This is a genomic window from Corynebacterium sp. L4757 (assembly GCF_043673995.1).
Taxonomy (GTDB): domain Bacteria; phylum Actinomycetota; class Actinomycetes; order Mycobacteriales; family Mycobacteriaceae; genus Corynebacterium.
Genome location: NZ_JBIMEN010000003.1, coordinates 57,672 through 173,014, shown reverse-complemented (window position 1 = coordinate 173,014; position 115,343 = coordinate 57,672). Strand labels below are relative to the sequence as shown.

At 56.8% G+C, this 115,343-nt stretch carries 93 protein-coding genes, 1 tRNA gene and 1 pseudogene (2 of these 95 cut by a window edge); 40 read left to right on the top strand and 55 right to left on the bottom strand.

Annotated elements, in window-relative coordinates; all coding sequences use genetic code 11:
* The 9 genes from ACG98I_RS05530 to ACG98I_RS05490 form a co-directional block, all read left to right on the top strand.
* A protein-coding gene (locus ACG98I_RS05530) for a dipeptidase (protein WP_394719046.1) crosses the window boundary here: on the top strand, positions 1 to 105 show its end. It extends 1,236 nt beyond the left edge of the window; 105 of the gene's 1,341 nt are visible here — the last part of the coding sequence; its start codon lies beyond the left edge, outside the window; it ends in the stop codon at positions 103 to 105.
* Positions 106 to 202: 97 nt separating this feature from the next.
* Entirely contained in the window at positions 203 to 1,540 is a 1,338-nt protein-coding gene (locus ACG98I_RS05525) for a M20/M25/M40 family metallo-hydrolase (RefSeq protein ID WP_394719048.1), read from the top strand.
* A 568-nt stretch (positions 1,541 to 2,108) separates the two neighbouring features.
* A complete protein-coding gene (locus tag ACG98I_RS05520; RefSeq protein ID WP_394719050.1) occupies positions 2,109 to 5,105 on the top strand; it encodes a Na+/H+ antiporter subunit A in 2,997 nt (998 codons plus the stop codon).
* Complete coding sequence (locus ACG98I_RS05515; RefSeq protein ID WP_394719051.1) at positions 5,106 to 5,597, top strand: Na(+)/H(+) antiporter subunit C; 492 nt, start codon at positions 5,106 to 5,108, stop codon at positions 5,595 to 5,597. It abuts the gene before it with no gap.
* Positions 5,590 to 7,344: a Na+/H+ antiporter subunit D gene (locus tag ACG98I_RS05510; protein WP_394719052.1), complete on the top strand. Its 1,755-nt coding sequence runs from the start codon at positions 5,590 to 5,592 to the stop codon at positions 7,342 to 7,344. The genes ACG98I_RS05515 and ACG98I_RS05510 overlap by 8 nt, the downstream gene beginning before the upstream one ends.
* Positions 7,341 to 7,865, top strand: a complete 525-nt coding sequence (locus ACG98I_RS05505; RefSeq protein WP_394719054.1) for a Na+/H+ antiporter subunit E — start codon at positions 7,341 to 7,343, stop codon at positions 7,863 to 7,865. Before ACG98I_RS05510 ends, ACG98I_RS05505 begins: the two co-directional genes overlap by 4 nt.
* Positions 7,865 to 8,137, top strand: a complete 273-nt coding sequence (locus ACG98I_RS05500) for a monovalent cation/H+ antiporter complex subunit F (protein ID WP_394719055.1) — start codon at positions 7,865 to 7,867, stop codon at positions 8,135 to 8,137. The genes ACG98I_RS05505 and ACG98I_RS05500 overlap by 1 nt, the downstream gene beginning before the upstream one ends.
* Positions 8,137 to 8,517: a monovalent cation/H(+) antiporter subunit G gene (locus tag ACG98I_RS05495; protein ID WP_394719057.1), complete on the top strand. Its 381-nt coding sequence runs from the start codon at positions 8,137 to 8,139 to the stop codon at positions 8,515 to 8,517. Before ACG98I_RS05500 ends, ACG98I_RS05495 begins: the two co-directional genes overlap by 1 nt.
* Positions 8,518 to 8,529: 12 nt before the next feature.
* On the top strand, positions 8,530 to 9,741 hold the full coding sequence (locus tag ACG98I_RS05490; RefSeq protein WP_394719059.1) for a glycosyltransferase 87 family protein: 1,212 nt from the start codon (positions 8,530 to 8,532) through the stop codon (positions 9,739 to 9,741).
* Here the strand turns inward: ACG98I_RS05490 and ACG98I_RS05485 are convergent.
* From ACG98I_RS05485 to ACG98I_RS05475, 3 genes and pseudogenes are all read right to left on the bottom strand, one after another.
* Positions 9,703 to 10,864 (bottom strand): annotated as a pseudogene (locus ACG98I_RS05485) (glutamate--cysteine ligase). The gene ACG98I_RS05490 and the pseudogene ACG98I_RS05485 overlap by 39 nt on opposite strands.
* A 45-nt stretch (positions 10,865 to 10,909) precedes the next feature.
* Positions 10,910 to 11,626, bottom strand: coding sequence for a LytR C-terminal domain-containing protein (locus tag ACG98I_RS05480; RefSeq protein WP_394719060.1), 717 nt, complete (start codon positions 11,624 to 11,626; stop codon positions 10,910 to 10,912).
* A 10-nt stretch (positions 11,627 to 11,636) separates the two neighbouring features.
* A complete protein-coding gene (locus tag ACG98I_RS05475; RefSeq protein WP_394719061.1) occupies positions 11,637 to 11,924 on the bottom strand; it encodes a DUF3263 domain-containing protein in 288 nt (95 codons plus the stop codon).
* Positions 11,925 to 11,940: 16 nt separating this feature from the next.
* On the opposite strand from ACG98I_RS05475, the gene ACG98I_RS05470 reads away from it, so the two are divergent.
* The 4 genes from ACG98I_RS05470 to ACG98I_RS05455 are packed head-to-tail and all read left to right on the top strand — an operon-like array spanning position 11,941 to position 15,825.
* Positions 11,941 to 12,531 (top strand): peptide deformylase, encoded by a 591-nt coding sequence (locus ACG98I_RS05470; protein WP_394719063.1) that lies wholly within the window; start codon positions 11,941 to 11,943, stop codon positions 12,529 to 12,531.
* Positions 12,532 to 12,534: 3 nt separating this feature from the next.
* Positions 12,535 to 13,503: a GNAT family N-acetyltransferase gene (locus ACG98I_RS05465; RefSeq protein WP_394719065.1), complete on the top strand. Its 969-nt coding sequence runs from the start codon at positions 12,535 to 12,537 to the stop codon at positions 13,501 to 13,503.
* A gap of 3 nt (positions 13,504 to 13,506) precedes the next feature.
* The gene (locus ACG98I_RS05460; protein ID WP_394719067.1) at positions 13,507 to 14,316 is read left to right on the top strand and encodes an exodeoxyribonuclease III; all 810 of its coding nucleotides are present in this window, start codon (positions 13,507 to 13,509) and stop codon (positions 14,314 to 14,316) included.
* A gap of 6 nt (positions 14,317 to 14,322) precedes the next feature.
* A complete protein-coding gene (locus tag ACG98I_RS05455) occupies positions 14,323 to 15,825 on the top strand; it encodes a phospholipase D-like domain-containing protein (protein WP_394719069.1) in 1,503 nt (500 codons plus the stop codon).
* Here the strand turns inward: ACG98I_RS05455 and ACG98I_RS05450 are convergent.
* The 4 genes from ACG98I_RS05450 to ACG98I_RS05435 are packed head-to-tail and all read right to left on the bottom strand — an operon-like array spanning position 15,797 to position 19,289.
* Positions 15,797 to 16,972: a multidrug effflux MFS transporter gene (locus ACG98I_RS05450; RefSeq protein ID WP_394719070.1), complete on the bottom strand. Its 1,176-nt coding sequence runs from the start codon at positions 16,970 to 16,972 to the stop codon at positions 15,797 to 15,799. The genes ACG98I_RS05455 and ACG98I_RS05450 overlap by 29 nt on opposite strands.
* A complete protein-coding gene (locus ACG98I_RS05445; protein ID WP_394719072.1) occupies positions 16,973 to 17,737 on the bottom strand; it encodes an ABC transporter permease in 765 nt (254 codons plus the stop codon).
* Entirely contained in the window at positions 17,727 to 18,716 is a 990-nt protein-coding gene (locus ACG98I_RS05440; RefSeq protein ID WP_394719074.1) for an ABC transporter ATP-binding protein, read from the bottom strand. The genes ACG98I_RS05445 and ACG98I_RS05440 overlap by 11 nt, the downstream gene beginning before the upstream one ends.
* Before the next feature lie 57 nt (positions 18,717 to 18,773).
* A complete protein-coding gene (locus ACG98I_RS05435) occupies positions 18,774 to 19,289 on the bottom strand; it encodes an NUDIX domain-containing protein (RefSeq protein WP_394719075.1) in 516 nt (171 codons plus the stop codon).
* 97 nt (positions 19,290 to 19,386) lie between these two features.
* Here ACG98I_RS05435 and ACG98I_RS05430 point away from each other — a divergent pair, with 97 nt between their 5' ends.
* Genes ACG98I_RS05430 through ACG98I_RS05420 form a run of 3 tightly spaced genes read left to right on the top strand, consistent with a single transcriptional unit; the run spans position 19,387 to position 24,517 of the window.
* Positions 19,387 to 20,865 (top strand): hypothetical protein, encoded by a 1,479-nt coding sequence (locus ACG98I_RS05430; RefSeq protein ID WP_394719077.1) that lies wholly within the window; start codon positions 19,387 to 19,389, stop codon positions 20,863 to 20,865.
* Complete coding sequence (locus ACG98I_RS05425; RefSeq protein WP_394719079.1) at positions 20,865 to 21,950, top strand: glutamate ABC transporter substrate-binding protein; 1,086 nt, start codon at positions 20,865 to 20,867, stop codon at positions 21,948 to 21,950. The genes ACG98I_RS05430 and ACG98I_RS05425 overlap by 1 nt, the downstream gene beginning before the upstream one ends.
* Positions 21,947 to 24,517 (top strand): tetratricopeptide repeat protein, encoded by a 2,571-nt coding sequence (locus tag ACG98I_RS05420; protein WP_394719081.1) that lies wholly within the window; start codon positions 21,947 to 21,949, stop codon positions 24,515 to 24,517. The genes ACG98I_RS05425 and ACG98I_RS05420 overlap by 4 nt, the downstream gene beginning before the upstream one ends.
* Positions 24,518 to 24,549: 32 nt before the next feature.
* On the opposite strand, the gene ACG98I_RS05415 is transcribed toward ACG98I_RS05420, so the two are convergent.
* Both ACG98I_RS05415 and pta read right to left on the bottom strand, forming a co-directional pair.
* Positions 24,550 to 25,746: an acetate kinase gene (locus ACG98I_RS05415; protein ID WP_394719083.1), complete on the bottom strand. Its 1,197-nt coding sequence runs from the start codon at positions 25,744 to 25,746 to the stop codon at positions 24,550 to 24,552.
* Positions 25,747 to 27,108, bottom strand: a complete 1,362-nt coding sequence (gene pta / locus ACG98I_RS05410; RefSeq protein WP_394719084.1) for a phosphate acetyltransferase — start codon at positions 27,106 to 27,108, stop codon at positions 25,747 to 25,749.
* 242 nt (positions 27,109 to 27,350) lie between these two features.
* Here pta and ACG98I_RS05405 point away from each other — a divergent pair, with 242 nt between their 5' ends.
* Positions 27,351 to 28,739, top strand: a complete 1,389-nt coding sequence (locus ACG98I_RS05405; RefSeq protein WP_394719086.1) for an FAD-dependent oxidoreductase — start codon at positions 27,351 to 27,353, stop codon at positions 28,737 to 28,739.
* A 101-nt stretch (positions 28,740 to 28,840) separates the two neighbouring features.
* The gene (locus tag ACG98I_RS05400; protein WP_394719088.1) at positions 28,841 to 30,049 is read left to right on the top strand and encodes an HNH endonuclease signature motif containing protein; all 1,209 of its coding nucleotides are present in this window, start codon (positions 28,841 to 28,843) and stop codon (positions 30,047 to 30,049) included.
* Here ACG98I_RS05400 and purT read toward each other — a convergent pair.
* Together purT and ACG98I_RS05390 are read right to left on the bottom strand one after the other, a co-directional pair.
* Positions 30,023 to 31,327, bottom strand: a complete 1,305-nt coding sequence (gene purT, locus ACG98I_RS05395) for a formate-dependent phosphoribosylglycinamide formyltransferase (protein ID WP_394719273.1) — start codon at positions 31,325 to 31,327, stop codon at positions 30,023 to 30,025. The genes ACG98I_RS05400 and purT overlap by 27 nt on opposite strands.
* Before the next feature lie 60 nt (positions 31,328 to 31,387).
* On the bottom strand, positions 31,388 to 32,680 hold the full coding sequence (locus ACG98I_RS05390) for an adenylosuccinate synthase (RefSeq protein WP_394719090.1): 1,293 nt from the start codon (positions 32,678 to 32,680) through the stop codon (positions 31,388 to 31,390).
* A gap of 76 nt (positions 32,681 to 32,756) precedes the next feature.
* Here ACG98I_RS05390 and ACG98I_RS05385 point away from each other — a divergent pair, with 76 nt between their 5' ends.
* Positions 32,757 to 33,596: a hypothetical protein gene (locus ACG98I_RS05385; protein WP_394719092.1), complete on the top strand. Its 840-nt coding sequence runs from the start codon at positions 32,757 to 32,759 to the stop codon at positions 33,594 to 33,596.
* Positions 33,597 to 33,662: 66 nt separating this feature from the next.
* Here ACG98I_RS05385 and ACG98I_RS05380 read toward each other — a convergent pair whose 3' ends face one another.
* The 10 genes from ACG98I_RS05380 to ACG98I_RS05335 all read right to left on the bottom strand — a co-directional run bounded on the left by ACG98I_RS05380 (position 33,663) and on the right by ACG98I_RS05335 (position 45,505).
* A complete protein-coding gene (locus ACG98I_RS05380) occupies positions 33,663 to 34,847 on the bottom strand; it encodes an aromatic acid exporter family protein (protein ID WP_394719094.1) in 1,185 nt (394 codons plus the stop codon).
* Between the two features lie 86 nt (positions 34,848 to 34,933).
* A complete protein-coding gene (gene fbaA, locus ACG98I_RS05375) occupies positions 34,934 to 35,968 on the bottom strand; it encodes a class II fructose-bisphosphate aldolase (protein ID WP_394719096.1) in 1,035 nt (344 codons plus the stop codon).
* A gap of 94 nt (positions 35,969 to 36,062) precedes the next feature.
* On the bottom strand, positions 36,063 to 37,256 hold the full coding sequence (locus ACG98I_RS05370; protein WP_394719098.1) for a glycoside hydrolase family 76 protein: 1,194 nt from the start codon (positions 37,254 to 37,256) through the stop codon (positions 36,063 to 36,065).
* A gap of 42 nt (positions 37,257 to 37,298) precedes the next feature.
* Entirely contained in the window at positions 37,299 to 37,949 is a 651-nt protein-coding gene (locus tag ACG98I_RS05365) for a TrmH family RNA methyltransferase (protein ID WP_394719100.1), read from the bottom strand.
* Complete coding sequence (pyrE, locus tag ACG98I_RS05360) at positions 37,950 to 38,492, bottom strand: orotate phosphoribosyltransferase (protein ID WP_394719102.1); 543 nt, start codon at positions 38,490 to 38,492, stop codon at positions 37,950 to 37,952.
* A gap of 39 nt (positions 38,493 to 38,531) precedes the next feature.
* On the bottom strand, positions 38,532 to 39,758 hold the full coding sequence (locus ACG98I_RS05355; RefSeq protein WP_394719104.1) for a hypothetical protein: 1,227 nt from the start codon (positions 39,756 to 39,758) through the stop codon (positions 38,532 to 38,534).
* A 30-nt stretch (positions 39,759 to 39,788) separates the two neighbouring features.
* Entirely contained in the window at positions 39,789 to 40,643 is an 855-nt protein-coding gene (locus ACG98I_RS05350) for a sulfurtransferase (RefSeq protein WP_394719105.1), read from the bottom strand.
* A 180-nt stretch (positions 40,644 to 40,823) separates the two neighbouring features.
* On the bottom strand, positions 40,824 to 43,379 hold the full coding sequence (clpB, locus tag ACG98I_RS05345) for an ATP-dependent chaperone ClpB (protein WP_394719107.1): 2,556 nt from the start codon (positions 43,377 to 43,379) through the stop codon (positions 40,824 to 40,826).
* Between the two features lie 198 nt (positions 43,380 to 43,577).
* Positions 43,578 to 44,933 carry a sodium/glutamate symporter gene (locus tag ACG98I_RS05340; RefSeq protein WP_394719274.1) on the bottom strand — a complete coding sequence of 452 codons (1,356 nt, stop codon included), beginning with the start codon at positions 44,931 to 44,933 and terminating at the stop codon, positions 43,578 to 43,580.
* Positions 44,934 to 45,163: 230 nt separating this feature from the next.
* Positions 45,164 to 45,505, bottom strand: a complete 342-nt coding sequence (locus ACG98I_RS05335; RefSeq protein ID WP_394719108.1) for a hypothetical protein — start codon at positions 45,503 to 45,505, stop codon at positions 45,164 to 45,166.
* An 80-nt stretch (positions 45,506 to 45,585) separates the two neighbouring features.
* On the opposite strand from ACG98I_RS05335, the gene ACG98I_RS05330 reads away from it, so the two are divergent.
* Positions 45,586 to 46,650: an LLM class flavin-dependent oxidoreductase gene (locus ACG98I_RS05330; protein ID WP_394719110.1), complete on the top strand. Its 1,065-nt coding sequence runs from the start codon at positions 45,586 to 45,588 to the stop codon at positions 46,648 to 46,650.
* 1 nt (position 46,651) lies between these two features.
* On the opposite strand, the gene ACG98I_RS05325 is transcribed toward ACG98I_RS05330, so the two are convergent.
* The gene (locus ACG98I_RS05325) at positions 46,652 to 47,404 is read right to left on the bottom strand and encodes an amidohydrolase family protein (RefSeq protein WP_394719112.1); all 753 of its coding nucleotides are present in this window, start codon (positions 47,402 to 47,404) and stop codon (positions 46,652 to 46,654) included.
* Between the two features lie 182 nt (positions 47,405 to 47,586).
* Between ACG98I_RS05325 and ACG98I_RS05320 the strand changes: the two genes are divergently transcribed.
* A complete protein-coding gene (locus ACG98I_RS05320) occupies positions 47,587 to 48,828 on the top strand; it encodes a hypothetical protein (protein WP_394719276.1) in 1,242 nt (413 codons plus the stop codon).
* Here the strand turns inward: ACG98I_RS05320 and ACG98I_RS05315 are convergent.
* The gene (locus ACG98I_RS05315) at positions 48,778 to 49,593 is read right to left on the bottom strand and encodes a carbon-nitrogen hydrolase family protein (protein WP_394719113.1); all 816 of its coding nucleotides are present in this window, start codon (positions 49,591 to 49,593) and stop codon (positions 48,778 to 48,780) included. The two genes, ACG98I_RS05320 and ACG98I_RS05315, sit on opposite strands and share 51 nt — an antisense overlap.
* A 93-nt stretch (positions 49,594 to 49,686) precedes the next feature.
* Between ACG98I_RS05315 and ACG98I_RS05310 the strand changes: the two genes are divergently transcribed.
* Both ACG98I_RS05310 and ACG98I_RS05305 read left to right on the top strand, forming a co-directional pair.
* Positions 49,687 to 49,968 (top strand): cysteine desulfurase, encoded by a 282-nt coding sequence (locus ACG98I_RS05310; protein ID WP_394719115.1) that lies wholly within the window; start codon positions 49,687 to 49,689, stop codon positions 49,966 to 49,968.
* Positions 49,965 to 51,092, top strand: coding sequence for an alpha/beta hydrolase (locus ACG98I_RS05305; protein ID WP_394719117.1), 1,128 nt, complete (start codon positions 49,965 to 49,967; stop codon positions 51,090 to 51,092). The genes ACG98I_RS05310 and ACG98I_RS05305 overlap by 4 nt, the downstream gene beginning before the upstream one ends.
* Positions 51,093 to 51,130: 38 nt before the next feature.
* Here ACG98I_RS05305 and ACG98I_RS05300 read toward each other — a convergent pair whose 3' ends face one another.
* From ACG98I_RS05300 to dnaK, 5 genes are all read right to left on the bottom strand, one after another.
* Positions 51,131 to 52,651, bottom strand: coding sequence for an aldehyde dehydrogenase family protein (locus tag ACG98I_RS05300; RefSeq protein ID WP_394719119.1), 1,521 nt, complete (start codon positions 52,649 to 52,651; stop codon positions 51,131 to 51,133).
* A gap of 344 nt (positions 52,652 to 52,995) precedes the next feature.
* Positions 52,996 to 53,397 carry a heat shock protein transcriptional repressor HspR gene (locus ACG98I_RS05295; protein ID WP_394719121.1) on the bottom strand — a complete coding sequence of 134 codons (402 nt, stop codon included), beginning with the start codon at positions 53,395 to 53,397 and terminating at the stop codon, positions 52,996 to 52,998.
* Between the two features lie 11 nt (positions 53,398 to 53,408).
* On the bottom strand, positions 53,409 to 54,590 hold the full coding sequence (gene dnaJ / locus ACG98I_RS05290) for a molecular chaperone DnaJ (RefSeq protein ID WP_394719122.1): 1,182 nt from the start codon (positions 54,588 to 54,590) through the stop codon (positions 53,409 to 53,411).
* Positions 54,591 to 54,728: 138 nt separating this feature from the next.
* Complete coding sequence (gene grpE, locus ACG98I_RS05285; RefSeq protein WP_394719124.1) at positions 54,729 to 55,424, bottom strand: nucleotide exchange factor GrpE; 696 nt, start codon at positions 55,422 to 55,424, stop codon at positions 54,729 to 54,731.
* The gene (gene dnaK / locus ACG98I_RS05280; RefSeq protein WP_394719125.1) at positions 55,424 to 57,295 is read right to left on the bottom strand and encodes a molecular chaperone DnaK; all 1,872 of its coding nucleotides are present in this window, start codon (positions 57,293 to 57,295) and stop codon (positions 55,424 to 55,426) included. Before dnaK ends, grpE begins: the two co-directional genes overlap by 1 nt.
* 937 nt (positions 57,296 to 58,232) lie before the next feature.
* On the opposite strand from dnaK, the gene ACG98I_RS05275 reads away from it, so the two are divergent.
* Positions 58,233 to 61,688 (top strand): bifunctional proline dehydrogenase/L-glutamate gamma-semialdehyde dehydrogenase, encoded by a 3,456-nt coding sequence (locus tag ACG98I_RS05275; RefSeq protein ID WP_394719127.1) that lies wholly within the window; start codon positions 58,233 to 58,235, stop codon positions 61,686 to 61,688.
* On the opposite strand, the gene ACG98I_RS05270 is transcribed toward ACG98I_RS05275, so the two are convergent.
* From ACG98I_RS05270 to ACG98I_RS05250, 5 genes are read right to left on the bottom strand one after another with little or no spacing between them, the layout of a single operon-like run.
* Positions 61,685 to 62,989, bottom strand: coding sequence for an AI-2E family transporter (locus tag ACG98I_RS05270; RefSeq protein WP_394719129.1), 1,305 nt, complete (start codon positions 62,987 to 62,989; stop codon positions 61,685 to 61,687). The genes ACG98I_RS05275 and ACG98I_RS05270 overlap by 4 nt on opposite strands.
* Entirely contained in the window at positions 62,989 to 63,630 is a 642-nt protein-coding gene (locus ACG98I_RS05265) for a nucleosidase (RefSeq protein WP_394719131.1), read from the bottom strand. Before ACG98I_RS05265 ends, ACG98I_RS05270 begins: the two co-directional genes overlap by 1 nt.
* A 10-nt stretch (positions 63,631 to 63,640) precedes the next feature.
* Positions 63,641 to 64,909 (bottom strand): sulfate adenylyltransferase subunit 1, encoded by a 1,269-nt coding sequence (locus ACG98I_RS05260; protein WP_394719133.1) that lies wholly within the window; start codon positions 64,907 to 64,909, stop codon positions 63,641 to 63,643.
* A complete protein-coding gene (cysD, locus tag ACG98I_RS05255) occupies positions 64,909 to 65,811 on the bottom strand; it encodes a sulfate adenylyltransferase subunit CysD (RefSeq protein ID WP_394719135.1) in 903 nt (300 codons plus the stop codon). Before cysD ends, ACG98I_RS05260 begins: the two co-directional genes overlap by 1 nt.
* 43 nt (positions 65,812 to 65,854) lie before the next feature.
* On the bottom strand, positions 65,855 to 66,637 hold the full coding sequence (locus ACG98I_RS05250; protein WP_394719136.1) for a phosphoadenylyl-sulfate reductase: 783 nt from the start codon (positions 66,635 to 66,637) through the stop codon (positions 65,855 to 65,857).
* A gap of 142 nt (positions 66,638 to 66,779) precedes the next feature.
* Between ACG98I_RS05250 and ACG98I_RS05245 the strand changes: the two genes are divergently transcribed.
* From ACG98I_RS05245 to ACG98I_RS05230, 4 genes are all read left to right on the top strand, one after another.
* The gene (locus ACG98I_RS05245; protein ID WP_394719138.1) at positions 66,780 to 67,112 is read left to right on the top strand and encodes a ferredoxin; all 333 of its coding nucleotides are present in this window, start codon (positions 66,780 to 66,782) and stop codon (positions 67,110 to 67,112) included.
* 19 nt (positions 67,113 to 67,131) lie between these two features.
* Complete coding sequence (locus tag ACG98I_RS05240) at positions 67,132 to 67,689, top strand: DUF1707 domain-containing protein (RefSeq protein ID WP_394719139.1); 558 nt, start codon at positions 67,132 to 67,134, stop codon at positions 67,687 to 67,689.
* A 19-nt stretch (positions 67,690 to 67,708) separates the two neighbouring features.
* Positions 67,709 to 68,938, top strand: coding sequence for a pyridoxal phosphate-dependent aminotransferase (locus ACG98I_RS05235; RefSeq protein ID WP_394719140.1), 1,230 nt, complete (start codon positions 67,709 to 67,711; stop codon positions 68,936 to 68,938).
* 65 nt (positions 68,939 to 69,003) lie between these two features.
* Complete coding sequence (locus ACG98I_RS05230; RefSeq protein WP_394719142.1) at positions 69,004 to 70,209, top strand: YibE/F family protein; 1,206 nt, start codon at positions 69,004 to 69,006, stop codon at positions 70,207 to 70,209.
* Here the strand turns inward: ACG98I_RS05230 and ACG98I_RS05225 are convergent.
* Both ACG98I_RS05225 and dcd read right to left on the bottom strand, forming a co-directional pair.
* Positions 70,121 to 71,449, bottom strand: a complete 1,329-nt coding sequence (locus ACG98I_RS05225; protein WP_394719143.1) for a UDP-glucose dehydrogenase family protein — start codon at positions 71,447 to 71,449, stop codon at positions 70,121 to 70,123. The two genes, ACG98I_RS05230 and ACG98I_RS05225, sit on opposite strands and share 89 nt — an antisense overlap.
* 42 nt (positions 71,450 to 71,491) lie before the next feature.
* The gene (gene dcd / locus ACG98I_RS05220) at positions 71,492 to 72,055 is read right to left on the bottom strand and encodes a dCTP deaminase (RefSeq protein ID WP_394719145.1); all 564 of its coding nucleotides are present in this window, start codon (positions 72,053 to 72,055) and stop codon (positions 71,492 to 71,494) included.
* Between the two features lie 51 nt (positions 72,056 to 72,106).
* Here dcd and ACG98I_RS05215 point away from each other — a divergent pair.
* Positions 72,107 to 72,177 (top strand) — tRNA-Gly (locus tag ACG98I_RS05215).
* A gap of 44 nt (positions 72,178 to 72,221) precedes the next feature.
* On the opposite strand, the gene ACG98I_RS05210 is transcribed toward ACG98I_RS05215, so the two are convergent.
* From ACG98I_RS05210 to ACG98I_RS05200, 3 genes are all read right to left on the bottom strand, one after another.
* Positions 72,222 to 72,716, bottom strand: a complete 495-nt coding sequence (locus ACG98I_RS05210) for a hypothetical protein (protein ID WP_394719146.1) — start codon at positions 72,714 to 72,716, stop codon at positions 72,222 to 72,224.
* 165 nt (positions 72,717 to 72,881) lie between these two features.
* Entirely contained in the window at positions 72,882 to 74,570 is a 1,689-nt protein-coding gene (locus ACG98I_RS05205) for a VanW family protein (RefSeq protein WP_394719148.1), read from the bottom strand.
* A gap of 12 nt (positions 74,571 to 74,582) precedes the next feature.
* The gene (locus ACG98I_RS05200; protein ID WP_394719149.1) at positions 74,583 to 75,767 is read right to left on the bottom strand and encodes a glycoside hydrolase family 3 N-terminal domain-containing protein; all 1,185 of its coding nucleotides are present in this window, start codon (positions 75,765 to 75,767) and stop codon (positions 74,583 to 74,585) included.
* Between the two features lie 61 nt (positions 75,768 to 75,828).
* On the opposite strand from ACG98I_RS05200, the gene ACG98I_RS05195 reads away from it, so the two are divergent.
* The 3 genes from ACG98I_RS05195 to ACG98I_RS05185 are packed head-to-tail and all read left to right on the top strand — an operon-like array spanning position 75,829 to position 79,500.
* Positions 75,829 to 76,341 (top strand): universal stress protein, encoded by a 513-nt coding sequence (locus tag ACG98I_RS05195; protein WP_394719150.1) that lies wholly within the window; start codon positions 75,829 to 75,831, stop codon positions 76,339 to 76,341.
* Between the two features lie 9 nt (positions 76,342 to 76,350).
* Complete coding sequence (locus tag ACG98I_RS05190; RefSeq protein ID WP_394719152.1) at positions 76,351 to 76,524, top strand: DUF2613 domain-containing protein; 174 nt, start codon at positions 76,351 to 76,353, stop codon at positions 76,522 to 76,524.
* Between the two features lie 39 nt (positions 76,525 to 76,563).
* Positions 76,564 to 79,500 carry an alpha-(1->3)-arabinofuranosyltransferase family protein gene (locus tag ACG98I_RS05185; RefSeq protein ID WP_394719154.1) on the top strand — a complete coding sequence of 979 codons (2,937 nt, stop codon included), beginning with the start codon at positions 76,564 to 76,566 and terminating at the stop codon, positions 79,498 to 79,500.
* Here the strand turns inward: ACG98I_RS05185 and ACG98I_RS05180 are convergent.
* Positions 79,425 to 80,516 carry an acyltransferase family protein gene (locus tag ACG98I_RS05180; RefSeq protein WP_394719155.1) on the bottom strand — a complete coding sequence of 364 codons (1,092 nt, stop codon included), beginning with the start codon at positions 80,514 to 80,516 and terminating at the stop codon, positions 79,425 to 79,427. The genes ACG98I_RS05185 and ACG98I_RS05180 overlap by 76 nt on opposite strands.
* A 32-nt stretch (positions 80,517 to 80,548) precedes the next feature.
* Between ACG98I_RS05180 and ACG98I_RS05175 the strand changes: the two genes are divergently transcribed.
* Both ACG98I_RS05175 and ACG98I_RS05170 read left to right on the top strand, forming a co-directional pair.
* On the top strand, positions 80,549 to 81,529 hold the full coding sequence (locus ACG98I_RS05175; RefSeq protein WP_394719157.1) for a DUF3068 domain-containing protein: 981 nt from the start codon (positions 80,549 to 80,551) through the stop codon (positions 81,527 to 81,529).
* 19 nt (positions 81,530 to 81,548) lie between these two features.
* Positions 81,549 to 83,090, top strand: a complete 1,542-nt coding sequence (locus ACG98I_RS05170; protein WP_394719159.1) for a hypothetical protein — start codon at positions 81,549 to 81,551, stop codon at positions 83,088 to 83,090.
* Here ACG98I_RS05170 and ACG98I_RS05165 read toward each other — a convergent pair.
* The gene (locus ACG98I_RS05165; protein WP_394719160.1) at positions 83,023 to 84,114 is read right to left on the bottom strand and encodes a glycosyltransferase family 4 protein; all 1,092 of its coding nucleotides are present in this window, start codon (positions 84,112 to 84,114) and stop codon (positions 83,023 to 83,025) included. The genes ACG98I_RS05170 and ACG98I_RS05165 overlap by 68 nt on opposite strands.
* Before the next feature lie 55 nt (positions 84,115 to 84,169).
* Between ACG98I_RS05165 and ACG98I_RS05160 the strand changes: the two genes are divergently transcribed.
* Positions 84,170 to 84,901 (top strand): class I SAM-dependent methyltransferase, encoded by a 732-nt coding sequence (locus ACG98I_RS05160; RefSeq protein WP_394719162.1) that lies wholly within the window; start codon positions 84,170 to 84,172, stop codon positions 84,899 to 84,901.
* Positions 84,902 to 84,931: 30 nt separating this feature from the next.
* Here the strand turns inward: ACG98I_RS05160 and ACG98I_RS05155 are convergent, their stop codons facing one another.
* A complete protein-coding gene (locus tag ACG98I_RS05155) occupies positions 84,932 to 86,758 on the bottom strand; it encodes a phosphoenolpyruvate carboxykinase (GTP) (RefSeq protein WP_394719164.1) in 1,827 nt (608 codons plus the stop codon).
* A gap of 416 nt (positions 86,759 to 87,174) precedes the next feature.
* On the opposite strand from ACG98I_RS05155, the gene trmB reads away from it, so the two are divergent.
* From trmB to ACG98I_RS05130, 5 genes are read left to right on the top strand one after another with little or no spacing between them, the layout of a single operon-like run.
* The gene (trmB, locus tag ACG98I_RS05150) at positions 87,175 to 87,915 is read left to right on the top strand and encodes a tRNA (guanosine(46)-N7)-methyltransferase TrmB (RefSeq protein WP_394719166.1); all 741 of its coding nucleotides are present in this window, start codon (positions 87,175 to 87,177) and stop codon (positions 87,913 to 87,915) included.
* The gene (locus tag ACG98I_RS05145; RefSeq protein ID WP_394719168.1) at positions 87,915 to 88,508 is read left to right on the top strand and encodes an NYN domain-containing protein; all 594 of its coding nucleotides are present in this window, start codon (positions 87,915 to 87,917) and stop codon (positions 88,506 to 88,508) included. Before trmB ends, ACG98I_RS05145 begins: the two co-directional genes overlap by 1 nt.
* Positions 88,509 to 88,520: 12 nt before the next feature.
* Complete coding sequence (locus tag ACG98I_RS05140) at positions 88,521 to 91,073, top strand: MMPL family transporter (protein ID WP_394719169.1); 2,553 nt, start codon at positions 88,521 to 88,523, stop codon at positions 91,071 to 91,073.
* The gene (locus tag ACG98I_RS05135) at positions 91,074 to 92,117 is read left to right on the top strand and encodes a YbhN family protein (protein ID WP_394719171.1); all 1,044 of its coding nucleotides are present in this window, start codon (positions 91,074 to 91,076) and stop codon (positions 92,115 to 92,117) included.
* A complete protein-coding gene (locus ACG98I_RS05130; protein WP_394719172.1) occupies positions 92,114 to 92,479 on the top strand; it encodes a DUF3054 domain-containing protein in 366 nt (121 codons plus the stop codon). Before ACG98I_RS05135 ends, ACG98I_RS05130 begins: the two co-directional genes overlap by 4 nt.
* A 74-nt stretch (positions 92,480 to 92,553) precedes the next feature.
* Here ACG98I_RS05130 and ACG98I_RS05125 read toward each other — a convergent pair whose 3' ends face one another.
* From ACG98I_RS05125 to ACG98I_RS05060, 14 genes are all read right to left on the bottom strand, one after another.
* Positions 92,554 to 93,384 carry an aminotransferase class IV gene (locus tag ACG98I_RS05125; RefSeq protein ID WP_394719173.1) on the bottom strand — a complete coding sequence of 277 codons (831 nt, stop codon included), beginning with the start codon at positions 93,382 to 93,384 and terminating at the stop codon, positions 92,554 to 92,556.
* Complete coding sequence (gene pabB, locus ACG98I_RS05120; RefSeq protein WP_394719175.1) at positions 93,381 to 95,480, bottom strand: aminodeoxychorismate synthase component I; 2,100 nt, start codon at positions 95,478 to 95,480, stop codon at positions 93,381 to 93,383. The genes ACG98I_RS05125 and pabB overlap by 4 nt, the downstream gene beginning before the upstream one ends.
* Positions 95,481 to 95,722: 242 nt before the next feature.
* The gene (locus tag ACG98I_RS05115; RefSeq protein ID WP_394719177.1) at positions 95,723 to 97,291 is read right to left on the bottom strand and encodes an acyl-CoA carboxylase subunit beta; all 1,569 of its coding nucleotides are present in this window, start codon (positions 97,289 to 97,291) and stop codon (positions 95,723 to 95,725) included.
* Positions 97,275 to 102,197: a polyketide synthase Pks13 gene (gene pks13, locus ACG98I_RS05110; RefSeq protein WP_394719178.1), complete on the bottom strand. Its 4,923-nt coding sequence runs from the start codon at positions 102,195 to 102,197 to the stop codon at positions 97,275 to 97,277. The genes ACG98I_RS05115 and pks13 overlap by 17 nt, the downstream gene beginning before the upstream one ends.
* Before the next feature lie 200 nt (positions 102,198 to 102,397).
* On the bottom strand, positions 102,398 to 104,248 hold the full coding sequence (locus ACG98I_RS05105; RefSeq protein WP_394719179.1) for a FadD32-like long-chain-fatty-acid--AMP ligase: 1,851 nt from the start codon (positions 104,246 to 104,248) through the stop codon (positions 102,398 to 102,400).
* An 88-nt stretch (positions 104,249 to 104,336) separates the two neighbouring features.
* A complete protein-coding gene (locus tag ACG98I_RS05100; RefSeq protein ID WP_394719181.1) occupies positions 104,337 to 105,287 on the bottom strand; it encodes a cutinase family protein in 951 nt (316 codons plus the stop codon).
* Between the two features lie 46 nt (positions 105,288 to 105,333).
* On the bottom strand, positions 105,334 to 105,879 hold the full coding sequence (locus ACG98I_RS05095; RefSeq protein WP_394719182.1) for a hypothetical protein: 546 nt from the start codon (positions 105,877 to 105,879) through the stop codon (positions 105,334 to 105,336).
* A 36-nt stretch (positions 105,880 to 105,915) separates the two neighbouring features.
* Complete coding sequence (locus ACG98I_RS05090; protein ID WP_394719184.1) at positions 105,916 to 107,862, bottom strand: alpha/beta hydrolase-fold protein; 1,947 nt, start codon at positions 107,860 to 107,862, stop codon at positions 105,916 to 105,918.
* A gap of 496 nt (positions 107,863 to 108,358) precedes the next feature.
* Positions 108,359 to 109,390 (bottom strand): alpha/beta hydrolase, encoded by a 1,032-nt coding sequence (locus tag ACG98I_RS05085; protein WP_394719185.1) that lies wholly within the window; start codon positions 109,388 to 109,390, stop codon positions 108,359 to 108,361.
* A gap of 177 nt (positions 109,391 to 109,567) precedes the next feature.
* Positions 109,568 to 111,490, bottom strand: a complete 1,923-nt coding sequence (gene zomB, locus ACG98I_RS05080) for a flagellar motor control protein ZomB (protein ID WP_394719278.1) — start codon at positions 111,488 to 111,490, stop codon at positions 109,568 to 109,570.
* 120 nt (positions 111,491 to 111,610) lie between these two features.
* Positions 111,611 to 112,618 carry a decaprenyl-phosphate phosphoribosyltransferase gene (locus tag ACG98I_RS05075; RefSeq protein ID WP_394719187.1) on the bottom strand — a complete coding sequence of 336 codons (1,008 nt, stop codon included), beginning with the start codon at positions 112,616 to 112,618 and terminating at the stop codon, positions 111,611 to 111,613.
* Complete coding sequence (locus tag ACG98I_RS05070) at positions 112,615 to 113,139, bottom strand: phosphatase PAP2 family protein (protein WP_394719188.1); 525 nt, start codon at positions 113,137 to 113,139, stop codon at positions 112,615 to 112,617. Before ACG98I_RS05070 ends, ACG98I_RS05075 begins: the two co-directional genes overlap by 4 nt.
* Complete coding sequence (locus ACG98I_RS05065; RefSeq protein WP_394719190.1) at positions 113,132 to 115,078, bottom strand: glycosyltransferase; 1,947 nt, start codon at positions 115,076 to 115,078, stop codon at positions 113,132 to 113,134. Before ACG98I_RS05065 ends, ACG98I_RS05070 begins: the two co-directional genes overlap by 8 nt.
* A gap of 229 nt (positions 115,079 to 115,307) precedes the next feature.
* A protein-coding gene (locus ACG98I_RS05060) for a three-helix bundle dimerization domain-containing protein (RefSeq protein ID WP_394719192.1) crosses the window boundary here: on the bottom strand, positions 115,308 to 115,343 show its 3' portion. Its footprint extends 573 nt past the window's final position; only the last 36 of its 609 coding nucleotides appear in the window; its start codon lies beyond the right edge, outside the window — the gene reads right to left on this strand; the stop codon is at positions 115,308 to 115,310.

Below are 115,343 nucleotides of genomic sequence, written 5' to 3'. Positions count from 1 at the left end.
GAAGAACCCCAGGCTGCTATCCACTCCCCTAATGAATCGGTCGATCCTTCTGAGATCGAACACATCGCTATCGCTGAGGCACTCTTCCTGCAGCAATACGCCTAATCTGCGAAATTCGCTTCCTACCACCTAATACGCAAGCGCGGCCCGAAACATATGCGTATTAGGTGGGTCACATCTCGTGTGGCTAAGCTTGATGTTTATGTTCACACCTTCCAGGGACCGTATTTTCACCGATCTTCAACAGATGGTTGCGTTCGAGTCTGTCCACGGCGATGACTCTGTCCGCTCGCAATACGAGGCCAGCGCCGAATGGGTCAAGAATGCTTTTCTTGGCGTCGGCGCCTGCGCAGAAATCATCGAGGGCGTGGATAAGTCCCTCGCTATTCTCGGTGAGGTCCCCGGCGATCCAAATAACAACCGCACGGTCTTGCTTTATGCGCACCATGACATCATCGCGCTCGGTTCGCGCGAGGATTGGGATAATGAACCACTAGAAATCACTGAGCGCGATGGTCGCTGGTGGGGTCGCGGCACAGCAGACTGCAAAGGTCATATCGCCATGCACCTGGAGGTACTTCGTCTCATTAAAGATGAGCCGAACCTTCCCACCATCAAATTTGTCATTGAAGGCTCGGAGGAAAATGGTGGCTTGGGTCTGAAGCAGCTGCTCGAAGATCGCCCGGAGCTCTTTGAAGCTGAAGCCATCTTCGTGGTGGATACCGGCAATACTGAACCGGGTGCCCCATCGGTTATCACCTTGCAGCGAGGTTCGGCGCAGGTTCGTGTCCAGTGCGACACGATGGACGGCCCCGTGCATTCCGGAAAATTCGGCGGTGCTGCTCCTGATGCCGTCGCGGCCCTGATTCGTGCCCTGGATTCCATCCGTGATGACACCGGCCGCTGCATCATTGACGGTGTGGACTGTACCGGCGACTGGGATGGCGAAGAGTACCCCGAAGATAAATTCCGCCTCGACGCAGGACTCTTGGAAGGCACCGAGCTTCCCGATGGCGATATCGCCAGCTTCATCTGGGCCCGCCCCGCCGTAACGATCACTGGTTTTTCTTCCACACCGGTCGAAGACGCAGTCAACGCCGTTCCCGCCACCGCCCAGGCACACTTGAATTTGCGCGTTCCACCGCGTCAGCGCAGCAGTAAAGGCAAGCGCATCACCACCGCTAAGACCGCGAATCTACTCATCGAGCATCTGCAAAACCACACGCCGTGGGGCGCTCAGCTCAGCGCCGAGGTCTTGGCTATCAACCGCGCCTACCGCGCGGAAGAGGACGGCGAAGTCCTCAATCTGCTGCGCGAATGCATGTCTGATGCCTATGGCGTGGATGCCAGCGAAATCGGCACCGGTGGTTCCATTCCGCTCACGGTCGAGCTCCATGAAGCTTTTCCGGACGCAGAAATCGCGCTCTTCGGCGCCGCCGATCTCACGTCCAATATCCACTCTCCTCAGGAATCAGTCGATCCTTCAGAAATTGAGCAGATGGCCATCACAGAAGCGCTCTTCCTCACCCGCTTTCGCTGAGATTGCTTGCCAACGCGTGAACAAGTGCAGACAAGTAACGTCAGCGAACGCCCAAGCAACCGCACAGCGCACAGATTTCAAACAGGGACACATAGTTGTGGCAAATTTAACTAACTTACATTTTTCACCCACCTGCACGTCATTAGTCACATGCGCAACATGCCGCGATATGCACAATCGTGCAGCGCACAGCGAACTCACATCATTGAACACCTATCTATCACGTGATAGATAGGACGAAATTGCCCCATATAATACTGTATAAATGAAAAGTTCCTTTTAAATATTCCGCACGTCACGCTACTATTGACGATATTGGCCGCGCCGTTTTCTATCGACGCCGCCTCAATGCGTTGCATTTATGGCACGTGTTCGAGATTCCTTGGATGTTGCAGTATTTCGTGGTGAATTAGCACTGGTTCTAGAGCTAGCTTTACCGTCGCTGGGACAGCGCGGGTAGAAGTCGATAAACGGAGATTTTGAATGAAGGTGGCCCTTTAAGACTGTCCGTTTCTTGAAGTATTTATACAATGCTTCGCTAACTTAAAGTGGGAGAGCACCGACTACTGTGCTGATATTGCTGTTAGCTCTGATTGCCGCGACAGTGTGTGCACCTTTTTTGATTCACACGCTGGGGCGGCCCGCCTTCGGAATCCTGGCCCTGGTGCCCGCTGGAGGCTTCATCTGGGTTGCGCAACAGTTGATTCAAGGAAACTTGGACCACCAGGCCAGCATCGAATGGATGCCGGCCGCGCACCTCAACTTAGACTTCCAACTTGATGGCCTCGCGGCGCTGTTCTCCCTGATTATTCTCGGTGTTGGCGCGCTCGTGCTCATTTATTGTTGGGGATACTTCGACTCCACTCCACTGCGCCTGACCTTATTCGGCGCAGAGATGATTGGCTTCGCCACCGCCATGTATGGCCTCGTCATCGCGGACTCCCTGCTCTTGATGTACGTCTTCTGGGAAATCACCTCCGTACTGTCGTTCTTACTGGTCTCCTACTACGGCGAGCGCGCATCATCACGCCGCGCCGCTACCCAAGCGTTGATGATTACCGTCGCTGGTGGCCTTGCAATGCTGGTCGGCATCATTATCCTGGGCCGCCAAACTGGCGTGTGGAGATTCAGCGAGATGGTCGCCTATGACGGCTGGGCACAGACCCCATTCGTTACTGTCGCCATCTGCCTCATCCTCGCCGGTGCACTATCGAAGTCCGCGAATATCCCACTGCATTTCTGGCTTCCGGGCGCAATGGCCGCTCCCACCCCGGTCTCTGCGTACCTGCACTCCGCTGCCATGGTGAAGGCCGGTATCTACCTCGTTGCACGTCTCGCCCCAGAATTCCATGTCGTGGATTCCTGGCACCTGGTGGTCATCCCGATTGGCTTGGGCACCATGCTGCTCGGCGGCTGGATGGCACTAAAGCAGGTCGATCTCAAGCTGGTGCTTGCCTACGGCACTGTCTCCCAACTCGGCTTCATCATTTCGATCATGGCTATCGGTTCCCGCGAAGCCATGATGGCAGCACTCGCCCTGACCTTTGCGCACTCACTGTTTAAGGCCACGCTCTTTATGATCGTCGGTGCCATTGACCACGCAACAGGCACCCGCGAAATTGACAAACTCTCCGGCCTCGGCCGCAAGGAGCCAGTTGTCTTTGGGCTGGCAATCATCTCCGCGCTCTCCATGGCCGGCATCCCGCCGCTGTTTGGTTTCGTCACCAAAGAAGCGGCTATTGACGCCGTCATGAATGAAGAACTGCTGGTTGGCATGCCACGCAACCTGATGATGGTCGGCATCATTCTCGGTTCTGTGCTCACTATGGGTTATGCATTGCGTTTCCTCTGGGGCGCATTTGCTACCAAGAACGGTGAGATGACCGAAGACGTCAAGAACATGCATAAGATCTCCCCACTGCTGTGGATTGCTCCAGCAGTGATGACCGCACTGACCGTGTTCTTTGGTCTCTTCCCAAAGATTATGTCCGATGCCATCAACCGTCACCTCGACGTGATCTACGGCGCCGATGGCAGCTACTTGGCGCTCTGGCACGGATTCAACATTGCGCTCGGCATTTCTGTTATCATCATTGCTGCTGGTTGCTTCCTGCATTGGCAGCGTCACCTACTCAAGCCATTACAAGGTGAGTACGCGGCACTCGGCAACGCCGATAATGCTTATGACGCCATCCTCGTGGGTTTGCGCAATCTCTCCCTGCGCATCACCGCGAATACTCAGCGTGGCTCTCTCCAGCTGAACCTGACCACCATCTTCGTGTGTTTGATCCTGCTGCCTACTTTCGCGATTATCTTCGGAAACATCACCGATGTCCGCATGATCGTGGCGGAGAACCCATGGCAGTTCTTCGCAGCGTTGGTCATCATCATGGCCGCTATCGCAGCCACCATTACGCATAACCGCCTCTCCGGTGCCATCATCGTGGGTATCACCGGTTATGGCTTGGCGTTTATCTTCGCGCTCCACGGTGCCCCAGATCTGGCGCTGACGCAGCTGTTGGTAGAAACCATCATCTTGGTCTTGTTCATGCTCGTGCTACGCAAGATGCCACCGAATACCGAATGGCGTGGCGAGCCTAAGCACAACCGCCTGCGTGCATGGTTGGCAATCGCCGTCGGCATCTTGACCGTGGTGCTAGGAATGTTCGCCATTAATGCACGCACCGAAGATTCCATTTCCAAGTTCATGCCGGACTTGGCTCAAGACATCGGCCATGGCGCCAACACCGTCAACGTGTTGCTCGTGGATCTCCGTGCGTGGGATACCTTCGGCGAGATTTCCGTTCTGGTCATCGCCGCAACCGGTGTGGCTTCGCTCATTTACGGTACACAGTCCTTTGCCCGCGAGTCCCGCCGTCCTACCTTGCGCGTCACCGGTCGTCGCTGGCTGGCCGCAGGTGTGGAGTCTGAGCAGCAGCTCAACCGCTCGCTCATGGTGGATGTTTCCACCCGCGTGCTCTTCCCTTCGATGATTGCGCTATCGCTCTATTTCTTCTTTACCGGTCACAATGCACCGGGCGGCGGCTTCGCCGGCGGTCTGGTCGCAGCACTCGCATTGATTCTGCGCTACCTCGCCGGTGGCCGTGCCGAGTTGGAAGAGGCACTGCCTATCGATGGCGGACGTGTCATGGGCGCAGGCCTCGTCTCCTCCATCATCGCTGCCATTGCCCCCATGTTCTGGGGTTATCCGCCGCTGGCTTCTGCATACACCAGCGTTGATATCCCGCTGATTGGCGGTGTGTCACTGCCATCGGCACTGATCTTCGACCTCGGTGTGTACCTCATCGTGATTGGCCTAGCACTGCACGTGCTGCACTCACTGGGCGGAAAGCTGGATGAGGAAGAAGAAATCCGTAAGCAGCGTGCGCGTGACCGTGCCCGTCAGCTGGCGCGCAAGAACCGCCAGCGCAAAGCCAAGGTGAAGGCCATGGCCACGGCAGAGACCTCACCGGATTCTTCACAGTCGCCGAGCCCGCCGGAAAACCCGGCGCCGACCAACCCGAATGCCACCACCACTGAGAATCAGAAAGGAGAGGAGAAGTAAATGGAAGCCAACCTGATGTACCTCCTCGCCTCCGGCGTGTTGATGGCTGCGGGTACCTACCTGGTGCTGGACCGCGCGATGACCAAGATGCTCTTGGGCATTTTGCTCATCGGCAATGGCGTCAATCTGCTCATTCTCCAGGCTGGTGGCCCTGCTGGTTCCCCACCAATCATGGGGCGCGAATCCACCGAGCACGGCGAGCAGATCGCCGACCCATTGGCCCAGGCCATGATCTTGACCGCGATTGTTATTGCCATGGCGATGACCGCATTCATCTTGACCTTGGCTTATCGCCAGTATCGCTACCGCACCGATGACGTCATTGAAGATGATATTGATGACGCGGCTATCGCAGCGATGGCGCTGCGACCTTCCGCAGCCCCAGACCAGGATGCGTCTTCGGACCCCACCACTGGTCGTGCCACCAAGGAAGGCGATTCATTTGGTCCGCGGTCCTTCGAGGATCCGGTAAAGGGGGTTAAAGATGAGTGATTGGCTCGTGTCACTTGCACAGATGCTGGTTCCATACACCAGCTACCTTATTCCCCTGCCGATTATGATTCCGGTCCTCGGTGCTGCACTCACGCTGCTTCTCCAGCGTTTCCGCCAGGCCCAATCAAATGTCGCCTTCATCATGCTGGCACTTTCTTCCGTGGTCAGCGTGGTGCTGCTGCTGATTGCAGATGTCGACGGCATCCAAACCTTGCAGATTGGCGGCTGGGACGCCCCTGTTGGCATCACGTTGGTTGCTGACCGACTGTCTGCCGTCATGCTCTTTACTTCTTCCATCGTGCTGTTCTCAGTCATGTGGTACGCCATCTCCCAGGGCGTGCGCGATGGCAACGAAGATGAGCCCGTCACCGTCTTCCTGCCTACCTACATGTTGCTGACCATGGGCGTGAACGTGTCATTCCTCGCGGGTGACTTGTTCAATCTTTATGTCGGCTTCGAAATCTTCCTCGTGGCCTCCTATGTGCTGCTGACTCTTGGTGCTTCACCAGCGCGTGTGCGCGCCGGCGTTGGCTACGTCATGGTGTCCATGGTTTCGTCGATGGTTTTCTTGCTCGGCATCGCATTGACCTATGCCGCAGTCGGCACCGTCAACATGGCGCAGATTGGCGTGCGCATGGCAGATGTCCCCGAAGGCACGCGCACCGCTATCTTCGGCGTCCTGCTGGTCGCATTCGGCATCAAGGCCGCAATTGTTCCGCTGGATGCTTGGCTTCCCGACTCTTACCCCACCGCCCCGTCCCTGGTCACTGCAGTCTTTGCGGGCCTTCTGACCAAGGTCGGTGTTTACTCGATTATCCGCATGCGTTCGGTTGTCTTCACCGACGGCTCACTGGATACTCTGCTCATCTGGGTCGCATTGGCCACGATGATCGTGGGTATTTTGGGCGCAATGGCGCAGACCGATATTAAGCGTCTATTGTCATTCACCCTGGTCAGCCACATTGGTTACATGATTTTTGGTGTGGCTTTGGGTACTGCTCAGGGTCTGTCTGGCGCGATCTTCTACGCCGTGCACCACATTCTGGTCCAGACAGTGCTCTTCCTCGTGGTCGGCCTCATTGAACGCCAGTCCGGCACCTCGTCGCTCAGGCGCTTGGGCTCACTGCTGTATACCGCACCCATTATCGCGATCTTGTACTTCATCCCGGCAATGAACCTGGGCGGTATCCCGCCATTCTCCGGTTTCATGGGCAAGATTTTGCTCCTGCAGGCCGGTGCCAATGAGGGGTCCTGGATGGCATGGGTTCTCATCGGTGGCGCCGTGGTCACCTCGCTGTTGACCTTGTACGTCATGGTGTTGGTTTGGTCCAAGGGCTTTGTGCGTGACCGCGCCGATGCACCAGAGGGCCACGTTGCACTTGCACGTCCAGCACCGCTTGTCGATGTCACCGATGAAGTCCAGTACTCTGACCGCGCCGACGTTGGCCGTCTGCCCTTTGGCATGTTTGCTTCCACCGCCCTATTGGTGATTGCATCCACGTCCATTACTTTCCTTGCCGGCCCAGTTTCTGGTGTGACCTCGCGCGCGGCTGAATCCGCACAAGATCAGTCGATTTACCAGGACGCAGTGCTCGGCGACCACGCTGATGACCCAACGCGTCATTTGGATCCGCAAGATCGCTACATTGACCGAGATTCTTTGGAAAACCGCGACCACCCACTTCCAGAGCCCGGGCCAGCCGTGAATTCTGGTTCCTCAACGAATTCGCAGGAGGATGAGCAGTGAGAAACACCATTACTGGGGCCCGCCACCGCTTCCGCCCCGCGTTCATCATCTGGCTGACATTGATGTGGTGCTTGCTCATGGGCGAGTTCACTTGGGCCAATCTGGCCGGCGGTCTGCTGGTTGGCTTCGGCATTGTCTTTCTTTTGCCACTGCCAGCCATGCCCGTGGGCAATATCCAGGTCTCCTGGGGCAAGCTGATTCGCTACATGTTCACCTGGTTCGGTGAGTTGTTGTGGGCATCGATACGCGTGGCATGGATTGCGGTACGTCCCGGCGAGATGCCCAAAAACGCTATCCTGTGTGCACCCATGCGCGTGGAAAATGAGCTGGTGTTGTCATTCGCCGTTGTGCTGTACAACCTGCAGCCGGGCGGCACCGTCGCCGAAATCGACATCGCCAACCGCATGCTGACCGTGCACGTTCTGGATGCCAGCACCCAAGCCGATATCGACCGCGAAATCAACAACCTGGTGACCCTGGAACGCCGCATGATTTCCATCTTTGAAGGGAAGCGTCGCTAATGGATCCAATAATTTACAACACCGGATTGGCCATCGCCGCTGCAATGTTCGTCATCGCCTTTTTGATCACCACCTGGCGTATCGTTAAAGGTCCCAACTCCATGGACCGTCTCGTCGGCATGGACGGTTTCACCGCCATGTTCCAGTGCTCCATGGCCGTCTATATTTGTTGGACACTCGACACCACGGTGTCTAATGCCATGCTGGTCGTCGCGCTGCTGGGCTTCATTTCCACCGTGTCGGTGACCCGCTTTAGGAAGAGGGATAATTAATGACATACGCACTTTTTGCTGATATTGCCTCGCTCATCCTGATTTTATGCGGCGGCGTCCTAGTCCTCTCCGCTGCTATCGGCGTTGCCCGTTTCCAGGACCCTATGTCTCGAATCCACTTTGTCACCAAGCCACAGACCGTCGGTCTGGTGTTCACCATCTTGGGCGCGGTCATCCGCGTCACGGGCTCTGAAAATTTCGGTGTGGCCGAACGCGGCGATCTAGGGATCCTTTTCCTTTTGGTACTCTTTGCTATGTTGACCAGTCCGGTCACCGCACAACGCATGACGCGTATTTCGCGCCGTGAAGGTCTATATGCCGAAGATGACCGCATCTCGCGCAATGACCACCCTGCCACCAGGCAAATGAGACGCAAATAGAGGACCGATATAGTGAAGAAAATCTGGGGATCGACCACCCTTGTACTGCTACTTGCAGCATTTGCCACGTGGTCTATCTACCGGATTTTTCACTATGAGGGCGAGCATGCGCTGAAATGGCGCGTGCCGCTCGATCTCAACATCTACATCATGGCCGGCGCGGAAGTCGCCAATGGCCAATTCCTTTATGACAACGCCTTCATCGGCGACTTACCTTTTACGTACCCGCCTTTTGCCGGCGTGGTCTTTACCTGGCTGAGCTATTTAAGCGATAACTGGATCATCATCGTCTGGCAGATCGGCACCGCCGTTGCGCTCATGTTCGTCTTCCTGCTGGTCTTCCGCGAGCGCGGCTACGGCATGCGGCCTGTTACCTGGCTGCTCAGCGCACTGCTATCACTTGCTGCTGTTGCCTTCCAGCCTGTCCAGGGCACCCTGCATTTCGGCCAGATCAACGTCTTCCTCATGCTGCTGGTCGCGCTCGACTTCTTACCCAAGCGCCGCCTCCCGGGCATCGGCATTGGCCTGGCAGCAGGGCTTAAACTCACCCCTGCCTTTTTGGGCCTGGTATTGCTCTTCCAGCGCCGCTGGTGGGCGGCCGGCATCTCCATCCTGACATTCTTTGTCACCGTCGGTATCGGCTACTGGTTCATCCCCGACGCGCATGATTTCTGGACCCGCGCGATTTTTGATTCCTCCCGCGTCGGCGACCACACCAATCCCGGCGCGCAATCCATCCGCTCGCTCATGGAACGCGAATTCGGAATCGATGGCGGCCCGCTGTGGGTGGCCATCATCCTCATCATCTTTGCGCTGACATGCCTGGCGGTCTACGTCGCAGTTCGCCGCAACAACGCGACCGTCGCGATGGCCCTAACCGGTATTTCTTCTTGCCTGGTGTCCCCATTTTCTTGGTTCCACCACTGGGTCTGGGTCGCTCCACTCCTGCTGGCGATCTTGCTGGGGGTCAATGAGTTTATCGGCAAGCATCTGCGCGGTGTCATCGGCGCCCAAGTCGCCGGCTTGGCAAGCTTTATCACGATGATCATCTTCGCCTTGCCATACGTCGCCATCGTTGTCTGGGATGGCACGTCTTATCAGCGCCTCGATGACATCAACACGCTCGGCGCCTTGGCGTTTACCGGCACCGGCGTGATTTTCATAGCCCTCTATGGGCTGCTGGGATTACTCGGTCTCTTCCACCAGCGGAAGCAGCGTATCTAGCTCATCGCAGGTCATATCGACCGCTGCTTTCCAGTCACCGGTTTCTTCATGACGGGTGCGCTGGCGCTCATAACCTGCGCCGCGGTCGATGATTTCTAGCACCAATTCCAGCTCCCGCGCGCAGCCCAGTTCGCGCGCCAGTGGCATAAGCTGCTCCACCATATCTGCTAGTTCGTCCTCGACCCAGCGCTCATCGGTCTCACGCGAAGTAATGACCAGGGCGCCCATGCCATAGCGCGCTCCGCGCCACTTATTTTCCGCCACGTGCCACGGCTGCAGGGTAGGCAGCTCCTCGCCCGCATCAATCATGCGATCATAGTGCACCACCAAACAGTGCGTGAGCGCCACAACAGCGGAGAGCTCGCGCAGATTCGATGCCGCATCAGACACGCGCACCTCAATAGTGCCCCACTTCGACGCCGGGCGAATATCAAAGTGCATCGAACCGGTGTGGTTAATTACGCCCGAAATCGACTGATCCCGCATGTATGACTGCCACTGCGCCCAATCCTGAAATTGGTACGGCATGCCGGCGGTAGGTAGCTGCTGATATAGCATCGTGCGGTTTGACGCGTAGCCAGTATCCAGGCCATCCCACCCCGGGGAGCAGGCCGAAATAGCCAGCAGATGCGGGTACTTGGTCATCAACGCATTAATAATCGGCCACACGCGGTCCTCATGAGAAATGCCAACATGCACGTGGGTGCCCCACAGCAGCATTTGCTGTCCCCAATACTGGGTGCGGTTGATGATCTCCGAATAGGTCTGCTTCTCCGAGACCGGGTTCTTGCGAAAATCCGAGAATGGGTGTCCCCCCCGACGCCCACACGCGCATTCCACGTTCCTCAGCCGCAGCTTGAACTGCGCGCACTCCCGTGGTCAGTTCCGCAATAGCTTCCGGCACGTTCTGGCAAATGCCCGTAACCAGTTCGACCGTATTTTGCAGGAACTCTTTTTCGAGATGAATATCCGGTGCCGTGACTGCCACCGCATCAACGATTTCAGAAGCACGGGGCACCAGGTCGCGGGTTTCGGGATCTACCAGCGCGACTTCCCACTCAACCCCCAGCGTTGGCTGTGGGGAGCGGGCGAAGATTTCTTCGACGTATTCCGTGTTACTCACTGGTCTATCGTACCCAGTTCCCCGCCTGCTGCGGAGGATTACATTCTAATTCTCAGTCAAGACCAAGGTGACACCATCGCGGGTGTTATCAGGCAGCGAGTCAATGTTCTCGCGCGCTACACCGTTGAACTCATCGGCCAACTCGCGTGCAACGCCTTCTGCTTCAGCATTACCCGCTGGGAAGAAGACGGTGGTCTGTGGCAGCACATCATCGGAAAAATTGCCTACCTCGCCCAGCTCGTGGCCATCAGCACGCAGACGATCCGAGACATCGGCAGCCAGGCCCTGGGTAACGGAATTATTCAAGACGTTGACCTTCAACGGTGCCGGCGCTGGCACAGGTACAGCACCCGCTGCCTCGCCTGCATCGCTGTCACGTCCTGCGGCCTCAGCATCATCAGCAGCTGCGTCCTCGCCATCGCGCTCAGCCACAGCACCCTCGGCGTCTTCAGCACCGTCGGCACCAGCATCGTCACCATCTTCCGGTGCGAGCGCCTCAGCGGATTGCTGCGCAGTATCAGCGCCCACGGTGCCAGGCTCCTGGGCCTGCTCGCCGTCTTGCGCGGTCTGTTCGGAGGTCTGCTCCGTGGCCGTATCCGTGGAGTCATCTTGGGTGAACGCATATAGCGCCCACAGGCCAAACATAACGGCTACAGCGATGAGGACCATGGCGAATCCGCGCAGCGGCAACGTGGTGCCCCCGGCGCTGTTATTCGCGTCAGTGGTATCTTGTGCGGAATTATCTACAGTCTCATTAGTCACATCTGTAACACTAATGCTCATCTGTTGGGTTTTCGTGCGCGGCGCGCCGAATATCATCGCGTTGCCCACGTTTTCTGAGCAAGCGTTTGACCAGTACCGGGTTATAAGCCAGCGCCTCAGGCAATTCCAGAATCACGTTCAGCCGCTGGTGGTAGCGCACCGGCGAAATATCCAGCTCGGCGCGAATCGCCTTTTCTTTCAGCGCAATGGCCTGCGGCGCGCGCAGTTCAAAATCCAGGATCTCCTTATCCATCTGGCTGAGATCGCCCATCCCATTGCTGTTTTTCGCGCTAGTCATGCTTAAACTGTATTCCATGACTATCCGCGCAATTGTGATACACGGCGACCCAGTACTTCATAACCCCACCGAAGTAGTTAAAGAACCAGTTGACACCCCAGAACTGCAGACCTTGATTGCTGACATGTTTGAGACCATGGCTGCCGCCAATGGCGTCGGCTTGGCCGCAAACCAGGTCGGTATTAATAAGCGTCTTTTTGTCTATGACTGCCCGGATGATGAAGGCCATATGCATAAGGGCTGCGTTATTAACCCGGTGCTGGAGACCTCAGAGATTCCAGAAACCATGCCTGCCGATGACGGCTCCGAAGACGAAGGCTGCCTGTCCGTTCCTGGCGAAGGCTTCCCTACCGGCCGCGCCGATTGGGCTAAGGTGACCGGACTTAATGAAAAGGGTGAAGACATCACCGTTGAGGGCACCGGCTTTTTCGCGCGTTGCCTGCAGCACGAGGTCGGCCACTTGGACGGCATTGTTTACACGGATACGCTGATTGGCCGCAATAAGCGTGCAGCCAAGAAGACCATTAAGGCCAATGGGTGGAATGTTCCGGGTTTGACCTGGATGCCTGGTGAAGGCGAAGACCCTTTCGGCCACGACGAAGACTAAGCCATGGCTAAAGCTTTTCGCTCCGATCCCGTCACCCCTGGTGACCGCGTGGTTGCCCGCCGCAAGTTCAAAGGCGGTGGGCATAGCGATGTCATTGGGCACGTCACGGCTGCCGAACCGTTGACTATTCGCCCGCAGATGGTGGGTGGTTTCCCATCCGCGTTGCCGGAGGTTGTCATCCCCGCTGATGAGCTTTATGTGGTTAAAAAGCTCTCGCCGCGCACGGTGCGAAATTCTGATATCCGCCACGTGGAGGTCGCCTCCGCGCACTCCTACCGCGGTGCCACCAATCAGTGGACCTCGAATGGCCAGTGGTTGATGCGTGCCGGTGATGGCCGCACGGCGCGGACTAATTCGGCGGTGCCGCTGGGGCCATCGGCAGGCTTTGAGCCCGTACCAATCGCTGAGCTCGCCACGTTTTATGCCAGCCATAACATGACTATTTTATTGTTGGTGCCAGAGCGCATCGGTAATTCCGCGTTGAAGCTGCCGCATGACCACGTTGATGTGGAAAAAATCGTCATGACCCGCGAACTCGCGGACTTAAGCGATATCATGCCATATGTGGATGAGCCGCTGGAGGTGGAAATAACCGCTGAGCCAACGCCGGCGTGGTTGGATATCGCCGACCACGCAGATACCGACTTGGCTCAGCCATTGCTTTCCGATGCCACCCTCGCCTTCTTTTCCGCCGCCCCCGGCGCCGTGCTGCGCGCAACCATTACCGAATCCGAGGATGGAACGCGCTGGCTAGGCATCGCGTGCGTGAAAGTCAGCGAATCCGCCCGCCGGCAGCGCCTAGCAGCACGACTGGTAGCGCATGCCATGGTCTGGGGCAAAGAGCAGGGCGCTGAAAAGGTGTACCTGCAAGTAAGCCTGGGCAATGACGGTGCGATTGCGCTTTATGAAAAGCTCGGCATGCTTGAGCACCACCGACATCGCTACATCACGGTTGATCCAGGTAACCTGTAAATCATGCGGATAGCAACGTGGAATATTAACTCAGTCAGAACCCGCGGCGAGCGGGCCTTAAATCTTATGGATAAGCACAACATTGATGTGCTGTGCTTGCAAGAGACCAAGGTGGCTGATGATAAATTCCCGCGTTCGCTTTTCGAAGACGCTGGCTATCACGTGGTATTCCACGGTTTGAACCAGTGGAATGGTGTTGCGATTGTCTCCCGTGAAGAACCCACTGAGGTTTTCACCGGCTTCCCAGAGCAGCCGGGCTATCACAATGACGAGGAAAAAGAACAAGCACCGGAAGCTCGCGCTTTGGGTGCGGTCATTCGCGGTGTGGAAATCTGGTCGCTCTATGTGCCCAATGGCCGCGAAATTACGCAGCGCCACTATGACTATAAGCTGGACTTTCTCTACGCTCTCGCGCGCTATGCCGAGGGCAAGAAACGTGAGAAGCTGCTGCTGACCGGAGATTTCAACATCGCCCCGCGCAATGAGGATGTGTGGGACTTGGAGGTCTTCCGCGGCAAGACGCACGTCACCGAACCCGAGCGCGCTGCGTTCCAGCGCCTCGAAGAGGCAGGCCTAAAAGAAGTCACCCGCCAATTCACCGAGGCAGAGCGCTGGACCTACTATGACTACAAGTCTCTGCGCTTCCAAAAGGGCGAGGGCATGCGCATTGATTTCCAGCTAGCCTCCGACTCTTTGGCAGACAAGGTCACTGGTGCGGGTCTGGATAAGAAGGAGCGCTCCGAAAAGGGCAGCTCTGACCATGTTTTACTGTGGGCTGATTTCGATCTGCCTGATTTCGACTCCGTGCGCTAGCAGCCCATGTCTTTATCCCTCGATCTGACCGGCTGGCAGCTGATCTTTTTCATCCTCGACTACGCCATCAAAATCTTCGCCATCGGCTTTGTCCCCGAAGGACGTCGTCCTTCGTCCTCAACCGCATGGCTGCTGGCAATTTTACTGCTGCCTTTTATCGGTCTGCCGCTGTTTTTGCTCATGGGTTCGCCGCAAATCAATCGGCGCCGCCACCGCATCCAGCAGGAAGCCAATGACGCCATCGAGGATGCTCACAAGGAAGTCCCCGACCACCCCTTCGAGGACATCGAAGCCGAAGTTGAATCCATCATCAAGCTCAATCGCCGTCTCACCGGCTTTCCGGCGGTGGTTGGGCACAACATGGGCATTCACGCTGATTATGCCAAGTCCATCCAAGCTATGGCTGATGCCATCGACCAGGCCAAGCGCTACGTCTACGTCGAAATCTACATCACCAGCTGGGATGAGACCACCGATCCTTTCTTCCAAGCACTTGCCCGTGCACGTCAGCGCGGTGTGGAAGTAAAATTCCTCTTCGACCAAATCGGTAGCTTCAAATATAAGGGCTACCGCACCCTAGGCAAGCGGCTGAGCGCCATCGATGTTGATTGGCGTTTGATGCTGCCCATCCAAATCCTACGCGGCCGCTTCCGCCGCCCTGACCTGCGCAATCACCGCAAGCTCGTCATCATCGACGGCGACCGCGGCTTCATCGGCTCACTCAATCTCATCAAGCGCGAGTATAAAACCACAGACCGTTACTGGATTGATTACATGGTGGAGCTCACCGGGCCCATCGTCGTCTCTTTGCAGGCGGTATTCGCCGTGGATTGGTACACCGAATCCGGCGAGCTGATTGAAATGCTCACTGAGCTCGAAGATGAGGGCGAAACCCCCGACTCCAATTATGTCCAGCTGATTCCCTCGGGCCCGGGATATTCCACCGAGCCGAACCTGCGCATGTTCATCTCTCTCATTCACCATGCCAAAAGTCGACTGATTATCTGCTCGCCTTATTTCGTGCCCGATGAATCACTTCTCGATGCCGTCACCACCGCCAGCTACCGCGGTGTACGCGTGGAGCTTTACGTCTCCGAAAAGGCCGACCAATTCATGGTCGACCACTCGCAGTCTTCCTACTATCAGTCTCTCCTCGAGGCCGGTATCCACATCTACCAATTCCCCAAGCCTTTCGTGCTGCACTCAAAGTTCGTGCTCGCTGACCCCGATACGGGCCGCGCCGACCCCGTGGAAACCGCCGAAGGTATTCGCCTGAAGAATAAGCCACTGGCTGCTTTCGGCTCCTCCAACCTGGACATGCGCTCTTTCGGACTGAACTATGAGTCCACAATGCTAGTTGCCCGAGGCGATCTCATCCGCGAATTCAATGAGCTCGCCGCCAATTACCGCGCAGTCTCTCATGAGCTCACGCTTGAGGAATGGAACCAGCGCGGCTTCATTCGCCGCTACGTTGATAACGTTATGCGTCTGACGTCAGCCCTGCAGTAGCGGAAAGCGCGCCGACTGCGGCAATGGACATGCACACAATCATGCCCACGCTCATCGTCATCGCCGTATTGCCACCCATGCCCATCACCGGGCCCGCAAGGCTGCCGAGAATAGCTTGGGCAAAGCCCATCACCGAGGTCACCGAGCCCGCTCGGGGGCGCATCATGCCGGTAGCCATCGCCGTCGAATTACCCATAATGATGCCATTTGGCGAAATACACAGCACCAGCGCGAGCATTATCCAGCCCACGCTCGCACCGGACAAGACCAGGATCAGCAGCAGGATATTTCCGAACATCGCTAAGCTAATGCCGCCCAACAGCATCCTTTTGGTGCCAAAGTGGTCGATGAATGCGGAGTTCGTAAAACTGCCGATACACATGCCCGTCGCCGTCAGCGCGAATACGCCCGAGTAGGCCAGCGGGCTGAAGCTGAATTGCTGCTGGAAGACGAATGCTGACGCCGAAATGTAGCAAAACATCGAGGCGAAGGCGAAAGCCATGGATACTATAAAGCCCCACACGCGCGCATTTTTCAGCACCGCCACATAGTTGCCCAGCACACGGCGGGCAAAAGAGCCGCTTCCCGATGCCTTCCCACCGGTCTCCGGCACAATCAACAAAACGACCGCCAACTGGAGGCCGTGCAGTGCGGTGAGCACCCAGTAGATGCCACGCCAACCGATGGGTTCTGCCAGCAGTCCGCCCACAATCGGCGCGACAGCCGGGGCAATCGCCAAAATAGCCATGAGCAGCGAGTAGGTCTTCGCGGCTTCTTTGCCCGAGAGCAAATCTGGCACCATCGCACGCGAGAGCACAATACACGCACCGCCGCCTAAGCCTTGCAAGGTACGCGCGATAATAAAGACCGACATGGTGGGCGCAAGCGCCACCGCGGCCGATGCCACCAGTGCAATCACCGCGCCCGCAATCAGCAGCCGACGCCTGCCGATGACATCCGAGACCGGCCCCACCGTCAATTGGCCTACGGCCATACCGACGAAGAATCCTGACAGTGTCAGCTGCACAACGGAGTCAGGGACTCCGAATTCCTGGCCCACGGCAGGGAGCGTGGGCAGGTACATATCTGTCGCAAAAGGCGCTGTTGCGGACAACAGCGCCAGCGCGAGAAGTAGGGAAATGGCCACTTAAGCGTCTCTTTTCACCAACATGAATACGCCAACGACCCACGAGACAGCGGCCCACACGGCAAATACAATGGCAGATCCGACCGTTGAATCCCACGGGGCGGTGTCGACACTGCCGTCCATGATCCACGTATTGAGCGCGGTAAATGGCATGAAGTTCACGATGTCTTCGCCAATCTTCGGAATAGTACCCACCATCGAGTCAATGCCCAGGTACAAAATCAGCGAGATAGCCACCGCACCGGTGGTTTGACGCATGATCAAACCCAAACCCTGTCCGAAGACAATCAGCATGAACATGCCCAATGGAAAGACCCACAGAGCGCGGGTGGTGAAATCATCGAAGATTTCGAAATTCTCGCCCATCTCGCCGCCGAGTACTAACTTGGCCACGACAACGCTGGCCAAAATACCCACCACCACGAGTACCGCAGCAATCACGCCGTACATCACGGCCTTGACGGCTGCGACCATCAACCGGTTGTGGTTAGACATGTACACATTGGTCTGAATGTTGAACCGGTATTCGGTGGTGACCACCATGATGCCCTGAATCAGCAACACCGGCATCGCGAGAGTGTATAGCACCGACAACAGTGCCGGCGCGGTCACCGGCATCTGTGCATCCACTGGCTGCGAATTGGTGATCGTGGTGATCATCAGTGTCCAGCCGATGGAAATGAAGAAGAATACGCCCGTGGTCCACCACACCGAACGCGTACTAAAAAGCTTGGTCAGCTCTGAGCGAAGTGTATTAAGAATCATCGCGAGCCTCCTGAGCTTCTTCGTCCGTATCTTGCGCAGCTTCGCCCGATACTTCTTCACCCGGTGCAGCGGCGTGGTACTGCACGGATTCGCTGGTCATGTCCATAAATGCATCCTCCAAAGATGCGCGCTTCTGCGTCAGCTCCGTCAATGGCACGCCAACTGAATACGCTAGGTTGCCCACGAAATCCGTGGTCTGATCCGGAAGCACCAGGGTCTCGCGTCCTTCTTCATCTTGAGACATGGAAAATTCCACGTTCTCTTCTTCCAGCGCACCGGTAAATTCCGGCACAAAATCGGTGCGGACAATGACGCTGGATGCCGAGTGTTCTTTCACAAAATCATACGTCGGCTGGTCCGCGATCAACTTACCGCGGCCGATGACCACCAAGTGGTCTGCGGTCAGGGCCATCTCAGACAGAAGGTGCGAAGAAATCAGCACGGTGCGCCCTTCCGCCGCGAGCGCACGCACGAGTGAGCGCACCCAACGGATACCTTCCGGGTCCAAGCCATTGACTGGCTCGTCCAGAACCAAAATCTCCGGGTCGCCTAAAAGTGCGCTGGCCAAGCCTAAGCGCTGGCCCATGCCCAAAGAAAAGCCACCGGCTTTCTTCTTTGCAACATCAGCTAAGCCGACGAGCTCCAGAACCTCTTGGACACGCGAGGTAGGAATACCATTAGACTGCGCCATCCACGTCAGATGCGCTTTTGCCGAACGGTTCGGGTGCACTGCCTTGGCATCTAACAAACACCCGATCGTGCGCAGCGGGTGCTTAAGCTTTTGATAGGGCGCACCGTCAATCGTTGCGCGCCCCGCGGTTGGGGCATCAAGGCCCACGATCATGCGCATGGTCGTTGACTTGCCCGCGCCGTTAGGACCTAGAAATCCCGTCACTTTCCCGGGTTTTACGCTAAAGCTGAGGTCATCAACCGCACGGACTGACCTGTACTGTTTCGTCAATCCTTCTACTTCAATCATGCAAACAACGTTGCCATAAAATCACGCTCAATGACCACGTGCCCCACCGCAAAGCGCTTAAATTACCGTGTCAATCAGCTGTTTAATCCGTGGCAATGCCTGCCGAAAAGGCGCAATCAACGTCAGCTCTTCCAGAGCATCCACGAGCACCCAGCGCAGCTCATTGGATTCCTCATTCGCGGTGGTTACCAGCGGTTTTCCATCCTTGGTCCGCGCAATGACGGTGGTATAAGTCCAGCCGCCCGGCAGGCCATCGGCAGCGTCAAAAGGCCCCGCGGTCACTTCTGAATCTACAACCTCAATGTGGTCTGGATTAATTGCACATTCTTCGACGGTTTCACGCACCGCAGCCTCTTCGACGGTCTCATTCAGGTCGCGTGCGCCGCCGGGAATCCCCCACGTATCCCCAAAATTGGTCCACGCCGCGCGGTGCTGCATCAGCACCACCGGGCCGTGCTCGGAGTCCGCAAGCAAAAAGAGCCCGGCCGCGCCGTAGCGCCCCCACATGCGTAAACCATTCGGTCCCGCTGCCCAGCCGTCACCATTTGCTTCGAGTGATTCCTTTCCCGCCATAGTTACTCATCCTACGCCAACCAATTCCTTGGCGAAGTCTTTAGAAAACCCGCGTGGAGGGTGGAATATCACACTTTAAGTGAGTTAGTCTTAAGCAATGACCGGCAGTCGGGATATGCACGTTGAAGAGGATGTTAGCTCCTCCCTTGCTGTGGTGTCGGAAATCCCCGAGCCGGAGTCTCAGGACCATTGGCTCGATGAGGTCACCGAACCGTCTAATCCCGTTTATAACCCGGCGACGCATCTGGCGATGTCAACGTTCGCCGGCCCTGCGCGCCTGCTGCGCCGTATCTGGAATTTTGTCACCACCACCCCTGGCCGGATGTTCGCGATCACTGTGGCGCTCACGGTCGCGCTGGCTGCAGCTGGTGTGTCGATGTCGAATTCCTCTGCCGAGCGCCAGGATGATTTGGACCGTCTGCTCACGGTCACCGAGCCCACCGCGAATGCCGCGCATAATCTCTACACCTCGCTGTCGCTCGCTGACACCGTGGCGTCGACGGGGTTCGTCCAGGGCGGCGTGGAGTCATCGACAAGCAGGCAAAAATACAATGAGGCCATCGACCGCGCGGCGGTGTCTGCAACGCAGGCTGTGCAGGGAGCGGCTGCCGATGACCACGAGATCCGCCAGCTCGTTCAGTTCATTCAACGCGAGCTTCCCGTGTACACGGGCATGGTGGAAACCGCGCGAGCAAACCACCGCATGTCGAATGCGGTGGCGGGCGCGTATATGTCGAATGCCTCGGCCATCATGCGCGAGGAAATCCTGCCGGCTGCTTCCCGGCTTTTTACCATCACCTCGAATAAGGTCGCTGAGGAACAACGCAGCCTAACCGCGCCACAGTGGGTGCCGCTATCTGGTCTGATAGCCGCGGTAATTTTCTTGGCGCTGGCGCAGTGGTGGTTGTGGCGCATTACCCGTCGCCGCCTCAACCGAGGTTTCGTGACAGCGACATCACTGATGGCGTTGGCGATTTTCTGGGTGTCCATCGCGAATTTTGCCACCTGGTCTGCCGGTTCGCAGGCTTTCGAAGAAGCCTCCACGCCGTGGAGTTCGCTGACTGCCTCGCGTATCGCTGGTCAACAAGCCCGCACCGCTGAGACTCTCGCGCTGGTCCGCCGTGATTCTGACAATGACTCCTTGCCTTTTACTCACGTGGAAAGCTCCATTCGTGATGCGCTGATCGAATTTGAAGCTTCCGCATCTTTCGATCCTGATAACCCCACCAGCTCGCAAATTGCCGTGGACACTGCCCGCGAATCACTCACGGAGTGGAGTGAAACCCACGACGAATTCGTATCAGCGCTACGCACCGGCCGTTATGATGAAGCGCTGCATCTAGCCACCGCCCCGAACCCTGACCCCGGGGAGGATGCCACCGCTGCGTCTGCGTTCAATACGCTCGATAATGCGCTGACCAAGCTGATTGCGGATTCGCGTGAAACCATGCGCGCATATATCTCTGATGGTCTCGCCGCGATGACCTTTGTTGCCTCCGCAGTTATGGTGCTCACGGTGCTCGCGATTTTCGCCGTATGGCTCGGTATCCGTCCACGTCTGCAGGAGTACCTCTAATGTCTCACTCCAAGATTTGGTTGACCACGCTTCTTACCGCAACGCTCTTCCTTACTGCCTGCGGTTCAAATACGCCCGATGACACCAACCCCGCACCAGACCCGGCGATTGAGCAAGAGGAAGAATCACCCGAACTCCCGCGTGCATTCAATTCGGAACCGATGACTGCACCGATTGCGGGCCCACCGCTGCCGGTCGGCTCGCGCTGGATGCATGCTTCGGAATACACGCCTGCTGAAACCGATTTCGACGGTGAGCTCGAAGGAACCTACCGCCCCGATGACGCCACACCCGAAGAACGCGTGCCCAATATCATTGAGCGCGGTCGTCTCATTGTCGGCGTGGACCAGTCCCATAATCTGCTGTCTTATCGCGATGCTGCCTCCGGCGACATCCAGGGTTTTGAAGTCGACCTCGCCCATGAAATCGCCGAGGATATCTTCGGCGACCGCAACCGCGTGGACTTCCGCTTCCTGGAGTCCGCCGAGCGCTCCGAAGCTTTACAAAATGGCACGGTCGACATCGTGATTCGCACCATGACCATGACCCCGGAGCGTGAAGAAACCGTCGCGTTTTCCCGGCCTTATATGACCACCGATACCCGCATGTTGGTGCTCACCAGCTCCGGTATCACGAGCTTTGATGAAACCTCCGGGCGCACCATTTGCTCCGTGGAAGGTTCCACCGCCTTGGACAAAGTCGCACAGGCAGCCCCGCACGCGAACCTGCTGATTGCGCGTTCCTGGGGTGATTGCCTCATGGCTCTGCAGCTGGGCCAGGCCAACGCTATCGTCGTCGATGACACACTGCTTTCCGGCATGGTGGCTCAGGACCCATATTCTTCGATTGTCGGCGAGGTCCTCGACACCGAGGTCTATGGCGTGGGTATTCGCCGCCCCGATGCCCAATTCGACTCCCGGGGACTGATCCGCCAGGTCAATTCCACCATCGAGCGCACCTTGGAAGATGGCACATGGCAATCGCTTTTCGATGAATGGTTTGGCCAGTACCTGCCCACCCCCACCCTGCCGGAGCCGAAGTACATCGAGGAAAAGCCCGAAGAAGATTCAGAGGAAGAATCATGAGCCACAAATTCACCGAAGATGAACTCAACTACCTCGACCCGGAAAAATCTGAGGAGAACTCGGAGGATGACCAGGCCACCGAAGCCGTCGCCTTAGACCCCTTCGCTGACGACGATGATTTCGACGACGAAATCGAGGGTCAGAAATACGACGGAAACAGCACGGAAGAAGCCGAGTCCACTGCCACCCAAGCGGTAGCTTATGCCCCTTTCGCCGATGATGACGATATCGACGGCGAAGAGCACGGGACCGATGCCGTTCCATTTGATCCTTTCGCCGACGACGATGATGACTCCGCATCGTCTGAATCTGAATTTTCTGACCCGGACAATATCGCGGCTCTGATTAAAGATTTGGGCGAGCTGCGCGATAAACGCGAGAAATCGCGCTCTGCCGATGCCCTGCTGGGCACCTCACAGCGCTCACGCCGACAGGCGCTCGATACGTTCCGCGAACTACGCCTGGCTGCACGCACCAGCCGCGAAGTTGCCGATGGCATGGTCACACTGCCTTATGTGGTGCCATCCGACCCGCAGGATGCGTTGATGGATCCGCAGAAAGCGGTCATCGAAAAGAACCTCACCCCGCCGCAGCTTAATCCCGGCGATATCGTGGCCAGCCAATATGAAATCCTGGGCGTTATCGCCCATGGCGGCATGGGCTGGATTTACCTTGCCAATGACCACTTTGTGTCCGGGCGCGTGGTGGTGCTCAAGGGCATGCAGGCACATAAGTCCGAAGATGAAACCGCCGCTGCCGAAGCCGAGCGGGAGTTCCTCGCTGATATCACCCACCCGGGCATCGTGAAGATTTTCAACTTCATCGATGACGTGCGTGTCCCCGGTGGGTTCATCGTGATGGAATACGTGGGCGGGCCATCGTTACGCAAGCGCCGCAACGCCATGCCCGAAAAGCGTCTGCCTTTTACCATCGCCATCGCCTATATCCTTGAGCTTTTGCCAGCACTCGACTACCTGCATTCGCGCGGCGTGGTTTATAACGATCTGAAGCCCGATAACATCATCGTGACTGAAGACCAGGTCAAACTCATTGACTTGGGCGCGGTGTCCGGCATCGGTGCTTTTGGTTTCATCTATGGCACCAAAGGTTTCCAGGCGCCAGAAGTACCCACCGAGGGCCCTTCGGTGGCCAGCGATATTTACACTATCGGCCGCACGCTCGCCGCGCTGACGCTGCAATTGCCGCAGGAAGATGGCGTATATACCCCGGGCATTCCTTCGCCTTCCGAAGAACCCCGCCTGCGCCGACACGTCTCCTACTATCGTCTGCTGCGGCGCGCGACGAACCCGGACCCGAAAAAGCGCTTCAAAGACATCACTGAGCTGCGCACGCAGCTTTATGGTGTGCTGCGCGAAATCATCGCGATTCGTGATGGCATCCAGCACCCGGCGCAACATTCGCTATTCTCCCCGGCGCGTTCGACGTTCGGCACCAAGCACCTGGTGTTTCGCACCGACCAGCTGATTGACGGCATTGAGCGCACCGTGCGCATTACTGCGCCCGAGGTCGTATCGGCGCTGCCGACGCCGCTGCTGGACCGCGATGACGTCGGTGCTGCGCTGCTGCAAGGCTATTCCTATACCGAGCCGCAGGAAGCATTGGAGACGCTGCGTCAGGCCATGCAGACGGTGGAGTATGAAAAGTCTGCCGAAATTCCTTTCGGCGTGGTTCGTTCCATGCTGGATTTGGGTTATACCAACCAGGCTCAGTCATGGTTGGACAAGCTTGAGCCCCGGCTTGGCGATGATTGGCGCTACCAATGGTATTCCGGCGTCACCCAGCTGCTGCTGGAGGATTACACCGCTGCGCAGCTGCATTTTTCGAATATGTTAGAGATTTTGCCGGGTGAGGCCGCGCCGAAACTGGCGCTGGCTGCGGTCAATGAGTTGCTGCTGCAGTCGATGGGATATTCCGAGCAGCAGCTGATGGACCCGACGCTGGCGCGCGCGTGCGCGAATATTTCTTCCAACCTCTATGAGTTGGATGATTCATACTTCGCGGATTCTCAGATTTGGGAACACATCACCGATGACCCGACGAGCATCCGGTTCAACTCGCTGCGCCTGTATGGCACGGTGTGGTCGACGAACCCGACGACGGTGTCCTCGGCCTTTGGCCTGGCGCGTTTGCTGCGCGCGGAGAATCAGACCGAGGTCGCGGTGGCCACGCTCGACCGCGTGCCGAATGCTTCGCGACACCAGCGCATGGCACGGCTGACTACGATTGTTCAGCTGATTTCCCAAGACGTCAACGAATCCCGCGTGCGCCGCGCAGCCCGGCGCCTGGAGGAGATTCCAACGAATGAGCCCCGCTTTTTGCAGATTAAAATCGCGGTCATTTCCGCCGGTTTGAGCTTCCTGCGTGATGCCAAGCTGGATGCGGCGGCCTCACCCAATGATCTCTTCGAATACGCCTTCACCGAGCGTGGCCTGCGCTATGGGTTGGCCGATACACTGCGGGCGCTTGCCCGCCAGGCACCGTTCAACCGCCACCGCTACGCCCTAGTTGACCTGGCCAACCAGGTCCGACCCGTCACCATGTTCTAGGCCTGGGTCTTCGCCCAGGCCTGTGAGCGCTTTTAAACGCTAGCGAGCGCGGCGGATTTTTGGGCGATGGCGAGCTCCTCATTGGTGGGCACCACCAGTACTTTCACCGTGGAGTCATCGGTGGAAATCACGCGCGGTTCACTGGAGCGCACCGCGTTGCGCTCCGGGTCAACCTTGATGCCATACATTTCTAGGTCCGCCAGAGCATCAGCGCGCACCTCAATGTCATTTTCACCCACGCCTGCGGTGAAAGAAATCGCGTCCACGCGCCCCAGCGCAATCATGTAGGAGCCGATGAACCTGCGCAGCTGGTGGATGTAGATGTTATACGCCAACCAGGCATCAGAGTTGCCCTCTGAAATCATCTCGCGCAGCGCACGGAAATCATTCACGCCCGCCAGGCCCTTCACGCCGGACTTCTTATTGAGCAGCACGTCAATCTCATCGATGCTCATCTTCGCCTCGCGCACCAGATGGAAAATGATACCCGGGTCAATATCACCGGTACGCGTGCCCATGACCAGACCCGCGAGCGGTGTCAGCCCCATCGAGGTATCAATCGCTTGACCATTGTGAATCGCGGCTGCCGATGCACCATTGCCCAAGTGCAGCGTAATCTGCCGCGTTTGCCCTGGGTCGCGGTCCAGCACGCGCGGAACCTGCTGCGAGACAAACTCATGCGAGGTGCCGTGGAAACCATAGCGGCGAATATCGTAGTTGGAGGCGACCTCGTTGTTTATCGCGTACAGCGCCGCAGCTGGCGGCATGTGATTGAAGAAGGCCGTATCAAAGACCGCAATGTGCGGCAGGTCCGGCAGGATTTCACGCGCCACGCGGATGCCGTCCAGGTTCGCTGGATTATGCAGCGGCGCCAGCGGAATCAAGTCCTCAATCATGGACTCAATTTGGGTGTCAATGAGCACTGGCTCCGAGAAAAGCTTGCCGCCGTGGACCACGCGGTGCCCGACCGCGACCAGCTCCAGCGACGTTGGACCCACGCCGTGGTCATCGAGAATCTCAAACGCGCGCTTCAGCCCCGCGGTGTGATTCGCAATCTCCAATTCCTCGCGGGTGTCTTCACCCCGCACGGTGACTTTAATCGCGCCCTGCGGCTCACCAATCTGCTCTACTAGGCCTGCGACCAGCGGTTCATCGGTCGCGGATGATTCCGGGCTGACAATCTGAAATTTGATCGACGAAGAACCAGAATTAATAACCAGACAATACATTTACTTCGCCCCCGCCTGAATCGCGGTAATCGCGACCGTATTGATGATATCCGGCACCGTCGCACCACGCGATAAGTCATTGACCGGTTTATTCAGCCCCTGCAGAATCGGACCAACTGCCAGCGCATTACCCGTGCGCTGCGCCGTCTTATAGCCAATATTGCCTGCCTCCAGGTCTGGGAAGATGAACACATTCGCGTGCCCCGCGACCTCTGATTCTGGCATCTTCTTGGCTGCCACGCCCGGGTCGCACGCCGCGTCAAATTGCAGCGGGCCATCGACCTTCAGCGCCGAGTCCAGCCCGCGCGCGACCTCCACGGCTTGCGCTGCGCGCTCCACATCCGGGCCCGCTCCGGAGCTACCGGTGGAATAAGACAACATGGCCACCCGCGGGTCAATGCCAAATTGCTTCGCTGTGCGAGCAGAGACCACCGCGATTTCCCCCAGCTGCTCCGCCGTCGGGTTCGGGTTCACCGCACAATCACCAAATGCCCACAGGCGCCCGCGCATGACCATCAAGAAAATACTGGAGACCACCGATGCCTCCGGCACCGTCTTAATGATCTGGAAAGAAGGCTTAATCGTGTGCGCTGTCGTATTCGCCGCACCAGAGACCATGCCATCGGCCAAGCCCTTATGCACCATCATCGTCGCAAAATAGGAAATATCCTGCATCGTCTCACGCGCCTGCTCCACCGTCACGCCCTTAGACTTGCGCAGCTCCGCGAAATCTTCCGCGAACTCGTCCAACAGCGGTGAGCTCTTATGATCCAGAATCCGCGCATCCTCCAGGTTCACACCCAACTGCGCCGCGCGCGAAGCTATATCCTCAGGGGCCCCCAAAATCGTCAGCTTCACCACGCCCTTATCCAAGAGCGCGCCCGCTGCCAGCAAAATGCGGTCATCCTCGCCCTCCGGCAGCACAATATGCGCGCCCACCTTCGCGGCCTTATCAAGAAGATTGTGCTCAAATACCGGCGCCGACATGACCGGCTCCACGTTCAGGTTCACGGCGCTGTGCAGCACGGAGGCATCGGCAAGCTCTGCGGGCGTAAACACACCCGCCACCGTCGCATCCATGTCTTTCGCATGGCGCTCCGCCAGCATCGCCGCCCGGCCCTTCTCGCGCGCCACAATCACCAGCGGCACACCCAGCGCCGCCGCGACCACAGCATCAAAATGCGAATCGCCGGAGCCTTCGATCACCCGGGGGCCATCGGCAAGCGGCTGCAATGCCACAATCTCTGCCACCTTCGGCGGCAAATCAGCCAACCTGACAACCGGCGCCCCCAGCGCGGTCACATCAAGCTCATCAAAATTCAAACCAAGCGCGCTCACAAGCGCCGAACGGATTTCAGGCATAGTCGGAAAGATAACCTCTCTTTTTTAAGGCGTGGGCCAACCGTCCCAATTCTATCGGAGTAAAGCGCATCACACGGGCGTTTGAGAATTATATGCATCCAGCTCACACCACCAATACACTGGATAAACACCCCTGTTTAGGTAAAAACCACATGGTGAGACGTGATACTTAACATAGGCGTGGCTTAATCTACAGCGTAGAATTGATAAAGATTCGAACTATATAAGGAGACAATCCCCCGATGAGCACTACCGCTGACATTCAATCAGCCAATCAGCCGGCACGAATTGCCGTCATTGGCTCCGGCCCAGCCGGCATTTACGCCTCCGACCTGCTGGTCAAATCCGAGCTGGATGTACAGATTGACCTCTTTGAGAAGATGCCAGCTCCGTTTGGGCTTATCCGCTACGGCGTGGCACCGGACCACCCACGCATCAAGGGCATTGTGCAGTCCTTACACAATGTGATGGAAAAGAATGAGATTCGTTTCCTCGGCAATATCGAGGTCGGCCGTGACATCACTGTTGATGAGATGCACGAATACTATGACGCCATCATCTTCGCGACTGGCGCGACCCAGGATAAGGCCATGGGTCTGCCTGGTGAGGATCTTGAGGGCAGCTACGGCTCCGCTGAGTTCGTGGGCTTTTATGACGGTAACCCAAACTTCAAGCGCGACTGGGACTTGAGTGCTGAGTCCGTTGCGGTCATAGGCGTGGGCAATGTGTCTTTGGACGTCTCCCGTATTTTGGCGAAGACCGCCGATGAGCTGCTGGTGACCGAAATTCCGGACAATGTTTACCAGACTCTGAAGACCAATAAGGCGCGCGAGGTGCACGTCTTCGGCCGTCGTGGTCCAGCGCAGGCGAAGTACACGCCGAAGGAGCTCAAGGAGCTCGATGAGTCCCCAACCATCGAGGTTGTTGTGGCGCCGGAAGACATTGACTATGACGCCGCATCCGAGGCTGCGCGCCGCGAAGCCAAGTCCGTTGACTTGGTCTGCCAGACGCTCGAGAGCTACGCCATGCGCGAACCTGGCGATGCACCGCACAAGATCTACATCCACTTCTTCGAGTCCCCCACCGAGATCGTCGGCGAGGACGGCAAGGTTGTGGGCATCCGCACCGAGCGCACTCAGCTCGATGGCAATGGCAACGTCACCGGCACCGGTGAGTTCACCGATTGGCCAGTACAGGCTGTCTACCGCGCCATTGGCTACCACCCACAGCATGTCAAGGGCGTGCCTTTCGATGCCAAGAAGGCAGTCATTCCGAATGACGGCGGCCACGTCATTGATTCCTCAACCGGCGAGTCCATCCCGGGTCTGTACGCGACCGGCTGGATCAAGCGCGGTCCAGTTGGCCTGATTGGTAACACCAAGTCGGATGCGAAGGACACCACCACGATGCTGGTGGAGGATTATGTTTCCGGCAAGCTCAACGCAGCTGACAAGCGCGACCCAGAAGATATCCTGACGCTGCTAGCTGACCGCGATGTTGCGGTCACCACCTGGGAAGGTTGGGGCCGTCTGGATGCCGCAGAGCGTGCAGCGGGCGAAGAGTTCGAGCGCGAGCGCGTGAAGATCGTGGAGTGGGAAGACATGGTGCGCCATGCTGGTCCACAGGCATAGCCTGCAGGAATCCACTTTTGGGTGACACGACAGCGTAGTTATCCACAGATTTCAAGTATGAGCCTGGACGGTGCTTGACATATGGCTTTAGAGTCATGGTCATGGACATCTTCCAGGCTTTTACTATTGTCGCAGCGCACGGGGTGGCGCTGCTGTCGGCGTGTCATGAGCGCAGTGCCTATGACATCGTCGCCGCCGGAGTGTCGTTGGAGCAAGCCAAGACATACAAGCGTACGGCCACGGCGTTCTTAGGCCCGGCAGATTCACCCAAGGTGCAGCAGGACACCCTTGCGGTGGCCACGGCGCAGGGTTTGAGCATTGAGCGCTTGACGATGATTAATCGCCACGCCAACCGTCTCACCCGCCGCGGGCAGGCGTGGAAATTGCGTGCAGAATTGGTGGCGATGACTGGTTCTTTCGAGGAGGTCAACGCCCACGGCAAAGCGCGCGTAGAGGAGATTCTTGGTCCGCAGCCGAAGCAGCCGGGTGTTCGCATTGGGCGGACGAAAAATGGCATGCGCACCATGACCATTACGGACAGCCAGCGCCGCATCACGGACTTTGAGAAAACCTTGGACGCGGTCACCGATGCCCGAGAGGCGAAAGCACGTGAAGCTAAATCACGTGAAGCCGACGCACCAGAGCCCCCGGTTGCCCAGAAGCGCTCAAATCAGTTGTTGACGTCATTGTGGGAGCACCTGGAATCAGATTCAGGTCTCATGGCACCGAGCTATCGCACGGTGATTGCGATTGGTCTGGATGAGTGCACCAAGATTCTGCGCGGTGAGAGCGATGATGTCATCGTGGGACTGTCGGATGGCACCACCATGACCGGCGCGGAAGTACTGGGCTCACTGCTTGCCGGCGAACTGGGACACGAGGTCTTCGCGGGCTTATTCCACCCCGTGGCGGGACCGGTCAATCTTTATCATGCGCGATTTGCTTCCATGAAGCAGCGCGTGCTGGCGATGGCTGAGAACCTCGTGTGTCCCTGGCCCAATTGCTCCGTACCAGCAGACCGCTGCCAGGTACACCACCTGCAGCCGCACAACCTGGGCGGGCCGACGGTGCCGTGGAATATGACGATGCTGTGCAAGTATCACAACGGCGTCAACGATGATAACCCCAGTGCGCCGCCCAAGAATGGCCGCATGGAGCGCTGCCGTGGCACCCCGCCAGGTGGCAGCACGCCAGATGGCAGGTCGCAAGAAGGTCGACACCGCGGCAAGGTGCGCTACCGCAGCCGCGGCGGGCGCCTATTTGCCAATACGCACATCAATAGCTCACTCGGAGCGATGAACCTCATCTGACGATGCGTCGTGCAGTGCTGCGTTATGCGGTGCTGCACTGCCTGGTGTGGCTTTGGTGTCAGCGGCTTTGGTGTCAGCGGCGTCTGCGGATTTCGCGTCAGCGGCGTCTGCCCCGGACGTCGCGTCTTGCGAAGGGCGAGACGCAACCTTGATTTTGGAGGCCGCGATGGCGGCGCGGTCGCGGGCTTCGGCGACGTCATCCGCGGTCGACATAATCAGCCCCATGCGGCGGCCAGGATAGGCCGAAGGCTTACCAAAGAGCCTGATATCCGTTTCTGCAACCTGCAGTGCTTCTTCGACGCCGGTGTAGGTTACTTCGGCGATCTCTTCATCAGCGTGAATCAACGAGCTCGCGCCCGGAGACGTCAACGTGATGTCAATAGGAAGACCCAAGATGGCGCGGGCGTGCAGCTCGTATTGCGAAAAACGCTGAGTCGCTTCAGTGAGCATCGCTTTATCTGAAGGGCGCGGGGAAACAGAAGAGAAATAAACGTCATCGCCGGCCACGAAGAGCTCCACGGCGAAGATGCCGCGGCCGCCGAGCTCATTGGAGATACGTGCTGCCACAGAGCGAGCATTTTCAAATGCGCGCTGACTCATCGTCTTCGGCTGCCAACACTCAACCAGGTTGCCGCGGTCATGCTCATAACCAATCGGCTCAGAGAACCACGTTGCGAGCTTGCCCGTTTCCGGATCAATGGAGCGTACCGCCATGATGATGATTTCATAATCAAAATCAACGAATTGTTCCGCGACAACCCAAGAATTCTTCGCGCCCTTGCGCACATCATTCCACGCGTCCTTGAGCTGGTCGCGGTCTTTGACCATGACATGCCCGCGGCCCGAGGTCATCACGTCCGGTTTCACAATCACCGGCACGCCCAGCTCCTCGACGGCGGCTTCCAAGTCGTCGAAGGTTTCAACGACTTTGTAGGCGGTCGTCGGCAAGCCGAGGCTCTCCGCCACTTCGCGTAATTTCTTGCGGTCCCGGGTCAGCTCGCAGGCACGGGCGGTGGGAACAACGGTGACAGAGGGGGCATCGGAAAGCACGGCCAACGCCTCACTCGCCACCACCTCGATCTCGGGCACTACATACTGCGGCTTAACGTGCTCAACTAAGTCCAGCACAGCCTTTTCATCATCGATGTCAGCAGTATAGGAAAAGTGCGCAACCTGCTGCGCCGGCGATCCCTCATAGCGGTCCACAACATGAACCTCCAGGCCCAAGTTCTGAAACGCGCCAACCAAGCCCTTCGCAAGTTCACCGCCGCCCAACATGAGCACACGGACCGCGTTGGACGTCAGCGGGCTGCCAATATAGGAATCCACGCCTACTCCTTACTCATCATCCAATACGTCATGACGCACAATGGTTTGGTCACGGCCTGGGCCGACGCCAATGTAGGACATGCGCGTGCCGGAAAGTTCCTCCAGGCGCAGCACGTAATCCTGGGCCTTCTGCGGTAGGTCCTCGAAGGTTTGGCAGCCGGTGATGTCTTCCTCCCAGGCTGGCATGGTCTCATAGATAGGCACGGCGTGGTGGAATTGCGACTGGGTGAGTGGCATTTCATCAAAGCGTTCGCCATCGACGTCATAGGCGACGCAAATCGGGATTTCGCCGATTCCGGTGAGCACGTCGAGCTTGGTCAGGAAGTAGTCGGTGAAACCATTCACGCGGGTGGCGTAGCGGGCGATGACCGAGTCATACCAGCCGCAACGGCGCGTGCGGCCGGTGTTAACTCCGACCTCGCCGCCGGTGACCTGAAGGTATTCGCCCCATTTATCAAAAAGCTCGGTGGGGAATGGGCCTGCGCCCACGCGGGTGGTGTACGCCTTGATAATGCCCAAGGAGTGCGTGATGCGGGTTGGTCCGATACCGCTGCCTACCGATGCCCCGCCCGCCGTCGGGTTCGACGACGTCACGAATGGGTAGGTGCCGTGGTCGACGTCCAGCATCGTGGCCTGGCCGCCTTCCATCAGCACGTGCTTGCCGTCATCGAGCGCAGTGTTGAGCAGGAATTCAGAATCCACGACCATGGGCTCTAGGCGGTCGCGGTAGCTTAAGAAGTACTCCACGATGTCTTCCGGATCGATGGCCTTGCGGTTATACATTTTGACCAGCATCTGGTTTTTGATTTCCAGCGCGGATTCAATCTTTTGGCGCAGGATGGACTCATCAAAGATATCCTGCACGCGGATGCCCACGCGGGTGACTTTATCGCCGTAGGTTGGGCCGATGCCGCGGCCGGTGGTGCCAATCGCGCGCTTGCCCAGGAATCGTTCTTGGACGCGGTCGAGCGTCTGGTGATAAGGCGCGACGAGGTGGGCATTGGCGGAAATACGCAGACGGGATGCATCGGCGCCGCGGGCTTCGAGGCCTTCAATTTCCTCGAAGAGGGCTTCGAGGTTGATGACCACACCGTTGCCAAGTACCGGGGTGGCGTTTTCAGAAAGGATGCCGGCAGGCAGCAGCTTAAGCTCATACTTTTCGCCGCCAACCACGACGGTGTGGCCAGCATTGTTACCACCATTGGGCTTGACCACGTAATCTACGCGGCCGCCGAGGATATCTGTAGCTTTACCTTTGCCTTCGTCGCCCCACTGGGCACCGACGATAACGATTGCTGCCATGGTTGTTCACTTCCTACAATTGAAGGCTAAATACGCGTTAACTCTACCTTTATCCCCAGTGATAATGTATTTAGCCATGCAGGTCCGTATTTTGCGGTGCGGTGATGTGGCCGTGCCGGATGTGGAGTTTTCGCAGGTCTCGGCGATTCCCACCCGCCAAGAGCTCAGGGCTATCGATGATGCCGCTTTCGACATTTTGCCCGTCGATCCCACCCCGTCGCTTGATGAGATTGCGAGACAACCCGACGTCTCGCACCTGGGCGCGCCACAGCCTGCGCCGCAGCCTATCGATGATCCCTTGCGCATCGTGGTTGTTGGCGATGACGCCGCGTTATCCGCAGTGCTCACGCGCATGATGCGTGCAGATTACATGTGGGCTGAGGTCGCGTATGTTCCTGTCATTGACGGTGCGGCGAGTACTGCGGCGCAGAATTGGAATATCCCCACCGATTCGGATGCAGCGTGGAAACTGGCGTTGGAGGGCACGGTGCGTCCGGTACCGCTGATTCGCAATGACACCGGGCTGGCGGTCGCGGGCTCGGCGACGGTCAGTGCGTGGAATCATGGTCCGCTGGTGGGCGAGATCATTGTGGATGATGCAACGCTGGTCCAGGGTGAGAAGCAATTCGGTGCGCGTTTGGTGCCGATGCTGGATGCTCCTGGTATTCTCGCTGCGCCTGCGCTCACGCCTTTTGAGTACCCGGAGACTAATAGTCGTTGGCAGCGGTTCAAGCAGAAGCTCGCGGGCGACAAAGCGCTCGGCCAGCTGGATGCGGCAGCGGCGCTGACCGGCCGCGCGCTACAGGCCGGCGGGCCAGAGCTGCGCGTAACTGTTGATGGCATCAGCGCGAAGCGGCCAGTGAAGCGGTCGACGTTTTATCGTCACCTGCGCGACTTACAAATCGTGCGTGTTTAGCGCGTGCTTTAGCTCGCCGTATTTGAGTGCGAAGGCCTCTGGACCGGGGCCATCGCAGAGCGGTAGTTAGACCTCGGGCGGGAAGGCAGGGTTGCTGGAGGTGGGCTGGAGCTGTGCGACCGCGGATTCACGCGACATGCCGCAGACAATCATCAAGTCCACCGCCACCGAACGCGTCTGCGCGAGAATCGCGTAGGCAGACAACACGGATTTCTTCCCTAGTACTTCCGTGCCTGATTCCGCAGCGACGGTGCGCAGGCGGTTGATGAGCACTGGAATCTCTTGGGCCTCGATGACCTTGGTGTTTTTCTCGTAGACGGCGGAGAGACTCAGGGCAATATCGGAAAGCTCGGCGAGCAAATCGATTTGTTTCTCGCTGACTTTATCGCCGTCTTCGCACAGCACGCCGGCCCGGCGCGCAAGCACCTGGACTAGGCGCACACAATTATCTACCGGCTCGAGCAGCCGCTCGAAAGAACGCATCTGCCGGCGCGAACCCCACATCAGCGGGGACACATTCGTGGTTTCTTTACCCGATTTCGCGGCGGCCAGCATCTTATTGATATCGGTTTGTGAGTCGCTGACCGCATCCATCGCGTGGTCAATGATGGCGTGGTCGTTAGCGCGAAGGCCATCGACGACATCGGCAAGCACCGAAGAGATAATTGCCAGTACTTTGGAAATCTCATTGCGACCATTGGTCAAAGGCGAATTCGGTAGCAAGGCAATCGTGATGATGCCGATGATGCTGCCAATCATCGCGTCAATCGCGCGCTCGAGCCCGCCGACCTCGGCATTCGGTGGCATGATCGTGGCAATCAGAATTGAGCCGATCACAATTTGGTTGCTGACCAGCACTGATTTTGTCAGCAGCGAGCCCACAATCAGTGCAATGAAGACCAGCATCGTAATCTGCAGCGGGCCCGAACCGGTGGTGTGGAAGAGCAAATCGCCTACGGCGACGCCCATGACACCGCCCAGTGCCATCTCAAACGCGCGGCTGAGCCGGTCGCCGCCGGATAGCCCGAGGATGATAACCACAGCAATTGGTGCGAAGAAAGGCTGCGGGTGCCCGACTAGCTCGTGCGCGACCCAGTACGCCAAGCCTGCGCCGACGGTGGCCTGCACGATATAGGGAAAGCGACTGCGCACGCGTTTTATGCGTGAACGCAGCGAATGTTCAACGACCTGTAGCCGCTCGCGCGTCCCTATCCTGCCGCCGTGTGCATTCGTCGTGTCTTTTCCCTCCATACCACGGAAGTCTAGCGGACTTCAATGGCTGTTGAGAGCAAAAAGACCCACCGCGCGTAGTGCTCGCGGTAGGTCGAAACAGTTGTTTACTTGGTGACGGACTTGCCAACGGACTTCAGGTCCTGGCAAGACTCGATGATGCGCTCGGACATGGACTGTTCAGCCTTCTTCATGTAGGAGCGTGGGTCGTAGACCTTCTTGTTGCCGACTTCGCCGTCAATCTTGAATACGCCGTTGTAGTTTTCAAACATGTGGCGTGCGACAGGGTTGGTGAACGCGTACTGGGTATCAGTGTCCACGTTCATCTTAATGACGCCGTAGCGCAGCGCTTCTTCGATCTTTTCCTTCTCGGAGCCGGAGCCGCCGTGGAAGACGAAATCGAATGGGTTAGAACCAGCGCTCAGGCCGAGCTTTTCTTCAGCGACCTTCTGGCCCATATCGAGAATTTCTGGGCGCAGCTTCACGTTGCCTGGCTTGTAAACGCCGTGGACATTGCCGAAGGTTGCGGCCAGCAGGTAGCGGCCATTCTCGCCGGTACCGAGGGCATCGATGGTCTTCGCGAAGTCCTCTTCGGTGGTGTAAAGGTTCGCGCCTGCCTTCGCTTCAACGCCGTCCTCTTCGCCGCCAACGACACCGATTTCGACCTCGAGCACGATATTCGCTGCCTTCGCCTTCGCGAGCAGCTCAACGGCGATGTCCAGGTTTTCATCGATAGGCACGGCGGAACCGTCCCACATGTGGGACTGGAACAGTGGCAGCTCGCCGCGATCAACGCGCTCCTGGGAGATAGCGATCAGCGGGCGCACGTACTCATCGAGTACTTCCTTCTGGCAGTGGTCGGTATGCAGCGCGACGTTGATGCCATAGTGCTTAGCAGCCTCGTGTGCGAATGCGGCCAGTGCCTGCGCGCCGGCAACCTTGTTCTTGACGCCCAGGCCCGAGCCGAACTCTGCGCCGCCGGTGGAGAACTGGATGATGCCATCGGACTCTGCCTCAGCGAATCCCTTCAACGCAGCGTTGATGGTCTCTGAAGAGGTGCAGTTGATCGCCGGGAACGCAAAGCCGTCCTTCTTAGCGGTATCAAGCATTGCGTTATAGATTTCAGGAGTTGCAATTGGCATGGAAGACTTCCTTCTACACGAATCAATGTGAATGTCACTCACTAGTATGCCTAAGTGAATCATTTCGCGCCGCCAAACGCGCTGTGAGATACCCCTAGTTATCGGCTAGCGAACGCGCCACGCGTGCGGCGGCTTCCAACAGCATCCAACCGGAGAGCTGCACAGATAGGTCACGCTCAGCGATGCGGATGACGCCTACTTTTTCCCCGAGGGTGCTCGCGCCGAGTCCATAATTATGTGGCAGGCGCGCATCAGCGGTCCAGTCGGTGGCGAAAATCGGCAGTCCGTCGACCTCCAGGCGGTGCTCCCACACAGAGTTCGCGGACGCAATCACCAGCCGTGCAGCGAGTTTGCGGGTGGCGCGGTTGGCTGGGGAATCGGCAGGCAAACGCACTGCTACATCCGCCAGGTAACGCACGAGGATGCCCTTGAAGAGCCCGCCGTCGCCGTCGCCGGTGTCCCAATCGATGACGCCACCTGGGGTGGCCATATCGGAGGCAATCGCCTGCACGAGGCCGCGGATGCGGGTGAGAAAGCGCATCATCTCATCGGCCTTCTCCGCATCCATCACAGAATCAATCTGCTCCAGATCACCCACGCCGGCACGTGCACGCAGCGCCAGGGCGATTTCCAAACAAGCGCCCAGCACCACGCCTTGGCAATAAGGGTGAATATTACGCACCAGCTCTGGGCCATCCATGCGCATGCGCACGCCGTCCATGATGAAACCATCATCATCAACTAAGTTGTCATAGATCCAGTCCACGATGGTGCGGGCTTCATCAATGCGTTCCATCCGCGCCAACATGATGGCTGCCGGGCCATTGGTGGGCACGTTGAGAAAGGTTTCGCCCTCGCGCCACGGCAAGACGCCGAGGGATTCGACACGGCCTTCCAAAATATTGGACTGCAGTGCAGTAAGCCCCTTCGGGCGTGACATCTTGGGCAGGGCGGCTACGCGGTCGAGCGCGAGCGCCAACCAGAGCTTGTCATCGTAGTAGCGGTTTTTCGTCAGCGGCGCCAAGTTGCGGCGACGGATACCGCGCAAGGTATCGGAGATCCTTTTGCGCCGGGTTTTGGTGTTATTGCGCTGTGCCGCATCCACCTGGCAGTCCACGTAATGTGCCTGCCACCAATAATGCCAATGCACAAAGAGACGTTCTTTGGACATGGGCGGCCAACTCACGACGGCCAGGTTAGTACGCGGCAAAGACCATACGGCCGACGCATGGCGTTCGTGAATTGCGGCTTCAGCGAGGTCAGCGCGATGCGACCATTTTTCTTCCACGGCGGATTTATCACTCCTCAAGTAGATAATGTTACAAAATTATCACCAAGCGCGAGATAAATCTGCGTACTGGCGAATCCAGGCGTGCATGGCTATTCCCGCAGCCACACCCGCATTAATTGAACGTGTGGATCCAAATTGTGCAATGGACGCGGTCATGGTGGCACCAGCCTGCGCTTCTTCGGTCACACCGGGGCCTTCTTGGCCAAAAAGCAGCAGGCAACGCTCGGGCAATGTGGCGGTCTCCAGTGGAACACTTCCGGGGGTGTTATCTATTGCCACGACCACCAGGTCATGCTCGCGCGCCCAGGTCATCAGCTCAGCAACGGTGTCGTGGTGGGCCAGGTGCTGGTAGCGGTCGGTGACCATCGCGCCGCGGCGATTCCAGCGCCGGCGGCCCACGATGTGCACGGTGTCTACGGCGAAAGCATTGGCGGTGCGCACCACCGTGCCGATGTTGGCGTCATGCTCGAAGTTCTCAATCGCGATGTGCAGCGAGTGGCGGCGGGTATCGATATCGGCGACGATCGCTTCGCGACTCCAGTATCGGTAGGCATCAACGACGTTGCGGCGATCACCGTCGCGTAAAAGCTCGGGGTCAAGGTGGGCATCGGTAGGCAATTCGCCTTCCCAAGGACCGACTCCGTGGCGACCTTCATTCCATTCGGTGGGGCCGGGCTGTTGTTCCTCCACTTAGAGCCCCAGGTCAGAAAGGTCGAGCAGGTAGCGGTATTCGAGGCCTTCTGCGGCAATCACATCAGCGGCACCGGTCGCGCGGTCGACCACGGTGGCAACGCCGACCACGTCCGCGCCGGCCTCGCGCAGGGCTGCGACAGCAGTCAGCGGGGAGTTACCGGTGGTGGTCGTGTCTTCGACGACCAAGACCTTCTGCCCCTCAACATTGGCACCTTCGATGCGGCGCTGCATACCGTGCTTCTTGGCTTCTTTGCGGACCACGAAGGCGTCGATAGCGCGGCCATCGGCATGCATGATGGACGTTGCTACGGGGTCAGCACCCAAGGTCAGGCCTCCCACGGCAACATAATCCCAGTCGGCGGTCAGCTCACGCAACAGCTTGCCGATGATCGCCGACGCCTCATGCTGCAACGTCGCCCGGCGCAGATCAACGTAGTAGTCGGCTTCCTTACCGGAAGACAGGGTGACTTTGCCGTGGACAACAGCCAACTCTTTAACGAGTTCAGCCAGACGGGTCTTTAGTTGCGGGTCCAAGCTCATGGAAATGTGCGCCTTTCTATCGTGGGTAGAGAATTAACTTTAGTCGGTGTGGTCTTTGAAGATGGAAGCATCACGGTCTTGCTGGCGGGTGATACGCACATCCGTGGTGTTATGTGATGTTTCTTCGTCGGGGTTTTCGCCAATCGCGTCGACGTCATCAGCGCCGAGTGCATGGGTGGCGGCGGAGTCTTCATCGAAGTCGCCGCGGGAATCATCAATCGCGCGGGTGGGCAACACGATGGGCTGCTCAGGTCGCTGCACGGGTGGGTGCTCGAAATGGTCGGTGACCGTGCGGATTGCTGGCAGACCGGAAAGTTCGACTGGCCCGATGGGTGGTGCGGGGCGGGTGGGGTCGCCGTCTTCGAAACGCAGAGCCTGCCCGCTGGCGGGGCGAGGTGGGAGGACACGGGCGGCATCGGCAAGCAATGCTAATGGCGCGAGCATCTCTTCCCACACCTCAGAAAAGGCATTCTTCGTGGTCTGGGCGAGCACCCACTCGGATTCCATCCAGATGCCGGTGACATCTTGCGGCATGCGCTCGAGCGCAACTTCCACGCGGATATCACGCATGCGCTGTGCAACGGCGGTGTCGGTGGCGAGAGCCGTGAAATGGTCGGTGGAATAAGCCTCGAGTAAATCCTCGGAGGATTCCTGCTTGAGTGCGCCGTGGCGGCGGAAATCAATAACCTCATCTGACGCCGAACCGGTGCGCATGGCCATGACATTGATGCCGCCTAAATCCATGAGCAGCATTTCGTGTCCGAAGACGTTGCCAACCACGATGTCTTTTGCGACTGCCCCGCTGCTGGCTGCACCGCGAGTCCACTCATCTTCGAGGTATTCATCAGATTTGAGGAACTCGAAGCGTTTTTCTTCTGCCCAGCTGCGGCGCTCGCGCTTGTGCGCACCTGGCAGTACAAAGCGCTGGTGCGGTGCGGGAGCGGGTGGCGGAGTTGGAGCAGGAGCTGGTTCTGGTTCCGGGGTTGGCTCGGGTTCCGGTTCCGGATCGGGCTCGGGTTTGCTCTCGGTCTCTGTTTCGACTGTGGGCTCGGGGGCCGAATCCGGCGAGGCAGCAGAGTGCGTCTCAGGTGTCTCCCCTGGGGTCGCCTCAGGCTTTGCTTCGGGCGTTGCTTCGGAGGTTACCGGGGGTTCAACTGGGTGCTCAGCTGGCGGCTCAGCTGGGGTTTGCTGCTTATTCGCGGCACGCCACAGGGCCGCGGCAGCTGCCGCGGCGCCCAGTGAAAGTAGTAGAAGTACAGTAGCCATCGTCTAACTACTGTACTGCGCCAAAGGCTGTTAAACGTTGAGCGCCGTGCGATCTCCGCGCTCAACTGGGTTGGCTGGATCTGCTGACCACTGTGACCAACCGCCCACATAGTGGCGAGCGCCGGTCAGTCCGACCCATTCCATCGTCGCGAGTGCAAGCGCCGAGTGGTTGCCGGAACCGGAATACACGATGGACTCTGCGACATTATCCTGAGTGATTCCGGCTTGGGCGAAGACCTCAAGGATTTCTTCCTTGGTCTTCCACGTACGGTCCGCGTGGTGCAAGAAACGCTCCGCAACGTTGACAGCACCCGGGATGTGTCCGGCCTTCAGGTCAAGATTTTCGCGGCGGCCCGCGAAACGGTTGGGTTCGCGGGTATCAATCAGGATGCCAGTGTGGTTCTTGACATCATCAAGCGTTGCGACCATCTCTGGGCGCACGTTGACTACTTGGTTGGATTCCACAGAAATATTGCCGGGGCCAACTAATGTGGGCAGGCCGTTACGGCGCCAATTGGCCATGCCACCATCGAGAATGCGGACGTCTTCGACACCCGCCCAGCGCAGCATCCACCAGGTGCGGCCAGCGAAAAGGCCACGGCCTTCGTCATAGACCACGACAGGGCGGTCGGTGCGCAGGCCCCAGCTATCAAAGTGCTTCTGCAGACGTTGAGGATCAGGCATCGGGTTGCGGCCGTGCTGAGAGCCGGGCAAGCCGGCGAGTGCGCCAGCGGTATCGCAGTATTGGGCGGTCGGAATGTGCAGTGATTGGAATTGCTGTTCGCCGTCATATTCGCTCGTACCCCACAGGGATGCGAGCAAGGTGTAGCGCTGACCTTGGTGGATTGCCTCATTGAGCGCTTGCGGAGATACCAAAATACTCATGCCAGCCATTCTATAGTGCCTCAGGCACACAGGCAGGGGATGAAAAAGTTAGCGTGGAGCCCACGAAAACGTGTAGCCCCGCTTCCGCAGGGCTACACGTGGGTGATGTCAGCGCAAGGCCGGGGCCGGCGCAAGGCCGGGGTCGGCGCAAGGCCGGGGCCGGCGTCAAGCCGGTTCCCGTTAGTTGGTGGACAGCGCGAGGGAGTCGCCGTCGGCGGCGGTGGTGACGTGGACGGTGTCGCCATCGCGGATATCGCCGGCTAGCAACTGACGGGCGAGCTGGTCGCCAATGGCCTGCTGGATGAGACGACGCAGCGGGCGTGCACCATAGGCCGGGTCGTATCCGCGCTCGGCAAGCCAGTGCTTGGCGGCGGAATCGACATCCAGAAGCAGTCGGCGCTGTTCCAGGCGCTGAGCAAGGCTGTCGAGCTGAATATCCACGATGCCCTCGAGCAGCTCGGTGGACAAGGACTCGAATACCACGACGTCATCGAGACGGTTGATGAACTCAGGCTTGAAGGCCTGCTTCACAGCTGCCATGACCTGGTCATGGTCACCGCCGGCGCCGAGGTTGGATGTCAAGATGATGACGGTATTGCGGAAATCGACGGTGCGGCCTTGGCCATCGGTGAGGCGGCCATCGTCAAGCACCTGCAACAACACATCAAAGACATCCGAGTGTGCCTTTTCGACCTCGTCAAAGAGGACGAGCGTGTATGGGCGGCGGCGGACGGCCTCAGTAAGCTGGCCGCCAGCCTCGTGGCCGACGTATCCCGGAGGAGCACCGACCAGACGCGCGACCGAGTGCTTCTCGCCGTACTCGGACATGTCAATGCGGACCATGGCGGATTCATCATCGAAGAGGAACTCTGCCAGTGCCTTCGCAAGCTCTGTCTTACCAACGCCGGTGGGGCCGAGGAAGAGGAAAGAGCCAGTCGGGCGGTTCGGATCTGAGATGCCCGCGCGTGAGCGGCGAACGGCGTCGGACACTGCAGTCACAGCTGCGGTCTGGCCGACCACGCGGCGGCCAAGGACGGACTCCATGTTGAGCAGCTTTTCGGTCTCGCCTTCGAGCATCTTGCCAGCTGGAATGCCGGTCCAGGCGGAGACAACCTCAGCGATGACATCTGGGGAGACTTCCTCCACCAACATCGTGTTGGTCTGCTGATTAGCGCGCTCTTCTGCTTCCTCGACCTGCTTTTCTAGCTCAGGGATGCGGCCATAGCGCAGCTCAGAAACCAACTCATAGTCGCCATCACGCTCTGCGATTTCTGCGTCGCGGCGCAAGTTTTCCAGCTGCTCCTTGATGTGCTGAACATCATCAATGGACTTCTTCTCATTATTCCAACGGGCTTGGAGTTCGCCGAGTTTCTCACGTTCATCGGCAAGCTCTTGCTGCAGCTTGGCCAAACGGTCCTGGCTGGCGGCATCGGATTCCTTCTTGAGCGCGAGCTCCTCGATTTCCATGCGGCGCACGATACGCTCGAGCTCATCAATTTCCTGCGGTGAGGAGTCAATCTCCATGCGCAGACGCGAGCCGGCCTCATCCACCAGGTCAATGGCCTTATCGGGCAGGAAACGGTTGGTGATGTAGCGGTTAGACAGCTCAGCTGCTGAAACGAGTGCGGAGTCCATAATGCGAACACCGTGGTGCACCTCGTAGCGCTCTTTCAAACCACGCAAAATTCCGATGGTGTCTTCGACAGAAGGTTCGGCGGCATAAACCTGCTGGAAACGACGCTCAAGTGCTGCGTCTTTTTCGATGTACTTGCGGTACTCATCCAGCGTGGTCGCACCGACGAGGCGCAGCTCACCGCGGGCCAGCATAGGTTTAATCATGTTGCCGGCATCCATCGAGCCTTCGCCGGAAGCACCGGCGCCGACAATGGTGTGCAGCTCATCGATGAAGGTAATGATCTGACCGTCTGAGGCCTTAATCTCATCGAGCACCGCCTTAAGGCGCTCCTCGAATTCGCCGCGGTACTTCGCGCCCGCAATCATGGAACCCAAATCCAGCGACAGCAGGGTCTTTCCCTTCAGTGACTCAGGAACGTCACCGGCGACAATACGGCGCGCAAGGCCTTCCACGATGGAAGTCTTACCCACGCCAGGTTCACCAATGAGAACCGGGTTATTCTTCGTGCGTCGCGACAGTACCTGGACCACGCGGCGGATTTCCTGATCACGGCCGATAACTGGGTCGATCTTGCCCTCACGTGCACGCGCGGTCAGATCAGTAGCGTACTTTTCTAATGCCTGGAACTGGTCCTCAGGGTTTTCAGACGTTACTTTCGCAGCGCCGCGAACCGAAGGGAAGGCCCCCTTGATGGCATCAGCAGTAGCGCCGCGGGAAACCAAAAGTTCTGCTGCATCCGACTTGGAACCAGCAATAGCAGCTAAGAGAACTTCCGTGGAGACGAATTCATCCCCCAGCTCCCCGGCGAGTTCTTGCGCACGGGTTAAGACGTTGAGGCCATCGCGGTTGAAATTCGGATTGGCCATGTTCTGGCCTTCCGCTTTGGGATAACTATTGACTAATGCGCGGGCCTCGGACAACACAGTATCCGGATCGACGCCGGTGGCCTTGAGCACAGGAACGGCAATGCCGTCTTTCTGATCCAAAATCGCAGACAAGAGGTGTGCTGGGCGGATATCCGGGTTGCCATTGGACGACGCCGTGGCAAGTGCCTGCTGTAAGGCTTCTTGAGTCTTGGTGGTGGGATTGAATGAATTCATCCGATTCTCCTTATGTAAGTGTGTTTTATTTGCTCCCCATCATAGGTGCTTCACTTAGCTCAACGCACCCGAAGTTGAGTCTATTCCACTCAATGTGAAAAAAGTTGAGTGGAAAGAGATCAAGAAAGGCGCCCAGGTGAAAACCTGAGCGCCTTTCGTGGACGCGTCGCATCGACACGACTAAACGGGGTTAGCCGTTTAACTCTTGGGGGCTTTTTCGCCGACGTGCCCGATACCTTGAGCAAAGACGGTGCCGCGTGGCGGCATCCACCCGCCAAACTTGGCCAACAGGTAAATACCCACGGCCAGGACAACGGAGAGCCAGCCGAGACCGGCGGTAAATCCGTAGACCACGGCAATCGGCGCGATAACAGTCATGCCAATTTCGAATGGACCGAAGCCAACATAAGCCATACCGTACTCGGACAGGGTGCCGGACTTGAGCTTCGGATCGATAATCTTGAGCAGTGCAATACCGGTGGAAACAGCGGCGGTTGCCCAGCCCCATCCGAAGAGTCCGCGCTCGATCCAGCGCTCGCCGAAGAATTCTGCCGGGAACCAGAGCAGGAAGAATGCACAAAAGATGGTGCCCAGGACGAACATGACGGACAGTGGCACCCAGTAGCTAGCAATCGCGGCTGGCGCGATGGAAGCGATACCGAAGGCAATGAGGTAATCGGTGGATGCACCGGAAACAGAAGAGATGGTCTCGCGGTCGAGGTAATCCTTAGCGCCGATGGCGTTCATGATGGCGCGGATAATGAGGCCGATCACGATGGACATCGCGAAGAGCGGGATGGAAACCTGCTCCCAGATGCTGTTGATCCAGTTATTGAAGCCATAAGCAAGGGTTACGGTCAGGACAATGAAGCCCAGGTGCAGCGCAAGTGGCTCAATGGCAGAAGGGTTGGTGGTTGCCTTACCAACGGATGGACGGCTCTCAACATCAGCGATGTAGCCCTTGCGCAGGTCTTCTGGGAGCCCCTCGGAAGGAACTTCAGCGACCTTGCCACGACGGATGCCCCAGTTCGCGGCGATGATGCCGCCGACGATTGCAGCGAGTGTACCCACAGTTGCAGAGGTAAAGCCCAGGGATGCAGCTTCCGATGCGCCAATGTCCTCAAGTGCACCGCCGACCGCAGCAGCGGTGCCGAAGCCGCCGGTAAAGCCGACGGGCAGCATCATGCCGAACCACTCTGGAGTATCAAAGACCGGACGGAAGAAGTACAGGCCGAGCAGGATGAACAGACCCCACTGGCCAAGGAACATGACGGTGGAATATGCCCACATATTGCGGGCACCTTTGCGCATATTGCCGCCCACGTCCATGGAGTACGCCATGGACGCGAAGACAACAGCAATCAGGATGGTGGTGTAATCCCCCATCGAATCTGAGAAGTTTAAGATGCCCAGTGCATTTGGGCCGAGCAGGAGGCCAAGCAGGCCAGCGGTCACAGGGGCTGGGAGCAGCAGATCCTGGAAGACAAACTTGATGCGGTGACGCAGGATGTTACCAACTACGAGCAACATCGAAATCAGACCAACGTCGACCATCAGGTCAAAGGCGGAAAATTCCACGTGTCCTATTCCTTTCAGTTAAAGACAATGTAAGTCTTTGTAAGCACCCTCTTGGATTTTCATAGAGAATATTTAGTACGGTCAGTGATTTTCATACTGGGATGACCAGCGAAAATGATTATTTTCTTCCTATTGTGAAGAAAGAACCCTTAGTACTGTATCGCAAACCACGAAAATCGCCAGATTGTCGCTAAAGCCACGAATGCTTATGACTCATCAATGAGATAGGTTCGCATCTCTATCACCTTTCCGGTTTTGGCAGTGGAGGAAAAGGAATAAACGTGGCTAAACCGCAGGCGCGGATGCGTGGAATCCCCAAAGTCGATATAGCCATCGCAGGATGCTGAGCGGCCGTGATTAATGGCTCCGAGCACGGCAATCTCTGTAATCTCAGCTTCGGGGAAGGAGCCGTAGGTGGAGTGGGAAAAATCATCGGCAAGCCAAGGCTCTAACGTTGCGTTATCGCCTGCGGCCCACGCGACGGCGAGGTCTGCTGCCAGCTGCATGCGTGGGGAATTGCCACAATCGGATGGGAGCGAAATCTTCATATGTGCATTGTGTCACACGAAATGAAAAATACTTCAACCTTTAAGTGACAAATCAACATTTTCAGTCTAGACTGCGGGCTATGAAATCATTCGGCTTTTTAAGTTTCGGTCACTACGCCCTGGGAAATAACAAACCTAATGCCACCGACATGGCAAAAATCCACCTTGAGCTGAGCAAGAACGCTGATGAGATCGGCGTTAATAATGCATCTTTCCGCGTGCACCACTTCGTGCCGCAGGCGGCTGCGCCAATGCCATTGCTGGGCGCGATTGCTGGTTCCACCAAGAATATTGAGGTAGGTACCGGCGTTATCGATATGCGTTATGAAAACCCGCTGTACCTGGCAGAAGAAATTGCCAGCCTGGACCAGATTGCCGAGGGACGAATTGCTTTGGGTCTGTCCCGTGGCGCCCCGGAGGCAGCGGACCGTGGCTGGGAAGCTTTTGGCTATAAGGCAGAGGCACCTAATGGTGCGGATTTAGCGCGTGCGAATTTCCTGCGCTTAATGGACGCGCTTGACGGCCACGGCATGGCAACGGCGGCGCCTTTGGAGCGTCAGTATCCAAATATGTATCAGCCGGGCATTCCACTGCCTATCTTCCCCCACTCCCGTGGTGTGCGTCAGCGTATTTTCTATGGCTCCGGTACTCACGCATCTGCCGAGCAAGCTGCCAAAGATGGCGTGAACCTGATGTCCTCCACGCTGGTTTCTGAAACTTCCGGTGAGACCCTGGGCGAAGTGCAGGTAGAGCAGATCCGCCGTTACCGCGCTGCGTGGAAAGAAGCGGGCCATGACTGGACGCCACGTGTGAGCGTGTCCCGTTCGATCTTCCCGATTGTCGATGATGCCGACCGCCGCATGTTTGGTCTGCAGGGCACCTCCAGCGACCAGGTGGGTATGCTGCCGGAAGCGGGTGCTGCTATCTTCGGCCGTACTTACGCTGATGAGCCGGATAAGCTCATTGCGCAGCTGAAAGCGGACCCGGCGTTGATGGAGGCAGATAGCTTGCTCATCGCCATCCCAACCGGCATGGGTGTCGATGTGAACACGAAGATTCTGCAGAACTTCGCCGAGCACGTCGCTCCTGCTTTGGGCTGGATTCCCAACACGGAAGGCCGTCCTTCCGGATACCCGATTGATTAAATTATTCCCCGAGGTAAAAAGCCGCCGCATTGTCCCAAAACACTGCCGCGGCTTCTTTCGGGTCTAATGTCTCAGCGATGAGCTCAAAGTCAGCGTTGCTAAAGGGGCGCTTCGCGCGTGTCGAAGGCAGATCAGTTCCCACCATCAACGCCGTTGGATCAACATCAACGATTGCCCTGATAGTTGTTGCTGGATCGAGTTCGACGCGGCCGAAGCCTGTCGCTTTCACCTTGACGCCCTTTTCCACCAGACGCAATAAATTGTGAAGCCCATCCTCATGCATGCCGAGATGATCAATACTGGCTGCTGGCAGTGCGGCGATACGCTGCGAGAGCGACTCATCAATCATACGAGCATCAATGTAGAACTCAGCGTGCCAGCCAGCTAAGTCATATACGCGGCGAGCGAGAGTTTCTAAGTCATCCAGATCTGCCGATCCTCCGCGCGCAACGTTAAAACGCACTGCACGAATACCTGCCTGATGAAGTTCTGAAATCCGATCATCCTCGGTTTCTATTGGTATCTGTGTGACCCCGACATAGTTGGGACCTAATTCTTTCAACGCATCAATAAGATATCCCTGATCAAATCCCTGAAAAGAACCAGAGACCACCGAACCGCCACGGATATTGAGGCCTTCAATGCGCTGCAGATAGTCAGAAACAGTGAATGGACCCGGCATGTAGCCATTATTTTCTTGCAGCGGGTGAGCTGGATTGATGATGTGCAGGTGCGTATCAAAAACTTTATTCATCACGGTTTTCCTCATCTATGTTTCTTTGTGGTGGTGGCTCTAGTGGAGTCCAAATTGGCGCTTAGCTCAATATTCGAAATTACAGCGTATCGGGTAGCCGTTGGGGTGGCTTTAGGAAAGTCCACGAGGGAGCCAAAGACAGGGTTTCTATCCAACGGATGGACGGTAGACTTACTCGGGTGATGGGCACTTCTTCATTGAATTCATTGTGGGCGCTGGCCCAGGCCTTGCGTGAGGCCGATGAGCAGTACCGCGATGTTGTGCATGAGCTGCTTTTTAACCGTATTTTTGAAGCCCGCCAGGTATTCGCACCTGCCCGCGCGTCTCGCCATATGGATTTATCCGTGGCTATCGCGTGGGTTTTTGAACATCCCGCAGCGCAAGTAGATCCGCTCGTGGAAGAGCTGGGCCGTGATCATCGTCGGCTGGGTTTTCCGCCCGAGGTCTATGACACTTTCGCGGAGTGCTTGGTGGAAGGCTTAGAAATCTTTGAGCTTTCCCCGGAGCTTGCCGAAGAAGCCGCGGTGCGGTTGCATCGTGTTTGCCAGATTATGAAAGAGGCTGCTTCTGCGGCAGATTATGCTGGTGTCCCACCGGCACATACGGCCACAGTGACCTCGGTGGAAAGGCCCAACCGTAAGACTGCCCTGGTGAGGTTGGAATCCGCGTTTCCAATTGACTTTTCCGCTGGCCAGTCCATTCCAGTGACCACGCAGCACCTGCCCGGCACGTGGCGGCTGCTTACCCCGGCCAATATTTCTGATGACACAGCGCAGCTGTTCTTCCACGTCACCGATGCCGGTGATGCCTCCACGATGCTGACCCTGGCACGTCCCGGTGACTTATGGACACTCGGTGCCGCACGCGGTGACTTCCCGGGCGAAATTGATGTGAGTTACCTGGGGGCATCGGCAAGCAGCCCGGATCTTTACATTGCGTATGGCACCGGCTGGGCGGCCGTACGGGCCTTTCTATTGGGCAGAATTGCTCAAGGGGATACCTCAGCAGTCGCTGTCATCGCGCATGCGGAAAGCCCCGGCGGGCACTATGACCTGCTGTTCCAGCAGAACCTGCAGGAGATCGCGCCAGAAGTTTCCATTCAGCACACGGTCAATGAGGACAAAGACCCGTTGCTTTTTGGCACCACGCGAGCTTTTCCTGCGGAGACAACGGTGCCGGCGATGGCGAAGGTGGACAACCCGGCGCGCGTGGCACTAGAAGCCATGGTGTCCAACCCGCATGCATTTCGGCGTTGCGTGCTGGTTGGCCCCGCTGATGAGGTGACTGAGGGCGCCGGTATTTTGAACTTAGGGTTAGCGCGCGCAGGCATTGTGGATGGCGTGATTGAAACCCATCCGTGGGGTGAAGGAAGGTTAACTCAAAGCCTCAAGTACGGGCAGGGTTTCCCTGGTCTTGGCCACTAGATCAGTATCAATCTCTGAGTAGATGATTTCTTCTTCATAGCCTGCCTCAGCGAGACGCTCGCCGGTGGGGCTAACAATAACTGAATGGCCAATGCCGGTGGGCCCGGAAGGGTTTCCCGCCTCCGCATTGCCACCGGGACGTGCTTGACCAGCGCACACGATATACGCGGTGGAATCTAGTGCTCGGGTGGCCGATAGCAGGCGCCACTGCGGGCGCTTCTCGGGGCCATCAGCCCAGCTGGTTGGCACCACGATGACTTCTGCCCCCTGACGGGCAAGGGCCTTGAATTGCTCAGGGAATCGGATGTCATAGCAGATAGCCAGACCAACGGTCAGCCCCTCAAGCTCGAACGTCACCAGCTCAGTGCCTGGCTTGACGGTGTCTGATTCGCGGTAGTTGAAGGCATCATAGGTGTGGATTTTGTTATAGCCCAAGTGCACGCCTGGCCCTGTAATCAAGGCCGTGTTATACACACGGTTGATGGTCTTTTCACCATTATCGACCGTATCGGCGGGACGGAACATGCCGAGCACAACCGTGACGCCGAGTGTTTCCACGTGTTCTTTAATGGCGGTGGCAAATGCGCCGTCCAATTCCTGCGCGCTGGTATCCAAGCGCCCAGTGGCAAATGCCTGGGCTGTGGCCTCTGGCAAGACAATGAGCTTCGCGCCATTATCTGCGGCGGTAGAAATCAGCTCTTTAGCGCGAGCCAAATTGGCATCAATGTCTCCGCTCGATTGAAATTGCACAGCCGCTACCTTCATGTTTGCCTTTCCTGCTGAAAATTTTGGAAGTTATCCACAAGCTCGTGGTGCCCACCCTAGACCGGTGTTGCATTTGCCGCAATGATGAGTGTTATGACTATTCAGTTTAATAATGACAGTGAAAATCTCATCCACGACTACCTTGATCACACCACGTCCAGCACGCTTGCGCAGGAGATTGAGCAAGCCGCCAATTATCTTCCGTCGGGTTCTTTAACAGCAACCTCATTAACCCGAGCGCTTGGCACTTTTGCGGCTGCGGTGCAGCGCTCTCAAGGTGCAACCGCAGAACAGCTTCGCTCGCTCTCCTCTTTATTGGCTGTGGTGCGCGAGGGCGATGAAACGCTTGCTCAGGAATTGAGGTCTGTCCGATGACCCTGCGCAGTAAATACATGTACGAAGCAGCTCAGGGCATCAAATTACTGGCTGATGAAACCAACTATCACCGGCATCAATCTATCTCCCACGAAGAAAGGATTGCTAACACTGACTTTGAGGGCATCAGCCTTGAGCTGGCTCTAGCTAATGCCCGGAGAGAATCTAATGAGCTCTCCACCGTTGCGCAAAAGATGGATCGAGTATTCGCAGTACTTGGCCTATTTGCGCCACTACAGCAAAAGATTGACCAGCTGGGGCTTTACACTTCCAATGACCGCCTCATGCGGGATGTGCAAGCACTCGGCCAAGCTATTGATTGGATGTGTGCCCGGAGCATCGACGCCATCTGCACTCCAGAAACAGTGCACGCCCCGCAGCTGCTGGCGGATTTTGGGACCATGGACATCCCGTCCATCCATGACGCGAATCTGGAGGTGGCACCTCCAGATATTAAGCAGCTTGCCGCTGCTAATCCGGATCTTCACCTCTTGGAAGTTGGCGATGACACCTTGGTAGCGCTCATTGCGCCAGATGGCGTGCTCACTAATCCTTCATCAGTGACCACGCTGGTAGAAGGCGTGGGTTCTTCTGAAAGACACAAGTGGCCGGATTCGGTGGAGCGTGCCCGGGCAGCGGCAAATGCCACAGGCGGGCCGACCGCTTTATGGTTGGGCTACCGCGCACCCAGCAACTTCGTCACTGGAGTCCAACAAGCTCCCGCTCAACGCGCCGGTGCGGACTTGGCCCGTTTCCAACGCGCGATCGCACAACGATATCCGGGTGCAAAGAAGATAGTCGCGGGCCATTCCTATGGCTCAGCTGTCTCCGGCTACGCCGCCAAGGAAGGACTTGAGGCTGATGAATTGTTATTCATTGGCAGCCCTGGCGTGGGTGCACGAACCACCGAAGACCTTGGTTTTGGCGGAACGGTTACTGCGGTGACGAGCCCCAATGACATCATCGCGTTTACCGGTGGAAATGTCGCTGGCGTGCACGGACCCGACCCCACCTCACCAAAGTTTGGCGCAGAACGCTTCCCCACCAAAACCCGCGGGTCCCACATCGACTACTTCGACGATCCGGGGTTCTTGGAGGGGCTAAGAATCATCGCCCAGCGCTAAGCACTGGACGATGGAACTAGGGCTTTAAACGCTGTGGTTTAGAACAAGCCTGCTGGCTTCTCCGAGTAAGAGACGAGCATGTTCTTGGTCTCCTGGTAGTGAGACATCATCATCAGGTGATTCTCACGACCCAGGCCCGACTCCTTGTAGCCGCCGAAAGCGGAGTGCGCTGGGTAGACGTGGTAGTGGTTGACCCACACACGACCAGCCTGGATATCACGACCGGCACGGTAAGCGGTGTTTTGTCCACGAGTCCACACGCCGCCGCCAAGACCGAAGTTGGTGTCATTCGCGATCTTGATGGCTTCGTCATAGTCCTTGAAGGTGGCAACTGCCAGGACTGGTCCGAAGATCTCATCACGGAAGATCTTCATGTCATTGGTACCGCGGAAGACGGTTGGCTCAATGTAGTAACCGTTTTCCAGACCATCAACCTGATTGATGCCACCACCGATGAGGGTTTCTGCACCTTCAGCAGGACCGATCTCCAGGTAGGACTTAATCTTGTCCATCTGCTCCACAGAAGCCTGTGCACCCATCATGGTTTCAGTATCCAGCGGGTTACCAATCTTGATGGCTTTCACGCGCTCGATGGCGAGCTTGAGGAAGTCTTCAGCGATGTCCTCATGAATCAGAGCACGGGAAGGACAGGTACACACCTCGCCCTGGTTGAGTGCGAACATGGTGAAGCCCTCAACACACTTCTCCAGGAAGTCATCATCTTCATCCATGATGTCCTTGAAGAAGATGGATGGGGACTTGCCGCCCAGCTCCAAAGTGACAGGAATGATGCGCTCAGCGGTGTTCTTGTTAATCATCTTGCCCACTGGGGTGGAACCGGTGAACGCAATCTTCTTTATGCGCTCATTCGCGGTCAGACCCGCGCCTGCTTCATCTCCCAAGCCGTTGACGATGTTGAGGACACCCGCTGGAACAACATCAGCAATCTTTTCCATCAAGTACAGGATAGATGCTGGGGTCTGCTCCGCAGGCTTAAGCACGATGCAGTTACCGGTGGCCAGGGCTGGTGCAATCTTCCAGGTGGCCATCAAAATTGGGAAGTTCCAAGGAATGATCTGACCCACGACGCCGAGTGGCTCATAGAAGTGGTAAGCCACGGTGTCTTCATCAATCTGGGACAGGCGGCCTTCCTGTGCACGAAGCACGCCCGCGAAATAGCGGAAGTGGTCTACTGCCAGTGGGATATCCGCGGCAAGGGTCTCACGCACTGCCTTACCGTTTTCCCAGGTCTCAGCGACCGCGATTTCTTCCAGGTTTTCTTCGATGATGTCGGCGATGCGCAGCAGCACCAAAGAACGTTCTGCAGGTGAGGTCTTGCCCCAGGTCTCAAAAGCCTTTTCTGCGGCATCAACAGCCTTGTCAATGTCCGCTGCCTTACCGCGCGCGACCTGGCAGAACACTTCACCCGTAACCGGGCTGATGTTGTCCATGTACTCGCCGTCAACTGGTGCGACCCACTCGCCTCCGATGAAGTTGTCATAGCGTTCACGGAAATTGACGATAGACCCTTCGGTGCCAGGTTGTGCATAAACAGTCATGATTAGCCTCTCTTCGAATGCGCACATCACCACACATTCAGTAATGCGCGCCCCAATATGATTTGAACATGAACTACGTCACGTTTGCCACCATGCTAATACATGTTGAATGTTTAAGCCACGAAATTAGCAACACACCCCCATAGGACTTTCCTTGCCTTATCAATGCCCGTGGTACAGCTAGTTTTCCGGATATTTCCCCTTCGCAAAGACACCACCCCACCGACCCCGTCAGAACGAATCACGACTTAAACACCACTCAAACCACATACAAAGAGGGAAGGTCTCACACTCAGTTCAATTGCTGAGCGCGAGACCTTCCCTCTTACTATTAAATTTTTAATTTATGAATCGCTGTTGCGCCGGCGGCGCGGTTTCCACATCACCACGGACGTGGAGCGCGGCACGTGGACGAGCTCGCCACCACGCTGCCCGCGGGCTTCTGCCTGCGAACTACGCACTGCATGCAGTTCTTCGGCCAATGCATCACGCTCTTCGCGCAGACGGTCACACTCTTCAGTCAGCTCAATGATCGCCTTGATGCCGGCGAGGTTCACGCCGTCTTCTTGAGACAACTCTTGAATCTTGCGCAGCAAAGAAATATCGCGGTCCGAGTAGCGGCGCCCACCACCGGAAGTGCGCTCCGGGGTGACTAGGCCAAGACGGTCATAGGTACGCAGTGTTTGCGCGTGCATCCCTGCGCGTTCGGCAGCGACCGAAATGACATATAAGGTTTTCTCGCTCATCACTTAACCTCCTACGCATTCCCAGCCCAACCAGCGCGGGGATTGAATCCGGATTCTTTCTCCGCTTGGGCGTAGGTACGCAGTGCTGAAGATGCTGCCGCGTCCAGGTTGGATGGAACCTTCACTTGGACGGTCACCATTAGGTCACCAGCAGCGCCGCCGCGCTTGGGCACGCCACGGCCACGCACACGCAAGGTACGGCCATCAGGAGTACCAGCTGGCACCTTCACGCGCACTGGTGCATCCAGGGTTGGCACGTTGATGGTATCGCCTAAGGTCAGTTCTGAGAAGCTAACTGGCACGGTGACATGCAGGTCATCGCCCTCACGGGTAAAGACCTTGTCAGCCTTCACTTTCACCTTGACGAATAAGTCACCCGACGGAGTGCCGTTGGGGCCTGCTTCGCCTTGGCCGGCGAGGCGAACCTTTTGCCCATCAATCACACCGGCTGGGATACGTACCGTAATAGAACGGGTGCGGTGAACAGTGCCCTGGCCCTTACAATCATCACAAGGATCGGTTACTGCGCGGCCGGAACCACCACACACGGTACAAGGTGCGGAGAAGTTGAAGGTACCGCGGCTTTCACTAGAAAAGCCGGTGCCGCTACAGTTAGAACACGTGGTGGTCTTGCCAGATTTTGAACCAGAACCATGGCAAGTGGTACACGGTGCCTCACCGGAGAGCTGCAGTGGAATAGTGGTTCCCTTTGCAGCCTCACGGAATTCAAGGGTTACTTCCGTTTCGACGTCCGCCCCGCGCGACGGCCGAGCTGCGCGGCCGCCACCGCCACCGCGGTTGAAAACGCCACCGAAGATATCCCCAAAGCCACCGCTATCGCCTTGTCCAGACGCCCGGTTTCCGAAGATGTCGGAGAAGTCGAAGTCTTCTTGCGTCGTGCGAAACCCGCCGGGAAAGCCGGCGCCTCCTGACCTTCCGAATCCACCACCAGAGCGGACCATCTTGCGGAAGTTGTCATATTCGTTGCGTTCTTCCGGATCGCTCAGGACATCATATGCTTCAGCGGCCTTTTTAAAACGGTCTAGCTTCTCCGGATTATCCGGGTTGGTGTCCGGGTGGTTCTCGCGAGCAAGCTTGCGGTAACTACGTTTAATTTCATCTGCAGACGCGGATGAGGAGACCCCCAGATCCGCATAGTAATCTTTGTCTGCCCATTCAGGTTTTGCGCTCACTGGGCATCTCCTCCTTTCATGGAAGTTTAATAAAAGTCATGGTTAATAAAAGTTTTTAATCTAAATTAATTATGGAGTTATAACATCAAGACTAAAGGCGTCAGAGTACAAATTTCTACCCTGACGCCTTCATCCTTACTAGCTTTCTGACTCGGACGACTCCGGGTCAGCGATAATGACCATGGCATTGCGCACAAGCTTCTCGCCCACGCGGTAGCCGCGGCGAAGAACAGTTCCAACAACCTGTTCCCCACCGGAGGAAAGATCCTGAACTGCTTCGTGGATCTCCGGGTCGAACGCATCACCCTCAGCACCGAAAGCCTGAAGCTTCTGACCTTCCAAAGTGGAAGTGATCTTGTCAGCAATCGCCTTCAGTGGCCCCTCATTAAGGTCACCGTGCTGGCGTGCTAGATCCAAGTCATCCAGAATTGGCAAGAATTCTGCAATCACCTGACTCTTAGCAGCTTCGATCACTGCCTGGCGGTCACGCTCGGTGCGACGGCGGTAGTTGGTGTACTCAGCGTTGAGACGTTGAAGATCCTCAGTACGCTCAGCCAACTGCGCTTCGATATCGGAAACCTCGCCGTCACCGTCTGCATCAGGGTCTACGTTCGACAGGGTATCTTCAATCTCTGCTTCTACCTCTGGGTCCAGCTCAGGGCTAAACTGCGCTTCACCATCGGCAGCTGCTTCAAAGTTTTCATCCTTGACTGCATCTGCCTGGGCTTCCGACGCCTCCTCAGCCGCTGCCTCAGCACGGTCTGCAGAGGTTGCCTCAGGGTCAGTCTGCTCTGGGTCGCCGGGGTTCTCTGGCATTCCGTTTGGCTGAGTCATTACTTATCGCCATCCTTGTTCTCTGATGCATCAGCATCAGTGTTTGCAGCGTCGTCTTCGTCTACGACCTCAGCGTCAACAACGTTTGGGTCAGCGGATTCTGCGCCAGCGCCGCCCTCTGCGCCTTCTGCTGCCTGTGCTTCGTAGATCTGCTTGCCCATCTCCTGGGATTCAGTGGACAGCTTCTCTACTGCGGACTTAATTGCTTCGATGTCGTCGCCCTTGAGAGCTTCATCGACAGCATCTGCTGCTTCGGTGACCTTGGTCTTGGTTGCTTCATCGACCTTGTCGGAGTTCTCATCCAAGAACTTGCGGGTCTGGTAAGCAGTGTTCTCCGCGTTGTTGCGGGTCTCCTGCTCTTCACGACGCTTCTTATCTTCTTCAGCGTGTGCTTCTGCATCCTTGACCATGCGGTCGATCTCTTCCTGGGAAAGACCGGAACCGTCCTGGATCTTAATGGTGTTTTCCTTGCCAGTACCCTTGTCCTTTGCGGAAACGGAAACAATGCCGTTTGCGTCAATGTCGAAGGTGACCTCAATCTGAGGCATACCGCGAGGAGCTGGTGCGATACCGCCGAGCTCGAAAGAGCCAAGCAGCTTGTTGGCAGATGCCATCTCGCGCTCACCTTGGAAGACCTGAATCTGTACGGAAGGCTGGTTGTCTTCCGCGGTGGTGAAGGTTTCAGACTTCTTGGTTGGGATGGTGGTGTTGCGCTCAATCAGCTTGGTCATCACGCCACCCTTGGTTTCAATACCAAGAGACAGTGGGGTGACATCCAGCAGCAGAACGTCCTTAACTTCGCCGCGCAGAACGCCAGCCTGAAGTGCTGCACCTACTGCAACAACCTCGTCTGGGTTAACACCCTTATTTGGATCGCGGCCGGTCAATTCCTTGACCAGGTCAGAAACAGCTGGCATACGGGTGGAGCCACCGACCAGAACAACGTGGTCAATGTCGCCGACGGAAAGCTCAGCATCCTTGATGACCTGGTTGAATGGGCTCTTGGTGCGGTCCAGCAGATCCTGGGTGATGCGCTGGAACTCAGTGCGGGACAGAGTCTCATCCAAGAACAATGGGTTCTTGTCACCGTCAACGGTGATGTAAGGAAGGTTGATATTTGCCTGCTGGGAAGCGGACAGCTCAATCTTTGCCTTCTCTGCTGCCTCGCGCAGACGCTGCAGTGCCATCTTGTCCTTGGTCAGGTCGATGCCGTTGGAAGCCTTGAACTTCTCAACCAACCAGTCAACGATGCGCTGATCCCAGTCATCGCCACCAAGTGCGTTATCACCTGCGGTTGCCATAACTTCTACGACGCCGTCGCCGATTTCCAGCAAGGAAACGTCGAAGGTACCGCCGCCAAGGTCGAAGACCAAAATGGTCTGTTCCTTGTCGCCCTTTTCTAGGCCATAAGCCAGCGCCGCTGCGGTTGGCTCGTTAACAATACGCAGGACGTTCAGGCCTGCAATCTGGCCAGCTTCCTTGGTTGCCTGACGCTGTGCATCCTCGAAGTATGCAGGAACGGTAATAACTGCGTCGGTAACGTCCTCACCCAGGTAAGACTCAGCGTCGCGCTTCAGCTTCATCAGAGTACGAGCGGAAATTTCCTGGGAAGTGTACTTCTTATCATCAATATCTACAGTCCAGTCAGTACCAATGTGGCGCTTGACGGAGCGGATGGTGCGGTCAACGTTGGTGACAGCCTGGTTCTTAGCAGACTGACCGACGAGGATTTCGCCGTTCTTTGCAAAAGCGACAACAGATGGAGTGGTGCGTGCACCCTCCGAGTTAGCGATAACAGTTGCCTCGCCACCTTCCAGTACAGATACAACTGAGTTGGTGGTACCGAGGTCAATACCTACTGCGCGTCCCATAGTGATGTTCTCCTTCTAGCTTTGGGTTTTCATTTAAGTTGATTGTTAGTGACTCAACCTTCAATGAGCTACTCGCCCACTCTAACAGATCATTTTCTTTTATTGCCACAAACCTGAGCGTTGGTCACTCAATTAGTATAACTCCACCCGCCACAAAGTTATTCCTACCAGACTCAACTTTATCTAAAATGAATCCATTTCAGCAGGTAAATAGCTTAAAACTTTTTCAGAAATTTTAAGATTACAAGTACGTAACAGCTTTTCGACGTTCCCTACATCCGACATGAAATGGCCCACACAACGCCAAAAGCGGCCCAACAACTCCACAAAGTGAAGCGTAGGCCGCTCAAGTTTAGTTAACGTCAGAGTCGTCAGCGCCGCGACTACGAAGGGGGCAAATTTTCTGGCGTAACCCAAAACCTCTCACCCCCGTTTAACAATTCGAATTCATACATGGCCGCCCTACGACCCATGGAGAGCCTGCAATAGCACAAAGAGCACGGTGCTCGGAGGCGACCGTGCGCCCAACCTCTTTCGCTACCCGGTCGTGAGCCCCTCCGACCAGTTTCGAACTGGGATTCACCATCCCGACAAGGGCTACCTTTAGCCCCGCTTACCCCCTTGCCGGTTCTCCCGAGGTAGTCCAAACGCTGTGTTCAACGCGAAATTCAAAGTTGTGAAAGAATGGGGCCAGCGATTAAAAATGGCTAAATTGAAGCCTTAGTTACTTAATTCAGTTTCATAGATCTACGTCACATATGTAGGATTGCTGGACAATACATCAATCCTTGAATTTGAGGGGTGAGAGTTGAACACAGAGCTCTTGCGCAAGCGCCGCGCTAGTGACCGTCCGCCGGTCAAAAGTTGATAGAAATCTGCTCTGTTTTCACTCCAAAGGCTTAATTGCTCTCTCCCGTCTAAATTTAAGGACCTTCTTATGACTTCCCCTGCACACACACGCTTGCCCGAGTCCGATGATGTGGAAAGCGTTGTAGACGCTGCCGCCCAACGCGCACGCAAGTGGCTCTCTGCTACTGAGGGCGAACATGACCCAGCAACCGAACAGCTTGCTGATTTGTTGCGCGATAAAGATGGTGTTGCTTTCACCATGGACTTCGTGGACCGCGTCATGCGTCCTGAAGATGACAAGGTCGCAGCGGATGCGCTGCAGACCATCACGAAGAAGTTCGACCCTGCCTTCCTGGGTCGCGTCAATGGTGCCCTGATTGGTTTGGGCGGTTTCTTCGGACCTATTCTCCCTAACCTTGTGATGCCGCTTGCACGTCTACGCATGCGGCAGATGGTGGGCCACTTGGTCCTGGATGCAGAGTCAGACAAGTTGGATAAGACCCTGGAAAAGGCTGCTGAATCAGGTGAACAGCTCAACCTCAACCTGCTGGGTGAGGCCGTCTTGGGCGAAGATGAGGCACGCTCCCGTGCCGAGCGCACTCTCGCGCTGATTCGCAATCCGTTGGTGACCTATGTGTCAGTGAAAGCATCTTCCATGGTGGCGCAGCTGAACCCGTGGGATATTGAAGGCTCCCTGGTACGTCTTAAAGAGCGTCTCATGCCGCTCTATGAAGAAGCCGTCAAGCGCACTCCAGGGGTCTTCATCAACCTGGACATGGAGGAATACCATGACCTGCACCTGACCATTCGCTTGTTTAAGGAATTGCTCAGCGAGCCTCAGTTTAAGGACCTGAAAGCGGGCATCGTACTGCAGGCCTACCTGCCTGATACTTTCGATTATCTGGTTGAACTCGCGGAATTCGCCAAGGAGCGCGTGGCGAATGGCGGCGCGCCCATCAAGATTCGCTTCGTAAAGGGCGCGAACCTCTCCATGGAGCACGTCCAGGGCGAGGTCCATGGCTGGCCAGTTGCCACCTACTTGACCAAAGATGAGGTAGACGCCAACTACTACCGCCTGCTGGACTACATTCTGCGCCCAGAATTCCAGGACTCAGTGCACATTGGTGTGGCCACCCACAACCTATACACCGCTGGACTCGCGTATGAACTGGGCAAAAAGCGCGGTGTGCTCGACATGATGGATTCGGAGATGCTCCAAGGCATGTCCCCATCACAGCAGGCTGCAGTGCGTGAGATGTTCGGGGACCAGATTCTGTACACCCCGGTTGTGCACATGGAAGACTTCGACGTCGCCGTGTCTTACCTGGTGCGCCGCTTGGAGGAGAACTCTGCAGAGCAGAACTTCCTCTACGCGCTCTTTGCACCGGATGTTGCGGACGAAGACAACCTCACACCGCTGCAGCGTCAGGAAAAGGTGTTCCGCGAGGCCGTTGCTAACCGATGGTCCGCATTTGCCGGTCCTCGCCGCGGCCAGAACCGTCTGGACGAAGATGGCCGTCAGGCACCGAAGATCGGCCGCTTCGTCAATGAACCTGATACTGACCCAGCGTTGATGTCCAACCGTGAGTGGGCGCTGCAGGCATTGGCCAATAACCCCGGTGAGCACGGAATCACGGAGGTCACCGACGTAGATGTGGTCAATGAGGCTGTGGCCAAGGCGGACAAGTTTGGCGCGGATTGGGGCAGCCGCACCGCGGAAGAGCGCGCGCGGGTTTTGGAAGCCATTGGTGATGAACTTGCACGTCGCCGCGGTGACCTGATTTCCGTCGCTGCGTATGAAGCAAATAAGACCGTGACTCAAACTGACCCAGAGGTTTCTGAGGCCATTGACTTCTGTGTCTACTACGCCCACTCAGCGCGCGCACTAGAGCAGGCTCGTTCACAGTTCACCCCACACCAGGTCACCGTAGTGACCCCACCATGGAACTTCCCTATTGCGATTCCAACCGGCGGCATGATGGCGGCACTCGCAGCGGGTTCCGCGGTCATCATCAAGCCAGCACCGCAGGTGGTGCACTGTGCCAAAGTCGTGGTGGAAGCAATCCACACGGTCTTTGAGGCGCAGGGTCTGGATAAGGACTTGGTGCAGCTGGTCTACACCGATGAAGGTGATGCCGGTAAAGCACTGATGTCACATGAGGACGTTGATAACGTTATCCTCACCGGCGCATCCGACACCGGTCAGCTCTTCCGCTCCTGGCGCCCAGAGATGAACCTTTCAGCAGAGACCTCCGGCAAGAATGCGCTGATCATTACTCCGGCCGCTGACCCAGACTTGGCGATTGATGACCTGTACAACTCCGCCTTCGGTCACTCTGGCCAGAAGTGTTCTGCGGCATCGCTAGTCATCTTTGTTGGTGCGGCTGGAGAGTCCGACCGCCTGCGCAACCAGCTGCTTGATGCCGTACGCACGCTGAAGGTCGGCCCAGGCTACAAGGTAGAAACCACCATGAATGGTCTGGCTGAAAAGCCAAGCGATAAGCTCATGCGCGGTCTCACCCAGCTGGAGCCAGGTGAGAAATGGCTAATTAAGCCAGAGCAGCTCAATGAAGAAGGCACCCTCTGGTCCCCAGGCGTGCGCGATAACGTGCAGCCAGGTTCCTGGTACCACCTCAACGAGTGCTTCGGCCCAGTCCTGGGCATCATGCACGCGGACACCCTCGAGGAAGCAATTGAGTGGCAAAACTCCACTGGCTTCGGTCTGACCGGCGGCATCCACTCGCTCGATGATGAAGAGCTGCGTTACTGGATTGATCATGTTGAGGTCGGCAACGCCTATGTCAACCGCGGCATTACCGGCGCGATTGTTCAGCGTCAGTCCTTCGGTGGCTGGAAGAAGTCCGTCATGGGTCCAGGCGCTAAGGCCGGCGGACCAAACTATGTCGCGCAATTCGGTGAATGGGCAGATGGTGAGCTCAGCGCCCTCGACGTCGATATCACCCCGAAGGTCACCACGGCGCTGCGCGCTCTCACTGACCGCGCTGAATCGAAGCTGAGCAACGATGACATCTCCTGGCTGTGGCGCGCTGCCGAACTGGACCAGCTGGCATGGCAAACCGAGTTCGGCCGTGAGCATGACCGCACGGGGCTCATCGCGGAGGCCAATGTCTTCCGCTACCGTCCGCTGCTCGATACCCTGCGTATTCGCGTGACCGATGGCTTCAAGCTGCGCGATCTGCTGCGCCAGAAGCTCGCAGCCCTGCGCGCGGGTGCGGACATTCGTATCTCCGCGCCACTCGAGGTGTCAAAGCAGCTGACTGAGGCTGGCGTTCGCGTCCATACTCAGACGACCGCTGAGTTCGCAGCCGAGGTCGCACACGCGGAGTCAACCCGTGTTCGCGCGATCGGCCGCGTGGAATCGGCAGTCTATGAGGCAGCCGTGAAGTCCAACTCCGTAGTGCTGGCGCAGCCGGTGCTTGCCGATGGCCGCCGTGAAATGCTCCCATTCCTTCTGGAGCAAGCAGTGTCAATCACCATGCACCGCTTCGGAATCATCCGAAGCGTGGCAGGTATTGAACGTTAAGAACCCATAGCTTCAAAGAGCTTACGCACCCTGGCGCGCGGTGAATCCTCTGGATCATCACCCGCGACACCGGTGCGTATTTCTATGTCTTCAGGGGTAATTTCTTTCGCCCGCAAAGACACCATCTCTGCGTGGTAGCGCAGAACAACCGCGATGGTCGCCGCAACTGGCACGGCCAGGAATGCACCGATAATACCGGCGAGCGTGGAACCAATGGTGACCGACAGCAGCACGATGGCTGCGTGCAAGCCCATCGCCTTTGACTGCAGGATTGGCTGCAGGACATTGCCTTCCACCTGCTGAACAATAAGGATCAGCGCGAGTACCAACAGCGCATTGGTGAAACCATTGGATACCAGCGCGATAATCACAGCCAGTGCACCGGCAGCAACCGCACCGATAATCGGAATGAAACCAGCGAAGAAGGTGATAACTGCCAGAACGAATGCCAGTGGCACCTGCAGCGCCCACAATCCCAAACCGATAAAGAGCGCATCGACGAATGCGACAGCGGCCTGCGCCTGAATGAAGCCCGCGAGGGTCTTCCAGACGCGGGTGAAAAGCTCGGTGATATGCCAGCCGATAGATGGGCCGGTGAATTTACGCATCCATGGCAAGAAATTATCGCCATCCTTCAGAATGAAGAAGGAAATAATAAACATCACGAATACCGTCACCAGTACGGATGATGCCGCAGAGGCACCAGAGATCACGCCGGAGGCAATCGACGACATCTGACCTTGAAGGAAACTCGTGGCATCTGAGATCAGCTGATCAATCTGTGCTGCGTCGATATTAAATGGCAGGTCTTCGACCATGACCAGTAATTGATCTACGCCTTCTTCAGCTTGGGTCCATAGTTGTGAGCCCTGGCGTGAGATCACTGGCCCCATCGCGGTGAAGACACCGACGATGACCAGCAGCAGACCCAGCAGCGTGGAAATCGCTGCCAGTGCCGGTGGGAATTTCCAGCCGCGCAGCTTAGCAGCGACCGGTGCCAACACCGAAGAAAGCAGCAGCGCCAAGATGACTGGCAAAAGTCCGACCCAAATGAAGTACAAAATGACGCCGGCAACACCGAGAGCTGCCACGATAACAATAAAACGCCAGGAAAGACTCGTCACCGCACGGGCGTCCTTTGCCATGACCTTCGCTTTTTCATCGATGGCAGAATCACCCATCGAATCATCTACGATTCCTTGGCCGACTTCGCCTTGTTCAGCAGAAACCAGCTTGTGCTCCGAAGAAGATTCTTTCGTTGACTCTTCATCAGCGGAGTTATGTGATTGTTTATCCGACATTAGTCTTCCAATAATCCAAGCTCACCCAGCGCAGTGTAGAGCTGGCGAGCGCCTTGAGGCACGGCCTGTGCCCAGGATTCTTCCGCAACTTCATCCGCGGAATCTGAAATTTGCTTGAGCAGCGTAACGGGTACGCCAAAGAGCCCACAGGTTGCTGCCACGGCGTAGCCCTCCATGTCGCACAGCGAAGATTCCTTCGCCAGGCGCGCACGAGTTTGGCCATCGCCCACGAATTGGTCGCCTGTTGCCAGACCTGCGGTGGGCAGGCGGCCAGAGGTCTTCAATTCGATGGCATCGGGAAGCAAGTATTGCCCAATACCTGAGTGGTCCTCGAGGAAGAAGTCATGCTTGACCACGCGGTCCACCTCATAGACACCCAGTAGGCCATCACGCAATGCACCCGCGGTACCAACGTTGACCACGCGTGCCGGCATCGCATTTTGTGCCTGCGCACGCGCCAAGACGGTAGACAAAGAAATCGCCGCCGGCAGCGTACCGATGCCCGTGATCAACAGCGGCACATTATCCGGCAACCGATCAGCTTCACCATGTACGGCGGCGACGAAAAGGGTGCGGCCAGCCAGGCTCTCTCCGGAGACCAGCTGACCGACATTATATTTATCAACAGTGTGTTCGCTCATGAACACCAGACTATCGCAGACGATGCCCAATCAGCCCGGCAGCAAGCGTATTTCCTGTCGAAGGGTCAATCACCAAGAAATTACCGACTGCACCGCGTGCAGCATAATCCTCGACTGGCAGCTCTTCCGCCACATCGATGGTGATGTGCGCGATGTCATTGAGCGTCACCTTCTCGGGTGCCTCGACGTCATCAGCAACGTTGTCGAGGTCCAGCACGCGCTCAATCGCCGTGATGCGGCCCTTGACCAGCTTGGTGCCATAGCGAATCTTCAGCATCGGACCTGCCTGCAGATCCTTCTCCGTCAGCGCCACCACGGTCGCTTCGAAAGAACGCACCGATTCCGGGCGCTGTGGACCAGAAATCAGGTCACCGCGCGCCAGGTCGATGTCATCGGCCAAGCGCAGCACCACGGAATCGCCATTGGTGGCGGACTCTGCTGGCTCTGGGCGGTCAATATGGGTCACGGTCGTGGTGCGACCGCCATCGAGGTAGACGGTGTCGCCCACGCTGACCGAACCTGCCTCAATGCGTCCCGCATAGCCGCGGTAGTCGGTGGCATGCTCACGGATGACGTACTGGATCGGCAGACGGAAGTCATGCTCGGTCGCGCGGCCACGTGCTACCTCGAAGGATTCGAGCAGCTCCAGAACGGTTGGTCCTGGGTACCACGGCATGTGCTCTGATGGCTCCACGACGTTATCGCCGCGCAGCGCCGAGATTGGCACAGCGTGAGTATCAGCAATACCCAGGCGGGTAGCCACGGAAGTGAACTCTGCTTCAATGTCGCGGAAGACCTGCTCGGAGTAGTCCACCAAGTCAATCTTGTTCACGCCCAGGATTACGTGCTTTACGCCCAGCAGCGCAGCCACATTCAGGTGGCGGCGGGTCTGCTCCACGACACCGTGTCGGGCGTCAATGAGCACAACAACCACCTGTGAGGTGGACATGCCGGTAACCGTATTGCGGGTGTACTGCACATGCCCTGGGGTATCAGCCAAGATGAAGGTGCGCTTATCAGTTGCGAAGTAGCGGTATGCCACGTCGATGGTGATGCCCTGCTCGCGCTCAGCACGCAGGCCATCGACCAGCAGCGAAAGGTCCAGGCCATCAAAGCCGCGGTCCTTTGAGGACTGCTCCATGGATTCCAGCTGGTCAGCTAGAACTGACTTCGTATCATGCAGAAGGCGGCCCACGAAAGTGGACTTGCCGTCATCGACGCTGCCGGCGGTGCACAGGCGCAGGGTCTCGCGGGTTTTTAGGTTTGCTACCGTGCTCATCAGAAATAGCCTTCTTTCTTGCGATCTTCCATGGCAGATTCGGACAGCTTGTCATCTGCACGCGTTGCACCGCGCTCAGACAGAGTCGAGATAGAAATCTCTGCCAAGATCTCATCTGGGGTAGACGCGGTGGATTCCACAGCACCGGTGCAGGACATATCGCCGACGGTGCGGTAGCGCACGGTCTTGAGCTCTAGGGTCTCGCCCTCCTTTGGGCCGCCCCACTCACCTGGTGAGAGCCACATGCCATTGCGGTTAAAGAGCTCGCGCTGGTGCGAGTAGTAGATCTCTGGCAGGCGCAGATTGCGTGCACCGATGTATTCCCAGATATCCGCTTCGGTCCAGTTGGAGATGGGGAAGACACGAATATTTTCGCCGGCCATCTTGCCGCCGTTGTACAAGTCCCACAGCTCAGGACGCTGACGGCGTGGATCCCAACCGCCGAAAGAGTCACGCACGGAGAAGATGCGCTCCTTGGCACGAGCACGCTCTTCATCGCGGCGCGCACCACCCAAAACGGCGTCATAGCCGCGCTCAGCGATGGTTTCTACCAGCGGCACAGACTGCAGCGGGTTACGGGTGCCATCAGGGCGCTCCTGCAAATCACCACGGTCAATCCAATCCTGGACCTTGGCTACGTGCAGGCGCGCACCGGTTTCTTCCACCAGCGAGTCGCGGAACTCAATAACCTCTGGGAAGTTGTGTCCGGTATCAACGTGCACCAGTTCAAAAGGCACGGTCTGTGGCAAGAAAGCCCGGCGCGCGAGCTCAAAGACTACTACTGAGTCTTTACCGCCGGAAAATAACAGGCCGACTTTGTCGAATTGGCCAGCCACTTCGCGCAGGATGTGAATGGATTCATTCTCCAAATCCTGCAAGTGTGGCGAAAGCGTGTCAGTCATATAACTACTTGATCCTTTTCTAAATTTTATCCGTGCAATCGCACTATTCGTGAAGTCCGCACTCGGTCTTGCCATCAGCAAATACGCGGCCGGAGCGCGCATCTTCACCGTCACCGACTGGGAAAGTCACTGGAGCGCAGCCAATAGAACGGTAGCCTTGCAAGGTCAATGGGTGGATCACCAGGTCTTCTTCCGCGATGTAGCGGTCGGTGTCTTCTAGATCCCAGGTAATAATTGGGGAAATCTTCAACCGTCCGGTGCGGTCCAGGCTCAGCGCTGGCGCCGTGGCGCGGTGCTCAGAGTCGGCGCGGCGCAGGCCGGTAACCCAGCCCACGTATTCATCCATCGCCATGTTCAGTGGCTCGACTTTGCGCATGCGGTTATATGCCGCCAGATCCCAGCTGTACATGCGGGGACCGTAGACCTCATCTTGTTCTTCAGGGCTCAGCAGCGGCTTGATGCGCTTGAGCGGCAGTTGCGGGTAGCGCTTTTCAACGGCATCCGCAGTTTCCAGGGTCTCTGGGAAGTGGAAGCCGGTATCAATAAAAAGCAGGTCCGCATCTGCGCCAGCCTTGGCAGCCAATTCCGCGAGCACCGTATTTTCCATTGACATGGTCACCGCAATCCGGCCAGGCGCATATTCTGCTGCCCAGGCCATGATGTCGGTCGCGGAGGCATCGTAAAGCTTATCTGCCCACTGCTCCACCAACTCCTCGTTGGTTTTGGCAATCTCAGGCGAAAGCGGCGCGGTATCCCGCGTGCCTTCGGGGCTTTGCGATGCATCCTTGTAATTCTTGCCCGCATTAAGTAGGTCTGTCATGCCCATTACTTTAAGCGGCTCAACCTAATTGTTCATCCCGTTGAGAGCTATATCGCCCTGAGCCGCACTTTTAGGAAGAATAAATATCTCGCCAAAGTGAAACACTTGGTCTACTTTATTAGACAAAGCAGTCTATTTGGGAGGAATTATGACCCGCGTATCCATCATCGGCTCCGCCGCAGCCAGCCTTGAAACCGCCGAGCACTTAATCCGTGCCGGCATGAAAGTTAGCCTCTTCACCGAAGAGCCCGCACCGTTCGGATTGCTCAATAACTGCCCCGATGGCGCCGCTTTGAAGCTTATTGGCAACATCCGTATTGGCGAGGATGTCACTATGGATGAAATCCTGCACGATGACGCCGAAGCCCTATTGCGCGCACGCGGAGTAGCCTTTACTACCTTCAGCGTTGGCTGCCCCGATAATCCCATCGATTGGGCATTGGTGCACGACCGCGCAAGTAAGGTACCGGTCTGCTTCTAACCGTATACTTAAAGGCACGATGAATGATAAGAAGATCCGGCTTTCAGATTCAGACCGCAATGACGCCATGAATCAGCTTGCCCGCGCCGTCGGCGAGGGCCGATTGAGCATGGAAGAATTCGAAGACCGCTCCGATGATGTCATGCGTGCAACCTATGGCGCTGACCTCGTGCCAGTCCTGCGGGATATCCCCGCGCAGCGCAATACGGACATCAAGGAATTTTCTCGCACCGATATTGAACGCCTGCGCAAAGATGGCCAAAAGACGCGGCTGGGCATCGCGCTGATTACTTCCCTCGTGGGCATCGCTGCAGGGCCATTTACCATCGTCGCCTCTGGCGCTAGCTTTGCCGGCATCGGCTTGGGCCTGCTTTTCCTCCTGGCAGTACCCACCATCTGGATTTTGCTTTATGTCATGAAGGTCGGCCCTGATTCCTGGCACACGCCTTCCCTGCGTCAGCTGGAGAACCAACGCAAACGCGAATTGGGCTCTAAACGCAAAGAGACGCTGAATCAATTAACTGACGACGCACTGGGAATCGCCCAAAAGCAACTATCTAAGTGGAATAAGAAGTAGATATGGCAGAATATTCTGCATGACTTCTCCACGACTTCGTATCCTTGACCAAGCCGACAAACTACGCAACGTCGCGTATGACATCCGCGGCGAGGTCTCCCAGGAGGCGGAGCGGATGGAAATGGACGGCAACCGCATCCTGCGCCTAGACACCGGTAACCCGGCGCTCTTCGGCTTCGATGCGCCCGATGTCATCATGCGCGACATGATCGCAGCATTGCCAACCGCACAGGGCTACTCCACTTCCAAAGGCATTGTGTCTGCGCGCCGGGCTATCTACACCCGCTATGAGCTCGAGGACTTCCCAGCTTTTGATATCAATGATGTCTACCTGGGCAATGGCGTATCTGAGCTCATCATGATGACCATGCAAGCATTGCTTTCCGATGGCGATGAGGTACTCATCCCTGCGCCTGACTACCCACTGTGGACCGCTGCAACCTCGCTGTCAGGCGGCACACCAGTGCACTACGTCTGCGATGAGGAAGATGACTGGAATCCGTCCATTGAGGACATCGAATCCAAGATTACTGACCGCACTAAGGCGATTGTGGTCATCAACCCGAATAACCCCACCGGCGCCGTGTACTCACGTGAGGTACTCGAACGTATCGCTGAGGTTGCACGCCGGCACTCGCTGCTGGTCTTGGCGGATGAAATCTATGACCGCATCCTCTATGACGGTGTGCAGCACATTTCCATGGCCTCACTCGTGCCGGACCTGTTGTGTATTACCTACAACGGCCTGTCCAAGGCTTATCGCGTAGCAGGTTACCGCGCTGGCTGGATGGTTCTCACCGGCCCGAAACAGCACGCTGCCGGTTTCATCGAGGGCCTCGATCTCATGGCTGGCACACGCCTGTGCCCGAACGTGCCCGCACAGCACGCGATCCAGGTCGCACTCGGCGGGAAGCAGTCCATTTATGAGCTCACCGCGGAAACCGGTCGCCTCCACCAGCAGCGCGATATCACTTTTGAAAAGCTCAATGAGATCCCTGGTGTTTCCGTGACCAAGGCTCAGGGCGCTCTCTATGCGTTCCCACGCTTGGACCCTAATGTCTATGAGATTCATGATGACGCCAAGCTCATGCTAGATATCCTGCGTTCTGAGAAGATTCTCATGGTCCAAGGCACCGGCTTTAACTGGCCGGCTACTGACCACTTCCGCATTGTCACCCTGCCATGGGCATCCCAGCTCGAAGAGGCCATCGAGCGCCTGGGAAACTTCCTGGTCAGCTACAAGCAGTAAACCCATCACGCATCCCTAGTCTGCTCTGCTGACCAAAAGGTTTTGTCACAGTAAGCTAGTCGCTTATGCGCAAAGGATTACTGGGGATGCTGGCTCTCGTCGGCATCGCGACCCTCGTCGGCTTAGTCTGGCTGTGGCCAAGTTCTACGTTTAAGGCCGGTGAAGATTTCCCCTTCAACCAGCCTAAAGTCACCGGCACCGTGACGGTGGTGGATAACCATCTTTGTGACTCGCAGCTCACGGGCCGGCCCTTGGAGTCCGCGCCGCTGATTCCAGCTGGTGACGGCGGCGACTGCACGCGCTCGCTGGTGGAGCTCGAGGATGGCACCCTAACCCAGCTCGTGCACTGGGGTGTGGCCGGCGAGCCGGAGCTCGAAGTCGGCGATGAGATTGCGCTGTCTGAATCCGCACAAGCAGACGGCAGCGTTTTATACTCCTTTGCCGATTATGAGCGCACCGGCAACCTGATTCTGTGGGGCGTTATCATCGCCGCAGTCATCGTCGCTATCGCCGCATGGCAGGGCCTGCGTGCGCTCATCGGGCTGGTCTATAGCCTGGGCGTGGTCTTCATCTTCCTCGTGCCTGGGCTCATGTCTGGTGAAAATCCTTTGTTGCTCGCCATGGTTGCGTGCGCAGCCATCGTGTTTGTTGCTGTCCCCCTGGTGCACGGCATCAATTTCAAAGCCGCATCCGCTCTCGGTGGCGTTCTCATCGCCTTAGGCCTGGCAGGATTCCTCGCGTGGGCCGCGATTGATTCAACCAACCTGCAGGGACTTTCCGATGACTCCAACCTCAAACTCCTGCTATATGTCCCCGGAGTTTCCGTCGTCGGCATCATGTTGTGTGGCTTTGTCATCGGCGCGCTCGGCGGCCTAAATGACGTTGCTATCGCGCAGGCCTCCACCGTCACCGAGCTGGCATATGCTCGTCCTGAGGCTGGCGTGTGGGAGCTTTTTGTCTCCGCTATGAAAGTCGGTCGCGACCACATCGCGTCGATGGTCTACACGCTCGTTCTGACCTATACCGGCGCGAGTCTGCCGCTGCTCATCCTCATCGCCGCCGCAGACCGCTCCATCGCTGATACGTTGAGCTCCGATATTGTTGCCACTGAGCTCCTGCGTTCCGGTGTCGGCGCGATTGCACTGACCTTGGCCGTGCCGCTGACCACGCTGATTGCAGCGCTTACTGTGTCAAGGAACGACCCAGTGCCTCCACAGTCCATCCCGCGGCATTCCAGGAAGCGACGTCGAGGACGTTACGTCCATCAATAATGTGCTTAGCTGCGACCAGCTCTCCAGTAGCTGCTGGATCTAGGTCGCGGAATTCTTGCCACTCAGTCGCTAGAATCACAAGCTCCGCGTCTTTAAGCGCTTCCGCAGCACTCTCCGCATACCCGAGCGTCGGGAAGACCTTGCGCGCATTATCCATGCCCTGTGGGTCATAAACAGTCACCGCAGCACCGCCCAGAGAAAGCGAGCCAGCAACTGATAGCGCCGGCGAATCACGCACATCATCAGAGTTCGGCTTAAACGCACAGCCCAGCACCGTCACGCGGTGGCCAAGTAGCGAGCCATTGAATGCACGCTTGGCCAAGTCCACTGTGCGGTCACGGCGGCGCATGTTAATTGCATCCACTTCGCGCAGAAAGGTTAATGCTTGGTCCGCGCCAAGCTCACCTGCGCGAGCCATGAATGCACGAATGTCCTTTGGCAAACAGCCTCCGCCAAAGCCTAATCCAGCGCCTAAGAACTTGCGGCCAATACGGTCATCATGGCCAATCGCATCCGCCAACGCAACAACATCACCGCCAGCAATCTCACAAATTTCAGAGACCGCGTTAATGAAAGAAATCTTCGTGGCCAAGAATGCATTCGCGGACACCTTAACTAGCTCTGCGGTCTGCAGGTCAGTGACCAGAAATGGCGTATCTTGTGCCAACGGCTGCGCATAGACCTCACGCGCTACTTCTTCTGCACGGGTTTCACCATCGCGCACACCCAGCACAATTCGGTCTGGGGAAATCGTGTCTTTGACCGCATAGCCCTCACGCAGGAATTCCGGGTTCCATGCGATTTCTACTGACGAATTCTCGCCTGCAAGCGAATCTGCCAACTCTTGTAATTCCGCAGCCGTTCCCACCGGGACGGTGGACTTACCAAAAATGACGTGCTCACCGGAAAGCATCGGGACGAGTTCCTCAATGACCGCGCGCACATACGTCATATCCGCCGCATATGAACCATGGCGCTGCGGGGTGCCCACGCCCAAGAAATGCACATTCGCGAATTCTGCAGCACGCGCATAGTCGGTGCCAAAAGCCAGGCGCCTCGAGTCCAGATTACGCTCAAGAACCTCTGGCAAGCCCGGTTCGTAGAAAGGCACCTGCCCGGAGGAAAGTGCCTCAATCTTGCTTTCATCAACGTCAACGCCGAGCACCTCATGGCCTAATTCGGCCATGCATGCTGCGTGCGTCGCGCCTAAATACCCGGTGCCAAAGACTGTCATTCGCATAAAGAATCAGCCTAGTGACAGAAGTTGAACCGAGGATTAACTTTATTGGAAATTCAGGTAGGACTTCGACGGCGTCGGACCACGCTGTCCCTGATACTTCGAACCCAGCGCGCCCGTGCCATAAGGAACTTCCGCTGGTGAGCTCATCTTGAACATCGCCATTTGTCCCACCTTCATGCCTGGCCACAGCGTAATCGGCAGGTTTGCCACATTCGACAGCTCCAGCGTGATGTGACCAGAAAAGCCTGGGTCAATAAAGCCCGCGGTCGAGTGCGTCAGCAGACCCAAACGGCCCAGCGAGGACTTGCCCTCTAGGCGTCCCGCCAAGTCATTCGGCAAGGTGAATTTCTCCAGCGTCGCGGCCAGCACAAATTCGCCAGGGTGCAGAACAAAAGGCTCATCGTCGGGGACTTCCACCTCGGTGGTGAGATCAGGCATCTCCAGCTTCGGATCAATGTGGGTGTACTTCGAGTTATTGAAGACCCGGAAATACTTATCGATTCTCACATCAACGCTCGAAGGCTGGATCAGCTCAGGCGCAAAAGGCTCGATGCCGAGGCGTCCTTCGTCGATGGCGGTACGGATGTCCTTGTCAGATAAAAGCACAATGATCACTCTACTATTAGCGAGTGCTAGACTGTACTTTCGTTAGAAACTGCCGGCGTAGTTTAGTGGTAGAACATCAGCTTCCCAAGCTGAGAGTGCGAGTTCGATTCTCGTCGCCGGCTCAAATTTTTTACCCGCCCTCAGCGCATATTTTCCCTCGCAAGGGCTACTTCTTCTGGCTCCCACGGCGAGCAACCATCTTCTCCAAACCCCACCAAATCAGCGGGGTAAAGGCGACTGCAATCAGCCAATATATAAGCCAAAAACTTCCAGCCTTCCCGGTTATCAAAATGCCGGCTGCAAGCATGAGGGCTGTCAAGAGGCAAGCTAGCAGGCACTTCCGAAACTGCTTCTTCTTATCTGATGAAAAGTTTGTGGACTGGGCCTTGCCACCAAACCTCTTATCAAGTGCAGAAACAATATCGAATCCGAATACCAGCGAGAAGGCGATATAGAAGGCAGCGAATCCATGCATGAAGTTGGCTTCGCCTGTCTCTTTGAGCGAGAAGTATCCGAACATCAGCAATAGCAGATCAATGAGCGGGGTGGCTGCTAGAAGCAGTAGACCGAGCTTCGGCAGCTTCAGAGCGTAGCGCACGACAAACCCGAGAATGAGGCACGCCCAGAAAGCACCTTCTGCAGCGACGGTCGCAACGAGCATGAGGCCCCTTCGGGTAGCGGCATAAGAAATGACGCCACGCAGTCTACCGACCAGGAGCAGATGGGGCTATCTTTCTCGCCTCCGGCCCCTCCATGACGTTGAGGGTATGACAAAACAGCGAAACCGGGCAGGTCAACAAAATGATCTGTCCGGTTAATGACTTAGTTAGCTACAGGTCACGATTGGCTGTGGGTCGTAGACGGTGGTCTGGGTTTCACGGCTGAGCTCGTTACCGGAAAGGTCGCGGATGATGCGGGTATCGGAAGTGGTGAAACCTGGTGCTCCACCGGATGGGGCGCAGTCATCGCCGGAGAGCTCAATGCGGTGAGGCTCGGTTGGAGCCCAGCGTCCATTGTTGACGGATTCAACATCCACGGTGTTGACGCCCATGAGTTTGACGGTCACGCTGCCACCGCCAACGCTAGTCTGAATCTGAACTGGGTAGTCAGAATCATTCTTAAACACCAGGTCAATAGCGCCCTCGTAGACGGTTGCCTCACGGCCCGCTGGGTAGCGGGAGATGTAATAAGAGTGCGGGGTGTGCGCCACATCAGTCATGCCCGCGAAGTAGGACGCGTTGTACAAGGTGGTGGCGAACTGCGAGATGCCGCCGCCAACGGCGGTACCAGCGTGACCATCAATGATAATGCCGGATTCCACAAAGCCTTGCGCGGTGCCGCGTGGGCCCGTGTAGCCATTGAGGGAGAACGTGTCACCAGGAGAGACAATCGCACCGTTAACCATCTGCGCGGTCAGCTCAATATTGCGACCGGATGCAGCGTTATAGCCGGAGGTCGTAAATTCACCCACGACCTCATCAAAGGTTGCGTTCTCTGCTTGCTCCGTGGTGAATTCTGCTGGCTCTTCCTCGTACTCAGCTTCCCAGGAGCGTGGCTCTTCGCCCAAGACACGGGCTTCGAAATTCGCCATGGTGGGTTCCCAATTGACGACTTCGCCATCGGCATGCGGGGTGACTTGCATCGAACCACCGGAGTAGGAAATCTGCGCGTTCTGCTTCTCGGTTTCGGTCTCTGCAAGTGGCTCAGCAAAAAGCTCCTGGGCACGGGCAACATCGACGGTGAGTTCCAAATTATCGCCCGCGCGCTCAACGCCCACAAAGCTGGAAATGGCGTTTTCATCCAAGGTTGCGGTGACATCATCGCGTCCGGTCAGCTCCAATGGCCCATCGAGAGCAGCCTTGGCTGGGCCATCGGCGAAGTCATCGACCTTGTCCTGGGTAATGACTGGCTCGACGTCTTGTGGTTCAACCTCAACGCCATCTGGATTGAGCCAATCGCTGGTGACATTGGCTTCTAGCTCAGCGCGGTCTACGCCTTGACCAAGTTCCGCGTCGACGGTGCGAACTTCACCTTCTTCGATGGCAACGGAGCCATCCTTGGCATCAAAAGACAGTTCATTTTCAATCCGGTTCAAGACCGGTTCCAAAGCTGCCTCATCAACATCTGGCTCGACGTCAATCTCATTAGGGCTGCCCACGAAAGCGGCAAGACGAGCGAAAGGATTCATGGAAGCCTCAGGAATTGAGTTCACGGCCTTTTCAAAGTCCAGCGACATGCCGGCCTGCTCAGGTACGAACTGTGAGGTTTCCTCACCGGCAGTCACCGTGACAGGTTCAGTGGTAGCGCCACCTAGCTCGCTTTCGAGCTTATCGATGGCCGCCTGCGGCTCCATACGCGAAATATCCACGCCACCCACGGAGGTCTTGCGCGGAGTCTTGCCTTGGCCACTGACCACATCGAGCGCATAGGCAACGCCTAAGATGACCAAAAGGCCAACAAGCAGCCCGGCGAAAATGGCCCACTTCTTCCCTGTCCCAGCTTTATTCACACGCATTAGGTTAATGCGTTAGCCCATGTTATCCAACCTATCCGCTACTCTTCCCGCACCAGATTGCAATCTATAAGGATGGATTTCGCCGGATTCGACCGCGCGAACACAAGCATCGATTACGGCGTTGACATCGCCTGCTGTGGACCATAATGCCACGTCAGCGCCCGCACCGAGTGCTTTGGGCACAGCTTGTTCAATGCTCATCGTATTAGAAATTGCCGCCATACCGGTCAGATCATCTGTGTAAGCAAGACCATCAAATTTGTGATGATTTCGCAGCAGTCCATAGGCGTGATTATTCACACTCGCAGGAGTAATGCCATCACCCAAACCTGGCACGACCATGTGTCCTACCATCACCGCGGTCGCCGGTGATTGGGCAAAGGCTTCCTCAAAAGGAATCAAGTCATGTGTAAACATATCGCCCAGTGGCGGTGTGACTGCCGACCCGTGGTGGGTATCGCCCGAAGCGCGGCCATGACCGGGATAGTGCTTGAAGACTGCTTTCACACCAGCGTTTTCTAATCCGCGGGCAAATGCCGCACCATAGTCACCGGCCAAGCGCGGGTCATTAGAAAACGACCTATCTCCAACTACTTCGAGGCCGCCGCCATCGACGTCAATCACTGGTGCAAAATCAACAGTAATTCCGTGTGCGCGCAGGCTCTGTCCGATTTCAAAAGCCTTTGCCTCGACCTGCTCCAGTGTCATCGTTGCTGCTAAAACACGTGGTGAGGGATGCGCGCCCAGGATCTCTGAGAAACGCTGCACGCGTCCGCCCTCAAAGTCGATAGCAACATCAAATGGCCGCCCGATTTCCTCACGCAGCGCATGCAGATCCCTCCCCGGTTGGGTCAGCAGCCCCGGATCCGCCCAGCTGGTGATGAAGATGCCGCCGACACCGGCTTCGAGTTTTGCCTTGGCATCGTCATAATTAACCACCCCCGGCATGAGCATGCTGGCTACTTGCTGGCGCACATCCACTGGCTCCGCTTCGGCTTCTGGCTCCGGAGTATTCGTTGGGGCAGCCGACGTTGAGGTCGCCGCTGAGGCTCCGGTAGTTGAGGAAGAGGTCGTTGAGGTCGTCGAGGATTCGGCCAGCTCTGACTGAGCTCCAGGCTCCGCTGCCCGCTCTGCTCCTGGCTCAGCGCAGCCTGCCAGCAGTCCTACGGCGATAATTGCTCCAACAATCCTTTTCATTGCTCCCCTAGTGTGCCGGAATAACCCCAATTTAGCGAACTTGGTGGTTACAATTGTGGCTATGAATAATGCACAAACCATGCTGATTGCTTATGACGGCTCGGAACGTGCCGTGCGCGCCATGGAATACGCTGCACGCTTCCTCCAACCTGGAACCGTGGAAATTTTGACCGCATGGGAGCCAGTTGCACGCCAGGCCGCACGCGTGGTGACCCGCACCGGCCTGCAACAGGCCGCGATGGAACCAGAAGCAGTAGAAGATGACCCGGCATATGAAGAAGCGCTCGCTATTTGCCGCGAGGGCGTGAAGGTCGCCGAAGATTTAGGTTTGGCGGGACGTGCCCATTTAGTAGAGTCTGCTACCACCATTGCTTCTGCTATCGTGGACGCGGCTGAAGAATTAGACGTCGATATTATTGTGACCGGCACGCGCGCCTTGAAAGGCTTCCGCGGTTGGTGGAATAATTCCACAGCAGAGCACATTGTGCGCCATGCTGGACGCCCAGTATTCATCGTCCCTCCGGAAAAGGGCGATGATGAGAATGAAGACGACGACCAAGAGTACTTCGAATAGGACAAAATTATGCCACGCACTATCGGACCGGCTATCGGCTCAGTCGTTGTGGGCATTGCCCTAGGCGTTGTCACCATCATTGGCGTTGCACAGTTCTCCGGGCAAGATACCGTTCCGGCAGGTCACGCCGTGCCTGCCGATGAAGCACTATTAGGTAGCCCCGAGTACGGCTCCCGCGAATAGTTGTATGTCCACATCATCGGGTGGGTTATTTGTGCCGTTGTGGCATGTGCCCAGCCGATTGGTTTAACCGCGGCGGATACCAAGCATGATTTAGCCGCTGACCCAGCTGGGTTTTTGGCGGGCGCGTTCTCGGTTTATTCAGATAATTTCACGCTCGGCCAGCTGCAGAATCAGGCCTATGGCTATCTCTTTCCGCAGGGTGCGTTTTTTCTTCTCACCGACTTCTTACCTGATTGGGTAGCTCAACGCCTGTGGTGGACGATTGTCCTGGGCGTGGGCTTTTCGGGTTTTGTCGTGCTTGCCCGCAAAGTGCTTTCCGCCCAGCCCGCATGGCTGGTCCTCGGCGGCTTGGTCTATGCGCTAAGTCCCCGGGCGCTGACTACGCTAACGGCGATTTCTTCTGAAACGTGGCCGGTAATGCTCGCTCCCTGGGTGGTGGCGCCCTTTCTGGTGCAGCGGATTACGTGGAGACACGTTGCCGCGGCCGTGGTGCCCGTGGCGTGCATGGGCGCGATTAATGCCACCGCGACGCTGGCCGCATGCGTACCCGCGGGCATCGTGCTCCTCTACCGCAAGCATTTTAAAGCACTTGGCTTGTGGCTGATCGGCTGCGCGTTGGTCAGCGCGTGGTGGATTGGGCCGCTGCTCATCTTGGGCCGCTATGCCCCAGCGTTTACTGATTACATTGAATCAGCGTATGTGACCACGCGCTGGCTCAATCTTCCGGAGCTGTTGCGCGGTGCTACCAGCTGGTCCTCCTTTGTGGACACCGAGCGGCAAGCCGGCGCACTGCTCACCAGCGAGCCACTCTTTATCCTGGCTACCTGTGCAGTCGCAGCAGTAGGTCTGGCGGGGCTCGTGAAGCTGCCAAAGGTCTGGACAGCGATGCTGCTCATCGGCATCGCCATCATGGGCACGCACCTAGGCGCCTACCTGGATTTCCTCGATGGCGCGGGCGCATTCATGCGCAACCTGCACAAATTCGATCCACTGGTACGTTTGCCGCTGGCTTTGGGCGTGGTTGCTGCAGTACAGATCCTCGCAACACGCCGAATGGCCGCAGCGCTATTGGTGGTGCTGGTGACACTGACCAGCACGGCACCAGCGTGGACGGGCCGGCTAATGCCGGCCCGTGCTTATGAACAGGTGCCGGATGATTGGCAGGCTGCAGCGGACTTCGTCAATGAACATGCGCAAGATACGCGCACGCTCATTGCGCCGCAGACTTCTTTTGCACGGCAAGAATGGGGCTGGACGCGCGATGAACCAGCCCAGCCGCTGGTGAAGACACCCCTGGCATTTCGGGATGCGATTCCGCTGATTCCAGCAGAAGCCATTCGCGGGCTCGATGGCATCATGGATGTGCTGCGCTATGACCCCGAACAAGGCGCAAAGGCACTGCAGCGCATCGGCGTGGGCGCGGTCCTCTACCGCCATGATCTGGAGAATTCCTTCACCGAATTCGACCCGGATGAGCTGCCTGGTGACAAGCATTCCTTCGGCGATGTCGAAGTCGTCTTGCTAGAGACTCAACCAGATATGCTCATCGCGGAAAATTCCCCCACCCGGGTCGCTGGCGGCGGCGAGGTGCTCGCCTTGCTGGATGCACTCGGCCGGTCCGGCCCGCGCGTGCTAGTCGATGAGAATGCAGAGATTGTCACCGATACCCCAGCATTGGTTGACCGCAACTTCGGCACGCTGGATGGCGCAGCCAGCGCGCAGATGGCACCGAATGATGAATCCACCTCAAATAATGTCGCGCGGGATTATCCTTCGGCAGGTCCTTTGACCATGGTCACCGAAGGTGACGTGAGGTTGTCAGCGGAGTCATCGGCAAGCGATGCTTCCAGCTTTGGCGGCGCCAACCCGGCGCGCTCGTTGACAGCGGCTGCTGATGGCAATCCGGAGACCGCCTGGTGGCCTGCGCCGGGGCATGTGGGGTGGATTCAGCTCGATGGTGATTTCCCGCAACCCGAAGTCACGTTGACGGCAACTGCGAGTACTGAGGTCACCATTCATGGCGCTGATGGCGCTAATGTCACCGTGCGGCTAGAGGCTGATACCCCGCGCACCGTAACGGTTCCCGGTGGTGCGACCGATTCGATCCGCGTGGAGCTGACCGAACGTGTCGGCATTGCAGAAATTGACCAGGCGAGCCGCGTAGTCACGGTACCGGATACCTCTCCGAACGTGCAGCAATTCCTCTTCCAGAGGCTGTTTTTGGATACGGGCATCATCATCCGCGAGTTCACCGCCCCGCGCGATATGTCCATGCAGCTGGATGCGGACAGGCAGCCGGTCATCATCGATGGCACTTCCTATGAACCAGGCGATACTGTGCAGCTGGATGCTGGCACGCACCGGCTGGAAACGCGCGCGCAGTGGGTAACTCTCACTGCGGATCCGGAGCAGGCTGCATACACGCCAACCGGCAAAACGATTAGTGCGGCTGATGGGGAGCGGCTGTTGAATACCGGGCGTGCGTTTAATGAAGGCCTGCGCGGGTTCATCGGTGATGTGGAATTAGAATCCCGTGAGATTGATGCCGCGAGCCAAGGTTTTATCATTCCTGCTGGGGTCGTGGGTGAATTCCGTATGGAGCATGAAGCCGCGGGACTTTATCGCACGTGGCTAATTATCGGCGGCATCGTTGGCATAGTCACTTTGATTGCGGCAGCTATCACGGGACGGCTGCGCGGCGAAAATGCACAGATGGATATGGGCCGGCCGTGGCTCGTCGGCATTGTGGCGCTGGCCTTGGTGAATTGGGGCTTCGCCCTGGTGGCTGGGGCCATGTGGGCGGTGGTGCGCTGGACTAATTTGAAACCGCAGTATCTGTCCCCGGCGTTGATGCTCATGGCGGGTGCGATGTTGGCGCGGGCACCGTGGCCATCGGAAGGCTATGCGGGTGATTCGCTCTTGGTGACTTCTTTGGCAGCTGCAGCAGTAGCGCTTCTCTTCGTGCCGCGGAAGTAGCGGCGAGCGGGTTCTTCCACCAGCTCATAGCAGGCATAAGACACCACGAGGGTAAAAGCGATGGTGAGAACTAGAATCAGCGTGAAGTGCCCGGAGAATACTGAAATGCCCGTCAGCGGGAACATCAAACCAAGCACAGCGACGTGCCAGAGGAAGATGGAATAGGAAATCTTGCCGAGGAATTGCCCCGCGGGGCTTTCCAACACACGCGAGGGCCCGCCCAGGGCATAGGGCAGCACGATGCATGCGGCAAAAGCTGCGCCCGCCAGGATGCGGCGGTTGAACTCATCGGGCTCAGGATGGGTTAGGCCTTGGGGTCCGAACCATTCGCGAGAGGCCACCCACATGATGACTATCGCGAGCACCCAGCCGATGGGGCGCCAATAGTTTTTTAAGAACACGCGGCCTTCGACTTCGGCGGCGAGCATCCCCACGGCAAACCAAGAAATATAGGAGGGCGGCCAAATCTGGAAGTTGATTCCTTCGCCATCGAAATTCGCTACAAAAGGCAGCCATGGCCAGGCGAAAGACACCACGGCGGCGGACAGAATGGCGGCGATCCGCTGGGGGCGGTTCAGGCTCCGGCACGCCAAGGTAATCAGCGGTAGCGCAATATAGAACGCGATTTCCACGCACAGTGACCACAGATGCGTTAATCCGGGCGCAAGGCCATCAGCGATGTAGATCTGCGTGGCCGTGAGGTTAGTAAGAATCTGAGCCACGTCCATGGAACGGGCTTCCGGAAATAGCAGGATGACCGCGATGACGCAGACCAGATATGCAGGCGCAATGCGCGCGGTGCGGTTACGGTAATACTGCGGATGCAGCGGACGACGCCATAGGACGAAGGCGGAAAGAGCGAAGAAGACAGCAACGAAGTAATCGAAGCGTTCGGCAAAAGCCCAGCCGGTGCCGGTCTGAAAAGACACGTGGGTGACAACAACGCCTAATGCAGCCACAGCGCGGATGCCGTCTAGGGCAGGAAGATGCTGCGGTAAAGTACTAATCGTTATCACCACCTGGCTTGAAAATGGATACCTTATATTAAATGCTGCGTACTCAATCTTCCCTGAAACTCACCGCGATCATTGCACTGGTGTGCTTGATTGCTGGTGCGGTTGCTCCGGCGCTCATCACGCAGCGTACCCGCCCGCTCTCGTTCAATGAGGACGTCTCAGTAACCATGGGACCCACCACCGCACAGGTTCGGGATTCTTTAGATGAAGAATTGGAATCCCGCGAGTTAGAAATTCGCCGGCACTCCACCACGGCAAAAGTGCAGGAAGATGATGCGGCGGCAGAGGCCACCAGCCAGATTGAAGTACTGCTCGATGACGAGGTAGCAGCCACAATTGATCAGCACTCGGTGCTCAACCGCGAATCAACATATCCGATGGCAGGCATAGATGCTACGCAGGAATTCTCGATCCGCGGTGCCACTCAAACCAGTGAGATTGAGGGCATCAACTACTTCTTCCCATCTCAAACTGAGCAGCGTTCCTATCCCTATTTCGATTCCTTGATGCAGCGTGCCGAACCAATTGATTACCTCACGGATGAAGAAATCGATGGCATTCCAACGTATTCCTTCCACCAGGAACGCACGGGGGTCAATGTCTCCTCCCTCTTTGATGATCAGCTCTTCCCGGCACGCGCGGGTGAGGTCTACTCAGATGCCGAACTGGCGCGTTATGACTTGGACGAAAACCAGGACGTAAATCTCAAACCTTATTATGACTTCAAGCGCACCATCTGGGTCGAACCAACCACCGGCCGGGTGCTCAATACCCATGAGGACATACAGGTGTATCTGGCGCAGTCTCCTGCAGGTGAGCCCAGTGAGATGCGCACGCTTTTTGCTGCTGAATACTCCTGGGATGAGGAATCCACGCAGCGCGCAATGGATAAGGTCCAGAATACTGTCATGGCCATTCGCGTGGCTGCGGTCATCGGGTGGGCACTAGCAATCTTCGGCGGCATCCTATTGCTGCTGTGCGCGTGGCGTTTTAGTAGGCAGCGTGCGAGCTAATCCCGAAAGCTCTAACGCGATGCACACTGACGCGGGGACCGTCGATGCGAGGAACACTCACGCGGGGCTCTCCAACGCGATGCGCGCCAAGATCATCTGCGTTGTATTTTCGGCGGCAGTTGTTTTGGGCATAGTGTGGCCTTTTCTTTTCCCCGGCCAGTTGGCTTGGCGGGACATGTTGGTGCTCGATTCGCCTGGGTTGACCTCGGCCAATTTCGGCGGCGGTGATCTGTTTGCGCGCAATGCGCCACAGGACGGGTTCCTCGCCATCATCGGAATGGTGCTGCCGGCGACCATCGTGGTCAAAGCGATGATGGTGCTTTCAGCTGCGAGCGCTGCCTATGGTGCGTGGCGGCTATCGAACCGCGAGCTTTTGCCCGCGCTGGCCGCGATTGGGTTGGCAGTATGTAATCCATTCATCATTGAAAGGCTTCTGCAGGGACATTGGTCTTTGGTGATTGCCGCATGGCTTTTGCCGCTCATTGCCGCGACTGGGCTGGCGGGGCAGGCACTGATAGTGTGGCTGCTGCTTTTTCTCACCTCGCTGACGCCTACCGGTGCGATCATCGGCTTGATCGTGGCGTTGGTCTGTTTTCGCACACACCGACTCATCACGCTGGGGCTGGGCGTGTTTTATATGTTGCCGTGGGCTATCCCAGGCATCATCGCCACGTTTACCGGCGCGCAAGAGATGAATGCTCAAGCCGCAGCCGAGGCTTTTGCCCCACGCGCCGAAGAAGCAGTGGGAACCTTCGGAGCGATACTCGGCTTGGGTGGCATCTGGAATGCCGACGCCGTGCCTGAATCGCGGCACTTAGGATTCGCGCTCTTCGGCTTTGGCATCATTGCCTGCGTATTACTCGGCGCACGGTTTGTACCCAAGAGGCTGGCGGTGCTCGCGCTCATCGGCATCGGTCTGACTACAGCTGCATGGCTGTGGCCTTCCGGGATGGCATGGGCATTGGACTACCTCCCCGGCGCGGGGCTCATGCGCGATAGCCAAAAACTCCTCATGCTTGCCATCCCGTTTTATGTCGCTGGCCTGGGCAATATTGACCGGACGGTGCCCGCAGCGATTGCGCTGGGCTGCGTGATTCTCCAAACCCCGGATGCGTCCTCCTCCCTCGCAGTTCTCAAGGGCCATACAGGCGAGCTAGTGGATGAAAAGCTTGTCGCGGATGCAGCAGGGCGTGATGTTTTATTTATTGACCGCGATACCCTCGTGGATATCGAAGACAGCCCCGTCATTGACCCTTATTCCAAGACTCTAAACAAGGTGGAATCCGGATCGTTGACCGTTGATGGTGAGGTCATTGACCTGCCAAGTAGGCGCTGGGTGGCCGCGATGACTGCGTGGGAGGACAAGGACCTCAAAGTCTTGGAGGAACTCGGTGTTGGAGTGATCGTGGAAGATGAAGAAATCATCGCCGAAACCAACGCCCCGGCCTATAGTCCCCCGTGGATTTTGACCAGTGCGTGGATGCTGGGGCCGATTATTGCTGCGTTAGCTGCATTAGCAATTGTTCAAAACGGGCGCCGGTTGAATCCCATGAATAGTTAAGCGCGAATTCACGCGCCGCCTCACCTAAACGCGCACGCTTGGGCACATCCTCAATGAGCTCATGTGTTGCTTCATAGAATGCCTTTTCATCATCAACCAAGATGCCAGTGTGGCCGTTGATGACGCTATCGCGGAGCCCGAAAGAATAGCCGATGGTGGGCACTCCATGTTGCGCTGCTTCCATAACAGCCAGACCCCATCCTTCTTTGCGCGAGGGCATCAAGTGAATATCAGCACGCGCTAACAGGGCATGCTTATAGTCTTCTGTGACCTGGCCGTGGAAAATGACCTTCTCCCCCACGCCGCGGCTTTGCGCATAGGCATGCAGCTCGGACTCCCACCAGCCAGTACCGATGACATCCAGGGTGGTATCGGCAAGCAACGCAACCGTGTCAATGGCATGCTCAATCTGCTTATAAGGCACCAGGCGCGACAGCGTGACCAGGTGGATGGGTGATTCGCGCGCGATGATCGGCACCGGCTCCGGAATAGGATCCACACCATTCTCTATAATCTGCGCACCATGCACACCCAGCTCCGCCAAGTCAGCGCGGGATGCTTCTGAGACCGTCACGGTCGGTGAATTGCGGTACACCCGCGGCGCGACCTTGGATTCCAGAAACCAGCCCAAAGGGCCAATAATGCGTCCGGCCACCGGCCACACTTCACGGTGACAATGGTGCGTGAGCAGTACCGTGGGCTTGCCTGCGACCACACGTGCAAAAAATGGGATGCCATTTTGGGTATCAACCACCGCGTCGAATCCACGTAAAGGGCCCAGCCCGAAACGGCCAGCCACAATCGCCGCAAGCGCTTTAGGATATACGCTATATTTCGCACCACCGCGGGAGTAGCGAATACCATTGCGTACCTCTGAGCGTGCGGCATTCATATGCCGTGAGGTGCGAAAAACCACCTCGTGGCCGCGGGAAACCAGATACTCCCCGACGCGCTCGAGGTAGCGTTCTGAACCGCCGCCTTGGGGGTGAGTGGAGTCGCGCCAGCACAATAGGAGGATCTTCATGGTGGGTACTAAGCCTAGCGTTAAAGGGGCGAAGTCCTTAAAACACACTCGGGCAATGGCAACCTTTTCGCGTGCCTGGCAGCTACTCCGCTCTTTTCGTTTTGAGCAGTCCCGACCAGATATCTTCTATGGCGGGCTAGCAAAAGACACAGCAGTGCTCATCGATTCCCTGTGCCGTGACTGCAGCTTAACTCTTTCTGGCAGCAGGGTTTTAGATGTCGGCGGCGGGCCAGGATATTTCGCTGATGCTTTCAACAACCGCGGCGCGCAGTACTTCGGCGTCGAGCCCGATGTAGGTGAAATGTCCGCTGCCGGTATCGCCGTGGCCAATGCTGTGCGTGGTGATGGCACCGCTCTGCCATTTGCCGATGACACCTTTGACGTGGTCTATTCATCGAACGTTGCCGAACACATCGATCGCCCCTGGGCGATGGCCGATGAAATGCTGCGTGTCTCTAAACCCGGCGGCATTGCCGTGGTCAGCTATACCGTGTGGTTGGGTCCTTTTGGTGGGCATGAAACCGGGCTGTGGCAACACTACATTGGCGGAGATTTCGCTCGCCGCAGATACGAAAAGAAACATGGGCATCCGCCAAAGAATGTTTTTGGAAAGTCACTGTTTAATGTCTCCGCGAAAGAGGGGCTAGCTTATGCCCGCGAGAGAGCCCTGGTACAGGCCTTTCCGCGCTATCACCCATCCTGGGCCTGGTGGATTGTGAAAGTACCCATGCTGCGGGAGTTTTTCACATCGAACCTGGTGCTGGTGCTGAAAAAGCCCACCAGCTAGGTTCCGCTGATGGGCTCTTAAAGCGAAGAATTACTGGATAGCTTCGATGCGGTCCTGGAGAGCATCAAGCTGGTTGTGTACTTCTTGTGGCACGCGTGGGCCGAGGAAGCGCAGGTACTCGAGGTTGTCCTCCAGGTCTGCTCCCCACTCTGCTGGATCCACAGCAAGTGCATCCTTGATGTCGTCCAGTGGAGTGTCCAGGCCGGTCAGGTCCAGGTCCTCAGCGCGTGCGGTATTACCGATAACGGTCTCCTCAGCGCCAACCTTGCCCTCAACGCGGTCAATAACCCACTTGAGAACACGCGAGTTCTCACCGAAGCCAGGCCACAGGAAGCGGCCATCGTCACCACGACGGAACCAGTTAACGAGGAAGATCTTTGGCATCTTCTCGCCGCCCTTGTTGCCCATGTCAATCCAGTGCTGCAGGTAGTCACCAGCGTTGTAGCCGATGAATGGCAGCATTGCCATTGGGTCATGACGCAGAGAACCGACGTTAGCCTCAGCAGATGCTGCGGTCTGGCCAGAAGCCAGCAGGGAACCAATCATGGTGCCGTGCTCCCAGTCGAAGGACTCGGTTGCCAGTGGGACGGTGCTTGCGCGGCGGCCGCCGAACAAGATCGCGTCCAGCTTGACGCCCTTCCAGTCATCAAACTCTGGTGCCGCAGTTGGGCACTGGGAGATTGGGACGCAGTAGCGGGAGTTTGGGTGCGCCGCAGGGGTCGCGGAGTGTGGAGTCCAGTCCTCGCCGAGCCAGTCGATGAGGTGCTCTGGAGCATCGCCGTCCATGCCCTCCCACCAGACGTCGCCGTCATCGGTCAACGCAACGTTGGTGAAGATGGTGTTGCCTGGCTCCATGGTCTGCATCGCAATTGGGTTGGATGCGTAGTTGGTGCCTGGTGCAACACCGAAGAAGCCATTTTCTGGGTTAACAGCGTAAAGGCCATCTTCGCGCAGGTGCAGCCATGCGATGTCATCGCCGACAACCTCTGCGCTCCAGCCTTCCAGGGTTGGGGTAATCATGGCCAGGTTGGTCTTGCCACATGCAGATGGGAAAGCACCAGCGATGTGGTACGCCTTACCCTCTGGGGAGATCAGCTTCAGGATGAGCATGTGCTCAGCCATCCAGCCCTCTTCCTTCGCCATAACGGAAGCAATACGCAGCGCGTAGCACTTCTTAGCCAAGATGGCGTTTCCGCCGTAGCCAGAACCGTAGGACCAGATTTCCTTGGTATCAGGGAAATGCGTGATGTACTTGGTGTCATTGCAAGGCCATGCAACATCTTCCTGGCCTGGCTCCAGTGGTGCACCAACAGAGTGCAGCGCGTGCACGAAGTTGCCGTGCTCACCAATCTTGTCCAGTGCTTCCTGACCCATGCGGGTCATGACACGCATGGACAAAACTACGTATGCGGAGTCAGTCAGCTGAACGCCCAGCTTTGGGTCCGGGTCATTGATTGGGCCCATGCAGAAAGGAACGACGTACATGGTGCGACCACGCATGGAGCCGGAAAACTCCTCCATCATTTCTTCCTTCATTGCCTCTGGCGGAACCCAGTTATTGGTAGGGCCAGCATCTTCTTGGTTCTCTGCGCAGATGAAGGTGCGGGACTCTACACGCGCAACATCCGAAGGGTTAGAACGCGCCAAGTAAGAATTAGGACGCTTCTCTTCGTTGAGCTTGATCAGGGTGCCCTTTTCCACCAGCTCAGAAGCGAGGCGGTCTGCCTCTTCCTGAGAGCCGTCGATAAAGACCACATTCTCTGGCTGAAAAAGCTCCACGTTTTCATTAATCCAGTTAATGAGCTCTTCATTCTTTGTTGGTGCTTCACCAACTAGGCCTTGAATCACGGCGGTCATCTACTAAATCTCCTGCGATAAATTGGGAAGGATCTTCTCTGAGTTAGTCTCAGCCACCAGCCTAACTGTCAAAGAGAAGAAATTTGATTGGTTTTACACCCCGGTGGTTATATCCACCGAACCTACCACAAGATTTGCAGCGCGAAAGGGGCGTAAACCACATATAGCGTTTGGTTTTAGCACCCCTTAACGGGGGAGGACTTAGAAATCTTTAGCGCGAAACCATTTCCCTAACGTCACCCCCGGGCCAAAACTGGTTATATCCGCTGGTTTCTCTACCCGTGTTCTTGTGCACTTTCCCGCGTCAATCTTTGCCTATATAGCACTGTGCATGGACAATAGTAGGGATAACAGTAATAAACTTTTGTCACACCGATTGCTCTCATTGTTTCTCTAATACTTAAAAGAAAAATCTTATGAATAATAATTCTGGCCGACCGCCACAAACTGATTTCAATTCCGTATTCAATAATGACCTGGACTACCCACGCTTGGGCAACGTCACGTTCCGCCGTGGCACCCTGACTGATAATCAGGACGCCATGTTCAATGAACATTGGCCACGGTTGGGCAAAGAGCTTTCCGATTCCCTCATTGATGTTGACGCCTGGTTTGGCCGGGAAGGCCACAAGACCATCGTGGAAATCGGTTCTGGTACCGGAACCTCTACCGCAGCAATGGCACCTTTGGAGGCCGATACCAATATCATCGCGGTCGAACTCTACAAGCCGGGTCTGGCGAAGCTCATGGGCCAGGCAATTCGCAATGATCTGAGCAATATTCGCATGGTGCGCGGCGATGGCGTTGAGGTCATGGTTCGCATGTTTGAACCTGAATCCTTGGATGGCATCCGGGTGTTCTTCCCCGACCCTTGGCCAAAGGCACGCCACAATAAGCGCCGCATCATCCAATCGGGCACACTGAATCTCTTCGCATCACGTTTGAAGAAAGGCGGCGTCCTACACGTGGCCACTGACCACGCGGACTACGCCGAATGGATCAATGAACTCGTTGAGGTTGAGCCAACCTTGGATTACAAGGGATTCCCGTGGGACGAGTGCCCACAGTTGGTCGACCGACAGGTCATCACCAAGTTCGAGGGCAAAGGTCTGGATAAAGACCACATCATCACCGAGTACCTGTGGGAAAAGAAATAATGAGCAGCAAGTACGCACTCATATGGGACGCGCCCAACATGGATATGGGTTTGGGCGCCATCTTGGGCGGTCGACCCACCGCCGCATATCGCCCGCGCTTTGATGCCATCGGCCGTTGGGTTGTACTCAACGCCATGGATCTTGGCGCGGAAGCTCATGCTTCGGTGTTTACCAACGTCACCCCTGGCGGCGCCGATGTCATTCGCCCGTGGGTGGAGGCCATCCGCAACGTTGGTTTCTCCGTCTTTGCCAAGCCCAAAGTGGATGAGGATTCTGATGTCGACCCAGACATGGTCGAATACATCCTCAACAACCGTGATGACTTAGCGGGCTTAGTGGTGGCCTCTGCTGATGGGCAGAATTTCCAGCCCCTCCTCGAGGAACTCGCCGGCGAAGGAATTCCGGTCACGGTGCTGGGTTTCCATGAGCACGTATCCTGGGCAATTGGTTCCAGCTCTCTAGAGTTTGTGGACCTGGAGGATATCCCTGGGGTCTTTAGGGACCCACTCCCCCGCGTCAGCTTGGATGCACTTCCGCCAGAAGGCGCTTGGCTGCAGCCTTTCCGTTCTTTGTCCGCGTTATTAGAGCACTAGGAGAATTAACTCGTGTTTTTGAAATGGGGCCGGTTTTCCTACGCCTACCGCAAGATCATTCCCTTTGTGCTCGTTGGCTTAATTCTTTTCCTCTTCCTGGCCTTCGGCACCAAACTTGGTGACCGCATGAGCCAAGAAGGCTGGGAGGATCCGAATGCGGAATCCACCAGCGCAGCGCAGATCGAGCATGAAGTCTTTGGCCGCGATAACTCCGGCGATGTCATTGTCATGGTCAATAACCCTCAAGAAAATCTTGAGGAGGGCCGCGCATATACACAGGACCTACAGGAGCAGTTCCCTGATCAAATCGCGCAGGTCACTAGCTACTTTGATACCCAGAACCCGAACATGCTCAATGAGGAAGGCAATGTCGCCTTCATCGCGATTGGCCTGGCGGGCGATGATGAGCAAACGCTGAAAGACTTCCGCACCATCCAGGATGCGCTGACTGATACTGAGCTCGATGTTCAGATCGCTGGTGCAACGGCTGTCGCGGATGCACTGGATTCGGGCATGGCCGATGACATTTCACGTGCTGAACGCGCAGCCTTGCCGCTCGTCGGCTTGCTCCTGCTCGTTGTCTTCGGCTCTGTCGTTGCGGCCTTCATGCCGCTGGTCGTAGGTGGCCTATCCATCCTGGGCTCCATCGGCATTTTGGCCATCCTGGCAAGCTTCCTGCAGGTCAACGTATTCGCACAAGCAGTAGTCACGCTACTGGGCTTGGGTTTGGCTATTGACTATGGCCTCTTTATGGTCTCCCGCTTCCGTGAGGAGCTGGATAAAGGCCGTGAAGTCAAAGACGCGGTGGCTGTTACAACCGCGACCGCAGGTCAAACCGTGGTGTTCTCCGCTGCCATGGTGGCCGTGGCACTGTCCGGACTCTTTATCTTCCCGCAGGCTTTCCTTAAGTCCGTGGCCTACGGTTCTATCTCGGCGGTCGCACTCGCTGCGCTGCTGTCTGTCACGCTGCTGCCTGCGCTCTTTGGCATGCTCGGCCACAACATTGATAAATGGTCTATTCGTCGCACCAAGCGCACCGCACGGCGCCTTGAAGACACCTGGTGGTACAAGATGCCGAAGTGGGCTATGAAGCGCGCAAAGCTGATGACAGTCGCTATTTGTGGCCTTCTCATCGCGCTGACCATCCCACTCGTGAATGTCTCCTTCGGCGGCATTAATGAAACCTATCTACCGCCGACGCAAGAAACCCGCGTGGCGCAGGATAAGTTCAATGAAGAATTCCCTAGCTTCCGTACCGAGCCAGTCAAACTCGTGGTGGAGAATGCTTCCAATGAGCAGCTGGTCGATGTCATCATGCAGGTGCGTGAGCTCGACGGCCTGACCTCACCGATGGCACCTTCGTCTGCAACGGTCGATGGAACAACGGTGCTCTCCGCTGGTATCGAAGACCGCGATGACTATGCCGATATCGTGCACCAGCTCGAAGACCTCGATGCGCCTGAGGGCGTGAACCTCTATGTTGGCGGCACTCCAGCAATGGAGGTGGAGTCGCTCGACGCTCTCTTCGGTAAGTTGCCATGGATGGCCATCTACATTCTGGTAGCCACCTTCATTCTGATGGCGCTGGTCTTTGGATCCGTGGTGCTGCCAATCAAGGCAATCTTGATGACCCTTCTGACCCTCGGTGCGACGTTGGGCATCCTGACAGCAATGTTCGTCTCCGGTGTCGGTTCCGGTCTGCTGAACTTCTCCCCTGGCCCACTGATGTCCCCAATCCTGGTGCTGATTGTCGCCATCATCTACGGCCTGTCTACGGACTATGAGGTCTTCCTTGTCTCGCGCATGGTTGAGGCCCGCAAGCAAGGCGCATCAACAGATGAGGCCATTAATTACGGCACAGCGCACACCGGCGGCATCATCACCGCCGCAGCGCTCATCATGATTGTGGTTGCCGGTGCATTCGGTTTCTCTGACATTGTGATGATGAAGTACATCGCCTTCGGCATGATCTTCGCGCTATTCATTGATGCAACCATCGTCCGCATGCTGCTGGTACCAGCTGTCATGCACCTACTGCGAGAAGATAACTGGTGGGCACCGAAGTTCATCCACAAGGCTTATGAAAAACTCGGCCACGGCAGCGAACCTGAGCTCGCAAAGGAACCAGCCATGGCTGGCGCTGTTGCTGGTGCAGGCGCTACGGCAGGCGCTGCTGGTGCCGCAAACGGCGTGTCTGAAGGTGCATCCGAGCCTGCATCGAAGGAAAAGACTGTAGGAGCCGAAGAAGCTCTGTCGGTTGATGCTGGAGCTGATAGCGCTGATGCGGATGAAGCTAACGTGGAGACGCCTGCACCGGCTGAGACCGTTGAGAATGGCCCTGACACCGCGCAGGATGCCGCTGACCAAGAGTTCTGGGAGTCCTACGAGGAAGCAGCCACGTGGGCGGACTACAACGATGGTGAAGGCTTTGATGATGAGGATGAGTCCGGACCGGGACGTTCAGGTCGCACGATCGACGAAGATGAGTCTTTGGTTCCTTTTGATGAGCTTATGAAGCGATTGGCACAAGAACGCAAGAACCGTTCATCGGATGATGACTCCTAGATGACTATGCAAACAGGCCTGCGCTGGCTGCGGTGGGGCGCATCGCTCGCGGTACTCATTGTTTTGCTGTGGGTATTTCGCGATGAGCTAGACTCTCTGCAAGAAGGTTTCAGCCAGCTGCGCGACGCGAACCCGCTGGCGGTCGTCCTCGTCGCAATCGCCTCGCTTGCGGCAATCGTGTCGATGAGTGGCGTGATGCAACAGTTGATTAGCGCCGGCGATGTCCCGGTGGATATGAAGGAAGCCACAGCGATTTCTTTGGCCTCCAATGCCTGGTCCACCACGCTGCCGGCAGGCCCGGCTTTCTCCGCGCTACTGACATTCCATGTGCAGCGGGCCTGGGGCGCCACTGTCGCACTATGCGCTTGGTTCCTGGTTGTTTCTTCAGCCATATCCACCATCTGGCTCGTGTTGATGGGGCTGTTTGGCGTGATGCTCATGCGCGCATCAATTCCATTGAGTGCGCTCATTACTTCCCTCGTGCTTATGGTCCTCTTGCTGGCTGGGCTCTTCTGGGTGACAAATAATCCCAAGAAGGTTGAGCGCTGGCTGAATCGTCAAAAGATCATCAAGGGAAAGGTTCTCACCGCCCTGGTGGAGCAGGTACGCAATCTCAACGAGGTGCATTTATCGCGCTACCAGTTCCTTTCGGTCTCAGCACTTTCACTGGGCCATCGCCTCTTCGATCTCCTCTCCCTGTGGGCTTGTGTATGGGCCGTTGGCGGCTTCATCCCCTGGATTGATGCCTCAGAGAATCAAACCACTCTCGCTGGCGTTACGCTCGCCTATATCACTGCCAAGCTGGCCGGTTCCGCGCAAGTAACCCCGGCGGGACTGGGAACAGTGGAGGCCGCGATTATTGCAACTCTGGTTGCTACCGGTATGACCGCTGTGGATGCAACAAGTGCCGCTGTGATTTACCGTTTGATATCGTTCGCGTTGATGACCGCCATCGGCTGGGTCGTTTACTTCTGGCATTACGCACGCAAGGGACTCAAAGTCTCTTCATTGCAACTGCCAAATTCTAAGAAAGAAAACTCATGACGAATGTGACTAAGCAAGTAATCCTCGACATCGTAGCGATTGCGATTTTCGCTATTCTGGCACGCTTCGCGCACCCGCCGGTCACCCTAGGTGGCATCTTTGATGCCTTCTGGCCATGGGCACTAGGCGCGCTCGTCGGCTGGGCCATTTTGGTGTGGCTCTTTAAATCCCAGAACATCTGGGTTCAAGGGCTCGTGGTGTGGGCCTCTGCGATTGTCTTCGGCATGATCTTCTGGGCAATCGTCAATTCCTCGCTACCACACTGGAGCTTCCTCATGGTTGCCACCATCATGTCCGCGGTACTGCTCTTTGGCTTCCGCGCCGCCACGCAGTTCATCAACCGCCGAAAAGCCGCAGCCTAGTTGGAAAATACGGGCTCTTCCTCAGCTGTGAGCTAATAGGTATCATTCTTCATCAACTCCACGTCGGCGTTGCTTTAGAGAAACGCGGATAAATCGGGGTGAGCGTAGTCGTCTGAAGCAGCGCCAAACTGTGCCCACCACCAGTTAATCCATTCGCTCTCGCGGGGATGACGTGGTGGGTTTATGACTGTGCCCTCCACATGAATCTGCGTCACCGGGCTGATGCCGTGGAGAGCATTAAGAAACCACACGGCACCGGCGTTGAAGTCTGCTGGGAAGATGGGCGCGAATTTTATCTGTATTCCGATCTCCCGGGCACGGTGGAAGACTTGATACAGGGTCACGCTGGGCAGTTGCTTATCTATCCGGTCAGATAATACGAGGACATCATCTTTCCATAGGGCCAACGCACCCGTGGTTGCTTCCAGACAAGCACCGTCAGCATCGCTGATGATGAGGTCATCAACATCGTCTTCGAGACCGGCCTTGAGTTCAGCAAATAACGCTAGGTCGGGGCCTTTGAGCAAAGGAGCTACGCGGCGATCTTCGCCCGAAGCATAGGCCAAAGTTGTCGCGGTTCTAACTGTGGGAGCTGGACGGACTTCGAAGCCGATGCGCATGCTCCCACCGGGAAGTTCGATAAGAGAAATCCGCGGAAACAGCTCAAGACGGCGGTTGTCAGAGTTGGATAAATGATTATCTATCCATTGCCACATATCGTGCTGTTGCTGTTCAGTTAAAGCAGCGCCAAGTGAGGAAATCGACGCATTGAATCGGGCAGCATGTTGCCCGAGGCCGAAAGACTTACCGTAGCAATGACGCCAGGAATCGATCACAAGCACACTGTGGTCCCCTACCAATGGCAGCGAACGAAACTCGTCATCTTCCCATATCAATAAGGTCATGAGACTGTCTCCATGCCTGTGGATTGTGTGCTCCAGATTTGAGCGATTGAACGCAGAAGGGCTGCCGCTTTGAGTTCTTTCTCCGCGTTTTCTTCCGCAGCGACAGAATCGAGAACAATTGCCCCGCCAGCGCCCACGCTGATGTCATCGCCAGCTTTAACAATTGTGCGGATCACGATATTTAAGTCTGCTGCACCGTCTAGTCCCAAATATCCGATGGTGCCCGAATATACTCCCCGTGGTCCCGCTTCTAAAGAATCAATAATGCTCAGCGTACGTTCTTTAGGCGCGCCCGTCATCGAGCCGCCTGGGAAGGTGGCATGAAGCAAATCGATGAGATCCGCATCTTCCCGCAGTGTTCCCTGGACTGTACTAACCAGCTGATGCACGGTCTGAAAGGACTCCACTCCCATGAGCACAGGAACTTCCACAGACCCGACTTCACATACCCGGCCGAGGTCATTGCGCAGTAGATCCACGATCATCAGATTCTCTGCTCGTGTCTTTGGATCTGTTTGTAAAAAGTAGCTGCGCCGTTGGTCTTCATCAGGATCTTCTGAGCGCGCAATCGTGCCTTTAATGGGTTTGCTCGACACGGTGCCGTCTTCTTCGACTTTGAGAAATCTTTCGGGCGATGAGGACAATATCTCCAGTTCATCACCGAATGCCCCCAGTTTCAGGTAGGCGGCATAAGGTGCGGGATTATTGCGCCGCAGCTGCCGGTACAGCTCCCAGCCATCAACTTCGGCCTGAGTTTCATAGGTATCGGTCAAGCACACTTCATAGCTGTCTCCACGACGCAGCGCCTTATCGATTTCCCCAATTCGCTCCACGTACTCATCAGCCGACAGCCGCCATGTCCCCTGAAGGGCGGATGTTGCGTGCACAGCCAGATTCGCTTTACCCGCATGTGCAACTTCTACTAAGGATTCCTCAAGCCATTCCATCAGCTGCGCAGTCTCTGCCGTCGGGCCTTCGGCTGCGTCACAAACAACGCACAAGTGCGCAATCGCTTGCCGATGATCAACGACCACAAACGCTTGCGGAAATACCCAATAGGCATCGGGAATAGTCGCACTGTGTATTCCTGGGCCAACCGTTAAAGCTTTGCATTCATATCCCAAAAATCCGACATAACCACCCCGAAAGGGAATCTCGGGTAAGTCTTGAGTAGCAAGAGACTCAGCAAGCATCTCCCGCAGATAGGACAAAATATCAGTCTCAACGCTCAAGACCTCACCATTGCTGGCCACCTGCACTCTGCCGGCAGTTATGTCATATCGGATAGATGCAGCCTGAGACCCCGCGTTGGTACCTAGAATTGAATACCGGCCTGCCCCGGTATCTCCATCTTCGTCTGCGGTTGCGGAATCCAGCCAGAATGCGTCTGTTGCTTGCTCTTTTAACCGTGCAAAGGTGGCCTCGCAGTCAATGGGTGCCGACATTTCGCGGTGTTCAAGCTGCCATTTCCCGTGCACGGTCTGTGGGTTTGCCACTGTATCCTGATGCTGGCTTTCTCGGCCAAGGAAGTTTCCCACCAAGGTTTGGCCATGCTCAGTCAAAATAGATTCTGGGTGGAATTGCACGCCCCAATGTGGCCGTCCCACCACTTTCAATGCCATAACTACGCCATCTTCGGACCACGCCTGCGGCTGGACGCGTGTTGTATCAATATCGTCCACGCACAGTGAGTGGTAGCGCACCACCTTGAAATCTTGCGGAATACCAGCAAATAGATCCGATCCGGTGTGGTGGACAGTGCTTATGAATCCGTGTTTCGTTGCTGGCGCTCTTTTTATCCCGGCACCGTTGCTTAATGCTAGCCCTTGGTGCCCCAAGCAAATCCCCAGCACTGGCACATAATGTGCGGCTTCGATGATGCGGCGCGCAGCGTCAAAATCACGCGGATTCTCAGGGGTTCCCGGCCCAGGCGAAATCACCACATGGCTAAATTCGCCAGCCCTTACCCGCTGCGGGAGGTTTTCAACTTCGCTGTGTTCGGCTCGGATGACAAGCGGTTCCTCGCCTGCTACCTCGGCAATGAGCTGATAAAGATTGAAAGTATAAGAGTCGTGATTATCGAGTAGCAGAATCATCGAAGCCCCACCTGTCTGAACTAGAAATGCGGGCCCCGTGGGGATTCCCACCGAGCCCGCATGATTGCGCGGTTCTTACATGAACTGCGCAGCGATTCCGTTGATCAAAATGACCGTGTAGCTGATCAGTTCTCCGAGAATATCTACGGCGCTGGATAGCATAATCGTGGCTCCTAAACTATTTTGTTGAGCATCTGACCTTTAGTATATCGGCCTAGACAAGTATTTAGTTAACACCGAATTTACATTGGCGCAATCGGGTGCTTCTTCGGCAAGTCAGAAACATTCTTGGTTTCAAGCTGACGCAATGCTTGGCGCAGGGCTAAACGGGACTCACTTGGACGAACCATGACGTCCAAGAAACCGCGCTCTGCTGCGACATAAGGCGAGGTCATGTTCTCATCGTAGAAGTCCATGAACATCTTCTTAGTCATCTCGCGCTGCTCAGGGGTCTCAGCGGCATCGAGCTGTTTGCCAGCAATCATGACTACTGCTGCGGCAGAACCCATTACGGCAATCTGCGCGGTCGGCCATGCCAGGTTAATGTCACCAGAGAGGTTCTTCGAACCCATCACGGCATAAGCACCACCGAATGCCTTGCGGACGACGAGCGAAACCTTAGGTACGGTTGCCTGCACTACTGCGAAAGCAAACTTCGCACCGCGGTGAATCAGACCAGCCTTCTCCTGTTCCACACCTGGCATGTAGCCCGGGGTATCCACGACGAAAATCAGCGGGATGTTGTAAGCATCGCAGATCTGGATAAAGCGCGCGCCTTTATCAGCGGCATCGGCATCAATACAGCCCGCGAGGTGCATCGGGTTATTAGCCACAAAGCCAACAGCCTTGCCATCAATACGACCGAAAGCGGTAATCATGTTCGGCGCGAAATTCGGTTGAATCTCAATGAGTTCATCGTCATCGCCGAGGTTTTCCAGGAGCTCGATCATGTCGTAGCCGGCATTGGTGTCATCCGGCATGAAAGAATCCAAGTCGATGTCTTCGCGCAGCTCATCATCACTCGGCGCGGCGAATTCTGGAGCTTCATCAAAGCAAGTCGATGGCAGGTGGTCCAGCAGGTCGCGGACGAAGTCAAAAGCTTCTTCCTCCGAGTCCACAACCGCAGAAACGTTACCGTTAAGTTCCTGTTGGCGTGCGCCGCCGAGCTCAGCGGAGGAAATATCCTCACCGGTGACCTCACGGATGACCTTGGGGCCGGTAACATACATTTCGGCCTGGCCATCAACAGCCACAACGAAGTCGGTGGTGACAGGTGCATAAACAGCACCACCAGCGGACTTACCCAGCATGATGGAAATCTGCGGGGAGCGGCCCGATAGCGGCATCTGACGGCGTGAAATCTCCGAGTACATCGCCAGAGACGTCACCGCATCCTGAATGCGAGCACCGCCGGAATCCTGAATACCGATGACTGGGCAACCAATCTTGATGGCCATGTCCATGACCTGGACGACCTTCTGGCCGAACGTCACGCCGACTGAACCGCCGTAGACCGTCTTATCGTGGGCATAGATGCAGACAGGACGACCAGCGATACGGCCGTAGCCGGTCACCACACCATCAGAATAGATAGCGTCCGGGTCATTCGGGGTCTTACCTAGGGCGCCAACTTCGACAAAGGAGCCATTATCAAGCAATGCGTTAATGCGCTGACGCGGAGTGGTGTGGCCAGCCTCATCACGGCGGGCGCGGGAACGCTCACTACCTGGGTCCTGCGCCTGCTCAAGGCGGGCGTAGAGGTCAGCAATCTTCTCCGCGGTTGTAGTCGGCTGATTAGCTGCCGTTGCCACGAATCTTCTCCTCCATCCACTTATTCATGTGCTTAGCCACGATTCCGATGACAGGTTCATCAGGAACGGCGAGGTGATCACCAGGCAATTGCACAATTTCTAGGTCTTCTACGATAGCGCCCCAGCCACCATCTGGGTCAATGTGTGCATAACGTGGTTCCAGCTCAATCGCACCATCATGCATGCGCTCAGAACGGAAGAGCAGCACTGGAGCCTTCACTTCAACCCAGCGGATGAAGTCAATGCTCGACAGAATCTGGTTATCCACAAAGGATGCGCGCTGATGTTCCAAGACACCTGCTGCCAGTCCGTGCTCGGAGGCATCAGTGGTGGCAAGTACCTGCTCAAGCATCGCCATCACTGCTGGTTCGCCGGCGGTTTCTAGCAGCTCATACGGCACCGGGAAGTCCAGGCCATAGGTATTCTTAGCGAAAGCCGCGTAACGCTCCCAGCGGGCCTTGGTTTCTTCCAAGGTATCCGGTGCTGGATCCGAAGGCTGGGTGGTATCCAGCAACGAAATGTAGGCAACCTCTGTCTCTGGGTGCTTCTTCTCCAGTTGCAGGGCAACCTCGAAGGCCAAAGCGCCACCGAAGGACCAGCCGCCGAGAATCACCTTGCGGTCACGGGCATATTTGACGATGTCCTCTAGGTACGCTGCTGCGCGCTCTTCCAGGGTGCCTTCCAGGCGCTCAACGCCATACACGGCAACATCCTCCGGCAGGCGACGCATCAGTGGCTGATAGACCACGGTGGTGCCACCAGCTGGGTGGAACATGAAGACCGCTGGGCCATCAGCTTCGCGCAGAACACGAATATTGCCTTCAACCTCAGATTCCAGGCCCTCGCGCACGCGATCGGACAATGGCTCTAGGGTTTCAGCATCCTGGACCTGCTGGGCGGTGATTTCCACCGCAGCGCGCTCGGTGAGGCGCTCAGCAATCTTTTCTGCCTGCTCTTGCGTAATCTTTGGCAGCTCGCTCGTGATACCGCCAGCAGCAGCGCCAGTAAAGGTTGCCCAGGTAGCAAAGACCATGCGTTCCGATGCATCACGTGGTGCCACACCTACGCCAGATGCCTTAGAAGTCGCAGGCTGAACATCCGAGGTCGCCGCATCCAGATCCGTTTGATCCAGCTCGCCCATTGCTTCAGCGGCTTCTTCTAAGCCAGCACCAGTTTCAGACGTGGTTTCTTCCGCTCCAGCATCTCCGGCATCTGACGAGAGGTCTGGGGTACCTGACGTCTCGGTAGTGCCCTGGGCGACGGCTTCTTCGACCATGACGATGACATCGGCAAGCGATGCATCACGCAAAGCCTGAACCTGCAGTTGCGGAATCTGGAAGTCATTTTCCACACGGTTCTTGATGCGCATGCCCATGAGCGAATCCAGGCCCAAGTCAATCAGCGGCAGCTCACGTGGGAGGTCCGTAACGTCATAGCCCATGGATTCCGACACGATGGTAGCCAGGCGCTCTTCCACGGTTTCCGTCGCAGGGTCCCAGCGCACCGCCTCAATATCGGAGTTCGCAAAGTCTGCTGGCAGATCCTCATTCTCTTGTAGAGCGGATACGCCCTGGATTGGGGTGGGTGCGCCGCCCAAGTTGAGAGTAGAGGCGAAACCTTCGGCGACCATCTGCGTCAATCCACCGACGACGGTGTAAACAGCAATGGACAATCCACCCAGGTTGCGGTCAACAACGGTGGTGACTTCGCCTTCTGCAGGCAGCACGGCGTGCTCTTCGCTGGCAACCACCTGCGCGCGGGAATCCACTGCCGCGGCAGCAGATTCGAGGATAGCTAGCGCGGATGGCGCTTGGTCAGCATTAGTACCAAACGCAATCTTGCCATCCGGCAAGTTCACGCGAGTGCCTGGGAGACCAGAGACACCTGAAGAAGGCCGCGCTGAAGTCCAGAAGCGCTGCTTCTTGAATTCGGTGTGCGGAGCCTTGACCGAATGATCGCCGGCGCCAAAAACATTGCGGAAATTAACCGGGGTGCCGGTGACATAGAGCTTCGCCAGCAGATCCAGCAGGGACTCTGAAGGATCGACCTTGCGCTTGAGCGAAATCAGCAGCTGTGCATCCGCCTTGCCCACGCTAAACGCCGTGTTCATCATGCCCATGAGCGCAACCGGGTTTGGTGAGATTTCCACCAACTGGTTATGGCCCGCAGCCAATGCCTGCTCAGTGGCATCTTGGAAGTACACGGCCTGACGGGTCATGCGGATCCAGTACTCATCCGTGTGGACGGTCTGACCAGGTTGGTAGACGGTCGCACGGTCAACGGAGCTAAATACCGTGGTGTGGATCGGGTGCGCTTCGATGCCGGCGATTTCGGCAGCGAGCTCGCCCAAGAAAGGCTCCACAGCGGAGGTATGCCCCGCGCCCTTCACGTTGAGTGCGCGGGCAAATTTGCCTTCGCCCTCCAGCTTTTCCACCAGGTCCAAAACCTGCTGGCGTGGACCACCCACAGTGGTCATGCCTGGGCCCGCATACACCGCTGGTTCTACGTCATTATCCAAGGCATCAATTTCAGCGGCAGTCATTTCCACCACTGCCATCGCGCCCTGGTTTTCTGGAGTCAGGGAAGCTTCACCCTCGCCCATCAAACGCGCACGGTGGCTAGCAATGAGCAGTGCATCCTTGGCTTCCAGGCCGCCGGCGGCATAGGCAGCTGCGATTTCACCCATGGACATACCGATAACACCCGCTGGGCGCACGCCGAAGTATGCGAGAAGATCAGTCAAAGCAATCTGAATTGCAGTGATAGCTACCTGTGCGGTTTCGGTGTTATAGGTTTGTGCATCATCTTCGATGAGCTCCAGTAAAGACCAGCCGGCTTCAAAGTCGATGGTCTCATTCAGCTCCGCCAGACGATCAGCGAAGACTGAGGAGACGGCCATCAAATCCTTGGCCATCTTGCGGTGCTGGGAACCAAAACCAGAGTAGACGAAGACTGGGCCGCGTGCGGCTGGGGCATCGGCAGCAGCAATGCCCAAAGACACCTTGCCTTCAGCGACCTGACGCAGACGCTTAATCGCATCAGCCGCGGTATTAGCGGTGACAACAGCGCGGCTGCGTCCGTGATTACGTCCCGCCAAAGAACGCGCGAGCTCCAGCATGCCGTTATTATCCAGCTGCTTTTCCTCAATGAAGTCAGCCAGGTTAGCGGCAGCGGTACGACGACGCGAAGGCAAAAGACCAGAAACTGGCAATGCCACGGTGGCTTCAACAGTGGTTGGTTCCGCGCCTTCTTCTTCAGCAGGCACCTCGCGTGCCTCGACGGACAGTTGTGGTGCGGCTGTTAAGGCAGCGGATTCTTTATCGGCTGCCGGAACGTATTCGGTGACCACGACGTGCGCGTTGGTACCGCCGAAACCGAAACCAGAGACGCCAGCGACCTTGGCACCGGAATATTCCGGCCACTCACGTGGGTCTTCGACTACTTCGAGGTGCTCGGCATCGAAGTCGATGTAGCGGTTTGGTTCGGTGAAGTTAATGGACGGCGGGATAATGCCGTGGCGCATGCCTTCGATGACCTTGATCATGCCGACAATGCCCGCTGCGGATTCCGAGTGGCCAATATTGGACTTAGCGGAACCGAGCAATGCCGGCTGAGCCAACTCGCGGCCCACGCCAACAACCTTGCCCAAAGCGGTGGCTTCAATTGGGTCACCCAAGATGGTGCCGGTGCCGTGCGCTTCAATGTAGTCCACGGACTGTGGGTCTACGTCAGCATCCTCATAGGCACGCTCTAGAACATCCACCTGTGCATCTGGGTTAGGTGCGGTCAGACCATTGGAGTGACCATCGGAGTTCACCGCGGAGCCCTTGATCACGCCGAGGATATTGTCGCCATCGGCTTCAGCATCTTCCAGACGCTTCAGCACAATCACGCCGGCTGCGTCAGCGCGGACGAAACCATCAGCGTCATCGGAGAATGCGCGGATACCGCCAGTTGGGGAAATCACGCCCAGCTCACCGAATGACGTGGTGATGAATGGGGAGGCCTGAACGTTCACGCCGCCAGCGAGCGCAACATCGGCGTCGCCATCGCGGAGACCACGCACAGCCTGGTGGATAGCCACCAGGGAAGAAGAACATGCGGTGTCCACGTTGACGGAAGGACCGCGCAGGTCCAGGGCATAGGACACGCGGTTAGGGATGATCGAGGAAGAAGAACCAGTGAGCGCATAAGGGTGTGCTTCGGCTGGGTCAGCGGCAATCAGCATGCCGTAGTCATTATTGGTCGAGCCCATGTATACGCCGGTTGTGGTGCCGCGCAATTCATTGGCAGGCAGGTTCGCATCTTCGAGAGCTTCCCAGACCAATTCCAGGATGATGCGCTGCTGCGGATCCATATTGGTCGCTTCAAGTGGTGAGAGACCGAAGAATTCAGGATCGAAATGAGAGATGTCTTCAAAGTAGCCGCCCTGAAGATTCTGAGTGTCCATCTTCGTGCGCATGACCTGGTCGCTATTGTATTCCGACCAACGGCCAATGGGCAGGTCACCAGTACCAGCGCGGCCCTCGCTCAACATGGACCAAAACTCTTCCACGTTCTTAGCGCCTGGGAAGCGTCCTGAGACACCAATGATCGCAATATCATGCGCACCAGTACCTGAAGTGGTCTTCACGGACTTACGTTTGTGCTGCGCATGCGTAGGAGTTTCTTTCGGCCCGTTGATGAGACGATCAGCTAATTGGGCAATCGTCGGATACTCATAAGCTACGGTCGCATCCAGCTGCTGACCGAGGAGGTTTTCTAACTCTCCGGAGAGCACCACGGCATCACGTGAGGAGAGCCCAAAATTCTCCAGAGGTTTGGTATCTACGATCTCTTCTTCTGGCAGGCCAGTTACATCAGCCACCCAAGCGCGGATCCAGCCTTGGAGTTCTTCAACGGTCATAAAGGATAATGCCTTACTAATTTACAAATTCACTAATTCACTCAGAAAACCGGTTACATAGTCTTATCGCGACGCACCCGGCGAAACGTTACATACCCCTAGTACACATCATTGGGGGTAGTTTTTGAAAATCACAACGCCCGGCCTAGCTCTAAATTCAGCTGGACCGGGCGCAGGAGATTTCCATTAGGGCACCTGATTTAAGCCAGGTAGTTCTTCTTCGCTACTCGGCGGGCAATCTTGCCAGAAGACGTGCGGTTGATTTCACGTGGTTCCATCCACTTGATGTCATCCGGCACAATTCCGTGGTTCTTGCTGACAGCGGTGCGGATAACTTCGGTTGCTTCCGCATCACCGGATGCATCAGCGCTATCGGCGCGTTCCACCAAAACAATGAGCTGCTCGGTGTTCTCGCCTTCAATGGAGAATGCCGCGATCGAGTCCGGACGGACGTGATCGGAAGCTTCCTGAATGGTGCCCTCAATATCCTGTGGGTAGTGGTTACGGCCCGCAATCACAATGAGGTCCTTCAGACGGCCGGTGATGTAGAGCTCACCATCAATGATGGTGCCCAAGTCACCGGTGGCCATCCACTTATCATCATCCGGTGCGCCCTCAACACGGCTGCCTTCAGCCAGACGCTCGCTCAGGGTGTTACGGAAAGTCGCGGTGGTTTCATCCTCACGGCCCAGGTAGCCCACAGCCATGTTGTCGCCGTGCGTCCACAGCTCACCAACCACAGCATCTGCAACCTCAGCGCGGGTTTCTGGATCCACGATGGTCAGGTACTGGCCGGTGACTACCTGGCCATTGGATGCGAATGGCACGGAGTTGTCAGAAGGCTCAGTAGGCTTCGCCTCACCTGCAGCGAGCGCATCGCGGTCAAAGTGGTTAAAGACTGGGCGCTCATCATTTTGCGGGGTAGAAACCAGTAGGGATGCTTCCGCCAGGCCATAGGAAGGACGCAGGACCTTGCGGTCCAGGCCATGATCCTTGAATGCCTCGTGGAAGTTCTCCACCGCAGACTGGGTCACTGGCTCAGAGCCGATGATGATGCCGTCAATATTCGACAGGTCCAGTTCTTCACCTTCAGCTGGCTTGCCGTAGCGAGTGGCCAGTTCCAGAGCGAAGTTAGGAACAACCGCGTAGGTTGCAGCCAGCTTCTCATCTACGTCCTTGCGCTTGAGCTGGTCAATCCAACGCTTTGGCTGCTGGATGAAATCACGTGGGCGCATCATTTCAAATGGCAGACCCATGATGACCACAAACAAGGACAGGATGATGCCCATATCGTGGTGCAGTGGCAGCCAGGTCACCAGACGCAGCGGCATCTTCAGCTTCGCTGCGGAGTAAATCTGCAGCACGTTGGTCAAAATGGAGCGGTTAGTCAGTTCCACACCAGCTGGTGTGCGGGTGGAACCAGAGGTGTACTGCAAGAATGCGGTCTGATCAATTGGCATCACGGTGCTCATCGCGAGCAACTGCTGGCCTTCAAGAGTGGACTGCGGGGTGACATAGGATTCAGCCAAAGAATCCGGCAAGGAATCCACGGACAGAATGCGTGGACGCTCACGGGATGGCAGCTCCGAGAAGTGCGTGCGCACAGCCGATGCTGACTCAGAGTTGGTCAGCACAATCTTAGGCTTGCAATCCGCGAAGACTGCACGCAGGTGATCTGCGTGGCCTGGCTCATTCGGATCATAGAGAGGAACCGGAACCATGCCCGCGTAGAGTGCGCCGATAAATCCGAAGAGGTACTCCGGGGAGTTGCCGGCCAAAATAGCAACGCGGTCATTGAGCTTGCCCACCTGCTGCAGTCGTGTCGCTACAGCCTTAACGCGAGTATTGACCTCCTGGCGGGTGTAGACCACCAGCTCACCGTCACGGGAGTTGGAATAATCCCAAAAACGCAGAACCTTGCGGTCACCACCACCGGTGTGCAAGTCGCCTTGGTACAGCAACTCTGCCAAACCAGCCAATGAAAGCTGTGGGGCTAGGGTGATATCACCCTTGTCGTTGTAGAACTGCTGCATTGCGGCATGCAAATCCATGGAGTGTCTCCTTTGATGAAATCTTTATGTGGAAGTTTCGCTTCTAAAAATATCAGCACCAATGCTTAAAACGTTACCTTAGAGCGTCCTAGCCTTGATTGATAATCCCCGAGGCCCAATCAACAACCCACTGATTAGTCGTGGTGCCCGGAATGACCTCGTCATTGGAGGCATACATGGCATGGATGCCGTTGGCATCGATAAGCTCTAATGCCCTGTCTGCCGCATTGCCGATGTTGTGCGGCGCGTCGCAAATACTATCCGATGGCGCACAAATCTGGAATGTCCGATCCGCCAAAGAACCAAAGTCATTGGGGCGCTCCCCACGCATGGATGCTCCTGGTACCACCAGCTGCACCAGACCGGTAACCGGCTGCAGAGCAATCTCTGCGCCAATGCCACCGAGCTCATTGCCTGGGTTGATGCCCACGCCATTTACACGGCGACCATCCGCAATCACCGCGACACCAGCAACCGACTCTGCTGGAATCACGCCGGTGCCACCACCGATTTCATCGGCCACGTCACCAACGATCACCGCGCCTTGAGAAAAGCCAGACAAGATGAACTGGGTCTGCGGGCATTCGCCATGCATCCATCTCAGTTCTTCTTCTAGACGCGCCTGGCCCTCATTGCGGGAATCGTCATAACTCATTTCATTCGGGGACTGCACAGACTTAAATTGCGCCGTGTATGGCAAAGTCCACACGCGCACTTGGTCTTCACCGAAGGATTCCTTCAAAGGATTAGTGATAGACAGCATGAAGGAATATGGGTTAGCCGAAGGGTTTAGCGGATCATCATCCGGAGCAGACTCCCACGTGCCGGGCGCTGAGATGAACTCATAGGCAGGGCACCATTCTGGCTGCGCCGGGGTTTCAGGGGCAGCTTCAGTTGCCTCAGATTCCTCGGTCGCTTGTGGGTCGTCACCGATTCCGCCTGGCAGACCGGTGTTAGTGCGCATTAAGTACTGCGCGGCACCGCCACCGATCACCAAGATAACAATGATGACGGCGACGATAGTCAGTGTTTTTCTCATAAGTGGAAGTTTTACTCCTTTGAGCTGGCAGGGATTAGAAAGTCAGCTAGCAGTATGCTGCCTGTGCCTTCTCACTAATCAATGCAGCTACTTCCTCCGCGCTTTGATCCGTACGTCCCTGCTCAATCAGCTGGCCCGCGACCGCCGGAATGGTGACGGAATCATCCGGGTTGCAGGCAGTATTACCTGCACCAATGAGCTGACTTTCCGCTCCATTGGTATCTACGCCGCTCGCGGCAATGTCATCGAGGAATGCGGCATCGGCATCGCGTGCCTGCGGGGTCGGTGCCTGCTCAACTTCTTGCGCGCCACGGTCTTCCGGTTGTGGCTCGGCGCTAGTCGATGCCTCCTCGCTTTCGCGCTCATTGTCACGTTCACGAGAGCTCGACGGCGCGGAAGATTTCTCGCTTTCAGACTCTTCGCTACTAGATTCCGATTCTTGCTCAGAAGATTCGGAATCGCCGCGCTCTAATGGTGCCACGGTGGCGTCTGGTGAGACTTCCGAGTCACTATCAACGGTGGCTGAACCACACGCGACCAGGGTGAGGCTGGCTATCAGCGCGATCGCTGAAGCCATTGCTCGCTTCATCATGGGTCCTCCTTCAGGGTAGGTTGATGAACCTGATTTTTATCGGACGATACCCATGACCTGGCGGATGGTACCGCCGCTGAAGTCCTGGGTCAGTCCGCCCGCTGGAATGTCAGTCTGGTCAGAGGTTGGGTAGCCGTAGCGACCATTTTCAAAGCCGTTCTCGCCCCAGTGGTCGAAGATGTCGCCATGAGGGACGAAGTGTGCACCGGTGGACGCGGACCAGTAGATGTTGCCGTTTTCAAATTCCTGGAATGCGCCATCGCGCAGCTTCTTTTCAGGGCCAGTTGGGAAACCAGCAGCGGAGTTTGCACCGCCCATTTCCTTGTACTTATTACCAATTGCACCGTGAACGATCTGGGTTTCCTTGTCCGCATTCTGGGTCAGGACACCGTTCTGGAAGTTCTGGAACTGGCCACCACCATCTACGTTGGTGACAGAGCCGGATGGGTACTTCAAATCACCGGTCTCATAGCCATTCTCGCCCCATGCGCGCATCATGTTCTTCGTAACAGCGTATGCGCCGGTGGATGGGTGCCAGTAGATGGAACCATTCTCAAAGTGTACGAAGCGGCCTGCACCATCCGGGGTGGTGGTTTCACCTGTGGTTGGGAAGCCCAACCAGGAGGTAGGTCCGCCGATTTCTGCGTAACGGGCGTTGATGCGGCCAAAGAGCGCGCGTGCACCGGTCTCTGGGGACCAATAAGCGGTACCAGCAGAGAAGTCCTGTGCCTTGCCGTCTTCAACGTCATATTCCTCATTGAGGCAGTTGCCAATGACGCCGGATTCGGTGGCTTCTGCAATCGCGCCGACTGGGGTGCAGTCCGCGCCGCGGTCAACCTCACCAAGGCCGAAGGTGTCCGCGATGACTGGCCATGCCTGGGTCATTTCAAACTGCCAGTATTCCCAAGAGTGGACACCAGATGGGCGCAGGCGGGATTCAATATCAATGCCCTGGTCCTTCGCACGCTTAATGAAGGTATCGGTTGACATGCGGGAGATAACCTCCAAGCCCACGCCAGCAGCATTTGCTGGGCCCTTCGCCACGGATGACAGCTGACCGTAGTCATCCTGACCGGAGCCAGCAGAAACATAGACGGTCATGTCTTCCAGCGCGTCAATGCCCAGCTTTGGATCGTGGTTGATCCAATTTTGTGAGCCATACTCGCCCCACATGTTGGTGGCGGTATAACCACCCGCATCCATCTGTGCCGCAGCAATTGCCTGTGGCATGCCAGTGGAGGTGGTATCCAAGTAGCCAGAGAAGGAACCCACGAAGTCAAAGAGGTATGGGTTGCGCTCCGCCAGGTTCATCGCGGCAGTACCGCCCATGGAAATACCCACGACAGCACGCTGCTTATTGGAGCGGAACTCATTATCCAAGATAGGAACCAATTCCTGGGTCAGGAAGGTCTCCCACATGTAGTGCTTGCCATTATCTGGCTTTTCCCAGTCAGCGTAGAAGGAGGATTCGCCGCCAACAGGCATGATTACGTTGACGTTCTTGTCGGCGTAGTACTCCTCAATGTTGGTCTCAATGGTCCAACCTGATTCATCATCACGCGCGCGCAGGCCATCCAATGCCCAAACTTCAGGGAATTCCTTATCCGGCTGGGAGTACCAGTCACGAGCCAGCAGAATCTGCACGACCTGCTCCTGCTCCGGCATCGCTGCAGACTGGATATATACCTTGAGGTGGCGTGGGGTCAGGTATTCCACGCGGTTGACGTCAACGCCCTCTGGCAGACCTTCAACGTCTGGGTATTCAGTGTTGATGGGATCGCGCTCCGGCGGGGTACCAGGTGCAAAAGAGTCAGACAAGCTAGAACCGCCCGGCAGGGAGGATCCGCCCTGTGAAGATTGTGCGCCTGCGAAAGGAATCAGCGAAAGGCCCAGCACGGCTGCGGTTGGGAGGGCTATAAAGCCGAGTCGACGGCGCTTTGCACTTGGCTTACGCACAGTGGAACGGGAATCAGGAGAGCGCATGAACATGTCCTCATAGTCGGTGTTATTGGATAGCTTGCTGTTATGTTCTTATCGCTGACACAAGGCGGACTCTTTTACCCGCACGCATCCCGCACACCTGCACTTCTTCAGCGGCAACCAGGTGATGGTGCATGTTGAATAAGACGTCCACACGCAATAAAAAATAGCGCCATGACAGAGCCACGACTGCCCTCTTTCCTAGGCACGTTCAAGGTCTAGTTGATGCCTGAGAAAAGAAAGTCTCGCGCTACGTCATGTCTTGTGCTTCTCCCGAGGGTTCCCCTCCTCCGGCAGACGCGACATTTTAGTATTGTGAGCTGTCTGTTGTGCGCTCAAGTTTAAGTTCAACTTGAGACTTTTGCGCCGGCGACACACCCCGCGCTAGAGGTTTTCGATCCAGCCGGCCACACAAGAACTGAAGCTGCACTCCCCGACCAAAGCAAAATCCCATCCTTGCATGAAACAAGGATGGGATTATCGCGTCAGCGTTAAAGCATTACCAAGCGTTCATGACATCCAGAACGCGATTCTTGGTCTTGGAGAGCTGGCCGCCGAATTGCGCCCAGTTGTGCAGACCGGTCGCTGGGTAATCAGCGGTGAAATTCAGGCCCATGGCGCGTGCCTTGGTATCCCAGATTCTGGTGGTGGCCAAAGCCGTGGCCTCAAGAATCGCGCCAGAGAGCGCGAGGTTCCACGGATAGTTGGCATCAACCGCGCCCGGAATGCCGGATGCTGCTGAGACATATACGTCGGTGCCGTGCAGGTTGCCAATCTGGTTGAATGGGTCATTTTCAAAGCGACGTGGGTTAATCATCGAACCATACATCGCATTCAAGTTGAATCCGCCCGCATCCAGCAGCGCCAGACGCATCAGGGTCTGTGCACCAGGCATGGAGGTTGCCAGGTAACCGGAGTAAGACAGTGCCTGACGGAACTGGTCTGGGTGCTTACCAGCCAAGGTGATGGCCGCAGTGCCGCCCATGGACAGACCAGCAATGGAGTTATTGGTTGGTGAAATACCGAACTGACGCTGCACGTAGCCCTTGAGCTCCTGGGTCAGGAAGGTTTCCCACTGGTAGTTCACAGTCTGGTTCAGGTCATACTTCGCAGGACCATTCCAGTCAGCGTAGAAGGATGCTGCACCACCGATTGGCATGATCAGGGTGATGTTATGTGGCTCATAGAGACGTGCTGCGTTGACATCATTCACCCACGCATTGGTGCGGTCGGTCGCGCGCAGACCGTCCAGCAGGTACAGCCCTGCATTGCCGCCGCGCTTCGCTGGCTGAATCTGAACTGGAATGGTGCGGCCCATGGACTCGGACCAGACATCACAGCGCTGCACCCACCAGCCGACGCTGTCCCAGGTGCAGTGGCCAGTTGCGTCAGGACGCAGCCAGTCACGGTTGGCAGCTTCGGCCTTTGGGGCACCGGCTACGCTGACGACGGACGCCACCATAATGATCGCGGCCATTACGGCGATGGCACGGCGGAAAAAGCCCGTGCTTACGGCGGAAAGGACCTTCATGTTTCTCCTCAATTTTGGCACAACATCCTGGGCGCACTTTTAGGTACTTTTATATATCGGTGGAAACCCTCAAAGCGTTAACATCACAGAACGATAACAAAGTTCCCGTCTAGACTAACGCACTTTAGAGCAGATTAATAGTCAATGAAAATTGGCTGTTAATTCCAGTAACTAAAGTCACTGACTCTCCGAAGTCCATCCTTCTGGCAGGTAATCATAAGGATCGGAAGAAAGCTGCAGGCTACGGCCATCGCCGAGAGAGAACGCGATGTTATCAAAGAAGCGCTGAATCGTTAGCGGTTCGCGATAGCTGGCAAAAAGTTTTTGGAAATCTTCAGTCTCCAAAGCTGCGCGCGCAGCCTTGGCACCCTCAGTATCGACCCACTCTGGTAGCTCATCAAGATCCACCCCAGAATCGGCGACCTGCCAAATGCGGTCGAGGTTCTTATCGTGTCCCACGCGACCATCTTCAATTCGCGGCTGACGCGCGGCCAGAGGCGTCGCCAAACCAATATTGTCCAGCACGCGTACATTCAGCGGCGCATTCATAGAAGACATACCCATATTCACCAGATACAGCGTCGGCGGATCATCACGGGTCTCATCACGCTCCAGTACCAGCCAGTTAAACCGGTTCGGATCGCGGCTGGTGATAATGCGGGTCATCATTGCATCACCGTCTTCGAGTTCAGCAATGCCTTCATCCCATCCTTCCAAGAATGGTGAACCGCGGAAATCTTGCGCATTCATCGGCGGATCGCCCTGCTCACGTTGGGTGGCATAGGTCCAGAACTCACGTTCATCAACGATCTCGCGTCCGCTATCAAACTCCGACCAGTCATTCGGCAGGCCCCGGTAAGCAATCACCAAAGCCCATAGTGCAATCGCCCCGGTGATAATCGAGCCGATGAGAATGCTTCCGAATTGACGCAGCGGCAGCACAAAGACAGGCAGAAGCAGGGCAAAAAGTGGCAGCAGGAACATTCGCCCATGCATAAAGTCACCGCCAACGCGCAGGACATACAAGAAATGCAAGATCGCGCAGCCCACCAGCACGATCACAGCTGTTGCCGGGGTGCGGACCTTGTCCATCCAGGACGGCTTGGCCGCACCATCGGTTTTATCTGGCTTATCAGATTTCCGATGCTTTCCTACTGGTCGCTGCTTCACCTCGCGTTGAAGACCCGCGAGGAGGGGGTTCTTCAATGCGAAGAATCCCACAATGGCCAGGACCAGCACGGGCAGCCATAGCCAATAGGGGCCAACGAAGTCGCTGAGGTAGTTAAAGCCGGAAGCCCACTGGGAGTCGCTCGCGGATTTCGCGACTGCAGTATGAGGTGTCAGCAGGCCGTAGTAGCCCATGCGGAAAATCTGATAGCCGCCAGGAATGGGCAGAGCGACGGCCAAAATGAGCAGCCAATTCTTCCAATGACGGTGGGCAATGAAAAGCGCGATGCCAGCGATGCCGCCATATAATGCGAGTTCGGGACGCACGAGCCAGCTCAAGCCCGCCCAGAAAGCCACAAGGTAGGCAGAGATATCCAGGCTGCGGGTGCCATCGGCACGCTGCGCCCACCATAAAAGCACAGCCCACAACACCGCCAAGTAGAAGATAGACAGGCCCCACTCCAACCCGGAGGTAAAGAAGTCACGGGCTGGTGGCAGCGCAATATAAACCAGGACGCCAGCTGGGATAACCGTCCACGTTGACCAATGCACCGGACCGGCGTCAGGGCCAACATCTGGTTTATATAACCGCGCGGTGGCCCAACAGCCGATGACGATAGCCAGGGTGGAGAGCCCCAAAGCGCCATAGAGCGCGATGACCGCCAGCTCTTGGCCGGTAATCATGTGGGCAACGGTGATGAGGTACTGCCACAGCGTGGAGGTATTTGCCTCAACGCGTTCGCCAACGTTGAAGACGGGGCCATTGCCTTCCAAAAGATTACGTACGGTGCGCAAAACAATGAGGCCGTCATCGGACATCCAGCGGCGCTGAAATCCGACAATGAAAGCGACAACGCCAACAAGAAGAGCCGTGCCAAGTGCCCACCAGGTGGACTGGCGCTCTACCAAAGAACGGGTTGCGGCTTGATGCATGATGTCAAAGATTACTCGGTGCCGGGCAAGGGTGGAAACTGCCACAAGCAAATGGCAAAAATTAATGCCCTACCTGGAAACTTTTCCACGGTAGGACATGAACTTCTCAAGCGCTGGAGCTTACATCACGGCTGGGAAGATATAGACAGCCATGGCGATACACGCCAGCCACAGAAGCGCGAGGATCTGCAGGGTGCGGTCTTCCAGCGCAATCTCATCTGGGGCACCGCCCTTGCCGCGGTCCACATCGGCTGCGTAGCGCAAAATCGCGATGGTAAATGGAACCATGGAAATCTGGTACCAAATAGCAGCCCAACCCTCAGTTTCATTAGCCAGCTGGAAACCCCACAGCGAGTAACTCATAACCACAGCGGTGGCGGACAAGGTCCACACGAAACGCAGGTAGGTCGGGGTATAACCCGCCAGTGACTTACGAATCTGGGCGCCGGTGCGCTCAGCCAAAAGAATTTCGGAGTAGCGCTTACCGGATGCCATAAAGAGCGAGCCGAAGGCGGCGACCAACAGGAACCACTGGGAAAGTTCAATACCTGCGGCGACACCGCCGGCCATCGTGCGCAGCATGAAGCCAGAAGAAACCAGCGCGATATCAATCACTGGCATGTGCTTCCATCCAAAGCAGTAGCCCAACTGCAGCGCGATGTACACCGCGATGACCAACGCGAGCTGCAAGCCTGCCGATGCCAGGAAGGACAAGCCAACTGCCGCGATGATGAGCACAACGGCCATGACATATGCCAGGTTGACCGGCAGAACGCCAGCGGCAATCGGGCGGAAGCGCTTGGTTGGGTGCGCGCGGTCAGCCTCGACGTCACGCGCGTCATTGATCAAATAAATTGAGGATGCGCCGAGACAGAAGACGATGAAGGCTAGTGCCACGTCCAGCAACGTGCGGGTGTGGAAGAGAGCATCAGCACCAGCGGCTGCTGGCGCTGCCAATACCAAAACGTTTTTCACCCACTGCTTCGGGCGCAGTGCCTTAATCATGCCATCGGCAAGATTCTTAGGCGGCCGGCGCTTGCGTGAGTCCTCAATACCCTGGGTGTGTGGCTCAGGATGGAAAAACTTCTGCTGGCCGTCACCCTCATAGGTTTCAGGCTTCTCGGTCATGCAGTCTTCCTTTCATAACGAACAATCGCTTCTGCAGTCGCCGCCCCTAGTGCCGCGCCGAATGCGGTATCGGTTGGGTAATGAACACCCAACACCATGCGCGATAACATCATAACGGGCACGCCAGCCAAAGGTGCAGGTGTGCCATAAAGGCGGGATAATGCAACCAGAAAAGCGGTGGTTGACGTTGAGTGCGAAGAAGGAAATGACAACTTCGATGGCGTTGCCACTCCTACGCGCACGTAAGAATAATCTGGGCGCTTACGGCGCACAATTCGCTTGATAATCACTGAGGCCGCATGCGCGGTAAATGCCGATGCACCAACAGCGACCCACTGGCGACGACGCTTCTTATCCACGCTCCAGCCCAGGGCTGAAAGCCCCATCCAGCCAAGCGCATGCTCTCCCATGTGGCTCAACCCACGCGCGGTGGGCAGCACTCCCGGCACGTCAAAGGCAACATCCTGAATGCTCTCAAGGATGCGCGATTCCGCAGTGCTGAGCTTTTTCAGGCTACTCAAAGATCTTCCTCCATGAATCACGGGAAGTCAGCTCCGGCAATGCCTTGCGGTATTCCGCGCGCATTTCATCGAAGTTTTCTTCAATGTCCTTCAGTAGCTCACGGTTTTGCTCCACCAAATCGCGGGCCAAGTCACGGTCTCGCTTGCGGAATGCCACACCGGTGCCACCAGCGGTGGACACAGTTGCGGAATCCACGCGAGAGAGGGTGAACCAGCGTGCCTCATCTGGAGTCAGATTCAGCTGCGGCGCCTCATGGTGGCGCGGATCTTCCTTGGACACCAGGTGCTTGAGGCCCTTGACCGCCCAAGGAATCTTCTTCAGCTTGGCCAAACGGCCACCGATATTCTGGGTCGGCACGCCCGGCGCGCCAGTTGGTGCCGGTAATTCATCAGCGGAATTGATGATAACGGCATCAGAGTAACTGGATCGCAGCTTAGCAATGCGCGGCAACGAGGACTCAAGGATGTCGAAGAGCTGATCAGGGCCTGCAAGGAAGTCCTTCATGGCTTCAATCTGGATGGCCATGGTGGAGTATTCCATGCACATGGTGTGCTTCAAGGTGGACTTGAAGATGGACTTGGTTATGCCCTTGACGTCACCGTCGTGGTAGAGCGCGGCCACGATGAGGCGGTTGCGCAGGTGGAAATATGCCTGCCAGTCAATCGCGTCATCTTTATCTGCCCACGCCATGTGCCAAATGGCAGCGCCTGGCCAGGTCACCGTTGGGAAACCATTGGCTGCAGCACGCAGGGAGTATTCCGTGTCATCCCACTTGATAAACAGCGGTAGTGGCTGGCCATTGGTTTCAGCCACCACGCGTGGGAACAGGCACATCCACCAGCCGTTGTATTCAACGTCCACGCGACGATGCAGCGCACGGGAGTCATAGGAGCTTGGATCCTTGTGGCTTTGTGCATCACCAATCGCCGAGAGCGGGTACTTGGCAAAGTCGTGGTCATAGACGGCATGTGGTGCTGCGCCCCACATGAAGTCACCGCGGTTGACCTGTTCGCCGGTGGTGCGCAGCTGGCTGCGTTCCTGCAGGTTGAGCATCTGGCCACCAACGATAATCGGGCTGGCCGCATAACGTGCCGCTTGAACTGCGCGCAGGATGGAGTCCGGCTCAATCGCGATGTCATCATCCATGTACAAGATGAATGGTGAATCGGTATTCTCTAGCGCCTCAAACATGATGCGGGAGTAGCCACCTGAACCGCCCAGATTGCCCTGGCGGAATTCACGGAAGCGCTCACCGAAGTGCGCAACGGCGTCGTCATAGCCTGGCTCATCTGCTGGGTGCTGGTTGCCTTGGTCTGGCATGAGCACGAAATCGATGATGCCATCCACCACTGGGTCTTCTGCCAGTGCTTGCAATGCGGCCACGGCATCAGTTGGGCGGTTAAACGTTGGAATACCAACAGCAACGCGCTTGTCTGAAGGCTCGATGGTGGAACCATCCGGCATGGTCTGGGGACCAGGTGCAGAAGGCGCACACCATGCGGCCTGCGAGATAGTCGCTTCAGACTCGGCGGTCACGTCGAACCATAGCCAGCCGCCGTCCTCGAAGTTCTTCAAGGCCAGCTCAAACTCGTGGTGACCGCTATCAACCAGGTGGTTAGCCACAGAAATACGCTGACCATCCTGCTTGGAACGATAGATCGAGATATTGGCTTCGCCTTCGATATCCAGTGCCAGGATGATCGAATCTAGCTGGGACCAACGGCGCCAATAGGATGCCGGAAAAGCGTTGAAGTAAGTCTGGAATGAGACCTCTTCACCAGCCGGTACCGTAAGCGACGTGCGGTCGGACCAGCGTAGGCGCTCGCGGTTTTGTTCCGCTTCGATGATGTACAGCATGCGTACATCAAAAGGTTCGCCTCGCTTGGGCAATAAAATGCGCTGAACGGCATTGTCAGAAACAGTGTTGTTTGCTGTCACGATGGTTTCAATTCTCCCATTTCCATACAGTCTTTAAACATTCACAGTACTGGCTCGGTCCCCCACCGGCCTTGCCCAACGCGCATTAAGACGGCGAAAATCGCCCCGCTACCGAACTAACATTTGTCACAGGACGTAAAAAGCGCCCCACAACACAAAGTTGCGGGGCGCCTTGTTTGCGCTCACCGGAAAGAATCCGATTGATTATTGAGTGCTAGTTACGTGGCTATTACGCGGTGAGTTTTACCTGCTCACTCAGTGGCGT

Excerpts from the sequence above, each read along its gene's own strand:
- ACG98I_RS05525 (WP_394719048.1), top strand. The coding sequence starts at position 203 with ATGTTCACACCTTCCAGGGACCGTATTTTCACCGATCTTCAACAGATG.
- ACG98I_RS05515 (WP_394719051.1), top strand. The coding sequence starts at position 5,106 with ATGGAAGCCAACCTGATGTACCTCCTCGCCTCCGGCGTGTTGATGGCT.
- ACG98I_RS05510 (WP_394719052.1), top strand. The coding sequence starts at position 5,590 with ATGAGTGATTGGCTCGTGTCACTTGCACAGATGCTGGTTCCATACACC.
- ACG98I_RS05500 (WP_394719055.1), top strand. The coding sequence starts at position 7,865 with ATGGATCCAATAATTTACAACACCGGATTGGCCATCGCCGCTGCAATG.
- ACG98I_RS05495 (WP_394719057.1), top strand. The coding sequence starts at position 8,137 with ATGACATACGCACTTTTTGCTGATATTGCCTCGCTCATCCTGATTTTA.
- ACG98I_RS05475 (WP_394719061.1), bottom strand. The coding sequence starts at position 11,924 with ATGACTAGCGCGAAAAACAGCAATGGGATGGGCGATCTCAGCCAGATG.
- ACG98I_RS05470 (WP_394719063.1), top strand. The coding sequence starts at position 11,941 with ATGACTATCCGCGCAATTGTGATACACGGCGACCCAGTACTTCATAAC.
- ACG98I_RS05465 (WP_394719065.1), top strand. The coding sequence starts at position 12,535 with ATGGCTAAAGCTTTTCGCTCCGATCCCGTCACCCCTGGTGACCGCGTG.
- ACG98I_RS05460 (WP_394719067.1), top strand. The coding sequence starts at position 13,507 with ATGCGGATAGCAACGTGGAATATTAACTCAGTCAGAACCCGCGGCGAG.
- ACG98I_RS05455 (WP_394719069.1), top strand. The coding sequence starts at position 14,323 with ATGTCTTTATCCCTCGATCTGACCGGCTGGCAGCTGATCTTTTTCATC.
- ACG98I_RS05445 (WP_394719072.1), bottom strand. The coding sequence starts at position 17,737 with ATGATTCTTAATACACTTCGCTCAGAGCTGACCAAGCTTTTTAGTACG.
- ACG98I_RS05440 (WP_394719074.1), bottom strand. The coding sequence starts at position 18,716 with ATGATTGAAGTAGAAGGATTGACGAAACAGTACAGGTCAGTCCGTGCG.
- ACG98I_RS05435 (WP_394719075.1), bottom strand. The coding sequence starts at position 19,289 with ATGGCGGGAAAGGAATCACTCGAAGCAAATGGTGACGGCTGGGCAGCG.
- ACG98I_RS05430 (WP_394719077.1), top strand. The coding sequence starts at position 19,387 with ATGACCGGCAGTCGGGATATGCACGTTGAAGAGGATGTTAGCTCCTCC.
- ACG98I_RS05425 (WP_394719079.1), top strand. The coding sequence starts at position 20,865 with ATGTCTCACTCCAAGATTTGGTTGACCACGCTTCTTACCGCAACGCTC.
- ACG98I_RS05420 (WP_394719081.1), top strand. The coding sequence starts at position 21,947 with ATGAGCCACAAATTCACCGAAGATGAACTCAACTACCTCGACCCGGAA.
- ACG98I_RS05415 (WP_394719083.1), bottom strand. The coding sequence starts at position 25,746 with ATGTATTGTCTGGTTATTAATTCTGGTTCTTCGTCGATCAAATTTCAG.
- pta (WP_394719084.1), bottom strand. The coding sequence starts at position 27,108 with ATGCCTGAAATCCGTTCGGCGCTTGTGAGCGCGCTTGGTTTGAATTTT.
- ACG98I_RS05405 (WP_394719086.1), top strand. The coding sequence starts at position 27,351 with ATGAGCACTACCGCTGACATTCAATCAGCCAATCAGCCGGCACGAATT.
- ACG98I_RS05400 (WP_394719088.1), top strand. The coding sequence starts at position 28,841 with ATGGACATCTTCCAGGCTTTTACTATTGTCGCAGCGCACGGGGTGGCG.
- purT (WP_394719273.1), bottom strand. The coding sequence starts at position 31,327 with ATGTTGGGCGGCGGTGAACTTGCGAAGGGCTTGGTTGGCGCGTTTCAG.
- ACG98I_RS05390 (WP_394719090.1), bottom strand. The coding sequence starts at position 32,680 with ATGGCAGCAATCGTTATCGTCGGTGCCCAGTGGGGCGACGAAGGCAAA.
- ACG98I_RS05385 (WP_394719092.1), top strand. The coding sequence starts at position 32,757 with ATGCAGGTCCGTATTTTGCGGTGCGGTGATGTGGCCGTGCCGGATGTG.
- ACG98I_RS05380 (WP_394719094.1), bottom strand. The coding sequence starts at position 34,847 with ATGGAGGGAAAAGACACGACGAATGCACACGGCGGCAGGATAGGGACG.
- fbaA (WP_394719096.1), bottom strand. The coding sequence starts at position 35,968 with ATGCCAATTGCAACTCCTGAAATCTATAACGCAATGCTTGATACCGCT.
- pyrE (WP_394719102.1), bottom strand. The coding sequence starts at position 38,492 with ATGAGCTTGGACCCGCAACTAAAGACCCGTCTGGCTGAACTCGTTAAA.
- ACG98I_RS05355 (WP_394719104.1), bottom strand. The coding sequence starts at position 39,758 with ATGGCTACTGTACTTCTACTACTTTCACTGGGCGCCGCGGCAGCTGCC.
- ACG98I_RS05350 (WP_394719105.1), bottom strand. The coding sequence starts at position 40,643 with ATGAGTATTTTGGTATCTCCGCAAGCGCTCAATGAGGCAATCCACCAA.
- clpB (WP_394719107.1), bottom strand. The coding sequence starts at position 43,379 with ATGAATTCATTCAATCCCACCACCAAGACTCAAGAAGCCTTACAGCAG.
- ACG98I_RS05340 (WP_394719274.1), bottom strand. The coding sequence starts at position 44,933 with ATGGTCGACGTTGGTCTGATTTCGATGTTGCTCGTAGTTGGTAACATC.
- ACG98I_RS05335 (WP_394719108.1), bottom strand. The coding sequence starts at position 45,505 with ATGAAGATTTCGCTCCCATCCGATTGTGGCAATTCCCCACGCATGCAG.
- ACG98I_RS05330 (WP_394719110.1), top strand. The coding sequence starts at position 45,586 with ATGAAATCATTCGGCTTTTTAAGTTTCGGTCACTACGCCCTGGGAAAT.
- ACG98I_RS05325 (WP_394719112.1), bottom strand. The coding sequence starts at position 47,404 with ATGAATAAAGTTTTTGATACGCACCTGCACATCATCAATCCAGCTCAC.
- ACG98I_RS05320 (WP_394719276.1), top strand. The coding sequence starts at position 47,587 with ATGGGCACTTCTTCATTGAATTCATTGTGGGCGCTGGCCCAGGCCTTG.
- ACG98I_RS05315 (WP_394719113.1), bottom strand. The coding sequence starts at position 49,593 with ATGAAGGTAGCGGCTGTGCAATTTCAATCGAGCGGAGACATTGATGCC.
- ACG98I_RS05310 (WP_394719115.1), top strand. The coding sequence starts at position 49,687 with ATGACTATTCAGTTTAATAATGACAGTGAAAATCTCATCCACGACTAC.
- ACG98I_RS05305 (WP_394719117.1), top strand. The coding sequence starts at position 49,965 with ATGACCCTGCGCAGTAAATACATGTACGAAGCAGCTCAGGGCATCAAA.
- ACG98I_RS05300 (WP_394719119.1), bottom strand. The coding sequence starts at position 52,651 with ATGACTGTTTATGCACAACCTGGCACCGAAGGGTCTATCGTCAATTTC.
- ACG98I_RS05295 (WP_394719121.1), bottom strand. The coding sequence starts at position 53,397 with ATGAGCGAGAAAACCTTATATGTCATTTCGGTCGCTGCCGAACGCGCA.
- grpE (WP_394719124.1), bottom strand. The coding sequence starts at position 55,424 with ATGACTCAGCCAAACGGAATGCCAGAGAACCCCGGCGACCCAGAGCAG.
- dnaK (WP_394719125.1), bottom strand. The coding sequence starts at position 57,295 with ATGGGACGCGCAGTAGGTATTGACCTCGGTACCACCAACTCAGTTGTA.
- ACG98I_RS05275 (WP_394719127.1), top strand. The coding sequence starts at position 58,233 with ATGACTTCCCCTGCACACACACGCTTGCCCGAGTCCGATGATGTGGAA.
- ACG98I_RS05270 (WP_394719129.1), bottom strand. The coding sequence starts at position 62,989 with ATGTCGGATAAACAATCACATAACTCCGCTGATGAAGAGTCAACGAAA.
- ACG98I_RS05265 (WP_394719131.1), bottom strand. The coding sequence starts at position 63,630 with ATGAGCGAACACACTGTTGATAAATATAATGTCGGTCAGCTGGTCTCC.
- ACG98I_RS05260 (WP_394719133.1), bottom strand. The coding sequence starts at position 64,909 with ATGAGCACGGTAGCAAACCTAAAAACCCGCGAGACCCTGCGCCTGTGC.
- cysD (WP_394719135.1), bottom strand. The coding sequence starts at position 65,811 with ATGACTGACACGCTTTCGCCACACTTGCAGGATTTGGAGAATGAATCC.
- ACG98I_RS05250 (WP_394719136.1), bottom strand. The coding sequence starts at position 66,637 with ATGGGCATGACAGACCTACTTAATGCGGGCAAGAATTACAAGGATGCA.
- ACG98I_RS05245 (WP_394719138.1), top strand. The coding sequence starts at position 66,780 with ATGACCCGCGTATCCATCATCGGCTCCGCCGCAGCCAGCCTTGAAACC.
- ACG98I_RS05240 (WP_394719139.1), top strand. The coding sequence starts at position 67,132 with ATGAATGATAAGAAGATCCGGCTTTCAGATTCAGACCGCAATGACGCC.
- ACG98I_RS05235 (WP_394719140.1), top strand. The coding sequence starts at position 67,709 with ATGACTTCTCCACGACTTCGTATCCTTGACCAAGCCGACAAACTACGC.
- ACG98I_RS05230 (WP_394719142.1), top strand. The coding sequence starts at position 69,004 with ATGCGCAAAGGATTACTGGGGATGCTGGCTCTCGTCGGCATCGCGACC.
- ACG98I_RS05225 (WP_394719143.1), bottom strand. The coding sequence starts at position 71,449 with ATGCGAATGACAGTCTTTGGCACCGGGTATTTAGGCGCGACGCACGCA.
- ACG98I_RS05210 (WP_394719146.1), bottom strand. The coding sequence starts at position 72,716 with ATGCTCGTTGCGACCGTCGCTGCAGAAGGTGCTTTCTGGGCGTGCCTC.
- ACG98I_RS05205 (WP_394719148.1), bottom strand. The coding sequence starts at position 74,570 with ATGCGTGTGAATAAAGCTGGGACAGGGAAGAAGTGGGCCATTTTCGCC.
- ACG98I_RS05200 (WP_394719149.1), bottom strand. The coding sequence starts at position 75,767 with ATGAAAAGGATTGTTGGAGCAATTATCGCCGTAGGACTGCTGGCAGGC.
- ACG98I_RS05195 (WP_394719150.1), top strand. The coding sequence starts at position 75,829 with ATGAATAATGCACAAACCATGCTGATTGCTTATGACGGCTCGGAACGT.
- ACG98I_RS05190 (WP_394719152.1), top strand. The coding sequence starts at position 76,351 with ATGCCACGCACTATCGGACCGGCTATCGGCTCAGTCGTTGTGGGCATT.
- ACG98I_RS05175 (WP_394719157.1), top strand. The coding sequence starts at position 80,549 with ATGCTGCGTACTCAATCTTCCCTGAAACTCACCGCGATCATTGCACTG.
- ACG98I_RS05170 (WP_394719159.1), top strand. The coding sequence starts at position 81,549 with ATGCACACTGACGCGGGGACCGTCGATGCGAGGAACACTCACGCGGGG.
- ACG98I_RS05165 (WP_394719160.1), bottom strand. The coding sequence starts at position 84,114 with ATGAAGATCCTCCTATTGTGCTGGCGCGACTCCACTCACCCCCAAGGC.
- ACG98I_RS05160 (WP_394719162.1), top strand. The coding sequence starts at position 84,170 with ATGGCAACCTTTTCGCGTGCCTGGCAGCTACTCCGCTCTTTTCGTTTT.
- ACG98I_RS05155 (WP_394719164.1), bottom strand. The coding sequence starts at position 86,758 with ATGACCGCCGTGATTCAAGGCCTAGTTGGTGAAGCACCAACAAAGAAT.
- trmB (WP_394719166.1), top strand. The coding sequence starts at position 87,175 with ATGAATAATAATTCTGGCCGACCGCCACAAACTGATTTCAATTCCGTA.
- ACG98I_RS05145 (WP_394719168.1), top strand. The coding sequence starts at position 87,915 with ATGAGCAGCAAGTACGCACTCATATGGGACGCGCCCAACATGGATATG.
- ACG98I_RS05135 (WP_394719171.1), top strand. The coding sequence starts at position 91,074 with ATGACTATGCAAACAGGCCTGCGCTGGCTGCGGTGGGGCGCATCGCTC.
- ACG98I_RS05130 (WP_394719172.1), top strand. The coding sequence starts at position 92,114 with ATGACGAATGTGACTAAGCAAGTAATCCTCGACATCGTAGCGATTGCG.
- ACG98I_RS05125 (WP_394719173.1), bottom strand. The coding sequence starts at position 93,384 with ATGACCTTATTGATATGGGAAGATGACGAGTTTCGTTCGCTGCCATTG.
- pabB (WP_394719175.1), bottom strand. The coding sequence starts at position 95,480 with ATGATTCTGCTACTCGATAATCACGACTCTTATACTTTCAATCTTTAT.
- pks13 (WP_394719178.1), bottom strand. The coding sequence starts at position 102,197 with ATGACCGTTGAAGAACTCCAAGGCTGGATCCGCGCTTGGGTGGCTGAT.
- ACG98I_RS05105 (WP_394719179.1), bottom strand. The coding sequence starts at position 104,248 with ATGGATTTGCATGCCGCAATGCAGCAGTTCTACAACGACAAGGGTGAT.
- ACG98I_RS05100 (WP_394719181.1), bottom strand. The coding sequence starts at position 105,287 with ATGAGAAAAACACTGACTATCGTCGCCGTCATCATTGTTATCTTGGTG.
- ACG98I_RS05095 (WP_394719182.1), bottom strand. The coding sequence starts at position 105,879 with ATGATGAAGCGAGCAATGGCTTCAGCGATCGCGCTGATAGCCAGCCTC.
- ACG98I_RS05090 (WP_394719184.1), bottom strand. The coding sequence starts at position 107,862 with ATGCGCTCTCCTGATTCCCGTTCCACTGTGCGTAAGCCAAGTGCAAAG.
- ACG98I_RS05085 (WP_394719185.1), bottom strand. The coding sequence starts at position 109,390 with ATGAAGGTCCTTTCCGCCGTAAGCACGGGCTTTTTCCGCCGTGCCATC.
- zomB (WP_394719278.1), bottom strand. The coding sequence starts at position 111,490 with ATGCATCAAGCCGCAACCCGTTCTTTGGTAGAGCGCCAGTCCACCTGG.
- ACG98I_RS05075 (WP_394719187.1), bottom strand. The coding sequence starts at position 112,618 with ATGACCGAGAAGCCTGAAACCTATGAGGGTGACGGCCAGCAGAAGTTT.